A 114,203-nucleotide genomic window follows, 5' to 3' on the forward strand; every position below is an offset into this window, starting at 1 on the left:
GCGGTCATAATGATGGCAATAAGACTGACAACCACGATTTGCGTCATCATCTCTTTGCCCTGAACTGTCCCCAAAGCAATCACGATAATTTCCGCAGAGAGAATAAAGTCGGTACGAATCGCGCCACTGATTTTTTTCTTTTCGTATTCTTCAACACTGAGGTGTTTCAACTCGTTCATTGCATCGATAGGTTCTTTCTTCGGCTCTGAATGAAATAGCTTCTCAAGCACTTTTTCTGCACCTTCAAAGCAAAGAAACAAACCACCTAGCAGCAGTAACGGCATGATTAACCAAGGGACAAAAGAACTGATCACCAATGCTGCTGGGACAAGAATGAGCTTGTTGCGAAACGAACCTTTCGCTACCGACCAAACAACCGGTATTTCACGTTCTGCCGCCACACCAGAAACCTGCTGGGCGTTCAGTGCCAAATCATCACCCAACACCCCTGCCGTTTTCTTTGCTGCGACTTTAGACATCACAGCCACGTCATCAAGCACAGTTGCAATATCGTCTAATAAAGTGAGTAAGCTAGCTCCAGCCATATGACATTCTCTTTTGGGTTTGGACAAAACTAGAGGTAACATAGCAGCCTCACAAAAATGATGAAATATCTTTAACAACGCTCATAGTCACTTATTGAAAATAGTTACTCATTGAGAACAGTTAAGCCAAGGAAAGTTATGACTCAATCGCAAGCCTACCCAATCGGAACCCCTGGACAAAAATGGGGAGACGCTGAACGCTTAGAATGGCGCGCAACCACAAGCATCAAGCGTGAATACCAACAAGAAGTTGTGCCAAAAATCAAAGCACTAGAAAGCGAATTTGTTGTGGAGCAATACGGTGCTTTGTCTTATGACGAAGAGCGCTACCCGCTTTTCTCAATCAAAAGCAAAAACTGGCAAGCGAACAAACCAACCGTGTTAATTACTGGTGGGGTTCACGGCTACGAAACCAGTGGTGTCCATGGCGCATTGAAATTCATGACTACTGAAGCTAAGCGCTACCAACAACACTTCAACATCGTTGCTGCGCCTTGTGTCAGCCCTTGGGGATACGAAACCATCAACCGCTGGAATCCAAACGCGATTGATCCTAACCGTTCGTTTTATGCAGACAGTCCTGCGGAAGAATCGGCAAACCTAATGGCATTAGTGGCGAATTTGCCTCTAGAGGTTTTGGTTCATATTGATTTGCATGAAACAACAGATACTGACGAAACCGAGTTCCGCCCTGCTTTAGCTGCTCGCGATGGTATCGAGTATGAAGCCGACAGCATTCCAGATGGTTTCTACACGGTTGGTGACACCGCACTGCCACAACTTGATTTCCAAGCTGCGGTTATTGAATCTGTTGCGAAAGTAACACACATAGCTCCAGCTGATGCCAATGGGCAGATCATCGGTTCAGATGTGGTTCAGCACGGTGTGATTCTTTACCCAATGAAGAAACTTGGGTTATGCGGTGGCGTAACAAATTGCCAATACGGCACAACAACAGAAGTCTACCCTGACAGTCCAAAAGTGACCGACGAGGAGTGTAACGACGCTCAGGTTGCAGCGATAGTTGGAGCTCTGAATTATGTGCTTGAAAACCATCAAGCATAATTAATCGAAAGCAATAAACCCCGCAAAAGAGCATCTCTTTCTGCGGGGTTTTGTTATGAGTGTTCGTACTAATTCAACTTGAAAACAAGTTAGTTAACAGACAACTCTTTGCTATAACAGCGTTCAAGTTCTTTTAGACTATAAAAATACTGAGTACCTTCAAACACTTGGCAATCGGCTTTAAACGCTATTTCCTTCTCGTTGTAAAGCATCTTCACCAAGGTTTCACCGCCTTTATTTGCGCTCTTATACACATCCCACTGAATGTTTGCCGAATATGGTGTAACCCATCCACCGCGCCATTCATTATTTTCTTGAGAATAGAGTTCAGACGGTTCTGCCGCTTGAGTACTGCCTTTCACATGCAATAACGCTGCTAAAGGCATAATTTGTTCTGCGTGAGCAAAACGAACCTTTGCCACGTGATTTACCGCCTGCTTGTTATTGGCTACAGCGTCCATCTCATTGAACATATCTTTTAAAAGCGGTTTAGCAATGTTGTAGGCCACGCCATTCGCATCCGCAAAACTTGGACCTTTCTCATAGAAATCTTCAGCATCTGACTGATATGAGAACCAAGCCGACTCTTCAGGAGTAATAAACTGCTCTAAGCCCCACTCTCCACCTTGAGCTTGTGCTTCACGAAGCATTCCCGGACCAATGATGAACATGTTGTAGAGCATTGAGGCAGCATCTACCTCGTTTTGCACATACTTCCAGTCATCTTTTGTTTCGCTAGGTTTCTTGGTGTTGGTCTTGAAACAGTTCTCAGCGTTTACGTCGCACTTCTTGTCGTTAGAGACATCATTTTCTAAGAAGTCGACAAACTCTTTGGTGTAGATACGTTCCAACATTTGACGAGCCAACAATTTGGTTTTTGGTAGCTCTGAAATTGCATCAAAGGCGCTTTCTAACTTCTCTGAATCTTTAAAAGCATCATAGGCTTCAAAGTTTGCTGTGTACGGTTGGTATTTTGCACTCTTTGCAGGATTTGTTTTGTGGAAATAGAGTTCAAACTTGTTCACCAGTTGTTTATCAATTTCATCTGGCTGTGATTGTGTTTGGTAACACTGCTTTGCATCATTTGCTACATAAGCCACATCGCTTGCCAATGACTGCATAAAGTAATGTGCAGTTTGGTTTGCTCGCTCTTCGCCTGAGGTTTGGACTTGAATACAAACGGGATTATTACTGTCGTTAGTCATGATGGAATCTAGACGCAGCGCCATACGAGAAGCGATACCGGCTGGCTCTTCTTCACCTACTTTAGTCAGCAGTCCATATCCCAGCTTTTCATTCGCTGCCGTCACTTTATCGATGATTGGACCAAGCTTTTCACCGAGCGGTGTCAATTGTCCGCGTTTTTGTGCCAGATCCCACACTTGCTTGCTCAGCACGTCGTATTTTGGACTTGATAGCGCGCGAGCACCATGTCGTTCAACCAACTGGCTGAAAACCACGTTGTAACCTTTTGGTGCGGCTTCATAGCTGTTTAAATCTTGCATAGCAGAATAGGTAGCTTTGCTGCTGTACTGATATCCATTACTTTCATCGGCTTGGTTTGTAGAGCTACAACCACTGAGTAAAGCCACGGTAATTGCAGATGCAATCAGAGTATAACGAGTCATTAATCTTCCTTAATTTCAGAGCAAATTTTGTTGTTACGTTTTCAGAAACTCGCTGCACATTAGTTCCGATTTATGACATTCTCATTGCAGTTTGAATAAATTACGACGACAGATAACCCGTTGATTTATTGGTATTCCAATTTGGGGAACCCGTTTAGTTGTCACAAGCTTGAGCCAACGATGACTTTAGCTCACACAGACTTTGAACACGCGTAATGAAAAGGCAAAACAAACAATCGCCACCACCCAAGGAGGTAGTTTAGAGTTGGCAATAAACGCGTCCTTTCATAACCCTCGCCAACGCATTGCGTATTTATAAATTGACCTATGCTTGGTGATTGGTAAGACTGGCGAGATAACACAATAAGTATCGTCAGAGGCCTTTATGATTATTCTGCATCATCTCGTTCAGTCCCGCTCTAATCGCATAGCGTGGTTATTAGAAGCATTAAATCTTCCATACGAAATTAAAGTTTACCAACGCGATCCCAAAACCTACGGTGCACCTGAGTCACTTAAACAGATCGACCCACTGGGTAAATCGCCGGTCATTACTGATGGTGAACTGGTGATTGCTGAATCTGGAGCAATCATTGAATATCTAATTGATACCTATGATACTGAGCAACAGTTCAAGCCTAAAGAAGCCAAAGCCTTACTCGATTATCGCTACTGGCTTCACTTTGCAGAGGGGTCGATGATGCCTTTGTTGGTGATGCGCTTAGTTTTATCAAAAGCTGTCGATAGACCAATGCCGTTCTTTATCAAACCTGTGATTAAAAAGTTTGTGCAGGCATTAAACCAGTACTTCATCGACCCAAGAATAATTCCTCAACTCAAACTGGTTGATACGCATCTGTCTAACAACAAATGGTTTGCTGGCGATGAACTCTCTGGCGCAGATTTCCAGATGGTACTGGCTCTTCAACTCGCTTATACGCGCTGCGACATGACTCCTTATCACCACATTAAGAAGTACATAGAGCAAGTTGAAAAAATTGAAAGCTATCAAAAAGCAATGAAAAAACTCAGCGAATAGCCGTTACAACAATCGGTTCTTATATTGCTCCGGTGTTTGGCCGGAGTATCGCTTAAACATTGCGATAAACGGGCTGGCTTGGTTGTATCCCAATGTCAGAGCCACTTCTTTTACCGACTGTCCACTACGCAACAAATCCATGGAGTGGAGATACCGAACACGCAAACGCCATTCGGTAAAACTCATACCCAGTTCCGTCTGGCAATAGCGGGCAAGCGTTCGCTCAGTAGTGTGCACTCGCTCCGCCCATTGCTGCAAACTGGTGTTATCAGTCGGATTCTCTTCCACTGTCGCTAAGATTGGTGCCAGATATTTATGGTTGCTCGACGGTAAAAAGTGCTGCTGCATCTCGCGTGTCGCAAGCTGGTCAATCAATACTTGTAGCAGGCGTTTGTCTTCGTCACTTTCCGCCACACTGATTTCACGCATGCGAAAATCATCAATGATAGCGGTCACTATCGGCGTCACTTTAATTAGGCTCGTTTTGGTCGGGAAAGCGTGTGTCATTTCTGCAGAAATATTGATGGAACAATAATCCAGAGGCTTTCGGTTAAAACTCTTGTGCCGCGTCCCTGCAGGAACCCATATCGCTAGATGTGGTGGCGCCAGAAAACGAGTATCTTCGGCTTCCATTTCCAATATGCCACCAGCAATAAGCTGAACTTGCCCCCAAGCGTGACTATGAACACGCGTTTCGGTATTTGATAGAAACGCTTCAAAGTTCATAAACACATCAGAAGGTGCTTTGGCTATGGCTAAGGAGGGATGGAGATTTCGCGCCTGTTTTTTCACTCTGCTTTCCTTGTCGAGCTGTATTCCTAAAGAACGATGTCTTTTTAACGATATTTATCAGATGAAAGACTTTAAACGAGATGAAAGCAGATATCAAAACCCTAGCGTAGATAAATGAAGAAATAGCCTCTATCGGCTTCATTTTGGCTGCATAGCCAAGAGTTTAGTGGTTATAATGCGACCTTCATTTGGCTGAAAGTAAAGGATTACAGTGACATGACGGACTCGACCACGAAAGGGGATGGAAGCAACGAAGCCCTGCTGATCATTGATATGCAGATAGGCTGTTTCCACACACCAAGACACGACAGAGAAGGCGTTATTTCAAGAATCAATAAGCTTTCTCATGCTTTCCGCGCCAAAAACTTACCCGTTATTTTCATTCAGCATAACGGTATTAAAGAAAACTACTTATTGCCGGGTACAGAAGATTTTGAAATCGTCAGAGAGCTTGTCATTAGTGATGCAGATTACACCGTCGAGAAAACCGTTAATGGCGCTTTCTATAAGACAAATTTGAAAGAGCTTTTAGACTCATTAAATGTTGGAACACTCTACATAACGGGGCTTGCAACCGATTTCTGTGTTAACGCAACCATTCACGCTGCACTAATAGAAGACTTCAATATTGTGGTTGTTTCTGATTGTCACACCACCGCCGACAAAGCTGAGTTAAGCGCAAGCGATATCATCAAATTCCATAACTTCATTTGGTCTAACTTAACGCCGACCAAAGGTGTTATTTCGCTTAAAACCCACGAAGAAGTACTGAGCTAAATCGCGCTTCGGAATAGCTTGTCTCTGATAGTGGGTATCTCTCAAATAAAAGAGCCTGAGCGAGAGCTTAGTTCAGCGTTAACCACTTCTAGAATGATTTTTTCTAGCGTATCCAAACCTTCATTGAGAACGTCGAACTCAATGATCAACGGCCGTCAGATCCGGTTCGATGCCTAAGTATTTCGTTGCAAACAATTTATCCTACGAGCGAAACCCATTTAGATTTCATCAGAAATCAGAATAATTACGTGTTTGTCACAGATGTTGGTTTGTCATTTTTTCGTCCTTAAATTAGTTTCCGCCAAAGCACAGGTATTTCACATCCATGTATTCATAGATGCCTTGCTTCGCGCCTTCACGTCCGATACCAGATTGTTTCACACCACCAAATGGTGCTACTTCAGTAGAGATTAAACCTTCGTTGATGCCCACCATGCCGTACTCAAGCGCTTCGGCAATCTTCCATACACGGTGAATGTTTTGACTGTAGAAGTACGAAGCCAAGCCGTAGATAGTGTCATTCGCCATTTCGATCAGTTGATCGTCGTTATCAAAACGAATCACAGGCGCAACTGGACCAAAGATCTCTTGCGAGACGATCTTCATATCGTGGGTCACGTCTTTCAGCACTACAGGTTGCATGAACAGACCATCTAACTGGTGCAATTCAGACACAGGTTTCGCGCCTTGTTCAATGGCTCCATCAATCAGTGCTTGGATATTCTGTTTTGCCGATTCACTGATCACTGGGCCAATGTTCACGCCAGCTTCCAAGCCGTTACCGACTTTCAGTTTCTGTACTGCAGCATCAAACTTAGTAACGAACTCGTCATACACTTTGCTGTGAACATAAAAGCGGTTGGCACACACGCAGGTTTGACCCGCGTTGCGGAACTTAGATGCAATCGCGCCGGTGACCGCGGCATCAATATCCGCATCATCAAACACGATGAAAGGCGCGTTGCCGCCCAGCTCCATGGAGGTACGTTTGATATCCGCAGCGCTTTGCTGCATTAGGATACTGCCGACCTGAGTAGAGCCGGTGAACGAAAGCTTACGAATCAGAGGATGTGTTGTGAAAATACCGCCCACTTGACGAGAGGTTTCACCCAAAACCACCTGCAACACATCGCGAGGAATGCCTGCCTGATAAGCCAACTCTGCCACTGCAAATGCAGAAAGAGGTGTTGATTCAGAAGGCTTAACGATAAAACTACAACCTGCCGCCAAAGCTGGGCCTGCTTTACGAGTGATCATCGCAATTGGGAAGTTCCACGGCGTAATTGCACAGGCAACACCAATAGGTTGTTTGATGGTCACTAAGCGTTTGTCTTTACTCGGGGCTGGAATCGTTTCGCCGTAAGTGCGTTTTGCTTCTTCAGCAAACCATTCGATAAAGCTCGCGCCATATACCACTTCACCTTGAGCTTCCGCCAACGGCTTACCTTGCTCAAGCGTCATAAGACGACCAAGATCTTGTTTATTATCCAGAATCAGTTGATTCCATTTTTGTAGCAACGCAGAGCGCGCTTTCGCTGGCATCGCCGCCCACTCTTTCTGAGCGACACTCGCTCGTTCAATGCCATTAAGAATGTCGCTTTCTGCTGACACCGGAGCATAACCAATGACTTCACCAGTGGCTGGGTTAGTCACCGCTATCCCTTCCGCTTCATTCGACACCATAAACGAAAGAAGGCTTTTGTTTTGTATCTGTTGCATATATTTTTTCCTAGATTCAACTCATGGCGATTGTTTATGCTTTTAGTTTAGCAACTTTGGCTGCACTCAAGGCAACAGCTGCGAGAACCAAAGGAACAAAGGATACCCACAACACCATCTGCCAGCCGTAAGCGCTTAAAAGCCCGCCTGACGAAAAAGAACCTATTGCCATTAAGCCAAAAATAATGAAATCGTTAAGCGACTGAACACGGTTTTTCTCTTCCGGTTTGTGACATTCCAGCACTAATGCGGAAGCCCCAAGAAATCCGAAATTCCAACCAACACCCAACAAAATGAGAAGCCACCAGAAGTGATATACATCTTCTCCTAGTAAACCCACTGCTGCCGACAGACCAGTAAGGATAATGCCTATTGCCGATATGCGCACAGCGCCAAATCGCGCTATCAGTTTGCCGGTGAAAAAGCTCGGGGCATACATGGCAATCACATGCCATTGAATACCTAAGTTTGACGACTCATGGCTGTGGCCGTGCATATGCATAGCTAGCGGGGCTGCAGTCATAAGAAAGTTCATGATCATGTATGACGCTGCGCCACACACCACAGCAGAAATAAAGCGTGGTTGAAGTGCAATTTCCATTAATGGTCTTCCTCCACCATGCTGCTCTTTTACAGCCGGAGACTGAACGCCATATAAGATCACACCTGAGATCACAGCAACTACTGCCTGAGCAAGGAAAGTGGCAGCAAACATTTTTTCTGGCCACAGATACATGGTTTGTGTCACTAGCTGCGGCCCGATAACACCTGCAACAATACCACCAGCCATAACTAGCGAAAGTGCTTGAGGTCTTTTCTCTGGCGGTAAGCCGTCTGTTACAGCAAAACGAAAAGAGAGAACAACAGCAGCGTAAGCGCCTCCTAAAAGGGTCGAGAGGCAAAACAACCAGAACAATCCCGTGAACATAGCAGCCATCGCCAACAAACCCGTTAACACACCAGCTACCGAACCCGCCATAAACGCTGCTTTTCGTCCGTACTTTCTTGCTAATTCTCCAGCTGGAAAAACACACGCAGCCATACCCACAACGAAAATGGAAATAGGTAGTGTGGCAAGTAATGGAGTTGGAGCGAGCATACTGCCGACAATCGCTCCCGTAGCAAACACGACAACGGAGTTTGCTCCTGCAAGTGCTTGCGCTAGTGTTAAGCGCCATAAGTTTGAACGGCTGACATTCGGGCTAAGAATAGAAGGATCGTCAATTGTCGACTGAGATTCGTTTGGCATTAAACTCACTGTCCTGTGTTACTGCAAAGTATTGCCTGAGCATATTAGAACACTGGCAAAGAGAGAAGGCTTATTAACATCCTTCTCTCAATAATCCTTTGGTTACAGGAGCAGACTAGTTAATAAACCTATGCCTATATTTTTATCGGTAAAAATGCCTCTTCCATTTCATTTTCATCAATGGCCATTCGCCATTAACACGAAATGCCATGGACAGACAATTCACCCAATCTTGCAAAGTAGGGTTTTCGTCAGCAGGTGACTTGATTGGAAGAGAGTTTTGCAAAACACAGAGCGATAAATATTTAATAACTTCACTTTCAGCTTCTGTCATCGGTTTTTGGCACAATTCACAATCGATACTGCTAAAAGCGTCATTCATTCCTGAGCTTTGATAAGGCGTAATTTTATAGATATTTAACTTCGCCAATGCGCCTACTTGTTTTTCTGGAAACAGTTGTGGGAAAGCAATTTCAACCAACGCGCTCTCCACTTTTTCTTCGTAATAATATGAATCCAAAACTAGGTGCTTAGGCATTTCCGCCAAACGATGTTCATCAAGAGAATATCCACCATGACTGATGGTTTTTATTTTCTCAATTCCGGATGTAATGACCTGCTTGCTTTTGATAATGCCCCACGGAGAAGCTAATAACTGAAGCTCTCTTCTTTTGATTGGAGAATATCCAATCCCAGTATTTTCAATGAAATGGTAAATAATACCTTGCGCGGAATCGTAACCAACACGCTGAGACAAACGCAGTGCAACCAAATCGAGCAACGTTTCGTCATCATCCAGATACACGGGTTCGTGAGGCACTTTTAGCACCTCAATCATATCCGACCAAGACTGCCAACCAAAACCAACAGCCAATAAATCTTGATAGTGACTCGACACTGGCTCAATCACTTCAATGCTGGAAGATGTTTTAAACGTAAAATCGTTGTATAAAAACTCATTCATTAGACTGTCCGCCATCTTGATGGCTTCAATTGAATGGGCAGGAACAACTTGCATGAATCTCAACCTAAACTAAACCGACTAGTACAATTTTAAAAAAACTAGCCCAAAAGGATTAGCTGTAATGGTTGATTTAAAAGTAGGCAAACTCCTAAGTGACTGTCAAAAAGTAGGAAGTAAGTCATTACAGAAGTGATCTCACTATACCCATTCTTAATAATCAATCTACCCATTTGCAAAGGTGACCCGTTTCTCTATTCGATATTTATTAATCATTAGGGATATAACTTTGGTAGACAAAAAGACCATATCAAGTTATGGGTGTAACAAATAATAATTTATGGTTGTACCAACAGTAGAAAGGAAGCGCCAATGAGTAATGGCAAAAGAGAAAGTACCCTTCGTTTTTTAGCAGAGCCTGGCGACGTGAACTTTGGTGGTAAAGTTCATGGTGGCGCAGTGATGAAATGGATCGACTTGGCTGCGTACGCTTGTTCAGCAGCGTGGAGTGGCAAATACTGTATTACCGCTTATGCTGGCGGAATTCGCTTCGTTGCTCCTATCCATGTTGGCAACATCGTTGAGGTCAGCGCCAAAGTCATCTATACAGGCAAAACGTCTATGCACATTGCCATAGACGTGCAAGCGAGCGATCCGAAAGAGTTGAAAAACCGCTTAACCACACATTGTATCGTTATCATGGTTGCTGTTGATGAGAATGGCAAACCAACAGCCGTACCTGAATGGGTACCAGAAACAGCAGAAGACATTGCGCTTAGAAATTCGGCGATCCGGCTGATGAACATGCGGACTGAAATCGGTGAAGAAATGGAAGCGCATGTTAAATACCTAAAGACCGACAGATAAAAAAACACCCGACAAATGTCGGGTGTTTTGCTCTTGTAATCAACCTAGCCAACGTTGTTATGTAACCGTAATATTCGTAACCATAAGATTGGTAATAAGAATAATCGTAATCATCATTATATGGTTGATTAACCGAGCAAATGCGGCAGCATTAAATGAAGATTACTCAGCAAGCTCCAGCGCTGTTTTAATATAGATATCACGCAGTTTAAGGGCGATTTCTCCCGGCTTACCACTACCAATTGGCTTGTCATCTATTGCCACAACAGGCCAGACAAACGTCGTTGCGGAGCTGATAAACGCCTCTTTAGCATCATAAGCCTCTTCAATAGTGAACAGACGCTCTTCGATGGTTAAGTTCAGCTCTTGAGCTAACTTCATCAATGATGCTCGCGTGATACCGTGCAGAATATCGTTGCTTAGAGGACGAGTGACTAAGACATTGTCTTGAGTGACTATGTACGCATTACTCGAACCGCCTTCAGTGACAAAGCCATCCTCGATTAACCAGACATCCTCGGCTCCCGCAGCGTGAGCAACATGTTTAGCCATGCATGCTGGTAGCAAACTGGTTGTTTTGATATCACGTCGGCGCCAACGAATATCGTCAAACGAAATGACTTTAATACCCAACTGAGTCTTCGGACTGTTAATCAGACTTCTGGACTGGGTGAACAAAACCAAAGTTGGCGCAATATCGTCGCTATAGGAAAAGTCACGGTCACCTTCGTCGCCGCGAGTCAGTTGCAGATAAATCCCACCTTCAACTAAATCGTTTCTTTTGATCAGTTCACGCTGAATGTCCATTAACTGCTCGCCTGTCACAGGCATCTTTATACCCAGTTCTTTTAACGAGCGTTCTAGACGCGCAAGATGTCCTTGATGGTCAATGAGTTTGCCACCTAGAACTGCTGTTACTTCATAAACGGCGTCAGCAAAAAGGAAGCCGCGATCGAACACCGATACTTTTGCTTCACTTTCAGCGATAAATTCGCCATTTAGATATACGATACGTTCCATTGTTTCTCCTTACCCCCACAGCTTTTGTTGAAAGGGCAGCATAGAATTGTTTTCAAATTCAAATCCGTTTTCGATGTCTTCACTGAGTAATAACGGCCCATCTAGGTCTACAACCTCAGCGCCTTGTGCAACTACAAAAGCGGGCGCCATGCTCAATGAGGATGAAACCATACATCCAACCATGATTCGTAAACCCAATGATTGTGCTTGTGCTTTGAGCTTGAGTGCCTCTGTCAATCCACCGGTTTTATCGAGTTTGATGTTGATCATGTCATAAAGCCCAACGACTTTCTCGAGGCTATGTCGGTCATGGCATGACTCATCAGCACAAATCGGAATTGGGCGTTCTAACGAAGCCAATACAGAGTCCTGCTCGGCGTGAAAGGGTTGTTCTATCATCGCCACATCAAGTTTTATTAACTCAGGAATTAGCTGGGTATAGGCCTCGACTGTCCAAGCTTCATTTGCATCGAGAATAATTTTCGCGTTTGGTGCTCCACGACGAACCGCTTGCACGCGAGCCAAATCTTCAGGACCGCCAAGCTTCAGTTTCAGCAAAGGTCGGAAGGCATTCTCAATCGCCGTTTTTTCCATATTTTCTGGAGTGTCGAGCGATAGGGTATATGCTGTTGTCAATGATTCAGCTTGCAAACCAACTTGCATCCACACCGACTGACCACTTTGCTTGCATTCCAAATCCCACATCGCACAGTCGACCGCATTTCTTGCCGCACAAGCAGGGAGCAGTGGTTGAAGTTGCTCACGTGTTATTCCACTTTCAATTTCTGGAATAACATCCGTGATTTGCTGCAAAACACTCGTGATTGACTCACCATAGCGGGCGTAAGGCACACATTCCCCTCGCCCAATCAGGCCTTGATGCTCAATCTCAACAATAATGGTCTCGGCTTGGGTTTTACTGCCACGAGAGATAGTAAAGCTACCACGAATAGGCCAACGTTGAGTGTAGAGTTTTACCTTCATTACAGCTCCAGAAGATTATCAACAATACGTGCTACACCTTGGCGGAATGGGTCAACAACAGGCAAACCTATTTCTGACTCTACTTTATCCATATAAGCCATAGCATCACTTTCACTTAAACCCGATGTATTGATAGATACACCAACAAATTTAACTGCAGGGTTAGTTAAACGAGCAGTAGCGATATTCGCTGCCATACACTCTTTTAAACCCGGTAACTGGTAATCAGGTAGACCACGCATATGAGCGCGAGTTGGTTCATGACAAAGAACCAAAGCATCAGCTTGAGAACCATGAATAAGACCTGTTGTAACACCAGCATAGGATGCATGGAACAGAGAACCTTGACCTTCAATAACATCCCAATGTTGTGGATCGTTAGCTGGAGTAATGGTTTCAATCGCACCAGCGATAAAATCGGCAACAACACAGTCAGCGCTTACACCCGCACCAGTAATCAAAATACCGGTTTGACCTGTGGCACGAAAATCAGCATCCACACCACGCTCTTTCATCTCTTTTTCAATAGCTAGCGAGGTGTACATTTTGCCAACAGAGCAATCTGTACCAACGGTCAACACTCTTTTGCCCGAACGCTTTTTACCATTCGCGACAGGGTAAACTTGAGTTGGATAGCGCACATCATATAGCGCACAACCATTTTTAGCCGCGCACGCTACAAGCTCAGGAATGTCTGTTAATTTGTTGTGCAAACCAGCTGCGATGTCCATACCTGCTTCAAGGGCTTCAATAAGAACAGAGATCCATTCTTGAGAGATAATGCCACCACGGTTAGCAACGCCGATAATTAAGGTTTTTGCACCCGCCTCTTTAGCCTGCGCAATATTCAAGTCTTCCAGACCAACATCAGCGTTACACGCATCAAGTCTCAATTGACCAACACAGTATTCAGGACGCCATGTTTTTACGCCTTGCGCCACTTTTGCTGCCAGTGAATCTGCAGCGTCACCCAAAAATAGTAGATACGGTTGTTTAAGTTCCATCTTTTATTGCTCCATTTTGGCCATCTAGACCAGACACTAATATCGAATACATTTACAACCTACAGCTTAATATCCTTATCAACAATAGGGTAAACATCGCCTATATATTCATAAACTCACTTATATCAATACATTTATGCAATATATATTCACTATAAAATATAATTATGCATATAAATTCAATTAGTGGAATTTGTATAAAATATCGACTTAAAAACAAAATGAAGCAACTTATGAAAGCTAAGCTGTTCGAAATTGAAAGATTGTTTTATGCACCAAAAATTTTGTTGTTATATCTAAAATTTACCCAACCCAATTAAACAGCCATTAATACCAATATTTTTATTTTTGATAGTATTTTCTATAGTGTGACATAAAGCACTAAAAAACATTAATGTATACAATTTCGTATCGGTAACTCTAAAGATCTTCATAGACCACTGCATCATTATGGTTCAAATTGCACCATAACTAACTGTTAAATAGAGATTAATAAATGATTAGCTAACTACCATGTACATAGCAGGTACTTTTACAATAGAGAAATACGGGTGTAAAAAACCATTAACATCACAAAATGATTAAATTTATTAAACCAATAATTAATTACTTTTAAGATTAATATTCTGTTTATTTTAAATATTGAAGCTTTCGTCAGAAAGAAAAATCAGACAGTGATTTTATCCACCCATAAAACTCCAAAATAGTCATTTAAACTAGCAAAATATCAGGAAACGGCATGGTCTGTATATTGCTAAATAAATGTATAAAATCTTTTCCTGCGAGCCGTTACTCGCTGTTGGATAAACAGGATTTACTCAGTATGATAGCTACTCTTTAGTAAGCCCCCATTTCTGAGCTGCAATGGAAACCAAGGTACAAATTAGGACGGATTCAATGATCACAGCTGAAGCTCTTATCAATCTACAAGCGCTTAGTGATAACTATGATTTGCTAAAAAAGAAATGTGGAAATAAACCTGTAGTCGCTGTTATCAAAGGCGATGCTTACGGCCACAATGCGGTTAAAACAGCACAGACTTTGACTCAGGCAGATGTATTTGCGGTCTCTCGTATTGAAGAAGCCCAAGAGCTAAGAAGTGCTGGTATCGCACAACCTATTTTGCTTCTTGAGGGCTGCTTCTGTAAAAGTGATTTGGAATTGGCTTCACAGCAAGGCTTCCAAACCGCGATTCACTGCCAAGAACAGTTAGAAGATTTGAAGAATTCCACATTGGCTAAACCAGTGACGGTATGGCTTAAGTTAGATACAGGTATGCATCGTTTGGGCGTACAACCTTGTGAACTTAACGACTATGTGGAGCAAATAGAAGCAACAGGCAAACTCGCTGGCCCGGTTGGCTTCATGAGCCACTTTAGTTGTGCCGATGATCTGTCTTCTGCTTCAACACAAAAGCAAATCGATCTGTTTCTATCACAAACTTCCCGCTTTCCAGGTCCTAAAACTTTGGCTAACTCCGCAGGTATTTTGTACTGGTCAGACTCTCACTTAGACTATATGCGCGCAGGTATTGCACTGTATGGCATTAGTCCAAACGAGAACGAAACGGGTAAAGACCTTGGTTTGCATTGTGGTATGACTCTTAAGTCGAAACTCATTGCGGTTCGCAAACACAAAGCCAATCAACCCGTCGGTTATGGTGAAACGTGGACTTCCCAACGAGATACCAATATCGGTGTTGTTGCTATGGGTTATGGTGATGGTTACCCTCGTACGGCGCCAGAAGGTACTCCTGTCTATCTTAATGGACGTGTTGTACCAATCTCAGGTCGAGTATCAATGGATATGATCACCATTGATTTAGGTCCTGATTCACAAGACAAAGTGGGTGACAGCGTAGAATTTTGGGGGGAAAACCTACCCATCGAGCAAGTTTCGAAGCACATTGGTACCATACCTTATGAGCTCGTAATAAAACTCGCGAAACGAGTGCATAAAACCTACATCGAGAAAGAGTAAATATCAGGCAGAGTGTGGTGAAAACCACACTCTTTTGCTATCTAACCGCTTATTTCTAAATAACACACTTCGAACACTCAATTGATGCTGTCATAGAAGCTTCATTTTTCTCTGATTTAATATGCTTGAAATTTGAATAGGCTCTCTAGAGAACGAAAACATGGCATTGTCCATCAGTGATATTACTTTAAGTGAAAATACCCTCTCCGATTTAAAATCTGTTGAATATCATTGGATTCGGACTTTATATGTAGGAGGCTATCAGCCCTCTGAAATCAATCACTACATTCGCACCTGTTTCGGCGGTGACGACACTTTTGCTGACCTATTTCGTAAAGTCGCTTTGCAACAAGAAAGCTTATATGTGTTGTTGCAGTACATTGGCTGCGCGCCTTCAAGTAAAGAGTTCTAATTAGCTATCCAACACTCGTGACTTTCTGCTATTTACCTTTTGCTCTGATCAATAGGTGAAGGTTGAACGCTATCTACTAAAAGATCACCTTCATTAAAGCCCACCCTGTAACCAATCTAACAGACATAAAAAAACCTGAGCAGAGCTCAGGTCTTGGTTACAAAAACCGTTAGTCATTTACAGTAAGGAATTGAGCTAACAGCCAGCTATGCGTAACGCCAGAAGGTATGTACCTTTCTTAACTGATCAGCGGCCAAACCAAATTGTTAAGTAGATACAAAATGGGCGACCTTACAGTCGCCCTTATCGTTGTTATCCTTTCACACCGCCGGACGTTAGTCCTCCGACTAGCCAACGCTGCGCAAGCAAGAATACGATAGTAATTGGTAACGCAGATAATACTGCCGCCGCCGCAAAGTCACCCCATAAGTAGTTTTGAGGGTACAAATACTGCTGCATACCAACCGCAAGTGTGTATGAGTTTACATCAGAAAGTAACAGAGACGCCACTGGAACCTCACCCACAACACCAATAAATGAGAGAATAAACACAACTGCCAAAATTGGTACAGAAAGCGGCAACAGTACTAAGCGGAATGCTTGCCACGGTGTCGCGCCATCCAGTGCTGCAGCTTCTTCCAATGAGCGATCAATCGTTTCAAAGTAACCTTTGATCGTCCATACATGCAGAGCGATACCACCTAAGTAAGAGAAAATCAAACCACCATGTGTGTTCAAACCAAGGAATGGAATGTACTGGCCTAATTTATCAAACAATGCGTATAGAGCCACCAGCGCCAATACCGCAGGAAACATCTGAAAAATCATCATCGCTTTCAGAATTGTACTTTTTCCTTTGAACTTCATACGTGCAAACGCATAAGCAGAAGTCGTTGATAGCGCAACAATAAGAACCGAACTGATAGCCGCCACTTTTACTGAGTTCCAAAGCCATGTAAGAACAGGGAATGGAGGAGGTGTGACTGAACCATCTGCGTTTTCTACCGCGATGCCTAATGCTAATTTCCAGTGTTCAAATGAAGGGTTTTCTGGAATCAAACTACCTGTTGCAAAGTTACCCTCACGTAAAGAAATCGCGACGATCATTAGTAGTGGAAAAATGATTAATGCTAAGAATGTCCACATTGCGATGTGTGTAGCCAACACTCTGTATTTTAAGGATTTACCTTGTACCATTGCCATTGTGCGACTCCTTAATCCTGGTCTAGCTTAGTGAAACGAAGGTTGAGTAGTGCTAAACCACCCACTAATAGGAAGATCAGTGTTGCAATTGCACTCGCCAGACCGAAATCTTGACCGCCACCGCCTTCAAACGCGATACGGTAGGTGTAGCTTACTAGTAGGTCTGTGTAACCCGCTGGTTCTGAGGTACCTATCATGTTAGGGCCACCTTGTGTCAATAGCTGAATCATCACAAAGTTATTGAAGTTGAAAGCAAAACTAGCAATCAAAAGCGGTGTCATTGGTTTGATCATTAAAGGCAATGTGATTCGAGTAAAGTTGCTGACAAAGTTTGAACCGTCAATTGCCGATGCTTCGTATAAATCTTCTGGAATGGCTTTCAATAGACCCATACACAGAATCATCATGTAAGGGAAGCCTAGCCAAGTGTTTACAATCAGAACCATGGTTTTTGCAAGTAGCGGATCAGAGAACCATGATGGACTAATACCAAAGATGGCATTGAGTACCATATTGATTTCACCAAAGCTCTGGTTGAACAAACCTTTAAAGATCAGAATCGAAATGAATGCAGGCACTGCGTAAGGCAGAATTAGCAATACGCGATAAATAGCCCTACCTTTTAGCGCTTCCCACTGAACAACGCTCGCAAGCACTAAACCAATCATCAGTGTGAACACAACGGTCAGCAACGAGAAAATAACAGTCCAGATAAAGATACTGATGAATGGTTCTTTAATGCCGTCATCTTTCCACACGCGTTCGAAGTTGTGGGTGCCAATAGAGACAATAAAACCTGGCGATACGGTTGAACCAACAAACTGGCCATTCTCATCAACTGGTTGGTAGAAGCCCACGTCCATATTCGGACGTAAAATTTCACCTGTTTCTTGGTTTGTTAGCGTCTCACCATCCTCATGCATTTTGTACAAAGGAACGACGGCCGCGAACTTACGCAATCCGCTCATGCGAATATCATTGCCATTCAGGAAATGAAGGTCGAACTCGCTAAGTGTTGCACGATTGCTGATGATGGTTTTAATCGCTGCTTTTTCACCTTCAACAGGTTGCTCTGACGGCGTAAGGTTCAGCTCACGGCTTGCATCACTGAGTGAAAATACTTCCGTTACATACTGAGTATCTCCATCTTGAATAGTGATTTGCAAACCTGAGCTGGTTTCATACAGGTCAAAATTGTAACTTTGACCACTTTGGAACGTTCTATCCATTAATACAGATTGAGCTCGTTCTAAAGAGAGTTGGTTCTTAGCGCTATAGTTGGTAAATGCCAAGTTAACGGTATAAGCCAAAGGGAAGAGGATGAACAAAATCATCCCAGCAATACCTGGGTAAATGTAGCGATGAGCGTAAGTTTTCTTACTACCAAAAATATAAAGTGCTAATGCGGTAAGGAAGAGTGTAAGTAATGCGAAGGCAGACTCACCGCGCGAATACATAAGAATGGATGCATATCCGTTTACAACACCAATAGCACCAAGAGCTGCCCATTTAAGTAGCGCACGCTTGTTGGTAGTTAATGTTGCTGACGGTGACGACATCGCTTCTGAACCTTGAACTGACTGCATAGTACAACCTGCTAGCGAATTAAACTGAGAAACTAGGGAGGAGTTACCCCCTCCCCAAAAGTAGAACTAAAATATTACTTAACCATTTGCTTTTCTGCGTCAGCTAGTGCTGCGTCTACAGTTTGACGACCATCAACGATGTTGACGATTGCGTTTTTAGCTGCGCCCCAGAATGCGTTCATCTGTGGGATATTTGGCATAATTTCACCGTTCATTGCGTTATCCATTGTCGCTGCAATGCGTGGGTCATTACCCAATTCTTTTTGGAATGAGTTCAAAGCAACTGCACCTAGTGGTTTGTCATCATTCATCTTACGTAGACCATCGTTAGTTAGAAGGTAGTTCTCGATGAACTCTACCGCTAGATCTTTGTTAGGAGATGCAGTGCTAATACCCGCAGTTAATACACCAACAAACGGCTTAGAAGATTGGCCATTGAACTTAGGTAAAGTAGCTACACCGTAGTTGATACCAGACTTATCAATATTGCCCCATGACCAAGGACCATTGATTGTCATTGCTGTGTTGCCCTTGTTGAATTCCGCTTCTGATACTGAGTAATCCATATCTGAAGAGATTACTCCTTTATCAACAAGACCTTTAACAAAGCTCATTGCATCTGAAACGCCTTTGTTTGCAATACCAGCGTCTTTGATATCGTAACCTTGAGCGGTGTATTTGAATGCGTAACCACCGTCAGCAGCCATTAATGGCCAAGTAAAGTACGGTTCTTTTAGGTTCCACATGATTGCTGATTTGCCTTGCTTTTTAAGCTTCGCGTTCAACTCAGCTACTTCTTCCCATGTTTTTGGTGGGTTTGGAACAAGGTCTTTGTTGTAAATAAGTGATAGAGATTCAACAGCGATTGGGTAACCTACTAGTTTGCCGTTGTAGTTCACTGCATCCCATGCGAAATCGATGATGCCGTCTTTCACTTGTTTAGAAGGTTTGATTTCAGCTAGTAGACCAGCTTCTGCATAACCACCAAAACGGTCGTGTGCCCAAAATACGATATCAGGACCGTCGCCAGTTGATGCTGTTTGAGGGAACTTATCTTGAAGCGCATCAGGGTGTGCAACCGTTACTTTAATACCTGTGTCTTCTTCAAACTTTTTACCAACTTCAGCCAATCCGTTGTAGCCTTTGTCTCCGTTAATCCAGATAGTTAACTGACCTTCTTCAATTGCAGCGTGAGCTCCAAAAGAACCAAGGGCAACTAATGTACTTAGCGCTACAGTACTTAGGGCATTTTTCATGTTCATATCCTTTTAATATTTATGTTGTAGGGCTAACCAAGAGGTTTTGCCGTATTTCGCCATATATCATCAGAAAAAACAGACGATGACTCATCCTCCTGTGCACTACGCCCTAGGTATTATGGACTATTTTCGTGATCTACATCGCCACAAGTGATAGACGAAAGTCACAAAAAGGCGTTTTGTTGTGAGCCACCTCAACTTCATAAGCATCAATTCTTTGAGCTTGATCTAACTACGCCTTATCACCCCTCCTCCCACTCATCCTCTTCTACTCCCCCCACAAAAAAAGGGATTAGGAGGATGTCATTCAAACTGACATCTTAGAAACTAATCGTGTCCCAAGCGGATGGTAAGAGTCTTTATTAGCACCAATTTAGAGGTCCTAGTTTACATTGCCGATTTGGATACTTTCGCAAACGTGTATACGACACAAGTTCGTGCCGGGGGGAACACGTTTTGCTTACATAAGTATTCCAGTTTTTGGCTATGAAGGGTGATGTATGATTTCGAGCAGCGTATACCCAACTATTATTAAAATGCATCACCCTTTCTTTTCTTACCGATTAAGGTTAAAAGCTAGTTTAGGTTAGAAGCCAAATTTGCTGCTTAAATGATTCATCTCAAAGTCGAGAAATCATAAACTTAAATGTATTCCTACTATTATTGCTAACAGATCATTTCGTAAAACAATGTCATACAATGATGAGCAATAGTAATTAAAAAGTGTTGATCGAGGACGAGCTAGATGTCGAATGTCACGTTAAAAAATGTTTGTAAAGCTTATGGCGATGTAGTGATTTCTAAGAATGTTGATTTAGACATTAAAGAAGGCGAATTCGTTGTATTCGTTGGTCCATCAGGTTGTGGTAAATCGACACTACTTCGCTGCATTGCAGGCTTGGAAGACATAACGTCTGGTGACTTGTACATTGGTGACCAGCGCATGAATGACGTTGAGCCATCTAAACGTGGGGTTGGAATGGTATTCCAATCATACGCTCTGTATCCGCACCTAAACCTTTATGACAACATGTCTTTCGGTTTAAAACTGGCAAAAGCCGACAAAGAAGAAATTCACAAACGCGTTGACCACGCGGCTGACATTCTCCAGCTTACTCATTTACTTGATCGCCAACCAAAAGCACTATCAGGCGGGCAACGTCAACGTGTTGCTATCGGCCGTACACTGGTTTCTCAACCTAATGTATTCCTACTTGATGAGCCACTTTCTAACTTAGATGCAGCACTTCGTGTTCAAATGCGTTCAGAAATCACTAAACTGCAACGCAAACTTGGTTGCACAATGATTTACGTAACACATGACCAAGTAGAAGCAATGACCATGGCTGACAAGATTGTAGTTCTTGATGCGGGTTATGTTTCTCAAGTAGGCGAACCATTAGAACTTTACCACTACCCTAAAAACCGCTTTGTAGCAGGCTTTATCGGTTCACCAAAGATGAACTTCATGAGTGTGTTCATTGAAGCTGTGGAAAAAGACCGAGTGATGGTTCAACTTTCAAATGGTACGACTTTCTGGATTCCAGTTGACGGAACGACAGTAAACCGTGGCGAACGTATGTCCTTAGGGATTCGTCCAGAGCACTTGCTCACAGCAAGTGAAGGTGATGCGAAAATTGAAGGTAAAGTGATGATGGTAGAGAAGTTAGGTAATGAAACCCAGGTTTACATGAACCTTAAAGGTTCTGACTCTGACGTCATTTACCGCCAGCCAGATACATTAGATGTTGAAACTGATGATGTACTTTCTATTGGTATTCCAGCGCACCGCTGCCACCTGTTCCATAGTGATGGCCGAGCATGCCGCCGCTTGTTTAAAGAAAAAGGCGTTGAGCTCCCAGAAGCATAAAATGCATTAAAGACAGACTTATTAAGCGTCCTCTTAACTGATCATTACGAGGACGTTTTTATTTTGTCATGCAGAGCGAATTGAATAATGAATATGTAATACAACAAGCCTGCTACCTAATAGGGTTAGATGCAACGATTACACTACTGACTTTATTAGCTGTACCAACTGTAAAGCGTGAACTGACAGATTGAATTCAATAAACACAGAAAGTGTTATCAAGCCAGCCCCAACACCCTGTAATGTTTGTTCGAGTGTGTTCATCTCGATTCTCCAATGTAATAGTGCTATTTAGATATCCACAAATGAAGATCTGAACAACTTGGTCACAACTTATGTCGAGTGAGCATATTCAAATATGGCGATTAGATTTTAAGAGGATATATTTGATGTCAATTGACATCCCGCTTCAAGCGTAAAGGATTCGCTTCCCTCACTCTCACTAATCACTTCAAAACGAATAGGCAAATCATTAACGCCAAAGCCCAAGTTCAAGGAACTGCGATTAGAGAATCCATAACTCATTTTGTTACCGGAAGCCGCACTCGCTACTATTTTTGCAGCAAACTGCTTACCCGTTTTCGCGGTAAGTTTGACTCGTTGTGCGTCTTGAATGCATTCAAATTGAAGCGCTCCACCATAAAGACTCAATGATGAACTATCCATTGCTATCGCACTTAATGAGACTAGAAAAGCGGCGCAAAGCACCGCTAAATAACGAACTAACATAACCAACGATTAGTATTGAATAACGGTAACAGTGTTACTTGTGCTAGCTCCAACATTCACATTCGCAACATCACCATATGTTTGAGTAATGTTGATAATGTTATCTGAGCTACCCCAGTAAACAGATACATTAGCCGCGGCATGTGCGTTTTGTTGGTCGATAGTAATATCGTTGCCATGGCTCCAACCTGTAACATCAACGTCGATAGTGTTGTAGTCACCTGTTTGTGTGAAATCGACACTGTTGCCGAAACTATTTTCAACATAAACATCAGCCATGTTGCCTGTTCCATCAACAGTACCTGTAACAGTACTTCCGTCACCTCTGTTCAGAACAACACTAGTTTCGTTTAGTGTACCTTCAACGCTAAGTTCAACATTTGAGTCATCTGTACCGCCCTGAAGCAATACTTGAGATTTGTTGCTATCACCATTTTGAACGATAGAAACATTGTCGTTATCATAAGAATAGTGTTCCCATGGACTGTTAGCAGTCATGATACGAGCTTTGTTGCTGTTACCTGTTTGATCGATGCTAAAATTACCTGAATCCACACCTAAAGCTAAAATTTTTGCTTTGTTTTCACCACCAACTTGAGAGATAGACAGAGCTGAATCATCTACAACGTAGGATTTAATGTCTGCTTTGTTACCCTCATTAGGAGACTCTTGGAATACAGTTACTTCAGAATCTGAAGTCATAAATAAATCTAAGTCTGCTGTGTTGTTTGCAAGTACACTACCTGAAGCCAACGTTGCTGCAATTATTAGTGCCAATTTAGTTTTCATGACAATTTCCTTTATATCATATTGTTACATTTGAATAGACAAGTATCTAAATGTGTTGTCGATTAATTTTGAGTAACATACACATTGATACCATAGCCCCCAACTATGGCCACATAGTCATTACCATTTTGACTAATGCCATAATTGGAACCACCGTTATCAACAATAATGGCTTGGTTATTACTGCCCGTTTGATTAATACTCAAAGAACTTCCATATCCATATTGGATAATTGCTGCAGTATTATTATTTCCAGCTTGATTAATCCAAGCTTTATTTCCATAACCATACTGAGCAATGTAAGCTTTATTAAACTTACCCGTTTGAGTTATTAAAGCAGTATTATCACCACCATATTGCCAAATCCCAGCCTCACTCCCTACGCTGTCTGACTGGACTACTTTCGCTTTATTACCTGCAATAGAACTACCCTGCTCGATATAGACATTTCCTAATATCGAGTCTTCCAAGACGACTTCAGCATAATTATCGTCAGTTGGTATAGAATCTAACTCATTGAAATTACTTAAGTCCAAACCGTAACCGAACTTACCTACTTGAGTATGTCTTCTATTGTTAAAGTGCTCATGGCGACGATCATCACCTCCATGATTACTCTCTGACTGATAATAAGCTTGACCACCAAGATCATTGTTCGCCCAAGCTAGGTTCGACATTGCTGAATACAAAACGATACCTATGACTAGCATACTGAAGCAGGCATTATTCCGGATGGACATAACTCCTCCTTCATTAGAGAACACCGTGTTCTCGTTAATTAGGTTAGAGCTGACGATGATTTTAAACCATCAACTTTAAATTAATTTTATTATTTATTTTTTAATTTTTTGGTTGTTAGAGTTGTGTAAAAACAAAGACAAAAATACTAATTTATTTGTTCAATTCTAATACTTTGGTTTATACAATTAATGGCAATTAACTCTTATTATTAATTCGTCTTAAACACATTTATAAGAGTCATCTATGACACTTAGAATTAATAACTTTCTAATTATTTTTTTTGTGTATTTCTTATTACATGCCTCTTATCTGCATGCAAATGAGAGTACTGGTGACCAATCTCCTATAGAAGACTTGCAACAATTAGAAGATGGATCACACGACTCTTTAGATGAAGTCAATGGCCTCATCATAGACAGAACAATGACTCGCATTGGAAGCATTTTTTATTCAGAGTTTGCACAGCAGCTCAATGAGAGTGAAGAAAACCTAGAAGAGAATTTAACTATCACTGAAAAAACAACAGCCAAGTTTGGGACCATCATGACGATTTGGCATTCGCAAAAAGTTGTCTTTCGCACCAGTCTTTCGCCAAAAATGAAAGAGTCGAAAGAGCAGGCAGCAAAAGCAGTAAGAACAGTACAGGACTATTTAACCAAGTGGAGAATACAGAGGATGTATTCTGACACATTCGATCTCGCACATGACGAAATATAACAAATGCTTACAAGGGAAAATTATGAATACTCTGGTTGTTTCTAAACAGCGTTCTCAGCCTAAACATTCAAAATTTAGGTTGAAAAAGGCAATCATAATCGGTCTTAGCTTAATCAGTTGCAGTCTAGTGGCAGCACCGGTATTTGCATCCAAACTGACGTACCAGCCGATAAATCCTACATTTGGTGGCAACCCTCTCAACACTTCACATTTGTTTGCCAGAGCAGAAGCAATCAACGATTACGAAGACCCTGATAGGACGAGCAGCGGAACGTCATCGGTATCTTCACTCCTTTCCTCTTTACAATCACGCTTGTTAAGTGAATTGATTTCCAGTGGAGAACCGGGAAGTTTAGAAACCGACGATTATACACTAACCATCACCGACAATGACGGTTTTTTAACCATCACCGTTATAGATAAGTCAACAGGTGAATCCACAACAATCGAAGTTACAGGTTTGTAGTTCAGGAAGATAAAAAATGAAAAAAGGACTTTACCTAGCAGTGGCTCTGGCACTCTTACTTACAGGGTGTACAAACTTTATGGATACTCCCGATGCAGAGGAGTATCCGACACTAGCGCCAAGAGGGGCTATATACAAAGACCTTATCAATCTCCCTCTCCCTAAAGGGAAGATTATGGTCTCCGTGTATGATTTTCGAGACCAAACAGGTCAATACAAAGACTACCCTTCAAGTACTTTTGCAACTGCGGTACCTCAGGGAGGCACGTCAATGCTGACCTCTTCTTTGTTGGACTCTAAATGGTTTTTACCGTTAGAGCGTGAAGGATTACAGAACTTACTCACAGAACGTAAAATCATTCGCGCCGCGCAGAAGAAAGATGAAGCTCCAGTTAATATTGGAGACGACTTGCCTGCATTGAAATCGGCAAACTTAGTCATCGAAGGTGGCATTATTGGGTACGAGTCCGATTTGAAAAGTGGTGGCCATGGTATCGGCTATTTCGGACTTGCGACTTATGGCGAGTATCGCATGGATCAGGTAACAGTTAATTTGCGAGCTGTTGATGTTCGAACAGGACAGATTTTGCTTAGCGTCACCACCAGTAAAACCATATTTTCCCACGCTTTGAGCGGAAGTGTTTTCCGTTATATTGCTTACCAAGACTTACTTGAAATGGAGTCTGGTTACACGAACAATGAACCAGTCAATATAGCTGTTATGTCAGCCATAGACTCTGCGGTAATTCATATGATTATCGATGGCATCCAAAAAGGGCTTTGGGAACCAGCAGACAAAAAACAAATGGAAAGTCCGATCATGAAACGCTATATGGAAGAAAATACCGTTATTCTTTAGTTCGCATTTTTCAAGTTTAATCGGATATTGGCCCGCCTTAATTAGGGCGGGCGACTTCTCTACCAATTGACCAATAAGTGAACCCTCTGGCGGCCATTCTTTTCGGTTCAAATAAATTTCGTCCATCAAAAATTAACGGCTCATTCAATTCTGAATGAATTAAATTGAAATCCGGTGCTTTAAAATTCTGCCAATCGGTACAAATGATTAATGCATCAGCGCCTTGTAAGGTCGCTTCTTTAGTCCCCATCAATAACAAGTCACTTCTTAACGAGTAGAGTCGCTGAGTTTCTTCCATAGCTTTAGGATCATAAGCATGCACAATAGCACCAGCCGACCAAAGCTCTTCCATAAGTACTCGGCTAGGTGCTTCTCGCATATCATCTGTTTTTGGCTTAAAAGCGAGACCCCACAAGGCAAAAGTTTTGCCTCTGAGGTTTTCTCTTCCACCAAACTGTAAACAAATTTGTTCAAATAACTTTCGTTTTTGATGGTAATTAGTATTTTCCACGGCTTTCAAAATTGCACTTTCATAACCTATCGCTTCTGAAGATCTAATTAAAGCCTGCACATCTTTAGGGAAGCAAGAACCACCATACCCGCAACCAGGATAAATAAAGTGATACCCAATTCTTTCGTCGCTACCAATTCCCCGACGCACTTGCTCAATGTCAGCGCCCAACTTACCCGCGATATTGGCCATTTCGTTCATAAAACTAATTTTGGTTGCCAACAGACAATTGGCTGCGTACTTCGTTAGCTCTGCCGATTTCAAATTCATGAAAAGTATCTTTTCATGGTTTCGGTTAAAAGGTGCATACAGTTCTCGCATGACATCTTTAACTTCATCCATATATTCATCCTTTTCATCGATACCAATGATAATCCTGTCAGGACGCATGCAGTCAGAAACGGCGCTTCCTTCTTTCAAAAATTCTGGGTTAGAGACTACAGAAAAAGTGAAAGGGTCAAGCTTTAAGGCTTCTCGAGTTTGCGCGAGAACTTGGGCAACCTGCTGCGCAGTACCAACTGGAACCGTAGATTTGTTTACAACTATTTTTCTTTGTTCAGAGTAGGTCGCGATGGATCTTGCAACTTCAAGTACGTAGCTTAAATCCGCAGAGCCATCTGCATCCGGTGGCGTGCCAACGGCGATAAAAATGACATCAGCGAACAAAACCGCTTCTTCACAAGATGTCGTAAAATACAAATGCCCAGAAGCTAGATTATTAATAACCAGTTGTTCTAGTCCCGGTTCATAAATAGTAACGTCCCCTTTTTTAAGTTTCTCTATCTTGGCAGCATCCACATCTACACAACAGACATTATGCCCTACACCACTAAGTACCGCGGCTTGAACCAGTCCGACATATCCTGTACCAAATATTGTCACATTCATTTCGTTGCCCATTCTCAACCTAGATAGAGAACAGTATTTAACGTGTGTATGTCACGCCAGTTACGTTTTAGGGGCAGTAAAATGACAATAACCATGCAAATAAGAAAGTGACGAAAAAGCAAATGGACAAACTCTAAGCAAAGCGTACAGTTAAATAGAACAGAGGAGTTGAGATGAAAAGATTTAGCTTCAATATGGAAGATGTTAGTCAGGTATGTGTAGGAGCATTCGCGCTGGCTGTACCAATCTCATTCTACGAAGAAGCTTGGCACCTAAGTCAAACATTACCTACGACGAACTTATTGTTTCTAATGAGCTTGTCTCTATGTTTTTTGGGCGTATTTGCATACCAAAGCGTATTCCAATGTAATATCAAGAAGCGGATTCCTGTCTTTCTCTTCCGAATTGCTATCGCCTACCTACTAGCTGCTTTAGTTGTGAGTTTAGTGTTGCTTGCCTTGGATAAGCTGCCATTAATTGAGGAACCGATTTTGGCGATTAAACGGATTATCGTGGTCACTATGCCAGCCTCTATGGGGGCGATTGTGGTGGACAGCTTTGACAAAGAGTAGAAGATTAAACTGTAATAAAACAATGATATAAAAACGTATCATCAATACGAGAAAAAACATGAAACAGAATTTATCTCTCCGAGCTTTAGAACGTGGCGACTTAAGATTCATTCATAATTTAAACAACAACAGAAACATCATGTCTTACTGGTTTGAAGAACCTTATGAGTCATTTGATGAGTTGGAAGAGCTTTACAACAAGCATATCCACGATAATGCAGAGCGCCGATTTGTCGTAGAAGATGAGAACAAATCATTAATTGGCTTGGTTGAGTTAATTGAAATTAACTACATCCATCGAAGCGCTGAGTTTCAAATCATCATTACGCCAGAGCACCAAGGTAAAGGCTATGCCAACACTTTGATCAACAAAGCACTAGACTACTCTTTCACCATTTTAAATCTTCACAAAATTTACTTGCATGTGGCCATCGAAAATGAAAAAGCGATACATCTTTATGAACAGTGTGGATTTATTGAAGAAGGACACCTTGTTGAAGAGTTCTTTATCAATGGTCGATACCGAGATGTAAAACGTATGTATATCCTTCAACATCAGTATTTGAACCAGTCCCGAAATTTATGACACTCTTTCTATTGTAAAAAGCCACCTTCATAGAATAGGGTTAGAAAATAAGAAACAGGCCGATGGCCTGTTTTATTAAGAGATAATATCAAAGCGACTTTCAGTAACGCCGTTAGTGCGAAACCAACCAGCTATACTATGTCGCTTAGCGTGAGCAGGAAGTACTTCATGTGGAAACTGCTCTGATAGGAACACCACTAACCGACCAGCTATTGGCGCGATAGTTTGGAGCAATTGATCATCAAGATCGTAAACTTTGAGCTCGCCACCATTCGCTTCGACCCAATCTTCGTTCATGTAAAAAACTGTCGTCAGCTTGCGGCTTTCATTTCCACGAAAGGCGTCTAAATGCTTTTTGTAAAAGTCACCAACTTCGTACTGAGCAAAGTGTGCTTCATATTCAAACAATCCCAAAAATAGAGACTGGTTTACCTCGCGACGAATAAATTCCATTCGCTCTAAATAGCCTTGAACAGGTTGCCCCATATCAGTGTCCAACCACTGAATTTTATCGCGACGAATATCTGTAGCACGTTGAGTATCTTCATTTCGTCCGATACGTGCACGATGCCAATCGTCCGAAGCGCAGCTCTTTAATTGTTGAACTTGGTCAGCAGATAAGAAATTGTCCCATACGTACCAGCCTTTTTCGGCAATCGAATCTAACAGCTTTTCTAGAGCCATATGTCTCACATACGAAGAAAAAGAAAGCGTTATAACCAGTGTGTGATGTTACGGCAAATCAACATCTTAATCTTTAAGGATAAAATTAATTATCAATTTTAATATTTATAAATCAATATGTTAAATAGAAGAAAAACTAACCAAGCGACTTGTAGCTAAAGATGATATAACAAAGTACAACCACTTAATTTGATTTGGAGTTTCTGATGATTGTAACCACCACGCCGACTATAGAGGGTAAACGAATCGTTCGTTACTGCGGAGTCATTGCTGGAGAAGCCATTCTTGGCGCTAACATATTTAAAGATCTTTTTGCTGGTATCAGAGACATAGTAGGTGGTCGCTCTGCCACTTATGAACATGAGTTACAGAAAGCTAGAATCATTGCATTAGCTGAACTTGAAGAACGAGCGAAGGAACTTGGAGCTAATGCAGTAGTCGGAATTGACTTAGACTATGAAACGTTTGGAAAAACCAACGGAATGCTAATGGTATCCGTCAGTGGAACAGCTGTCTTTGTCGAATGAAAAAGGCAGCTTAGCTGCCTTATAAATTATAAACTTTCATATTAGGAATTATTGAATAGGCAAACTTTTCTATTAATGACTGACTTCTTCAATACCAATATTATTCTTGGCCCAAATTAATGCTTGTAGGCGATTCTTTGCATTTATTTTCTTAAAAACATTGTGAAGATGGGTCTTAACCGTATTTTCGCTTACATAAAGCTGGTCAGCAATTTCAATGTTTGATGCACCACTACCAAGCAACTTAATTATTTGTTGTTCACGCTTAGTTAATTTGGAAAACATCTGTGAGGTAACCACTGAGTTGCCAGCACGATAATGCAATATATATTCTTGTGCTAGACGACGAGTTAGCCACATCTCGCCTTTAATTATTTTACCCATACCTTTAACTAATACATCAATGTCATCATCCGCATAAAAAACGCCAGCTAAACTCTGCCATTTGAACAAGTCTTTAACTTCGATTTCAGTAGGACAATTTAGTACCACCTCTCGGGCTTCGGTACAGCATAAATGCTTAAATGAGGCATAATCAGATAGGGCATTTTCATCCAGTCGAGCATAGTCTATGAGAACTAGTTGAGTTTCATGACACGATGGATTATTTTCCTGCATCCACATATCGCAAAATGGGGATATTTCTATTTTAATTGGAAGCTTAGATTCCAACGCATCTTTTAATAAACGCGATTGCATGCAAACATCAGAAAGTAATCGTACGTTTAGTTTTTTTCCTTCTGTCATTATAAAAACTCCTAACCATAGACCTGACTTATGTAAAACTAACGTTGATAAAAAATAAGTCAATGGGACAAAATCGTCCTAAACTGATAATTATTAAAATTTAATAATTAGTTTAAATAATTCATAAGGTTAATTAATTGTCTTATTTTTAAGAAAGCATTTGACTAATTTAAAGATCTCCGTACGGTTCAACGTATAAGTTATAAAACTAAATTAGCCACAACTCATATTAAGAAAGAATACAGTTTATCGCTTATATCTTTCCTATTAGGAAAGAACAACTTTCCCAGCCAGTTTAATCTAATAGATGACCTGTTGAGCTACAATATATAGCATATCGTACCAATAAATTAATTCCTACATTTACGTCCTTAGTTGCATAAAAATTTATATAGACTAAAAGGGCGTCTATTATTTTAATAAATAACCTTATCGAGTATATAAACTATGGCGAGATCACTACCTCTATCTATTTTGGGGCTACTAATTGGGGTAGCTTCTTTTCAATCATTAGCTGAAGAGCAAACCAAAGAAGTTCAGGATATGTCTGACCCACTTGCAGTGTTCACTCAAGGTGGCATTGGTATCACTGATAAGGGTATCAATCTAAAAGTTGGTCAAACTTACGATTCTGGAAAAGAAAATGTCGCCGCGATGAATGTCATTGAACTCAAAGGGGTCGGTGGAGAAGTTCTCGGATTTCGAGACAACGATAAAGCAATATACAGTAGCGTTGATGACAGTATTGATTCGTTTCGCTTACGTAATTTTCAAGCAAACATCACCAACGGCCAAGGCCGTCAGTTAGATATGACCTACAACGTGGATTCAGATTCACTTGATGCTTCTTATAGTATTCTGCAAGCATTACCAAAAATGGGTATTTTAAACCTTTATCCACTAGCTGGTGCAGGTGTAACGGTTGCAAACAACTACGATGGTGAGGGCGACAATGGCTATGAGATACCTGGAACATTCACCGTTGTTGGTATGTACTCGAAAATCGCCCTTACAGACAAAATTTGGATCAACTATAACCCTATGTATATGCACACTTTATCGGGTTCAAATCTCTATAAAAATGGTTATTTCGCCGGAGACAACAATGTCTTAACTCATGAGTTTGCAATCTCTTATCAGATCACGCCTCGCTCAAACATCCGTTACTTCGCGAACTGGAATGAGAAAGTTGACTTTGCCGATGGTGATCACCGCATTGAGTTCAACTATCAGTTCTAACCTTCAGTTCTAACCTTTACTCTCTGTCCAAGAGAAACTGATCGCTCAAGAAAAATAACAAAATCTGATAATAAAAAACGCCCTAATTGGGCGTTTTTTATTAGTCTGAAATCACTGCTTAACTTTATCGATTTCTGGCATCTGAGTTACGCCACTTTGGATATTTTCATCACCACCGTAGTAACGCATGATCAAATAGAAAGGCTTGTTCGGTACTGGGAGGAAATTCGCATCATCTGCTTTACCTTCCGCATTAGCGCTCATGTGAATTGTATAGTAACCATCTTTGTCAGCCTTAATCGTACGGTCTCCACGGCTATGACGATTCAAGCTGTTATGAGCCATTAAGCGATCATCATTGCCATAGACAGTTACCGACCAGAACTCCGACACGTTTGGTGCTTTAAAGCGCATAACGTAATCGGCTTTGCTACCATCTAGCTTTTCACCGTCAGCATCAAAATCAGATTTGCGATACGAAGCTTCAACGGGTGGTAATCCCCATTGTCCTAAGTAAGTACCTTCAGCAAACAGTTCTCGTGAACTATTACCAAGCGTGTCTCGTGTACCAAGTAGCTCTCTCGCATCTACCATCTTTGGAGCTAATTCAGCTAGGCGTTCTATACCTAATTTTTCACCAACTGCTGCTAGCTCAAGTTGTTTATCTGTGAAATCTGTCTTACATGCTTCGATACCAACAGATTGGAACTGCTCAATCCATTGCTTGTCTGCGTCAGCCATTGTGCCATCACAAAGCATCGCATTAACACGTTGCAGCCAGTTTGAATTCTCTGGTTCAAAATACTCTCTCTGAACTGGTTTTGGACCTTTTACACCCAAATATGCGGACAGCGTACGAATAGTCCATTGGTCCATATAATCTAATGCAATCTTCTCATCTTCATGGCCCACAGCCATTATGCGCCCCATCAATTTCACAAGGTTACTGTCTACGCGAATAACTTCATCAACCGATGCAGGAACTTCACCAACCCAGTCTTGCCCAGCAAACATAAATTGGCCACCTTTAGTGCCACGAACGCGTGAACCTATCATTGCATCCGTATAATGCCCCATATCCATAGTATGAAGAATCCAGTAACGACCTTCGTCCATGTCAGGAACACTAACAATAACCGGTTCAGCTGCTACGTCTAGCCATCCCATAAGATGCAACGTGTCATTGTTAATCGTTACATGATCGGTATAGCTATCATCTGCGATATGACGAATGTTTTTAAACTGGTTTAGAGGATAATCATCTTTTACAGCTGTGTGATAAAAGAACTTGTACGCTTCATCAATTGAGTAAGCATAAATATAAGCATTCTTAGCTAGTTCTTGCTCATTTTGAGTTAGGGGAGTTGTACTTGTTCCAGCAAAAGCGCCAAAGCTCAATAAGCTAGCACCGAGGACAGCAGTAACCATTTTAGTCGTTGTTTTCATCTTGAAACCTACTTGGCATCTGAATTGATGCAACCACTATAAATAGCCTCCAATTATAATGGAAATAACCACTAAGTATTCAGTACATATCAAATTTGATATAGTCAATCCAAGTCAACGCGCTAGAGTTACTTATAATGAATTTCGACTACAACTTATTAAAAGTCCTAGCGGTGCTGCTTGAAACCCAAAGCACTACCGCAACTGCAGACAAACTCGCCACGAGCCAACCAGCCATTAGTCGATCACTGAAACGATTAAGAGAGTTATTCGCAGACGATCTGTTAGTACGCAGCGGCGGACAGATGACGCTCACACCGAGAGCTGAATCCATCAAAACACAGTTGCCTGATGTGCTTGACGCCATCAATAACTTAGTTGTACAAGCCGTTGAGTTTGACCCCGCAGTGGTAACTCAAGATCTGCATATTGCGATGAACAGTTCTATTGGCCAGTGGTTTGCCGCCCCACTGGCTCAGCTAATATCAGAAAAAGCCCCGCAGATTAGCTTAACCATCGAGGATTGGACGGAAACGACCACAAACAAAATAGATAATGGCGAGATTCAGTTCGGTATTAACTACTTTCCGATGGAATTGCCAAAGCATTTTGTACAAAGAAAAGGTGGCAAGGATCATTTCGGCATAGTTTGTGGTAAAGAACACCCACTCGCGAACAAAGTGATAAGCCTTGAAGACTTTACCCGTTACCCTTTCGCTGTCCACATAATCAAGGATTGGAACGAAAAGGAACAACACATTTCCAGAATGCTGAAGCCCTTTAATATCGAACCAAGAATTCAACTACGAACTACTCATCTGAGTGTCATTTTGGATGCCATCAGTAAAAGAGACTTACTCTTTCCATGCTCCACTCACTTAATAGAACAGCTAGATGATCGCTATACGAGCGTGCAAATGGATAGCAGTCTTCCAACTTTGGAAGGTCACTTTGGCTATGTGTATGGAGTAAAGTGGCGAAATGAACCCTTGACTCAATGGCTAGAAGAAACCATCAATAAATTGATGTTCTCCTTGGGCATTCAAGCCAGTTAACGCGAATAACATTCAAAATAGCAAACTAACCAATCGCCTTTCCTCTGCGCAGAAATTCAGTTTGGCGGTTCTGAGCAGACAGTAAAAAGCCCTAAACATTACTGCTTAGGGCTCTCATATCATATCGACGAAGTGCGTTGGAACTATGTTCTATAGAGCACTTTTAATACATGCCAACCAAATTTTGTTTTTACTAGCTGAGGGGTGAGAACTTCACCTTGAAAGCAAGCTTTATCAAACTGTGGCACCATTTGTCCCTGACGAAACTCGCCTAGGTCTCCGCCTTTCTTACCAGACGGGCATAAAGAGTGTTTTTTCGCTAATACCTGAAACTTAGCGCCTTTTTTAAGCTGTTGAATGATGTCTTCAGCTTGTTCTTTATGCTTAACCAAAATGTGAAGGGCTGCTGCGGTTCTTGCCATTTCATTCTCTCCTCATTTTTAAAGCGCGAAGTCTACCCTAAGCGAAAGGGCTACGCATCCCACTTTTTGAAAACTAAAATAGAAAATCAGAGTCTAAATCAATGTGAGCCGTTGATGATATGTCAATATGGGTTAGTATAGTTAACAGTAAAATTATTGAAGTAGTACTACTATGGCTAAAACAATAAGCAAGGCAAACCAGTCACAAGGGATGCTTATGTTCACTTTGAACCTGCAAAAGCAGTTGTTCGCTATTGGAACATTGAAAGTCCGTGAAATTGTGCCTTATATGCCTATGACTCAAATCCCTTATTCACATCATCATGTGATAGGAACTGTCACATTTCGTAAGTTAACAGTGCCAGTGATAGACATGGCTGCTGCTATTGGTTTCAGACCAATTGCTCCAAACGAATATGAAAAATGCTACTTAATCGTGACTGATTGTCTTCGTACCGTTGTTGCTTTTATGGTGCGAAGTATAGAAAAAATCATCGACTGTGACTGGCGTGCGATTGAGTCTTCACCAACAACAGCTGGTAAGAATGTCTTTGTCACTGGCATTACTCGCTACGAAGACAAAATTGTTCAATTGCTGGATGTTGAATTGCTGCTTTCAAAAATTTATCCGCAGTATGAATCAACTAAAGTACCGATGCTCACAGACGTCGAGCGTGAGCGCTTGAAAGCTTTGAATATTCTTCTGGTTGATGACTCATCTATTGCTCGAAAACAGCTGTCGGATGCTTTGGAGCGGATTAACATTCCTTACTATGTGTGTAAAAACGGAATTGAAGCTGCTGAGTTTATGAAAAAAATGGCGGCTGAAGGCAATGCTATCGACCTTCTTGTCAGCGATATCGAAATGCCAGGACTGGATGGCTATGAACTCGCGTTTGAAGTGCAAAACGATAAAGCGCTAAGTCATGCCTACATCATTCTGCACACGTCGTTATCAAGTGAAATTTGTGTGGACAGAGCCCATCAAGTGGGAGCTCACGAAGCTCTTGAGAAATTCAACGCAACCGAGCTTATCGAAGCGATGTTGCGAGGCGCTAAGCAGTTAGAAGCTCAAATGGCCTAGAATGCCAATGTGCAACATATGAAAGTGAAAATGCAGCTAAAAAGCTGCATTTTTTGTGATGCTCAGATAATACGTGGTTACGAGAGTAATAGTTGAATTGCTTCTCTATCTGATTTCTTAAGCTTGCTCACTACAAGTTTGAATGATCTTAAACATAGGTCTTCTATCATTTCTGGCTCCACATCACCATCTAACATGACTGATATCCAGTGTCGCTTGTTCATGTGATACCCCGGCTTGATAGATTGGAACTGATCGGTAAGAAAAGCCCCGTCTTGCGGTTCACATTTCAAAGTTACAAAAGGTTTATCAGCATCGAATACAAGATAGGCAAACATCTTGTCACGTATTTTAAAAACTAATGGGTCTGAGCCAAAAGGCGTGCACGCTTCAGCCAGAGGGAAATGGCTCAAATACTCTTCTAATACTTTTATATCCATCAGCAACCCTGCCTTTGTTTATGCTCTTTTAGTCTGACTATTATTGTTCAAATGTTTCGAGCCACACCTTCAAACACTGACCTATATTCTTCTGTTCAGTTTGAGATAAACCAACCACCAGCGACTCTTGTGCTTTGACATGTTCGACAATCAATTCATTTACCAAAGCTAAACCTTTATCCGTCAGTTCAACTTCGACACTGCGACGGTCAGCTTGGCTGTGCTGGCGAAGTATAAGTTCCTTGCTCTCTAACTTATCTAAGCGATTTGTCATTGCGCCAGATGTTAGAAGCATAGACGCCAACAATTCGGAAGGAGTGAGACGATAAGGAGCACCCGCTCGGCGCAGCGTTGCTAACACATCAAACTCACCCATTTTCAGATCGTATTTCTTATGAACTTCCGCAATTTGGGTTTCAAGAATTTTCGAAAGACGCATCAAACGTCCAATCATTGCCATTGGCATGGTATTGAGGTCGGGTCTTTCTTTGTCCCATTGAGACAAGGCTCTATCGATTGCATCCATTATTTTACAACTCTATCCATTTCATCACGTTAAAATACTTCAATGTAAAGATACTTTACAATAACTAATTTTTGCTTTAGATTTGCGCTCCAGATATCTTAATATAAAGATACTTAATATGAATATTTTATTTGCCATGATTCCCGCATTTTTCTGGGGAACCACATACGCTATCACACAATACACACTTGCAGGCTGGCCTCCCCTTCTGCTTGGTGCTCTGCGAGCTTTGCCAGCAGGGCTGATTTTGCTTGCGTTAAAACCAACCTTTCCAAGTAGAGAAAACTGGAAACCACTTTTCACGATTGGCATAGTGAATATTGCAGCGTTTTTTAGCTTGATATTTGTAATGGCACTAACGCTGCCTTCTGCCATCGCTGGCGTGGGCATGATTTCAGTTCCTGTATTCGCTATGGCGTTTCACTGGATATTTAACCGTAGCGCTCCATCAAAAATGCATCTGACTAGTGGCCTTTTATTGGTGCTACTGGCATGGCTACTTTTTGATCCGAAATCCATCGTTCTTAGTCCAATAGGTCTTATTGCGATGCTGGCTGCTATCTCATGCATTATTTTCGGCTCACAACTGACCAAAACACTGGGTGGGAAAATCAACTGGTGGACAGTACTGACATGGCAACTCATCATTGGTGGAGTTGCACTTACATTAGTTACGTTGATTCACGGATTGGTGAATCCTGAGCCCTATCTAGAAGCGATGGCCTCGGTAAATACAACAAACGTCGTCGGTTTAGTATGGATTACCGTACTTAACACCGCGTTTAGCTACAGCTTGTATGTGTGGTTGCTGCAACGTATGTCTATTGTTGACTTTACTTTCGGTGGCATTGCCAACCCTATCGCTGGCATCGTCTGTGGTGGTTTATTAATGAATGAGCTGTATTCACTTCATCAGTACAGTTTGATGGGGGGAATGATCTTAGTGTCACTACTACCTCAACTGATTGCGTTAATGAAAAAACGTCACTCTGCACAGCTTGCTCTGCAAAAATAAAAGATAGCCACGCAAGATTTCATGTTGCAAGTGATTGGATAACCGTTGGTTAAGAATTCATCGAGTTCTTAACCATTCTCTAAAATACATAAAGTATTCTATGCGGAAACACCCAAATAGGTGTTTTTTATGGAGCGCAAAGCCCTGAATTCCGCTACTCTTAGCGTATTACTTTCGAAGCATTTATTCATACTAAAAAATGAGCGAAGACGAGTTTAAAAGAGCCACTTCTAATTTAAAAAAAGCCGTACCATTGATGATGAAGCATCGTATTGCCGCGACGCCTTCAAATTATGCATTGTGGTATACCTACGTGGACAACGCGATCCCTGAACTAAACCAAGAACTCGATTATATTCTTGGCAGTTTCGGATTCTGCCCTGTTGCCACTGGGGATCAACTTTACAAAGACTATATCGCTTCGAAATCCGAAACCACAATCAACGAACTTAAACAAAACGTAGAGCTCTTAGTCCACGAAATTTCCAGTTCAATGGATGACACTCTTTCTGACACCAGTGCTTTTTCACAGGTCATTGATAAAAGTTTTGCCAACTTAGAAAAAGTGCAAAACGAAAACCTCTCGATTGATGAAGCAATGGGCGTGATCCGCCAGTTGGTCAGCGAATCTAAAGACATTCGTCATTCCACTCAGTTTCTGAATCAGCAGTTAAACAGCGCAAGCCAAGAGATCTCACGCTTAAAATCTCAGCTAGCTCAAGTTCATAAAGCAGCACTTTTTGATAGCCTGTCTGGACTTTATAACCGCAGAGCATTTGATGACGATTTGGCATCGCTGATGCAGTCGGAGCAATCACTGAGCCTAATATTCCTAGATATTGACCATTTCAAAGTGTTTAACGATGAATATGGACATCTGTTTGGTGACACCGTTATTCGAGCCATTGCCAAACGCCTACAAAAAAGCTGTCAGGCAGGCATTACCGCGTATCGCTATGGTGGAGAAGAGTTTGCGCTTTTAGTTCCTCATAAATCATTACGTGTTGCTCGCCAGTTCGCAGAGATGTTGAGAACTTCAATTGAAAAACTCAATGTGAAAGATCGCCGTACAAGTGAGCAAGTAAGTAGTATTACTGCTTCATTCGGCGTAGCTGAAAAAATGCCAAAAGACACAGCAGAGTCATTGGTAGAGCGCGCAGATAGAAAGCTTTACGAAGCGAAGAAGATGGGTCGAAACCGAGTTATGCCTTTCTAATAGCTATTTTTCAACGTTCAAAAAGCAAAAAAAAACCTCCCGAAATACAACGGGAGGTGTCAGCAGAGCTTAAGACAGGTTGGATGGAAAGCAGTTAGATACTAAAGCTGTAATTCAATACGTACTCATCTCCGCATTTAGACACGTATTCTTTATCCTCACTGCATGCTTGAGGTTTACCACGCTCGTCACCTCTCACCAAACTAATCCAGTGACGCATCGCTACAGTTGGAATAGAAGTCTCATCGGTTTGCATAAACGTAGTACACGTTTCTAATTGAATATCTTCAATTTCCACTAGCTCCACACACCCAGTACCTCTATTGCAACCTAACATAACTTCTACATGGCTACCGCTGCCATCACGAAAAAGAATGGAACACGGCTGCTCTTTGTTGCCAATGTAAGCCGCAAAGTGTTTAGGATGTTTTAGTCCACTGTGACGACCATCTTTGAAGTAAGCCAACACATGGTTGTAATCAATCATGTAGCTAGTTACATCTTGATGTGAGCCATTTTCTAGCGGGAACAAGCGGTCAAGTAACTGCTTCGCCTTTACTTGTTTTTCTCGCGATTGGTGTGCACTGACAGTTTCGACGGCGAACACAGCTTCTGCGATAAATGGTTTATGTTGTTTTTGAATGTCAGTTTTATCAAATGTCAGCATATTCATCGTCTTTTCCTTATTGGATTAAGCCCTTCCTATTTGGCTTCGCTAGTGTTGCTTCTTAGTTAGCGTTTACCAATCGCCTGGGTCACTTTTTAAAATCTGTTCTAGTGTTTAAAATTTGTTCCAGTTCATGATTCTCAAACTTGTGTTTAATTTTTATTCAAGTTTGTGACTGGGTTACTTTTTAGACTAGCGCAATTTTACATACAATTTCACAACAAAAATTTTACAATGTGAATTTTACAAAATGGCCGTGTCAAAAAGCTTAGTTAGACAGTCTCACTTTTTGGGAACCAAAGTGAGAAACTTGAGAAAACGCAACCACTTAACGATGGAAGATCTTTCTGCTCGCTGTATTCGCATTAATTCGGAATACGCTCCATCGGTTTCCTACCTTTCAATGATCGAAAGAGGAAAACGGGTTCCTAGCGTGGAAATGTTGAAAGTGATCGCGGAAGTATTCCAAAAAGATCCGGCATGGTTTCTCGATGATGAACCAGAGCAAACAGACATTACTCCGGAAAAAGGTAATCGCGGTGGCATCAGCGGTATGGCTTTGGAGCCGAGCTTTCTTTTTTCCAATGACATTTTACAAATCGCTATTCCTGAGATGCTATCTCAAACAGGTATTACTGGCAGGCAATTCGCTCATCTGTTGATACGAGCACATCAAGAGAGCTTACAAAACCACTTTCCTGACTTAGAAAGAGCCGCTGAAGAAATTGGTCAAAAGCGTCTTAACCTCGCGGTAGAAGATCTCCTCGATATTGCAAAAAGCTTAGGACTGAATATTCGATGGGTGAAAAGAACGCCTCATGATGTTGTAGATGAGTTAGGTGTGAGCGCGAAACAACTTGTCACTTCGTTTTTTGAGCCGCCAGATACTATCTACCTCAATGAAGTTCTGCGTCAATATCCTACGCGCCTTAAATATGATTTGGCGGTATACATAGGTCATAACGTACTGCACAGCAAAGACGGACTTAAAAACGTGCTCTCAGTTGGGCATTCAAATAGCTGGGAGGAACAACCAAATTCTCAGCCCAGCTCTGAATTGAATTCACAAGATATTCTTCAGGCATGGCGAGATTTTGAATCCAGTTTTTTTGCCGGCGCTCTTCTTTGTCCGAAAGTGCCATTTCGTCAACTGCTCGATCGAAACGGTTACGAGATCGACGTACACAAAAAGGCTGGAGTTTCGCCGTCAGTTGCAATGCGACGTATGACAGTGGTTTCTCCCTACCCACACTGGCACTACTTTGATGCTTACGGCCCAGGTAAGCTCAAAGCCGTCTATCGTGGAAATGGAATCCCTCTGCCTTGGGGAAACATGCGTAAAGTCCACGATCCTTGTCAGCATTGGGCCGTATTTAGACGTCTTGCTGAACCACAGGAGGGAAGCTCGGCGCAGATCTCAATACTCAACGTAGGCGATGAGCCGAGGATCTATTGCTGCGAATCAATCAACGTTTTGGATGCCGCTGGCAATACACGCGTGCTATGTGCTGGCGTGGACTTAAATCCGGCGATTGCAGCTCAAGGCGGCGATGCAAATGCCATTGCAGAGGAATTAAAATCATCGTGCGTCAGCCAAGGTGGTTCTACCCTCATCCCGACACATATCAAAAAGGATTTAAGAACTATCGCGCGTATCCTAAACATCAACTGGATTGAGAGAGGTATAGAAGGTGACGCTCGACTTATCTGCTCGCGCGGAGCGGTATGCCCAAGAAAACCAAGTTGTTACGCTAAGTGTGAAGGCTTAGAAGAGGAGTTATTTTAACTCCAGCGCTGATAACTCTTCCAAAAGAAAGATGAAAAAAAGCCAATCACAATAATCGCGATTGGCTATAGATATGTGTGAACAAAATAAATTCACTAACAACGTCAGTTGGCTAGGTGATCCTTGGCTTAAAAGGATCACTCTTACTATTGCAGATAGTGTGCCAACTTTTTTGAACGTAAAATAGTCATTTTGTACATGAAACATGCCGTTTCATTACAACCAATATCATAACGAAATTGCAAAATGCAAATTTTAGCAATTTGCAATGTAAGACACTCCGCAAACTGGTGTAAGAATTTAATGATTATGCAAAACCATGCTTGACAGCATACATAGCCTCATCTGCTGCTTTAAGCATGTCATCAATATCAACAAACTTAGGCTGATAAAGCGTATAACCAACGCTGGCATGGATGTTCAGTAGTGTTTTTTCGTAGATAACAGGAGAGTCAGATATGGCTTTCTCGATACTTTTGCTGATACTTTCGAGATCGGTAACATGGTTGACCCTAGGAAGCAAAATCAAAAACTCGTCGCCCCCCATCCTAGAAACGATGTCCGAAGCACGAAGCACCGAGAGAATGCGCTCAGCACAAGCAATCAGGACTTTATCTCCGGCATCATGACCATGTTTGTCGTTGATAGATTTAAACTTATCAAGGTCGATGTTCAAAATCGCAAAACAGTTCTTCCCTTTAGATTTTTCTGCTAATTCAAAGAAATGCTGCAACGTGAACATAAAATAGCGACGGTTAGGAAGTTTGGTGAGTTCATCGAACATCGCACGCTCGTTTGCGACGGTATAGAGTCGATAAATAATGAACGCCATTACAAGCAACACCAATAAAATTGGGTATCCTTGCAAACGTACAATATTGCTTTGATACCAAGGGAGTTGTTTTAGCAGATCGCGTTTTTCTGATGCAGCGATTACCCAACTACCATAAGGAAAGTGTACAACTTCTGTGGCAAACGCATTATCAAAGGTACTTTGTGTACCCAAAAAGACATCCCCCTCCGCACCAGAGCTATCAAAACCTCGAATGGCGAAATTGTAAGAATAACTAAAGGTTTCCACTCCGGAAGCAGAAAACAAAGAATCCCAATTGATAATGATGCTGCACACGCCCCAATAATGATTGTTCATTGGAGGATCGATAAATATTGGAACTCGGGCAACAATTGCCCTGCCACCTTGAACTAAATCCACGGGACCAGAAATGAAGATTTCCTGAATCTCTCTAGCCTTGTTGACTGATGCCCATTGTTTTGGAACCGTTCGGTAATCTAACCCGAGCGCAGCTTGATTACTTTCTAGTGGGTAAATGTATTTGATGACGTCATTTGGCGCCAGACCTACCACTTGGAGATGCTTACCTTTACGCAGCACGTTTGCCGCTATCTGAGGCCAGTCTTCAAATTCAGCATCAGGTCGCGCAGTAACTAAAGCTTGTAAGCCATTGGCAGCATAGATATCCGACAAAATAGAAGCTTCGAGCCGAAAACGAATAGACAAAAGCTCTTCTTTGGCTCGCGTGTATAAACCTTCTCGCATGAAATTTCGCTGGCTAATATTAAAAGACTCAATCAGGCCAACAAATATCAGCAAAAAAGTCAGCAGCAGTATTCTCACTATCCATAGTTTGCCTGAGATGGCTCCCATGCAACATTCCTTCAACTGTTTAACGATTAAGACTACAGTTCTGCAATGCAGTACGTTTAAGCGACGACAAGCACTGAAAATGTAATACTATTCAGCCAATCCCAAGCTGAATATTTTTAAATTAGATAACAATATTATGGGTATAACTTATGGAATTTGCGTTGTTTTTTCTAAACGAAAGTGAAAATAGTTGGATAGATCTACCTAATGCAAAGCTGTTTTATGCACCCAATTTTCTATCGACAGAACATGCAGACCATAGTTTTCACACACTTCGAAATGACTTGAACTGGCAGCAGGAGCAAATACGGATGTTTGGCAAACACGTTTTGCAGCCGAGACTTCAGGCCTGGCATGGAGACAAACCTTACACCTATTCTGGATTATCCATGCAACCTCAGCCTTGGACAGAAACTCTCACTGACTTGAAGTGTCGTAGTGAGTCCGTAGCCAAAACCACATTCAATTCTGTACTCGCCAACTTATATCGTGATGGTCAAGACTCTATGGGATGGCATCAAGACAACGAGACTGAGCTTGGGATCAATCCGGTCATCGCATCAATAACCCTTGGCGAATCTCGTCGCTTTCTTTTACGTCATCTTGAAACCAAAGAAAAATATGAGATAGAACTTGGACACGGTTCATTGCTCATTATGGCAGGGGAAACCCAACATCATTGGCAGCACTCTGTACCTAAGACGGCGAAAAGCAAAGACGAACGCATAAACCTCACTTTTCGTCATATCTATTAATCCGATACTGAGTCAATTGTTTCGCCTATAACCTAATCGAACTCAACCACAGCGCAAATTCACACATTACTGACTCATTGCTCACACAAATTGGTTATCCACCATTGATACTACCGGCAATCATTTTTCAACATCATCGTCATCATGTTATTACGGAAGAAATACATCGCGTTCAGCATCGGGGCTTCATTACTTCTACTTTCCACGTTATCCAATTGCACTGAAACCACGTTACAGACTCAGCAAGAAGAAAAAAGTTACCAGTACTTCGCCGATATCATTCGAAACACTTACGAGAGCCAACTCTATACGTTGCCAGCATTTGAAGAAGGCCACTATGCATTAAGAATGTATCGCCAAACATCAGACGACAAATATCACGCCGCCATCTGGAGTGATCTTGCCAGAGTTGCAAGTCGCCTAAACCGATACGCCGAAGAAGTGCATACTCCAGAGCAAATCTATATGCACAGCCAAAAACGTTTGTCTGGATATGTAGACAAAACCGATGAGCGTTCGAAACTGCGCTACACCATGACCAAAAACACGCCAGAATATCTTTATCTGGGTATTGGCTTGTTAGGCTCAATGGCTCGCGCGGATGAATATGGGTTAAAACACAAGCAAGACGCTAAGCTACGTGAAATTATTCGACGCTATGACTTTACTCATTACGCAACAGATGAAGGGATGATTAAAGCTTGGGCCGCCCAACTTGCCAATCAAGTCTACTGGTTGAAGCAATTGGGTGAACAAGATGTGGTAGAGCCTTTTATCGAAGCATTCCGTAAAACCTATCCAGATGATCAAGACGAGCATCTCACCAATCAGCAGTATGGAAACAAACTTTACGGAATGACACACATAGTCTTCGCTGACTCTCAGTATTATCAGCATTCAGTCAGTGAAGCGGAACATCAATGGATTTTCGACTACTTTCGAAACAACATCGATACCATTTTGTTAAAAGCCAAGGAAGACATAATTGCTGAGGTGGGGATTTCTTTCCTTTTAGCAGGGCTAAACAATGATCCTGTGGTTGAAAAGACGAGACAGCACATCAAAAATGCGATTAATCGCGACCAAGGCATGATTCCTTCAACATCCGGTGATTTTGATTTGAGTTACGGAGAACACCGCAACGTGCTTGCGATCATGCTATTGGATTGGCAGCAAGTAAACTCAATTCCAACCATAGAAAAGCAGCCGAAAGTCTTTGCTAGCCTACCTTACGGTTTGGTGTCGAAATAGTCTCTTAAGATAAAGGCGTAATCACACGATTACGCCTTCTTTGTTGTCATTTCCGTTGCGGAACATGCAAACAATACATGGTGACTTGTCTTCGATTAACCGTATATACGCCGACGTTAACGGCCATTTAGTGACCTTTACTAAACTTTAGGATTAGCTAAAACAGTAAAGTTTAATTAGAAAGGTGAAATCTATCACAAGATTTTTTGTTTTTTTGGCCTTGCTTCCATTTTTTTCTCCTAGACTTTAATCGAGTTGGTTTGTATCTAGGACGATTTTAATAATGAATAAACTGATGGGACATCAGTTGAAGGAGATGGCGGAGCTAAGTTCAGTCAGAAAACACAAAGTAATATTATTAAGTTCGCTGGTTTCAATTATTGCCTTTGCTCTTTATGGTTATTACCATCTAACGAACAATGAGTATGTCTTTGGTTTTCTGTGTGTAGCTAGCCTCATCGTCACATCGGCTAATCTGCTATATCTGATCATTGCCAAAAGCCCCAAATACAATGACGTTATCCTTACTATAGTAATGCTGACGCAAGCTTTCATGGTTTTTATTTATGGGGCGGAATTAGAGAATCGCCTGCTGTGGGTCTATCCAATACTTGCAGCCATTATTTTCATCAATACTTTTGCCGCTGGTCTGCTCATAAGCACCCTATACTGCTTATTGGTCGGCATTGCCATATTTGGTCATCATGTTTCCATAAGCAGTGACATGCTCGCTGCAGAGCGCTTCTTCATTAGTTTGGTTGCAATGTGTACGGTATGTAATACATCTGCCTACTTTTATTCCAAAGCTATCAACTATATCAAGTCACTCTATTTAGAAGGCATAGAAAAGCTCGCATACAGAGATCACCTCACAGGCTTAGCCAACCGTTGGAGCTTTGAAAGCTGGGCAACGGCAAAGCTCTCGGAAATACAACCGGGTGGAAAAATTACTGCGCTGGTGTTTTTGGATATCGATAATTTCAAACATATCAACGACAGCTATGGACATGAAATGGGTGACAAGATTCTTCAGAATTTTGCACACAGAATCAAAAATAATATTCGTACCACAGACAGAAAAACCAATAAAGCTGACTACTCCATTGCACGATTCGCTGGAGATGAGTTCGTGTTACTGCTTTATGATGTGAATTCATTACAAGACTTAGACAATATTCTGCATCGAATTTGCCATCTATTTGATAGCAAATACAAAGATAAACAGCTGCTGGGCAATGTCACTATTAGTGTCGGAGCTGCTTTATATCCGCAAGATGCCGATAATCTTGCTGAATTGACTCGTTGTGCTGACAAGGCGATGTACGCAGCAAAACACAACGGTAAAAACCAATACTGTTACTATCAAAACGCCTCCGACTACCAAATGCCGAATTACGCTGACGGAAAGGTCACACCGATCTTGAGAGCTACTGAGTCAAATACATAACCCCCAAGGCCAATACAGCAATCAGTACCATAAACATGGCATATTGATGTGAACTTCTTTTTCTCCCTTTGGATTTTGCTTCATTTCTATACTCTGCAAATCTTGCGCGACGAGCGACTTCGATAATTGACGGTGTATCGCTTCTTTCTATTTGCTCACGTTTATTCTGTGCTTTGTTTGCCGCACGAGTAAACCTGTGTAACTGATCTGCAGTGAGATCGTCACTTGGGTCGTAGCGAGGGTTCTGGTCTGTATGTTTAGGAAGAACTGCCATAGCAACCTCCTCGTTCGTTTCACGTTCAGATTAAGTATAGACCAACAAAGTTTTGACCTACCAAAAGTGGTAACGACAAAATTAGACTCATTCGAAATTATTGAATGACTTCCTCGATTGTCACCTCTCCTCCTTTCCTCATCCGTCTACTAGAATTCCAATATAGTCTCAAAGGTCAGCCGACCTTACCTACGATAGAAAAAGTTAGGGTGTAAAAATTATGAGTACACATCGTGAAATTCGCCACATTATCCCAGCACAACCTACTTCCGACGGCGACGGCGTAAAAATTCAGCGTGTTGCAGGGTTTAATAACACGGCTTTTTCTCCGTTTTTAATGATGGACGAACTCAAATCAGACAAACGTGCAGATTATGTTGGTGGATTCCCTCCACATCCACATCGTGGAATTGAAACGCTAACCTATATGCTTAAAGGCCATTTTGAACATAAAGATCATATGGGAAATGTGGGCGCCCTACGTTCTGGTGGCGCACAATGGATGGCTGCAGGACAAGGCGTTATCCACAGTGAGATGCCTATTATGCAAGATGGTGATTTACACGGATTCCAAATTTGGATAAACCAGCCAGCTCGCGACAAAATGAAGCCTGCTCAATACCATGATTTCCAACCTGAAACGATTACTGAGTTCAGAAGCGAACAACTTGGTTTACTAAGAGTTTTAGCTGGTGATATCACTGCCAATGGTACAGAACTGCAAGGACCACTGACGAAGACAGGTGTGCCGGCAACAATTGCTGACTGGCAGAGTGTTGCGGGGAGCACAGTCACCTTGCAAACGCCTAAACACCACAATGTCATGGTTTATACCTACAAAGGCAGTATTAAAGTCGGTGAGCGAGTGCTAATGCAAAGTGAGTTCGCCATTCTTTCTAGCGGTGAGGAATTCTCGATGACAGCCAATGACACGAGTGGTGTTCTGATATTTAGCGGTGAGCCGATTAATGAACCTGTTGTACATTACGGACCATTTGTCATGAACTCGATTCAAGAAATCGAACAGGCAATAAAAGACTACAACTCAGGCTTGTTTGAAACGTATTAATAAATTGAATTTGAAAAACTGCTTTGGTTTTTCTGTAGCTATTTAGTCTTAACGGCCAATAAGCTCACACACAAAAAGAGAATAATCCACTGCCCATTCCTTTTTGTTTTGCCACACTAGTCATTCATTTAATGAGTAACTAGTGTGGTCTTTTACCGTTATAGGTATTCGCACAAATAAGCAGTCGATGCTTCAACTTTTACTTCGAATGAAGAATTTCCTGCCACTTCAAAAGCGTCGCCGCTTTCAAATGTCATCCAGTCTTTGTCGCCAACACGTTTAATCGTTAACGCACCTTTTACGACTGTCATGCATTCTGGGTTGCCAGTGCTAAATGTATAACTTCCTGGAACCATTACACCTACAGTCACGTCGCTGTCTGCATGAGTAAAACCTAAAGACTTAACTGAGCCTTCAAAATAAGTGTTTTCCTTAATCATCGTTCTTCCTTGTAAATTATCAATTGCTTGCTAGTCCAAGCTACAGCGTATTGTTTTAACGCATTACAATCTTTGATTCAAGACGCAAAATATCCACATTATTTTTATTGATTTGTAACTAAGCGCGAGAAACATTTAAAATTCAAATGTAACAATTGGCGATCAGACTATGACTTTGGCCCATATGGTGTGGTGTAATGTTCACGTTTAGCGCGGTTAAAGTACCCTAATGCAGCTAATTAAAGTTCGATGCTTTAAATCATAAGCCGTTTGATGGTACTTTTAGCAAGTCGTATGAAAAAACCTACAAAATGAACAAGCAGTCGGAGTCATTAGTCACCTCATGTCAAAAGAAGCAATTTTCAAATCAGTATTCGCTACTACCCTAGGTGTAGCCGCATTACTGTGTGGGGCACTGATTTATTTTGGCTACCAAGCTTATACTAGTCCTTCACAGGTCTACGGTTCATGGGTTGAAATCAACGCTCCAGGATACCGCACAGAGGTACTTACCTTAAGTGATCAAGGTGTTTTTCGTAATCATCGACTGATCAGCACAAGCTTTGAATACGATGGTAAAAACATCAAAATAGAGACAGGACAAGGCCGTTCAGTTTATGCATTAGCAGGAACTGAAAGCTCACCACAACTTAAACGCATTCATCCTGCCTCACCGATCCAACGTTTTATCAAACAGGGCTATGAGGCTACTGTTGATTCCTCCGGCGGTGCAGAGACACGTCGAAGCGCCATCACTAGCCACTTCGACCAAAATTAACCTGTCAGAACGGTATCTTCAGGATACTTCAACAACGTTGGCTGTGGTGTTGCAAGCATATATGCCAGTGTCAACGGTCCTATACGACCAATGATCATCACCACCACCATGATGTATTTTCCAGGCTCAGAAAGTTCTGAAGTTAGCCCAGTAGATAACCCTACCGTAGCGAATGCTGATATCGTTTCAAACAAGATGTGATCAAAACTGGCGTGAGTTTCAGTGATCATCAGCAGGAACATTGCGATGGTCAGTAATGCACCACTTACAACAATAATCGCAAGTGCTTTCGTCACTGTTGGCCAGTTAACACTACGGCGGAACATAACAACGTGTTTTTTCTGACGTAGAAAAGACCAAGTTGCTACAAATGCCACAGCAAACGTAGACACCTTAATCCCTCCCCCTGTTGATGTAGAACCAGCACCGATCAACATCAGAATGATCATCACCAGTAACGCTGGGCGCGTATACTGAGCCAAATCGACACTATTAAACCCAGCAGTTCTAGCTGTTGCTGATTGGAAAAATGCAGCCAACCACTGCGATCCCAAATCCAAATTTTGCATAGTGTTGGGATTGTTCCTTTCCAAAAGCCAGAACAGTAAAGTTCCCACTAGCAAGAGAGTCGGAGTTGCAGTAAGCATGATTTTGGTATGCAGACTTAAGCGACGGATACCTCTGCGCCAGTTTGCCCACACATCTCCCACTACCGTAAAACCTAGACCACCAAAAATAAACAAACTCGAAAGAGTGATGATCACTAATGGATCGCCGACATAACCCATCATACTGTCGGAAAATAGTGAGAAACCAGCGTTATTAAACGCTGATATTGCATGGAACAGAGCGTAAAACAAACCTGTAGCCCAACCGAATTCAGGAACCCAGCGAAACGACAAAACAATAAATCCTATGCTCTCGGCAATCAGGGCAAAAGTGATGATTTTCTTAACCAGTTTGCGTAAATTAACTGCACGATCCTGACCTAATGCATCTTTTGCTAACGCTTGCTGATACAAGCTTAAGCGAACACCGAACAAGTACAAAAGTACCGCCGACAGTGTCATTTGTCCCAAACCGCCAATTTGCATTAAAGCCATCAGCAGTATTTTTCCTGCTAACGTGAAATGCTGACCGGTATCAACCACACCAAGGCCAGTCACACTGATAGCTGAAGTTGCCGTGAACAGCGCGTCTGCAAAACTCAATCCAGAGACTGAAAAAATAGGAAGAGTGAGTAGAATTGCAGAAGGTATCAGCACCCATAGGAAGCTGTATAATATGATTTTCGGCTCAGAGCTTTTCTTTTCCAAATGCTCTTTTTCTAAGGGGTAGAAAACACCGCTGCGGAATAAGCTCATAGAGATTTCAACTTAGCCATTAAAACGTCTTTAGGGCCAACAACGATTAACATGTCCCCAATTTCCATGACTTTATCGAGGTCAGGATTTTTGATAATTTCAGGACCGCGTTTAAACCCCAATACCTGAATTTCATCGTTCTGGCACAAACTCAGTTGCCCCATGGTTTTACCCATTAAGCGCGAACCAATTACAACTTCGGTCATCGCTAAGTTGCTGCCTAACTCTTGAAATTCCAATACGCGTTTATCCAACATTTTGCGCGCCACACGCACCCCCATATCTCGCTCAGGCATGATGATATGGTCAGCGCCGATTTTTTGCAGAATTTTGGAATGGAATTTATCGTTCGCTTTTACCCAAACTGATTTCACTCCCGACTCTTTCATCACTAATGTCGTCAAGATCGAAGCATTAACATCCTCGCCAATAGAGACCATGACCATGTCATAGTCACTCAGCTTTAATTCAGCCACAGTATCTTCAAGAGTACAATTAGCTACCACGGCTTGAGTAACAAACTGTGTCGCCGCTTTTACTTTTTCTTCATTCACATCTACTGCCAGCACCTGAGCACCAGCGTCTGCCAACTCTTGGCAAACCGATAAACCAAAACGCCCTAAGCCGACTACGGCAAACTGCTTATCACGAATTTTCATTTTCTTGCCTTACTGACTTAAATGATCGCCCAGATTGCTAAACTGGGGGATAACCATAGTAATTAATGTAATTACCAAACTTGTTGAATAATCTTGGTCTACTTTTTAATTAGCATAGAATGCCTTTAAAAACTCGCCACTTAACTCACATAATCTAGAGAATAAAGCGACTTTCTGTTAATTTAGACGAGAAAAATGACATCAAGTTCGGATGGATATGAACGAATTATTAACAGAGTTTCAAACTTCACAGTACCTCAAAGGCTGGGATAACAGCGTACTTTTCATTACTTTGGCGAGCTTAGTCGCATGGGTAATCTGGCGCTTCGTTTTTAGCCGTTTATCCAATATCAGTGAGAAAACCAAATTTCACTGGGATGACTTGGTTTTACATGCACTAAAAACCCCAATCAGTACTTTAATTTGGTGTTGGCCTGCAACCATCTCTCTGGGATTGCTATTGGATGATAACATTCAAAGCAAATTCAGTTGGTTAGCAACAAGTAAAAAGCTCATGCTGGCGGCTATCTTTATTTGGATTCTGATTCGCTTAGCCCTCAACGTTGAACACTATCTGCTTCAGGATAAAAGACGCGACGAGACAACCGTTCAGGCAGTGGGTAAGGTGTCTCGCTTGATCATTATGACCATTGGTCTTCTATCTGTGATGCAAACACTAGGAGTCAGCCTTCGTGGTTTGTTAACGTTTGGTGGTGTCGGTGGCTTGATTGTCGGACTTGCAGCAAAAGACTTACTTTCCAACTTCTTCGGTGGCTTAATGATTTACTTCGACCGCCCATTCAAGGTTGGTGAATGGATTCGCTCGCCTGACAGAGAAATTGAAGGGACGGTAGAACGCATCGGTTGGCGAATGACTATCATCCGAACATTTGACAAGAGACCTCTTTACGTTCCGAACTCTGTATTCAGCAATATCATTGTTGAAAACCCGTCACGTATGAAAAACCGTCGAATTTACGAAACGATTGGGCTGCGTTATCAAGATGCGGATAAGATGGCAACCATCGTTGCGCAAGTACGCGAGATGTTGGAAAACCACGAAGATATCGACGCCAACCAGACTCTGATAGTGAACTTCAACGCGTTTGGCTCGTCTTCTCTCGATTTTTTCATCTACACCTTTACTGAAACCATCAACTGGGTGCGATTCCATGAAGTGAAGCAAGATGTAATGCTTAAAGTGATGGGCATCATTCATCAAAATGGAGCCGATATAGCTTACCCAACGCGCACTCTTGTCATCGAACCAAAAGAAGCACCTTTCTTAGAAGATTGAACCATCGCAACTCGCACTCTAGGCATCAAAAACCCATAAAAGGCACTCTATGTGCCTTTTATCTCTCGCTAATTCTGGTAAGGTCACAGTGCATTCAATTAGGCTTTTGCTAAGAATGTTCATAAAGTTGAACACAAGTAGTGACCAACGAGATAGATAAATGGTGATGCCCAGCCAAAGCAACTAGCAACTAGCAACTAGCAACTAGGGATCACGATATTAAGGATGATTTATGAATAGTACGGCAATGTCTCACCAGACTGTCGACTCCAAACCACGGCTTTTTTGGCAAGGTACTGTCGCCATGCTACCACTTAGCGTAGCGGTTCTTCCGTGGGGATTACTTGCAGGTTCGTTTGCTATTGAAGCAGGACTCAATCCCTTCGAAAGCCAAGCGTTGTCTGCCATTCTTTTTGCTGGTTCTGCTCAGTTGGTCGCTACAGGTATGATCAAAGCGGGAGCGGGATTAATGACGATGCTGATAACCACATTCTTCATTACTTCTCGCCATTTCCTGTATAGCGTATCCATGAGAGGTAAAATTAGCCCTCTTCCAACACGTTGGCGTGTGGTTTTGGGTTTCTTGCTGACAGACGAGTTATTCGCACTATGTGGTCAGCAGAGTGAAAAGCAGTTTAACCGTTGGTATGCTTTTGGTGCTGGATTTAGTTTTTATCTTATTTGGAACTTAGCAACCTTAGTAGGGATTGTTGCCGGAAGTTATATACCTTCACTCAACTCTATTGGGTTGGATTTCGCAGTCGCTGCGACATTTATCGCCATTGTGATACCTAATGTAAAAAGCGTCCCTATCTTGGTCTCAGTGATCACGGCACTTATGCTGTCTGTCGCTCTAACGATTTTCAGTATCAATGGCAGCTTAATGTACGCCAGCATAGGAGCCATGTTAGCGGGCTACTTTACTGAATTGGCACTCGCTAGAAAGGCAAAGAGCAATACACAAGTTGGAGATAAAGCATGATTATTCTCTCCATATTAGCTATGACGTGTTTGGTATTTCTTAGCCGCTATCTTTTTCTTGAACCAAGGCTGCCGCTACGTTTAAGCCCAGGAGTGCAGAAGTTACTCAGCTATTCCAGTCCAGCTGTACTCACCGCGATTTGGGCTCCGATTGTTTTTACTCATGACAGTGAGTTGAACACGTCTTCTCAAAACCCATACCTTTGGGCTGCAATATTGGCAGGCATCATTGCTTGGAAAACAAAGAATGTTTTACTGACCACAGTGGTAAGCATGGCTGCTTTTCTAGTGCTTAATTTGGTCGTGTGGGGCTAAGAGTTAGATTTACAAGCAGTTAGATTTACAAGCAATAAATCCGTTGGGAACATCCCTTCTTACATCGCTCAACATAGGTAAGTAAGAAGGGAATCAAACAAAGGCTATTCAGCAGCCCATTCAATCTCGATAAGTGTTTTATCACCGCTTTTTAGGCGGCCTAAGAACACATCGCCACGATGCACTTCTCCGACACCTTGAGGCGTGCCAGTCATAACAATATCGCCATCAAAAAGCGTGGTGTAAGATTTCAACTCATTAAGAATCACATCTGGTTTGAACATCATTTGTTCGACACCACCAGCTTGAACTCTCACACAGTTAATGAGTAACTCAAGATGTAAAGAAGCGATATCAATCCCATCCAATGGAATAAAGCGGCTAAACACAGCAGAACCATCAAAAGCTTTCGCTCGTTCCCAAGGTAAACCTTGTTTCTTTAAAACAGCTTGTTGCTCACGTTTGGTAAGGTCTAAACCCAGACCTACTGCAGAAAATTGCCCATCTTTCACAAGAAAACAGATCTCTGTTTCGTAGTGTAATGTCTCCTGATGGAAAGAGTGTAAGACTGACGTAACGCTGCTGTTTGGTTTATTAAATACCACCATCTGATCCGGAATGGCATTATTTAGCTCTTTGATATGCTCAACATAATTACGGCCCACACAGACAACTTTCGATGGGTAAATAGGTTGTTCATCTAATCGAACTGAGTTCATTTTTCTTCCTTGAACATTGAGTGAGCGAAAATTTTATCTTATCCGTTTAATACAACAACTAAATTGATGAATGTGTTACTTAAACTAAGATCTTTCGCTCGCTTTTCTTGATTAAGACAACTTTGCAATGACCTTTTCGCAAAGTGTTTTTAACGAGATCAGTTCGTCCAATTCAAGGTCAAGCTTGCATAGCATGGCATTCGGAATAGACATCGCTTTCTGCCTAAGAGCAAAACCTTCTTCAGTGAGGAAAAGTTCACGTACACGCTCATCTGACTGCCCACGCTTTCGGATAACAATACCCTTGGTCTCCAATCGTTTTAAAAGCGGTGTCAGTGTTCCTGAATCAAGATGCAATCTTTCACCAAGTATCTTTACGTTAATTCCGTTGGTTTGCCATAGCACCATCATAACCAGATATTGGGCATAGGTAAGATCGAGTGCATCCAGCAGTGGTCGATATGCTCGAACAACGGCATTTGCTGCACTATACAAAGGAAAACAAAGCTGATTATCAAGCAACAAAAGCTCTTCTTTGCTTAAAGAATCTACATTCTTACCTGTTACACAATGACTCATGTTTCTCTCTCTCAAACTAAGTTGTGCACAATATACTTGCAATCGACCTAAAGATCGATTTAATATTGCAAACAATTAGATTGTTCACAATATAAATTAAGGTAAAAAACATGGCGACTATCTATACAACAAAAGCAACAGCGTTAGCAGGCCGTAACGGTAAAGTTTCTACAGAAGACGGTTTACTATCTGTAGACTTAAGCTACCCAAAAGAAATGGGTGGCAATGGAACAGCAACTAACCCAGAGCAACTATTTGCAGCTGGCTATTCTGCTTGTTTCTCAAACGCAATCTTACACGTAGCTCGTGAAGCAAAAGTAACGCTTAAATCCGCACCCGTAACTGCTGAAGTTGGTATCGGCCCTAATGACAATGGAGGCTTCGCGCTAACGGTGAGCCTAGAAGCTCAGTTAGATTTAGAAGAAGCTTTGGCTGTTGAACTAGTAAAAACTGCTCATCAAGTATGCCCATATTCAAACGCAACTCGCGGCAATATCGCCGTTGCTTTGACAGCAAACGGCGTGAAAATCGCTTAAGTTAAATAGCAACACGCCAAAAGCTCGCCCTGTGCGAGCTTTTTTAATCACAATAATGCCAACAAGTTGAAATCAAAGCGTCATTTAACCCAACTATCTTAGCGTACAGCAAAGAGATGAGTTCAAATGCTATAAGTATCTTGTAACTAGTAATGTTTGCTTGGTTTAAATACTCCCAAGGTAAGTCCTTTTGGCCAGATGTAAATCTGGCCTTTTTTATTTGCACCAGATCACAGCGTGCTGCTCCATGAAGATGCACGTAACTTAATTGTACAAAAATGCAAAATAAACATAACTCATTGTAATTAAAGAAAAATGAAAACTGGCATACTTAATGCTTTATATAAAGTACAAATGCAGGCAGCGTTTGTGCTTCTTTTCAGTGATAAGGCAGAAATCACTGGTCACTTCATGTTCTTTCGGCCTCCTATTAGGAGGCCTTTTTTTATCTGCCATTTACCTCAAATTTACTGAATAGCTCCAACAGATAATCACAATTGGTTTCCCAGCAAATAGCACGTATCATTCATTCCATTCTCTTTAATTGTTAAGCATTTCAAATGAACGGAAAACATCAGCCAATCCATGGCGCATTTTGGATGTTAACAGCAGGACTCGCTTTTGCTGTTGTGAACAGTGTGACGCAGATTGCGAGCATTAAATTCGGACTCACTTCAACGACTGTCGCCTTGATTCAATACGCTGTCGCCATTGTAGTTATTCTCCCTTATTTAAAAACGTTAGGGATTCGCCAATCACTTCGTACTCAATATTTTGGTTGGCACGTGTTTCGTGTTTTTTTGGCGGTGATTGGCATTCAATTGTGGCTGTGGGCTCTAGCCTACCCAGTGCCTATTTGGCAAGGTATCGCGCTACTCATGACTTCGCCTTTATTTGCCACTGTGGGTTCAGGTCTACTGCTGAAAGAAAAAGTCGGTGTAGCACGCTGGGGTGCAACGCTAACTGGCTTTATCGGCGCGATGATCATTCTAGAGCCGTGGGCTGAAGATTTTAGCTGGGCTACCCTACTGCCTGTTGGCGCAGCCTTCTTCTGGGCATGCTATTCATTAATGGTTAAAAAATTATCTGCCGTTGATAGCCCATCAACCATGGTTGTCTACCTATTGCTGCTCATCACACCGTTTAACTTGCTATTAGCTGTTCCAGAATGGCAAACACCTGTCGGTGGTACTTTGTGGGCTTTACTCATTGCGGCAGGAGCAATGACAGCACTAGCACAATGGGCGATAGTAAAAGCTTACTCGGTTGCCGATGCATCATTCGTACAGCCTTTTGATCACGCAAAACTACCACTAAACGTTCTTGCTGGTTGGATGGTTTTCGGCTGGGTTCCACCAGGTCGACTATGGCTGGGCGCAATCATCATCATCATGTCGGTTGCATTTATCACCCAATGGGAAGCAAAAAAGACGCACGCTGAAATAAAAACGGCCTAAAGCCGTTCTTATGTTTTAAGTAATCAAGTGTAGGTTACATTTAACTAGGTCTTTAAAACCATGACAAAGCCAATTACAGTGACTTTATATCGATGGGCTGGAAGCTTTGGCCCATTTAAAGTGAATATTCCCTGTGGTGAATGCACCCTGACAAAAGACATTCTTCTCGATACGTTTAAAAACGAACTCGCGGATGTACCGATTGAGCTGGAAGTTAAAGATTGGCTCTCTCATTGGTGGGAACCACTAAAATACGGTGCTTGGCACGCACCTATCGTGATCCTAGAAGGCAAAGTGATTAGCCAAGGTGAAGCACTCAACAGAGGATTGTTGGTACAAGCTGCAATCAAAGAGTGGACAGAACGTGACACTCTGAAAGGCAATATTGTTTATGGTAAAGAGACTTGCCCATACTGCACTAAAGCAAAACAGCTACTCAACCAAGCAGGTATTACTTATCAATACCAAGACGTGGTAAAAAACAGCGCTGCGTTATACCGAATGATTCCAGAAGTAAAAGCCATCATTGGAGAAAAAACACCTGTCACAGTTCCGCAGATTTGGATTGAAGGTAAATACATTGGCGGTTGCAGCGAACTTGAAGTTTGGCTACAGCAAGAAAGTAACCACATCATCGCCTCTAGACCACCAGAAAATGTCCACCCAATTCACGCTAAAGAGCACCGATAGATTAAGAGATATTCCTGCTCTCTTTTCGAGCTGAGAGAATATGCTAGCCCCTTATCAATATGACAGATAAGCAAAAGCCCTGAGATTTTTCAATCTCAGGGCCTTCTGGATTTATCAAATTCAGCCTAATTACTTACTGATTTTCTTAAGAAACATTTTAATACGAGAAGGCTTCTTAACTTTGGCTTTTCCGTAAAGAGTTTCGTCCATCACTTGTTTAACAACCACTTCACCAGTAATCATATAAGCTGAAGCAAATTGAAAATTCATAGTGTGTCTCCGCAATTTTTGTAAATTTACCACTAAATTTGTGCGTGAACTATATCACACAAATAAGCAATAACAAGACTTGAATCACACTATTCAATGCAATGAATATTAGCTTCTTTTTGGCTGCTTATATGTTTTTCCAGCTGCTTGATATGTATCTCTTTGTTTAACTTCAAAATTAACATCAAAGAACCAAGCAACAAATTTAATTACATCGTCACCTTCATTCATTACATGCTCAACAAACTCTTGCTCTTCGCCTTGTTCATTTTGTTGTAAAGTTACGTGATAAATGCGTTGTTCACCGTCCACTTCTGCCAGTGCAAACTGACCTGTTAATGATTGAGCAGCTTCCGCAATTTCTTCATCTTCACTCGCTTTTAGCAGCTCTAAAGCTTGAGGTAAGTTTTCTTTCTCACATAAGCTTTTAACCAAAGCTTCAAATTCGTTTTGCTGCATAAATGCACTCCTCAATTAAATACGCGTGGATTATATACGTAAAACTGACAGTTTCGATAACAACACTCTGACTTTGTATGAAGATTTAACCCATAAAAAAGCCCTATCTAATGATAGGGCTCTTCTTCACTGCTCAGTTAACCTTCTTGTGGTACATCTTTACCATTTGAAGCCAGCATGCTTTCTTTGGTATCAAGGATCTTATTTAGCTCATCACGACGTGCTATGAATTGAGATATTTCACTTTTAGGCACCGAAGTCGCCATAGGTATGTTCGCTTTCATCGCGTCAACCGGACGACCACGAACAATCAATTCATAGTGTAGATGCGGTCCAGTCACTCTTCCCGACTGACCTGACAAGCCTATTTTTTGCCCACGGGTTATCTTTTGACCTTTACGTACCAATATTTTGCTTAAGTGCAAATAGCGGGTGCTATAAGTATTGTCATGTTTGATGACTACATAGTTACCCGCATAAGGATGGTTACGTGTCATGATGACTTCACCATCACCAGTTGATAGCACAGGTGTCCCTATTGGCGTAGCGAAATCCGTTCCGTTGTGCGGAGCAAATAAGCCAGTAACAGGGTGGTGACGGTTAGGGTCGAAACCTGATGACATTCTCCAATGTGTTTTTGTCGGATAACGTTGAAAAGCACGTTGAAGACTGTTGCCATCTTTATCGTAGTACTGACCATCTTTGTAAAGATATGCCGCGATTTCACTGCTACGACTGTAAATTTTGATCGCTTGAATTTCTCGGTTGCCTGTCAGTTTCTCTCCGACATACTGACGAGACTGCACAACTTCAAACTGATCTCCAGCACGTAAGTCTCTGCCAAAATTCACTTTATCTTTTAATAAAGCAACGATTTGGTCGATCTCCGCACTACCCAAACCCAATTTATTCGCTGATTGTGAGAAGCTCCCCTGAATTTCACCAACAAGGGCAAATTCTTTCCAGCGGCTTGGTAAAGTTACGTCTTTATATTCATAACTTCCATCTTCAACACGCGAATAAACTGCTCGCTCAACCAAGCTAAACTCTAGCTCCATCTTATCTAGAGTTTGTTTATTGTCACCTGACCAGAAACGTAAAATGTTACCCGGCTTTAAAGTATCTAGTGCCAGATAGTTTAAGTCTGTTTCCATAATCTTCATCAGCTCTTGGTATGAATAACCAAGCTGGCTAAAGATGCTACTTAAATTGTCACCAGACCTGATGACATACTCGTAATCTGGAAGTGGCACACTATCTTGCTTTGACTCTCCAAAAATGGTTTCTACCATATCTGTATCTGGAAGAGATAGAGCGATACGTCGCTGATTTGACTCAGGATTTGAAGACAACAAGATGGCTGCAGCAGCTACAATAGGCAACCCTATTGCAAAGGCTTTCTTTCTTTTCGAAAGCTCTGAAAATCGCAAAATAACAGATTTTGAAAGCACAACCTTACCTGTGTAAATGATATAAAAGAGGCACAGATTACGGCTTTCTAAGCGAAATGTCATTATTGACCGAGTAAAGAAACGTAAAAAGGCACAAAAGTGCCTTTTTATATGCTTTGTTTATAGCGCAAGTTTAGCTCTACATAACCCAAAAACATTACTCTTTAACGTATAGGATCTAAACCAATTCATTGGTGAGTAGATACCATACAATTGTCTTCGCCAAAGCCATTTGGAATGTACTGATCAGCCTGTGGATCATTAACCCACAGTTCTTCGTCCAACAAATAGCGGAATTGATAATTTGAGTCTTTTGGTAGGCGTGCTTTAAATTTAAAAACACTGGTTTTTGGTACTTTCTTCATTGGTTGAGGCTGCCAATCAAGAAAGTCAGCGACAATAGCTACATTCGATGCAACATCTGGCGCATCCAGTTCGAATGTCACTTCTACTTCATCTTTTGTCTTAAAGAAACGCTTGTTAATCATGTCAAACTCCATTTTCGGTCAAAAAGTGTTCAGCTAGGCAAATGATAGAAACTCAATTACAAACTTTCAAATTCAGCCAAGATGTTTCCTCAAACAAATGAGTATCACCAAGCTATTATCCTGCTATGACGAACCGGACTGGAAGCTGTGCTTCTAGTTAGCTGTAGATAGCTGATATTTCTCCGATATCGAAAATAGTATAGACATAGATTCAGTCGGTGCCTCAGAAAAAGCCATATTATTTGCATGGCTTAATAAGGAAACCGTCACTTGGTGGGCATTTTGAGTGAGAGACTGTACTTCTATGCGGTCGCCCAGAAACTCACTACTGACCATTACCATTCGAGATCTAAGCTCGTCGTATTTAAACAAAGCCAAGTAATTAAACACTCCTGAGCCTTGATTCGAAACGCGAATGACCGACAGATAGCCGCGTTGTTCATCATAACCCTCGAGTTTACGCATCAATTGAGTGTCTAAAGCAACGGTACCGCGCTCGCTGCCCGAGTCGTAATCTCCCAACACCCAACGATGCTGTTCATCCCAAGATTCCATAAAAGCAAAACTGGGTGTTTCAGGTACTGGCACAGTAATGGGATTTGGCACATTTATTCCAAACACCTCAAGAGCGATAGGATCTTGCTGTTGAGTCTTGGTGGGAAATTTAGCCAAGATTTCGTCATCGGAAAGAGAAAATCGGTAGATACCGGCAGATATGACGATAATGAGTAAAACAATCGGAGTAAGCAGAACAAGTGGAACAGGTAATAGGCGTTTTTTCATAATTTAATAAGCTATTTTTTCGTAGGCGCAGACACTATAACTCAAGCGACTTAACATTAAGAATATTAAGCCAGTAACCTATTAGTAAAAATTCATTAACAGGTGCGTGCTTGATACATTTCGCTCGTACATTTATTCATGAGTTATTGGTAAAAATGCATTCGAATCCTACCTTTACAGGGCATAAAATGAGCGTAGAATCAAACGCCGTTCGATTACCACACCAACTTTAAGGCTATTGATATGTTTGCCATCTATGAATCCCACAAAGCAGGTCTACTAAAAAGTAAACATTGGTTAAACAACTTAAGTGCGGGTTTGATTGTCGGCGTGGTTGCTCTTCCTTTGGCGATGGCGTTTGCTATTGCATCAGGCGTTAAACCTGAACAAGGTATTTACACTGCAATTATTGCTGGCTTAATTGTTTCTATTTTCGGTGGTTCAAGGGTTCAGATTGCAGGACCAACTGGCGCCTTCATTGTTATCCTCGCAGGCATTGTTGCCCAGTACGGTGTAGGCGGTTTACAAATTGCCACAATGATGGCGGGCGTTATTCTCCTCATTCTTGGTGTAACCAAGTTGGGCAGCATTATTCGCTACATTCCCGATCCTGTTATTGTCGGCTTCACTAGCGGTATTGGCGTTATTATTTGGGTTGGGCAATGGCAAGATTTCTTTGGCTTACCAAAGATCAGTGGAGCACATTTCCACCAAAAGCTGCTTTCCATTTTTAACGCTTTCCCACAGTTTCATCTAACAACAACATTACTAGCACTGCTTTCGTTAGCATTAGTTATCCTCGGTCCAAAAATTCCTAAGCTGTCACGAATCCCTGGTCCTTTATTGGCGCTCATTGTTGTGACCACTCTGCAGTATTTTGTTGGTTTTGATGGCGTGCGAACCATCGGTTCTGCTTTTGGCGGTATACCTCAAGGCTTACCAGAGCTGTCTGTTCCAGACATTTCTTTCTCACAAATCATTCAGCTCATCGGCCCTGCTTTTGCTATTGCAATGCTAGGGGCAATCGAATCACTGCTTTCTGCAGTTGTTGCCGATGGTATGTCTGGTACTAAGCACAACTCCAACCAAGAACTGGTGGGACAAGGTATCGCTAATATAATTGCCCCTATCTTTGGCGGGATTGCGGCAACAGGCGCTATTGCACGTACTGCAACAAACATTCGTAATGGAGGTAACAGCCCATTAGCAGGCATTATTCATGCGCTCACGTTGATTGTGATTCTTTTAGTGTTAGCACCACTAGCCGTTAATATTCCACTTGCAACACTAAGTGCGATTCTATTTGTAGTGGCTTGGAACATGAGTGAGCTCCCTCACTTCATTAAGCTTGTGAAACGAGCGCCAAGAGCCGATGTGGCAATTCTATTGATTACCTTTAGCTTGACTGTATTTGCAGATTTAGTCGTCGCAGTAAACATTGGTGTCATCATCGCGATTCTTCACTTTGTGAAACGCATGGCTTCCAGTGTAGAAGTGAAAGCACCGACTGCTGAAGAGTTGAACCCAGACTTACAGCGACACGGCAAAAACGCTTTACCAAGAGAATTGGCTATTTATGCACTCGACGGACCGTTCTTTTTCGCAGCCGCGGAAACATTTGAGCGAGTAATGACGAGTATTCAAGAAACACCAAAGATTTTAATTATCCGATTACGCTGGGTTCCATTTATGGACATTACTGGTCTTCAAGCACTCGAAGAGATTATCGAGAACTTCCATCGTAAGAATGTCACAGTGCTCATTTCAGGTGCAAACCCACGAGTTACCCAAAAGCTGAGCCGTGCTGGTATTATTCATCTTGTCGGTGAAGAGAACGTGTATAAAGAGTTCGACGATGCACTGCGCGACAGCTTAGATGCTATCGATAAAATTACGTTAACAAATTCAGAACCAGCTTAACTCTGAACGGCAACAATCTTTTATTGTCAATCCTCATATTTAAGCTCTTGGTCGAACAACCAAGAGCTTTTCTTTATAAATCTATAACTTACCAACCAAAAGCCACTTTCAACCTGCATTTTAATCTCCAAGTCTGTGCCCGAACTCACATTAAATGCACAAACCATTTTCTACAAATCATTCACCAGTGTAACAATAACGAAACAAATCACCATGATTTGCCATTCTCAAAGTGCAAAGGAATGAATATCTACCCTTTTATGATGAATAGTATTGCTAAACTATCAAAAAATAGATATTCTCGCGCCAATGAGTAAATACGGATGTTTAGTGAATTAATATGCCAAGGATATGGCGTTAATTGACTAGTAGTAACACGAGAAAAATAATGCAAGATAACGCTCAAACATTAGATACTCCAGTAGAACAGAAGCCTGCTGGAAGCTTATGGATGTTCCTGATCCCTTCTTTGATCGGGGTGTTCCTATTTATGGCACCGATCAGCTATGACGGTTCATTTACTATTCCTGTCGCTGTACTAGCAAAATCAGTACAAGCTTTATTTGGTGACTCTTTAGTTGCAATTCTAACCACAATTATCGCATTTATGTCGGTTGCATCTTTTGCAACGAAACTTTTTAAGCCGGCATTCATTGTTGAAAATTCATTCCTAAACGGCCTATTCAACCCTTCATGGTTATGGCTTGCAGTACGAGTGATTGGTGGTGCAGCCGTGATCATGACATTCTTCCAAGTTGGCCCTAAAGCTATTTGGGAAGAAAACACAGGTGGCTTAGTTCTGGAAGGTCTGTTGCCAACGCTGTTCTCTGTGTTCATTTTCGCCGGTCTACTATTACCACTACTGCTTAACTTTGGTTTGTTAGAGTTAATGGGTGCACTTCTGAGTAAAGTGATGCGTCCTCTATTTAACCTACCTGGTCGCAGTGCTATTGACTGTGTGGCTTCTTGGTTAGGCGACGGTAGTGTTGGTATCCTACTTACGAGCAAACAGTACGAAGACAAATTCTATACTCAACGAGAAGCAGCTGTTGTAGGTACTACATTCTCAGCAGTATCTATTACGTTCAGCCTAGTGGTTATCGCTCAAGTAGAACTAGAACACCTGTTCCTACCATTCTATGGCGCGATCTGTTTAGCTGGTTTCATTGCTGCAATCATCATCCCTCGCTTGCCACCGCTAAGCTTGAAAAAGAATACATTTATCGATGGTTCAAAACCTGAAGCTGATGCTGACGCGATTCCTGCGGGTCACACCTCACTATCTTGGGGTATGGAACTTGCGCTGAACAAAGCTGGTCAAGTGAAGTCATTCAAATCTGTTTTCGGCGAAGGCGTTCGTAACGCTATCGACATGGTATTTGGTGTACTTCCAGTTGTTATGGGCCTTGGTACTGTTGCACTAGTCATTGCTGAATACACTTCAGTATTCTCTGTGCTAGGTCAGCCATTCATTCCTTACTTAGAATTACTAGGCATACCAGAAGCTGTACAAGCATCTGAGACTATTGTTGTTGGTTTTGCAGACATGTTTATTCCAGCAATCCTAGCTGCTTCAATCGACAATGAAATGACTCGCTTTGTTATCGCAGCAATGTCTGTAACTCAGCTAATCTACATGTCTGAAGTGGGTGCGCTGATGCTAGGCAGCCGCATTCCTGTTAACTTCGTAGAACTATTTGTTATCTTCATTCTACGTACGTTAATTACACTGCCAGTTATTGCCGGTGTTGCGCACATGATTTTCTAAGTTCTCTTGGAACTTAACGAAAAGGCTTCATTGATTGAAGCCTTTTTTATTTTTCACTTTCTGAATAGATATAAAACTCTCGTCATATACTTCGCTAAAATCCATTCACTTTATTGCATAATTTCGCTGCATATAGTGCTAAATCGCCTAACTTAAATATTATATTTATTAATAAATAATAGTACTGGTTAGTTATGCACCGTATAATTTCGTAGGAAAATTCTTGCGCAGACATTTGTGCAAATTACGCTCAATCCATAACAGTGAATAAATAGAATGAAACGGATTTTAGTCGCCTCTTTACTTTTTATTAGTACTTTCGCATCAGCTTATGACTTAACCATAAAGCTGCCAGGTCAAGCGCCTATCGTATTGTCGATGAGTGAGCTCAAAAGTGAGCTGCCTGTCACCGGTTTTACCACTCATACTCCTTGGGATGACTCTGATCAGCCTCTCTCGTTCACTGGCTTTACCATGATCGACTTGTTGAAATATGTAAAAGCAAAAGACGTATCTAGTGTCACTTTCATCGCGTTGAACGATTACTCAGCATCTGCTTCTGTCGAAGATTTAAAACGCTATAAGCCTATTGTGGCTTATTCATTAAATGGTGAGGCGATGCGTGTTCGCGACAAAGGACCATTCTGGTTTGTTTACGATATGGACACCTATCCGCCTACTAATAGTCCTGAATATCACACTCAGATGGTGTGGCAGCTAAAAGAGATATCCGTTAAATACAAATGATTGCAGCCCCAAAAAGTAAGCAACTACATCCTATAATTCAGCGAACAAAAACGTTATTGCTCGCTGTTTCCGTAGTGCTAATGATCGCGAATCTCTATACCCTGACTTTGACACAAGATCTGGCGCGTTCTTACACCTACAAACAGCACAAAGCGACTTGGTTTTTGTTCTACCTGACCAAAGAGTTTACTGAGCTGGTTTCTGTCATGCCCCATGCGCTGGATACACCAGCAGACTTAGAAAATGTGAAGCTGAAGTATGAACTTACGTGGAGCCGATTCGATCTCATTTTGCATAACTCTGAGGCTGATGAATTCCTCGAAATAGACGGCACGCTGCACTACTTTAAAAAGACGTTTGATAGCTACAAGCTACTTGAACCTTTGTTACTCAATATCGCTGACGCGCATTCACTTGAAAGATTCACCACCAAGACAGAACTGCTCTATCAAGATGTCATTAAATACATTAATGACAATTTTAAGATTCAAAGCCCGATGTATTTGGCGCAAAAAGAGCAAGCTAAGTTCGTCACCAATATTCAATATTCGCTAATTTTGCTGCTGTTTCTTTCTATCGGCTTGGTGAGTTTTATCTGGTACAAAGAAGCTCAATATCATCGTCTTTTAGCACTAACCGACCCTTTGACCGATATCGGCAACCGTTTGTCGATGTTCCAATCTGTCTCTCAACGCCCTAAAAACAGCCAATATTCGTTATTTTTGCTCGACTTGAATGGTTTTAAGCTAATAAACGATGAACTCGGGCACTTAGCTGGTGATGCGGTACTAAAACAGGTTACCAAACGCTTATCGCATATCCCTACCTTCGATTATGAACTGTTCCGAATGGGTGGCGACGAATTTGCCATCATCATTAATAGTATTGACGCGTTGGAATTAGAAGGGATGCAAACCCTGATTGAGCAGTGTTTTGAACAGAAATTTGTGGTTGGTGATAATCAATATCGTCCGTTGAACACCAGTATTGGTCTTAGCTCTTGCCCTAATGATGGTAACGACATCAACCAATTAATTCACATTGCAGATCAGAAGATGTATGCAATGAAGTACCAAAAAAAAGGCCCCTCATTATGAGGGGCAAGATTACCATCGCTTTATAGTTATATAGTGTTTAGCCAATAAGCGTTGTCAGTGAGAACGGATATTAATGTCCTCGCTAACGATTAACCGGAATGACGATTAACCGAAGTCACCGTTCACATAGCCTTTTGTTCTGTCATCTTTTGGTGAGTTGAAAATCACTTGTGTATCGTCGTGCTCCACTAACTCTCCCATTAGGAAGAATGCTGTGCGGTCTGAAATACGGCGAGCTTGCTGCATTGAGTGCGTTACGATAACGATGGTGTAGTTTTTCTTTAACTCTTCCATCAGTACTTCAATTTTATGCGTCGCGATTGGATCGAGTGCAGACGTTGGTTCATCCATCAGAATGACATCTGGTTCCATTGCGATAGTGCGAGCAATACAAAGGCGTTGCTGTTGACCACCAGATAAGCCAAATGCGTGCGATTTCAAACGATCTTTCACTTCATCCCAAAGTGCTGCGCCACGCAGCGAGCGTTCCACCACTTCATCAATGTGTTTCTTATCTTTTACACCTTGAGCACGCAGACCATACGCAACGTTTTCGTAGATGCTCATCGGGAATGGGTTTGGCTTTTGGAAAACCATACCTACGCGGATACGGATGTCTGCAACATCAACGTTGCCATAGATATCCTGACCGTCCATCTCCAGTTTACCTTTGATGGTTACACCTTCAATCAAATCATTCATGCGGTTTAAACAACGCAAAAGCGTAGATTTACCACAGCCTGATGGACCAATCAGTGCTGTTACTTGGCGTGTTGGAATTGGCAGGTTAATAGATTTCAGTGCTTGGTTTTCACCGTAGAATAAATCTAGATTTTCAATATTAAATTTGTTCATTTTCTGTCTCTTAAATTCTGTCAGTCGTCTTGGATTAGTAAGTTGCAGTGTTGAATCGCTTAGCGATTAACTTGGTTACCATGTTGATGAGCAACACTACAACAATCAGCACAGTCGCTGTTCCATACGCTTGGTTCCACTCTTCAATCGTGAATAACTCAGTCGTTAATTTGTATAGGTGAACGGTTAGTGTTCTGCCTGAATCTAATAGTGAATCAGGAACACGCGCTACCATACCTGCGGTTAAAAACACAGGAGCCGATTCACCAATTACACGACCGATACTCAGAATGACAGAAGTCAGAATACCCGGAATCGCACTTGGTAAAATGAGACGCCAGATGGTGTAAATTTTAGAAGCGCCAAGACCGTAAGAGCCTTCGCGGTAAGTTTGCGGTACCGCCATTAATGCTTCTTCAGTGGTACGAATGATGACTGGAAGAATCAAAATACTCAGCGTTAATGCACCCGATAAAATCGAAAATCCAAGCCCAAGAATGACAACGAAGAAAGTCATACCAAACAAGCCGAAAATGATCGATGGAATACCAGCCAATGATTCTGTACAAAATCGAATAACCTTCACCAGCTTGCTGCCCACTTTGGCATATTCGGTGAGGTATATCGCCGTCATGATACCCATTGGTGCTGCTACAGCTATTGATGCGATAACCATGTAGATGGTTGAGATGATCATCGGGAATATACCGTGCTCATCGCCAGTACGAGTGTAGTTATCTGTTACGAATGCCCAATCAACGTGTTTTAAGCCGTTCGATAGAATGTACCAGATAATCCAGAACAGAAAGCCAACCGTTAATGCCGCCGCAAACCAGATAAGCACACGTAAAACGTTATCTTTAAATTCACGTGCTTGTTTTAGCTTTGCACGGTCCACTTGATTGTATTTTGCGTGATCCATGTTGATTACCTCGCTTTCTCACGGTTCAGGTACAGAAGAGCAGCGTTAAGCATCATGATAAACACCAGTAGAACAACGCCTGTTGCATAAAGAGCATTTGCGTGAACACCACTTGCGTAAGACATCTCAATCGCGATGTTTGCCGTTAGAGTACGAGCAGAATCCAGAATACCTTCTGGCATTGCTGGCGCGTTACCCATCACCATGATGATAGCCATGGTTTCACCCAGAGCACGACCGATACCCAGAATCACACCCGTCATAATGCCAGAACGAGCCGCAGGAACGAGAAGTTTGAAAATGGTATAAATGTTAGAAGCGCCAAGTGCTAAAGAACCTTCTTTGTATGCGCGCGGCACAGCACGAATAGACGTCTCAGATACCGTGATTACAGTAGGTAGAATCATCACACCAAGAACGATGATACCAGCAAGAATGGTGTTACCCGCTGGAACTTGGAAGATGTTCTGAATAAGAGGAACGATGATAACCAAGCCGAAGAAGCCGTATACCACAGAAGGAATACCAGCTAACAGCTCAACAGCAGGGCGAATCACGTCAGCCACACTTTTCGGCGCAATTTCAGCGATGAAAACAGCTGTAAGTACACCAATAGGCACACCAACAATAACAGCACCGAAGGTAGAAACAACAGAAGCCACGATCATTGTCGCGACACCATATAGCGCTGGAGGCAGCCAGTCTTGTCCTAGAACGATTCCTGAAACGCTCGCTTCTTGGAATGCTGGAATACTTTCTTTAACGATGAAGTAGGCAATAACAGCTAGAGAAACAATACCGATTACGGCACTTGTTAAAAACAAACCGTGGAAGAAACGCTCTTTCCAATCGACTCGTTTCTGCGCGCGCAATTTACGTTTTGCTTGCGTTTTTTCGATATCCATAAGCTTGTCACTATTTGCGATGGTCATAGATGTTCTCAATCTCACCTACCGAGCAAGCTAAAAAGCATTAGTTCGTCGGTATGTAATACAAAAGCCCAGCCCAAATCGGGCTGAGCAAAGTCTATTATTTAAATCTTAGTTAATTGTGATGTAGTGGTGTGAAGCAACGATTTTTTGAGCTTCATCAGTTAGCATCCAATCTAGGAATTTTTGAGCTTCTGCAGATGGTGCGCCTTTCTTGTAAAGAACGAGGAAAGGACGAGCAACTTTGTAAGAACCTGATTTAACGTTGTCTACAGTTGCAGGAGTACCATCGATTGCTAGAGCATGAACTGAACCGTCTACTGTACCTAGAGAGATATAGCCGATTGAGTATGGGTTAGAAGCAACCATAGTTTTCAGACCACCGTTACCGTTAGCAACTTGCGCACGTTGAGAGATAGCTGAAACTTCTTTACCAGAAACTTTTTTCTTAAGTTCCATGATTTCTTCGAATGCACCGCGAGTACCAGAAGCAGTGTCACGAGTAATTGCTACGATTGGCTTGTCTTCACCACCAACTTGTTTCCAGTTAGTGATTTCACCTTTGTAGATTTCAGAAACTTGCTCAGCAGTTAGACCTTTCACTTTGTTGCTTGGGTGAACAACGACTGCGATACCATCACGAGCAATAACTTCTTCTACTAGGTTTGATTCTTTTTCAGAGTCTTTCAGTCCACGAGAAGACATACCGATATCTGCACTGCCGTTTTTCGCTGCTTTGATACCTGCAGAAGAACCTGGGCCTTGTACTTCAATAAAAACGTCCGAGTTTGTTTTCATGTATGTTTCTGAGAAAACTTCCATCAGTGGTGTTACGCTGCTAGAACCCACTGCAGAGATTGTTTCTTTAGCTGAAACAGGGTTAATTGCTAGTGCGCCTAATAGAGCGATTGCACCGATTACTGTCTTTTTCATCACATTCTTTCCTTAAGTGGCTAATTTATTTGCCGTTGATTTACTGGAACGGGATTCACTTTAGAATCGAAATATGACAGTTGTGTTTCAGTTCGTTGAAAACTCCATGACAAATTGAAATATTTGCTTAAACATATGCACCTAGAAATTCATTTCGCATAAAATCACATTCGGGAACGATCTCATTCGTACAAAAATGCAGCATCAAATCAATAAAGCAGCACAAACGGTCAATTTTCAACCGAATTTTGATTATTTCGGGCTCAGAATAAATTGAATTATTGTTGTAACTGGATAAGATTGGTCGATTGATAAGTTTATCAAATAATAATTTATATCAAATAACAACTACTATCATTTCCATAAGGTTTAATCATGCGCAAGCTGATCTCGGGATTGTCTATCAAGTTGCAAGTCGTAGTACCTGTATTTTTTACAATGCTACTGCTTATCGCTGGGATAACTTATAGCTCGTCCAGTCTAAAGACTGCGTTCAAGAACGTTACTTACTCCACTGAACAACTCATTGAACACAAAGATGATGTCACCAACATCGTCAATAACACTTACAGCATGCGCATTAGCGCCATATACAGTTTGTTTACGCCAGAAGAAGTCGCGCGTCTTCAATCTGTGCTGAAAGAAAACGAAGCGAAGAACCTGAAACTCCTTGAGTCTCTGAACACGGTTCCCGGTCTACAGTCTGAAGTGTCTTCTCTGCAAAAAGCGATGAAGTACTACGTTGACTATTCGCTGAACACCATGATTCCTCTGCTTAAAACAAAGCACAGCCAAACCAATTTGGATTCGAGCTTTGACAGCAAATACCAACAGGCTTCAGCGGCATACAGAGGCGCTGGTGCAGAGATGATCAAAGCGATTGAAGCGCTTTCTAGCAAACTCAATGTACTTGCACTAGAAACCGTTCACGACTCTGAGCAGCACCATGGCACAGTAATGCAAAACTCAATGATAGGCTTTATAGCGGTGTTACTGCTTGCTGCGCTTTGTAGCTGGTTACTGGCTGGCATCATTGTTAAACCGATTCAAAACCTGCAATTGACTATGCGTGAAATCGCCAAAGGCAACTTGTTGGTTGAAGCAAAAGTTGAAGGTAACAATGAAGTCACTGCGTTAACACGTGACATCAACGCAACAACGAAACAGTTGCGTGAAACGGTCGAAACATTAATTCGCATTAGCGTTGAAGTTGCGTCAGCTTCAACGGAATTAGCAGCAGTAATGACACAGTCTAGTGTTAACTCAGACCAAGAAAAGCAAGAAGTTGAGCAAGTGGCTTCAGCCGTTAACCAACTAGAAGGTGCGGCTCAAAGTGTTACTGACAATGCATCCAAAGCAGAAAACGCTGCACAACAAGCGAATCTTCAAGCAAAAGAAAGCTTAGCTATGTTCAAGCAGAGCCATAAAGCGAATACCGATATGGCACGTCAGCTTAACGAAGCCGCTCAGGTTGTGAATGGCCTTAAAGAGCAATCAGAACAAATTGGTCAAGTGATTGAAGTGATTGAAGGCATTTCAGAGCAAACCAACCTACTTGCATTGAACGCAGCAATTGAAGCAGCTCGTGCGGGTGAGAGTGGTCGTGGTTTCGCAGTTGTCGCTGACGAAGTACGTATGCTTGCAGCTCGAACTCAGCAATCAACGAAAGAGATTCAACTCATCATTGAAGAGCTGCAGAACAAATCTGGCGTCGCAAATGACAGCATGAATATGAGCTTAAAAATGATCGAAACTAACCAAGCGTTAGGCGAGCAAGTAAGTGAGTACTTAAGCGACATTAGCCAAGCGATTTCAGAGCTAAGTGGAATTAACACTCAAGTTGCAGCTGCTTCAGAAGAACAAAACCACGTTACTGCGGATATTAACCGTAACTTGGCAACTATCTATGAATTGGTTAGCCAAAACGTGGCTGGTATTACTCAGTCTGCAGCGGCAAGCCAAGAGCTTTCAGCACTTGCAGAGCAGCAGAAAGAACAACTTAGCCACTTCCGAGTGTAAACCGTTTGTTCTTTAAGTTCAGACTAGCACTGACTTAAACACAAAGGCGATGGTTAAATTCCATCGCCTTTTTTATTGTGTACTTGTCTTTGTGTGAGCCTTGCATCTTTTATTGTCGCTCGTCTTTCGGCGAATCCATCACGACCATAGTCGATATCGACTTTACTTGTGGACTTTCCCCAAGCACGTTGGAATGGAAACGCTTGTAAGAAGCTAAGTCCTTAGTTTCAACGCGTAACAGATACTCGTTCATTCCAGTAATGTTATGGCATTCCACCACTTCCTTGGCAAAACGAACGTGCTCTTCAAAAGCCACTTGTGACTGCTTGGTATGACTATTTAAACCAATAGACACATAAGCAATAAATCCGACTTCAAGCTGGTTTTTGTCCAGTACTGCCCTGTAGCCTTTGATCACCTTCGTCCGTTCAAGTTCCTGAACTCGTCGAAGAGTTGCTGAGGGCGAAAGTCCTACCCTTTCAGAGAGCTCTACATTAGATATTCGTCCATCCGCCTGAAGCTCAGACAATATTCTTTCGTCAAATCTATCCATAGTTAAATTTTGTTGCTTATTAATTGATGCAGACACAAATATAAGCACAAAATTGCGTCTCCATCCAATTACAATTTTTCCATCATTTGATGATAAAAACAGGAGAAAAAATGGATTTATATCAATGGTGGCCTTTGGTGATGTTCGCGTTTGTATCCACATTTTCCCCTGGCCCAAATAACATCATGTTGATGACGTCCGGTGCTAATGTCGGCTTTAAAAGAACCATACCTCATATGGCTGGGGTCACTTTTGGTTTCAGTATCATGATCATCTTGGTTGGCATTGGCTTACTGGGCGTATTTCAACAATACCCGGTCGTTCAGCAGATACTCCACTGGATATGCTTAATCTATCTGGTGTATCTGGCAGTAAAAATCTGCCTTGCGAAACCAACTAAAAGCGATACCGCTTATAAACCGATGACGTTTTTGTCTGCGGCTATGTTTCAGTGGGTGAACCCGAAAGGCTGGTCTATGGCTCTGACCGCAGTAAGCGTATACAACGACTCAACAAGTTGGGTCGGTTTGAGTGTTATTGCTGTTGTATTTGCGATGGTGAACGTGCCATCGGTGAGTGTCTGGACTGCGGCAGGCAAACAGCTTAGCCGATGGATGAATGATCCCAAATACATGAGATGGTTTAATGGTGCAATGGGAGGACTACTGCTGCTATCTGTAGTCCCTATGCTATAAGCTTTAAAAGAAGTTAGAACACCTGATTCATTAACGTCAGCATTTGAGCGAGGTGTTTTTGTTGCTCGGTACTGATATGGCGAGTGAGCTCTTCGGTGAGTGCCATGTGCAAAGCATTATGCTGCTGAAATACCGCTTTACCTTCATCAGTCAGTGTCACTTGAATAGAACGTCTATCCCCTTCTATGGATTGACGTTCTATCAGTCCCGCTTGAACCAATTTTTCTACTTGAACAGTCAGCGTTCCCGTTGTGATGCTCAGACGGTTTGCCAACTCTTTCATACGCATCGCACCATGTGAGCCTAACACTTCAAGGGTGTGGATTTGAGCCAATGAGTACCCAGTTTCTTTGACCACAGACATCTCCCACGAAGACATCTTGTCGTAAAACTCAGTAATCAGATTGTTAAGCTCAGTCAATGGGTGCATGTGTTTTAGCCTTTAAAGCGGGTTAACTTCTAGCGTAAGGTGATGGAGTCTATCAAACTCCTTCAATACATGTCTAAAGTACAGTGCATCTTTGTTCGACTCAGCAGACATTCTAATCGCAGCGGAATAGTGATTAGCGCTCACTTTCCACACGTGAATATCAATCACTTTTGCTCCAGCCTCTTCTAACTTAGCGAGCACTTTCTTCTCATAATCATGGCTGATATGAGCATCCAGTAAGATAGGAGCCGTTTGTTTCATCAAACCGAATGCCCACTTGGTGATCACAAGCGCTCCGACAATACCCATAATCGGGTCTAACCATACCCAACCCAAGTATTTACCAACAATCAAAGCCGCGATTGCCAATACTGACGTCAACGCATCTGCCAACACATGCATGTACGCCGCCGTAAGGTTGTGATCATGATGGTGATGATGCCCATGATCGTGGTCGTGATGGTCGTGATGGTCGTGATGGTCGTGATGGTCGTGATGGTCGTGATGGTCGTGATGGTCGTGATGGTCGTGATGGTCGTGATGGTCGTGATGGTCGTGCAATAAAAACATACTTGCTACGTTCACGACAAGGCCAACAACCGCCACCATTATCGCTTCATTAAATTGGATACTTAACGGGTTAAACAAACGGTGGATTGATTCGCCAGCCATGACTAATGCGACTAAGCCTAAGCCAATAGCACTGGTATACCCTCCCAAAACGCCCACTTTACCTGTGCCAAAAGTGTAAGCTCGAGAGTTCTGATGCTTACGAGCATAGCGATAGGTAAACAGCGTGATACAAAACGCAGCGGCATGCGTACCCATGTGCCAACCATCGGCAAGCAATGCCATTGAACCATAAATGCTACCAGCAACAATCTCTACCGCCATAGTAACAACGGTAAGCAGCAGTACATAGAGTGTACGTTTTTCACCTTTTTCATTGGTGTATGAAAACGTCTCTGTTTGGGGACAACTTGGTGTTTGCATAATAATTACTTTGATTATCAAATTTTCTAAAGTGTAGTTAGTTTGATTATCAAAGTAAATTAAAGATTGTTGTATACCGCTAATTAACCTTAAATTATCGATAACATAACAATAAGGTTGCTCAACGTGTCTCCTCTTCTTTTAACTGTCATTACTATGTTTGCCTTCGCTGCGAACTCAATTTTGTGTCGCCTCGCACTGCAAGATCAAACGATTGATGCCGCAACTTTTACCTATCTTCGGCTAGTTTCTGGGGCGATCACGCTGATTGTTTTGCACAGTTTGATGGTAAAAAAAGCCGAAAGACACTATCAACCCAAGTTTGCCCTGAAAGCGGGTTTGGCTCTGTTTACCTATGCATTATGCTTTTCTGTCGCCTATCTAAAGCTTTCTACAGGAACCGGAGCGCTGTTGTTATTTGGTACTGTGCAACTTACCTTACTTGCAGCACATTTTCTCCAAGGTAATAAAATCAACTCGCTAGAACTGATTGGTTTGGTTATTTCTATTGCTGGATTCATCTATCTCATGGCGCCTAGCGTTACAAGACCCGATATTCTATCCGCATTGTTAATGATCCTTTCAGGACTCGCATGGGCGGTATTTACGCTGGTCGGGCGAAATAGTGGCAACCCTATCTCTGCCATTTCTCAAGGTTTTTGGGTTGCAGGACTACTTTGTGTATTGTTGACGCCATGGCTGGTTAATCTCTCTTCAGCTTCCTCTAAAGGCATCATTCTGGCATTAATATCAGGCAGTATTGCATCCGCAGCAGGGTACATTTTGTGGTATCGAGTGATCACCCAACTGACCATGCTGCAAGCCTCCGTCGCTCAGTTGTCTGTACCCGTTATCGCAATCGCAGGCGGCACACTTCTGGTCGGGGAAGCATTTACGCTACATTTAATTTTTGTCAGCAGCCTGATATTAGGCGGTATCGTGTTGGTGATTATGGGGAAGCAAACAAAATGATGGATTTTCCCTCTGTGCTCAGTAAAATCCCGCGCTGATATCTAGGTTCTGTTGACCTAAAAGAGGTTCTAGCGTTATGAAGCACTCCGATCACTGTTTTACCCCTTTTCAGACGGACATTTCTGAATACTCATTGCCGGAGCGTTTTACTTTTCCGTTTTGCTATGAACCGCATCCACTAAGCGATATTGCAGCTCATGAACTACAGCTGCATATTGAAACGCAAACAGACTGGTCCCATCCTTTCGGCTTAACCGAACTTGAGTCTGACTCACACGGCAAAATGTTTGGTGTGCTAGTGGTGCAGAATTTACAGGGAGAGCTGGGCTATCTGTCTGCCTTTTCTGGTCTGCTCGCTGAAAAATTGCAACAACCTCACTTCGTGCCGCCAGTATTTGATCGTTTTGAAGACGAGACCTTCTTTCGTCTGGAAGCAAATGAGATTGCCGATATTAATCGTCAAGTTCGCGAACTTAGCGCATCGCCAGTAACAGCAGTGTTAACTAAAGCGATTCACACTTGCCAAAATGAGGCAGAGCAACAAATAGAAACTCATCGCCAATTGATGATTGAAGGGCGCAAGAATCGCAAGTTGCTGCGCCAAACCCCGTCTCAACACTTATCTGAAAATGAACTTGATGCGCTTTTTGAACAGCTTGCTCAACAAAGCGTAACTGAGAAAAATCAGCTAAAAAATCTCAAGCAGAAATGGGATAACGAGCTTGCACAGCTTCAAACCAAACTCAAGCTGCATCAAAGCCAGCTCGAAGAGTTAAAAGAGAAACGCAAGCAGCTATCGGCAGCATTACAGAAAAAGCTGTTTTCCCAATACCAGTTATTAAATCAGAACGGTGAGAGCAAGTCACTTATCGATATATTCGAAAATACTGCCAACCCTATTCCACCAGCGGGTTCAGGTGAATGTGCAGCGCCTAAATTGTTGCAATATGCCTTTGCACATCAGCTAAAACCTATTGCGATGGCAGAGTTTTGGTGGGGTCGTTCACCGAAATCAGAGATTCGTCAGCATAAAAAATACTACCCTGCATGCAACAACAAGTGCCATCCGATATTAGGCCACATGCTTGAAGGGATCACTCTTGATGACAACCCTCTTCTTGAAAACCCAGCAGATGGAAAAGATATCGACATTCTCTATCAGGATGAAGCTATCGTTGTCGTGAATAAACCAGCCGAATTTTTATCTGTACCCGGAGTTAATGTTAAAGATTCCGTGCTTACTCGATTAGAAGCAATGTTCACCGATGTGGAAGGCCCGTTTGTACTTCATCGTTTAGATATGTCGACGTCAGGTATTCTGGTGTTTGCTCTCACACGTCGAGCGAATAAGAGCCTACAAAAGCAGTTTATTACTCGTGGCGTAGAAAAACGCTACGTCGCTCTCTTGAGTGGTGAACTCCTTGGTGAGTCTGGAGATATCACTTTGCCACTACGCGGTGACTTGGATGATAGACCTCGTCAGATGGTTTGCTACGAGCACGGTAAACACGCAGATACTTTCTGGCAGAAAATCAGTGTAGAAAATGGGCAAAGTCGAGTATATCTCTACCCAAAAACAGGGCGTACCCATCAGCTTCGCGTACATTGCGCTCACACTGATGGATTAAACATGGCGATTGTCGGCGATGATTTGTATGGTCAGAAAGCTGCTCGTCTCCATCTGCATGCAGAGAGCTTAAGCTTCGATCATCCATACACTAAACAACGCATGCATTTCCAAGTGGATGCTGATTTTTAGTCTATTCGGTGTTTGATGCTGCACAGTTACTACTCCACTTTCTTGAAATTGCATTCTCACCCATAAACAAAACACCAACTAGACGACTGGTCTAATTTAATTTATATTGCACCGCATGAACGAAAAATCACACGACACCAAACAGCATATTTTAGACATTGGCTACGAACTGGTTGCCAGCAAAGGCTTTACCAGCGTTGGGCTGTCTGAACTACTGAAAAATGCTGAAGTACCGAAAGGTTCTTTCTATCACTACTTCAAATCCAAAGAACAATTTGGAGAAGCACTGCTGCAAGATTACTTCAACCAATACCAAGAAAAGTTGGAGAACTTATTCGCAACCAGTGGGGTGAGTGAATATGAAAAACTGATGCAATACTGGCGCTACTGGATGGAACAAAACCGTAGCGAATGCCAAACAGGTAAATGCTTAGTAGTGAAATTGGCTGGTGAAGTTTCCGATTTATCAGAGCCGATGCGTATTGCGCTACACAAAGGTACAGACAAGGTAATCACCACTGTCGCTGAACACATTGAAAAAGGTATTCAGTCGGGTGAGCTAAAAGTTAAAGACAGCCAACAAACCTCGGAGCTTCTTTATAACCTTTGGGTTGGTGCTAGCTTGGTGAACAAAATTCGTCACGACGATGCCAGCTTGGAACAAGCGTTAAAAGTCACCGAACAAATATTGAAAGGCGAACAGCTAAATTAAGCAATGCCGAAAAATAGGCTAAGCTGTGCCTAATGAATTTATCCGCTATTTCGATAGCGGTTTTTTTGAAACGAACACTAGACGACTGGTCTAATTATTAAGAAATAAAAGGAAAGTCCAATGACTGACTCAACAAACCAACGTATCGTACTGGCTTCACGCCCTGTCGGCGCGCCAACATCAGAAAACTTCCGCTTAGAAACCGTTGCTAAACCAGAGGCAAAAGAAGGCGAAGTTCTGCTACGTACTATCTACTTATCATTAGACCCATACATGCGTGGCCGCATGAGTGATGCTGAATCTTACGCTGAACCGCTAGCAATTAATGACGTTATGATCGGCGGTACTGTTTGTCAGGTTGAAGAATCAAATAACCCTGAGTTCCAAGTGGGTGAATGGGTTCTTTCATACATTACAGGTTGGCAAAAATACTCAGTATCTAACGGTGCTGGTCTATTAAAACTTGGTGCAAATCCGACCCACCCTTCATGGGCTTTGGGTGTAATGGGTATGCCTGGCTTTACAGCGTACATGGGTCTTTTGGATATCGGTGCACCGAAAGCCGGTGAAACTATTGTTGTTGCTTCTGCAACAGGTCCTGTAGGCGCGACTGTTGGCCAAATTGGTAAAATCAAAGGCTGCCGCGTAGTGGGCATTGCTGGTGGTGCAGAGAAATGTCGCCATGCTGTTGAAGTACTAGGTATGGATGCATGTATTGATCACAAAGCCGATGATTTTGCTGAGCAGCTTGCAGCAGCTTGCCCAGCCGGCATTGATGTTTATTTTGAAAACGTCGGCGGTAAAGTGTTTGATGCTGTTATGCCACTGCTTAATACAAAAGCGCGTATTCCTGTGTGTGGTCTGATTGCCCAATACAACGCAACATCACTACCAGAAGGTCCAGATCGTCTTTCTAAACTTACCGGTTTAATCTTAACTAAACGCTTAAAAGTACAAGGCTTCATCATTTTCGATGACTACGGTCACCGCTATGGTGAATTCGCTGCGGACATGAACCAATGGGTAGCAGAAGGCAAAATCAAATACCGTGAACAAGTAGAAGTCGGCTTGGAAAACGCACCAGAGCAATTGATTGGTCTGCTTGAAGGTAAAAACTTCGGCAAGTTAGTGATTGAAGTGGCGAAACCACTTTAATCTTATCAATACCAAAAGAGCCTGCATTGCAGGCTCTTCCTTTTATAAAAACATTTCCCAAAAAGCTGCTAAGCCACTTCCGGCACAGTGTTGATTGTATTTTCGTTTGGATCCGGCTCTTTTTGCACAGGCGGCACTTGACCTTCTTGCACCGCTTCTTGGTAGCAACCACTGAGTTTGATAGCCAAATACAAATCTGCGCGAAGCACGACACCACCATCTCCTACAGGAACACCTGTTAGATCGCACCACTTACGCATACTGCGTTTTCGCCCAGCGACTACTAATCGGATACCGCGTTTTTTCAATATTGTCTGAACGTCAGCCAGCATTGCCATAACACTTAGATCTAGATGGGTAAAACTGGAAACGGCATCGATCACGACACAACCAACATTATCCGCAGATTCAGACAGCCCCAATAGACGTCGCTTGAAGTAAGGCGCATTAAAGTAAGTCAGTGGTGAATTAAATCGATAAATGATCAAGCCTGGAATTGCTGTCGCCTTACCTGACGGATCAATCGAGCGCACAGTACCTTTCTTATCCAGACCCAGCACTTGATCTCTAGGGCGCATTACCACACGCAAGAACTGAAACAGCCCCAATAGTACCGCTAGTGTAATACCCGGTATAACACCGATAACTAACACCGAAACCAAAGTGATTGAAGCAAGATAAAACGCATCTTTGTTACGTGTTTTAAGCTGCCAAACCCCTTTTAGATCGAGTAGCGAAGTCGAGGCGATAATCAAAACGACACCCAAAGCAGCGATTGGGATGTACTGCAAAGGTTGATATGCGAATATCGCTATTGCACCAATGCACAAAGCAGCAATGACTGAAACCAGCTGAGATTTGCCTCCGTTTGCGTCATTCACCGCGGTACGTGAGTCAGCGCCACTAATCGCAAAACCCTGTGAAAATGCAGAAGCTAGGTTGGCTAATCCCAAGGCCTGAAACTCTTTATCAGCATCAATGTCATAGCCATTTTTCGCCGCAAAACTACGTGCCGTAAGCATCATACTCACGAAGCTCACTACCGCTAAGTTGAGAGCCGGAACCACAAGTTCACGAGAGACACCGATATCAAATGTTGGTGCTTGGAATGCCGGTAATCCACCTTGAATCACACCCACGACTTGAACACCAACGGTATCTAGCTTCATCAACCAGACCATTACGCCAGTAATGAAAATGGCAAACATCGCTGCAGGCCATTGAGGTCGCAAACGCTTAGAAGCCAGATAAACCACCACCGTCGTGGTACTAATCATTAACGTTTGCCAATGAGGATTCATCAATAAAGACGGCGCCTCATACAATCGTTCCAGTAGATAACGCTGTTCAAACTTTAAACCGAATATTTTCGCAAACTGACCAACAATGATGGTCAGTGCCACACCGTTTAACAAACCAAGTAAAATCGGTCTTGATAGAAAATCTGCCAGAACACCAAGCTTGAATCGGCTTGCCAAAATACACCAGATACCTGTCATTGCAGTCATGGTCATTACAAGTTGCCAGTGTTTGGTTGGATCTCCTGCCGCGAGTGGCGTGACCACCGCCGCAATAACTGCACAAGTGGCTGCATCAGGGCCAATGATCAACTGACGAGAGGTACCAAATAAGGCATATACCAACATTGGAAGCACGCAGGAATACAAACCGACAATTGCAGAGACTCCCGTTAACTGCGCATAGGCAATCGCAACGGGCAGTGCGACCGCAACTACAGATAGCGCTGCGCGAAAGTCATCTTTAAACCATGTTCGGTCATAATGTTTAAGCTGATTGAGACCTGGCATCCATTGGGCAATTGACGCGATTTTCACTTACGGTGTTCCTTACTTCACATGAGAAAGCGTTTCAATAAGCATAACCTAAGTTGTTCAAACCATTCACATAAACATTGAAATAAAAACGCAATAAAATCGTAATAAAAAACCCGTCTTCTAGACGGGCTCTCATTTTCAGTTCTATTTACGCAACAATCGGCGCGACACGTATATCCTCGACTGAGTTTTCAGACTCTTTTTGGATCTCTGGAATGTGCCCTTCACCCACCGCATTGAAGTAACAGCCACTCAGTTTAATAGCAACAAACATATCGGCTCGCAAAACTAAGCCACCATCGCCAATAGGGATGCCACTCAACTCACACCACTTACGCATACTCGGCTTTCGGCCAGCAACAACCAAACGAATACCACGGCTCTTTAATATGTTATGCACATCCGCCAGTGTCGCCATCACGCTTAAATCAAAGTGGGTAAAGCACGATACCGCATCGATAATGAAACACTTTTCTTCAGGAGCAGCAGCTTCAGAACAGTCAAGCACACGACGTTTAAAGTACGGCGAGTTGAAATAAGTCAGCGGCGAGTTAAAGCGATAAATGGTCAACCCAGGAATTGGTGAGGCTTTATCTGAGCTATCCAAAGCTCGCACTGTACCTTCTTTATCTATTCCTAACAGCTCATCGGTTGGTCGCATGATAACGCGAAGAAACTGCACAAGCCCTAGTAGAACAGCCATTGTAATACCGGGAATTACGCCAATCACCAACACTGCGACAAAAGTAATCATCGCTAGGTAAAATGCGTCCTTGTTGCGAATTCTCAGTTGCCAAATGCCCATTAAATCAACCAATGACGTAGCCGCGATAATAAGCACAACCCCAAGCGCTGCAATCGGAATATAACGTAAGGGTTCATAAACAAAGATAGCAATTATCGCGACTAGCAGAGCTGCGATGATGGAAACCATCTGGCTCTTACCACCATTAGCATCATTTACCGCAGTACGAGAATCCGCACCACTGATAGCAAAACCTTGTGAAAATGCTGAAGCCAAGTTGGCTAAACCCAACGCTTTGAACTCTTTATCCGCATCAATTTCATAGCCATTCTTGGCTGCGAAACTTCGAGCGGTCAACATCATGCTAACGAAGCTCACCATCGCTAAGTTCAGCGCTGGCATCACAAGTTCACGTAACGTTGTCACTTCAACATGCGGGACATGGATAGCGGGTAAACCGCCTTGTATAGTGCCAATCACCTTTACACCTTGCTCATCAAGGTTAAAGAACCACACCATAAAGCTTGCCACACAGATAGAGATCATCGCCGCTGGGGAAGTAGGTTGGAACTTCTTGAAGGCAAAATAAACTACGGCCGTAGCTATACTGATAGCTACAGTCTGCCAGTGCACATCAAAGATGATCCAAGGTGTATCAATCACGTTCTGCAGTAAGAACTCTTCTGAGTTTTTAATGCCAATAAACTTAACCAACTGACCAAAGATAATCGTTAAAGCGACACCGTTTAACAGGCCAATCAGAATCGGACGAGATAAAAAATCAGCCAAAATGCCTAATTTGAAGCGACTGGCCAAAATACACCAACCGCCAGTCATCAACGTCATTACTGTCACGAGTTCCATATGACGAATAGGATCACCACCAGCAAGTGGAGTAACAACTGCAGCAACGACCGCACATGTGGCAGCATCAGGTCCAACAATTAATTGACGTGATGTTCCGAACAAAGCGTAAACAATCATGGGAAGAATGCAGGAATACAGGCCCACAATAGCTGATACGCCTGTTAATTGGGCGTAGGCAATCGCCACAGGTAAAGCAACTGCGACGACAGAGATTGCTGCGCGAACATCATCTTTCAACCAAGAACGATCATAGTGTTTGAGTTGGTGCAACCCTGGCACCCACTGCTGAATTGATGCAGATTTCAACGATTTTTACCTTCCAAGACGACGCGAACCTGTGCGATGTTTGAAGTTGATTCCAAAATGGGGCGTAAGGATAACTCAAGGCAAAAATTGTCTCTCTGTCTAATACGTTACATAAGTGAAGATAAGCCGACGCTTTCAAGCTGGTAAAAAAATTCTCACTTCAAAGTAAGAATATGGGAGAATGGCTAGCTTCCGCACACCAGTTCAAAGTTGTAACCATGAAATTCCAAGCTGCTATTTTTGATATGGATGGGCTGTTGCTCAATACTGAGCAAGTCTGTTTAGAAATTTTCGAACAAGCCTGCCACGCCGTAGGTGTTCCTTTTCATCGCAACATCTATCTGTCAGTTATCGGCAAGAACGCCGCTGGTATAGAACAAACGTTACGCGAAGGTTATGGCCCAGATTTGGATTACCCTGTTCTGCACCAAGAGTGGCGTAAGCGATACGATGCAGTAGTGAAACACCAAGCCATCCCAGTCAAAGACGGTGTTGTAGAGATTTTACAATGGTTGAAGAAGCACAACATTCCTACCGCAGTTGCTACCTCAACTCAACGAGATGTCGCTACAGTAAAACTGCGTTTAGCGGAGCTCGACCAATACTTTGACGCTTACGCGACAGGCTGTGAAGTTAAACACGGCAAACCCGATCCTGAAATATTTCTTCTCGCCGCAGAGCGCTTAAACATAGCACCTGAATACTGCCTTGCGTTTGAAGATTCCAATAACGGTGTCAAATCAGCGATGGCTGCCAACATGATCACTTACCAAATTCCAGATTTGGTTAAACCTTGTGACGAAGTGTTAGCTCTAGGTCCTAAGATTAGAAGCTCTATGCATGATGTATTGAGTGAACTCAAAGCAGCTTGCTAACAATCGAATCCGAAGAAGCCCTAAATGAACATTATTGAGCAAACCCACCAACTTATCAGTGAAGACAAGTTTAGGATGGCGTGTCTCAAAGCTGCAAGAACCCTTGATCTGCCTCAGTGGTTTCTTGCGGCGGGCTTTTTACGCAATGCCATTTGGGATCATCAGCACCACAAAGAGCAGATGACGCCTTTAAACGATATTGATTTGGTGTATTTCGATACCCAAGATTTAAGTCACGCCACAGAACTTGCTTATCAGGAACAACTGAATCGACTGCTTCCCCGTGTCAAATGGGAAGTACGTAATCAGGCGAGAATGCACTTAAACCATGGTCATTTGCCCTATCACAATACCGAACACGCAATTAGCCAATGGGTAGAAATTCCAACCTGTGTTGGCGTGAACCTTGGGCATGATGACCAACTGGTCTTTTGTGCGCCTTTTGGCCTAGACGCAAACTGGTCTCTTAAGGTTGAAATCAATCCAAACGCTCCTCAACCTGATGTTTTTATACAAAGAATCGCTAAAAAACATTGGCTCACTATTTGGCCTAAACTGGTATTAGTCAGCAACGTTTAACCTCGATATATGATGTTGGAAAGCAGTTCAAAACGCATCATGATTTTGTTGTCGAACTTCGAGAAATGCGTTCATAATGAAATCAATGAGTCATCCACCAAGGAGATGTAACGACATGTGGAAAAAGCTATTAAGTTTAATGTTAGGCAGCGCTATGGCACTCCCTTCTGGCTCAGCATTGGCATCACAAAGAGCCGATGCAGCTTGGGAACTGATTGAAAGTGGCGCTCTTATTGTTGATGTAAGAACGCCTGAAGAATTCGCACAAGGTCATCTTGATAACGCCATCAATATTCCACTCAACACGGTAGAAACTGGCTTTTCGAATATCGCGAAAGACCGTTCAATCGTTGTTTACTGCCGTAGTGGTAATCGTTCGGGCATGGCGATGCAATCTCTTGTTAAACAAGGTTTTATTAATGTGCACAACGGCGGCGGCTTTTCAGAAATGCAAGACGCACAACTCAATTTGGCACCTCTCAACTAAAGAACTGCACATCGAACTTAAAGAAATGGCACCTTTTGGTGCCTTTTCTTTAGGTTCAGTTTAAACCGTTAATTTGTTCAATAAGGTTAGCAAAAACCGTTTTACCGATAGGTATCAATTCATCAGGGAAATCATAATCAGGATTATGCAACTGCGGACTTTCTCTACCCGAACCGAGTACAAACATTGCACCTTCTTTTGCTACCGCTGTAAATTGCCCGAAATCTTCAGACCAACGCATTGGTTCTTGCAAAATATGGCAAGGAATCTCAGTGTTTTCACACGCTTTAACCACCAGAGCTGAACCCAACTCTGAATTCACACTCGCCTGAAACACATCTTGCCACTCCATCGACCACGTTAATCCATATTGCTCAGCCAGTTCCTGTGCAATTTGTGTGGCAGCCTGAACAAGGTTCTCCATTGCCTCGTTAGTTTCACTACGCAGCGTTGCCATTACCACAGCATCACCCGGCGAAGTTCCAAAGGCGATTTCACCAAGATTGGCGTGAATCACCGTTACCCAGCTTGTTTGAGTTAGGGTTTGAGGCAGCGCCGTAAGAGATTCAATAATGCTGCACATTGCCAACGCAGGGCTGACTCCATTCTCAGGATGCGCCGCATGGGACGTTTTTCCTTTAAGACGAATGATCATTCCACGAGACGCGCAGTTAAACGAGCCAGCTTTTACCGCAACATGTCCCAGCGACAAGCCGGGATAGTTGTGCAAAGCAAAGGCAAAATCAGGGACATACGTGGCAAAGGCCGGATCATTGACCATTCCAAATGCCCCTTCGCCCGTCTCTTCAGCAGGTTGAAATGCCAAGATGACTCGACCTGATTTCGGCTTGTTTTCACAAAGCTCTGCACCTAAAGCAGTCACAATTGCCATATGTCCATCGTGGCCGCATTTATGTGATACACCTTGATGGACTGAGCGATGAGCAAAGTTATTGCACTCTTCAATAGGCAGAGCATCTAGCTCACAGCGAATTAGGGTAGTAGGACCTTCTTCTGCACCATTAAATACAAACGCTACACCATGACCACCAAGGGAAGTGACGGTTTCATCTGGGCGGAATTTCTTGAACACTTCTTCAACACGACGAGCGGTTTGATGTTCATGGTTTGAAAGTTCTGGAAACTGGTGTAGCTCTCGTCGAAACTCAGTCCAAGTTGCTTGAGACATGATTAACGACCTCCTTGTCGTTCTATTTCATTATTGTGTTTTTTGAGAATCTAACGCTTGCTTTAGTGCTTGTGTCACTAACTCGTGGTCTTCCAATGAAGCCAGCCCTGAAGCAGTCACTGCACCGACCAAACCAGAACCTTTGATTCGGATTGGGAAAGAACCACCGTGAGCACAATACTCGTTTGGGTCAATATGTGGCTGTGTTTCAAACACTCGCTTCTTGCCTTCATTGTAGAGTGACAAGTAGTAAGTACTTTTGCCATAACAGAGTACCGAATTGCGCTTACGTCGAATCCAATCCAGTTGATCGGCACTCGAACCCATCATGCAGAATTGAAATAATGTCTGACCAAACCCAAACACTTCTATCGATATCGAAGCACCTTTCTGTTCAGCAAGTGATTTAATGCAGCTACCTAATTGCCAAGCCACATCTTGGTTGAAATAGCAAAGCTCTAACTCATGTTCTTGTTCTATCAGGCTTTCTAAGGTGTAACTCATAGGTTCACCTTTAACGTTTGGCCAGTTTCGCTGCTTTCCATCGCCATTTGAATCAACATGATGTTTTTAAGTGATTCCGATGCATGAACTGGGTTTTCAGTACCCAAGCGCACAGCAGATGCGACGCCTTTGAAAAACATCTCGTAACAACCATGCTCAGTCGTAATCGTATGAGACTCACTTTCTAAATAGAGTTTACCGTATGCCGATGAGTCTTCTTTCGCCCAACCTGACGCGTTAGGTTCAACGCCTTCTTTCAAGCACGCTTCTTGTGGGTCTAATCCATACTTTTCGTATTTGCCCAAAGTCCCTAATACCTTGTAACGCAAGTTCGGCTCTGGGCTATACAGATTGCCATGCAGGTGAACCAAATGTTCTGGGTAATGCAGAATCAAATTGAAGTAATCGTTGGTAGTCGAGCCCGGGCGCATAATTCGACATTGCGCGTTAATCGCTTCTGGCATACCAAATAACATAAGCGCTTGGTCTAGCAAGTGAGGGGCTAAATCAAACAGAATACCACCACCATCGGCTGCCAGTTCTCTCCAGCGTTGACGAACTTCAGGGCGATAACGGTCAAAGTGAGACTCAAACAATTTCACCTCACCCAGCTTTCCTTCATCAAGCAATTTTTTCACAGTCAGCAGGTCACCATCCCAACGACGATTATGGAACACGCTGAGGACAAGACCTTTCTCTTCTGCTAGAGCGATCAGTTCCTTGCCATCTTCAACACGGGTAACAAACGGCTTTTCAACGATGACGTGTTTTCCATTTTCTAAAGCGCGCTTAGCAAGGGAATAATGCACATCGTTTGGCGCTGTAATGATAACCAACTCTGCATCGCTGTTATCTAACAGATCGCTTGCATCACCAAACCACTGTGCTTTTGGCCAATCGGCTTCAACACTTGCCTGCTGGCTGGAACTGATAGCGGATAACTCTAATTCTGGTAGCGCTTTGATAAATGGAAGATGAAAGGTTTTTGCGGAATAGCCGTAACCAATAACGGCCGTTTTTACAGGAGCGAAACTCATATCAAAGCAGTCCTTTTTGAGTCTAAATGAAACCGGTATCGTGACACAAAAACAAAGCCCTCTCTAGCGAAAAAACCAGAGAGGGCTTATTTAGAACCACAACGACGCAATTAAGCAGCGACGATGTAGTTTCGCTTAGTCTGCTTTTGTTTCTTTAACGATTTAATCAAAGCATCGATGTCCACTTCAATGTCAAATCGACGCTTTAAGTTGGCAAGAAATAGAGGGTCTTCGCACATAGCTTTTTCAGGCTCATCACTGATTTTAGCCACCGGTCTACCGTTACACTCCGTTAGTTTGATCACGATAGAAAGAGGTTTATACGCCTTACCCTGACTGTTTTTCCAATTCTCAAGATCGTTGGTTAAAAATGTACCGATGCCAAATGAGATTTGAACACGACCAGCGAAGTACTCACAAAGGTCTAGCGCCTCATCGAAATTGAGTCCATTGGAGAAAATGAAAATTTTTGTTTTAGGGTCAATACCAAGGCTTTCATAGTGAGCAATCATTCGGTCCCCCCACTTAAAAGGGCAGCCAGAATCGTGTCTCACACCGCTGTACGCTTTGGCGAGATGCATATTGAAATCACTGATGAAGGCGTCAATCGTCAGCGTATCTGTCGGAGCAATCGCAAGCTGACCTTCAAATGAGTTTAGCCATTGCTCTAATGCCACTCGCTGTGAATCTCGCACGTTGACCAACGCTTGATGCCCCATAAACCACTCGTGAGCAATAGTACCAATAGGTTTTAAATTAAACTCGCGGGCGAAATGACAGTTACTGGTACCCAATAACAACTCAGGAATCTCTTGTTTTAGATGTTCCATCACATCTCGTTGTACCTGACCAGAAAAGCGACGACGAGTCCCCATTTCAGTCAGCGAAAAATTGGTGATGCCACGTTTAGCAATCTGCGCTTTCAACTGAGCTACTTTTTGGGCGAAAACTTTCATAGGCAAATCAGCAGGGACATCTGACCAACGTCGACGATTACGCACTTCAGAAACAATCGCCATCACAATGGTTTCGTACAAAATGGTGTCACGCCACGAGCCTTTAACTCCAATTCTTAATTGGTTTTTGCCCTCTTGTTTCATCACACCCAATTCGACCTGACGTTCGGGCTGAAAATGGAAATAACGCAAAGACTGAATAAACGAATCTTTCAGATGTGGAAAATGAGAACCTAAATAAGCGATATCTACATCAGAAAATCTTAATGAAGACAGATGCGCTATCTCATCACCAATCTCTTCCAATAAATCACTGACATCTTCATCGCTACGAACAATCAGTTCATACCGCACTTGTGCATCAGGATAATTGGAATGTATAGCCTGCATCATATTGATTTTATAGGCATCTAAATCCAATAGGCTGCGGATAATTTGGGGAGAGAATAGGCGATTACTCATTTTGCCTGCCTTCTATTTACTGCAAAGGAACTGTCTGACTTATATAAAACCACTCTCTTTTTCTGCAAATCTATTTCTGTTTTACGCAGGTGCACTTCAATTATCTGCTTCAAACAAAGATCTGTAAGGGAGATATCTTATACAAATCGCTTTTAATGTTAGTAACATTTTGTTCGTAACTGTGCCAAAACAATAAGCCAACCCTTGCAGTTTGTCAAACCTTGTTACAAACCTCACAAATACCTCGGTCTTGTCACTTAATCGGTCATGTTTAATCGAATGAATGTAATTACAAACACTTATTGCTGTTTACTTGAAAATAGCCCTGCGGTTTAAATGAGTTTGTCACAATATGTTATTTACATTGACCGTGAATTTTCACTTCCCTAGAATGGAGCCATCACATGCTAGGATTCGTATTATGATTGTTACCATTGATATGGTTTGCCTTCGTCTCGCACCATCGGGGATTCAAACTCTCCTCGTCAAACGCTGCAACCCAAACCGCCCTGATTGCGGCAAATGGGCTTTGCCAGGTGGATTCGTATACGACGAAGACATGACCAGCCAAGGTGGCGAACCTGCCGATGAAGATTTCAATTCTGCTCACCGCAGAATCTGTCGCCAGAAAATACATACCTACCCCAACTACATCAGCGACCCATTGGTCGACGGTAACCCTAAACGCGATCCAGAAGGCTGGAGTATCAGTATCTCCCACTATGCGTTGCTCAACCCTTCCAATGTCCAGCAGATAGAAAACGCAAGCGCCGATAGAACCCGCGCAGATTGGTTTGACTTACAACCTTTGCTTGATGAGAAAATGGAACTGGCCTTTGACCACGTTGCTCAGATTCAACATGCATGGAAGAAACTAAGAGCAGCAGTAGAATACACCTCGGTCGTACTGTTCTCTTTGGAGAAAGAGTTTTTAGTCGCCGATATTATCGATGCCTACAGTAAGTTCGGCGTTGAAGTAAACCGTATGACCATCAAGCGACGATTAATTGATACCGGCATTATTGTTAGCGCCAACAAAATAGCGGCATCCAGTAAAGGCAAAGGCGGTAAACCTGCAAACGTATACAAGTTAGCGACCAATGAAGTGAGTTACTTCCAGACCTGTCTACGCAGCTAATTAGTAGTCGCCAAGTTCGCTGAAGTTTTATTCAAACTCACTATTGCACCCTAGATATTGATGAGTATGATGTAAACGATAACAATAAGCGCAGTACCTATGTGACTTGATGATGAATCTCATCGTTACTTTGGTATAAAAGAACGCTCATTCAAACGAATATCACCACTTCCCCTACGATTCACCCACTTTTTATTTGGCGTACGGACACTATGAAACCCTCTATTGCTGCTACTGGCGGCTGGCTATTAATGCTTAGCGTGTTGCTCTCTCTCATTGCTCAAATCACAGGGCTTTTCAGCGGCTATTGGGCGGGAATTCCTATCTGGTTAGTGGTGATGCTTTTCTTGCCTTACGTCAAACCAGCTCAAAGAAAGCAGATCATTCTACTCATGTCTGTTGGCTCAATTGGATTGCTGTATGGTGTATTCAGTGGTCTTGATGGTCGCTATCTACTCAAAACCTTAGATGCCAACCAAAACGTAGTGGCGATGATCGTCGGTGTCGGATTTCTTCGTATTTTTGCGGTTAATAGCGTGAAAACAGGCGAAACACTGCCAAAAGGCAAAAGCGCACTGATTAGAACCTTGTTCGGCGCTCATCTATTTGGGTCTGTGCTCAACATCTCTTCAGTAATGATTGTTGGGGACAAACTGGCAACTCAGAGTAAGCTCACCACCACACAAGGCTTAGTGCTACTGCGTGGCTTTTCCGCTTGTGCCTTCTGGTCACCTTTCTTTGCTTCTATGGGCCTAGCTTTAGTCAGCGCACCCGGTGCAGAACTGGGTACTTTAGTTAGTTTTGGTATTCCAATTTGCCTTGTAGCTTTAGGTTTGAGCTGCTGGCAAATCATTCATCGTGACGATGCGGACACGCTCTCTGGTTATCCAGTTACCCTCTATTCTTTGTGGATGCCTGCGTTACTCGCTGTAATTGTGATCACCGCACACAAGTTCTATCCGCACATTAGCGTGCTATCACTCGTTACACTAACGTCACTTTGTTTCATTGCCTTATGGCTTCTATTCACCAAGGGCTATCACGCCATCGTGGTGGCTCGTAACCATATCGAATCTGGGATAGCCAACTCCAGCGGTGAAGTGGTGCTGTTTGCAGCTGCCGCTATGCTTGCTTCTGGTGTTGCCGCATCTTTAGATGCGATGAACATTCAACTTGCACCAGAGCATTTCGGCCCAATCGAAGCCGGTGTCACTATTGCGGTACTGATTGCATTAGCAATGACAGGTATGCACCCTGTGACCAGTGTTGTTCTCGCCGGCAGCGTGTTAGCGCCTTCAATGGCAGATCCAAATATGTTGGGTTTAACATTATTGATGGGCTGGTCATTGGGTATAACTGTCTCACCGTTTTCTGGTGTTCAGCTTAGTATCCAATCTCGTTACGACATCGGTGCAAAAGACTTACTGAAAGCCAACTGGCGCTACATTGTAACCATGTATCTGATTTGCTGTGCAGTGCTGTGGTGGTATTCGACTCAACTCTAGCCAATCAAAACTAGAGCCATGTAAACCTTACTATGTACGTAATAAAGCGAACAAAGTTTGGTCAATGATTTTACAGTGTTAGAAAATGCACTAACTAAATCCGCATTGTCAGAAAGTTGAAGATAAGATTTCTATCGTTTTACATTCGCTGACGGACTCCTTACATGTCAGTTGTTAGGATTATTTCGTGCTCAACATGCACAGATACCCAAACAACAAGTTGTCACGGACAAATACACAGTTCAGTACCGTGTCGCTTTTTGTCGGAAGGGCATAACAACGACAGTTAAAGGAGTATTCACATGAAAAAAGCGCTCGCAATAATCACTATGATGGTCGTAAGCGGTAGCGTATTCGCCGCGACTCAAACCAAACAATCAGAAAGAACTCTTCAGACAGAAGTGTTCAACTCTGAGGAAAAAGCGCAGCAAGCTGGATTCAAAATCATTCATGATTTGAGAGAGTTATCTTCAGAAGAGCTGAGTTTTAAACTCGGTGTAGTTGAGCCTATGGTCGTTCCAGATAGCGTAAAAATTAACAACAGCGAACTGAAAGTAGAATCTATTTTAGTTGAGCCTGACAAAACCTCTTATCGTGGTTTAGTTAACGTCGATTACCAATACGACATTAAAGATCAAAAAGACTAGCTAAGATATTCACCCGCTAATTTAGTCACCCTAAATTGATGACAACGGAATGTCATCAATTTAAGCAACTGAACCAATCATTCTTAGTTTCGCTCGAATTGTCTTATAAGCCTCTGCAACTCTTTTAGGTTTGAAACTAATACTCGAGTGCGGTTTACCGAATCACCGGAAGATTGAGCCGTTTTTTCCGTGAGCATTTTAATGTTAACTGCATTGGCAGTGATTTCTTTGGTAGCAATCGCTTGCTGCTCAACCGCTACCGCAATCTGCTGACTTCTATCTGAAACTTGCTCCAGTTTTGCAGAGATATCGTTAATCATTCCACCCGTTTCATCAGCAATAGCAATGCATTGCTGTGACAGATCGGAACCACGTTGAATGGCGTTAACACCTTTAGCCGCTAGATCTTGTAGCTCAGCAATCATGCTATGAATCTCAGTGGTTGAATCACTGGTTTTTATCGCCAAGTGACGCACTTCATCAGCCACGACTGCAAATCCACGGCCGGATTCTCCAGCCCTCGCTGCTTCAATCGCTGCGTTCAAAGCAAGCAAGTTGGTTTGTTCTGAAATGGAGCTTATCACATCCAAAATAGACTCCACTTGCTTGGTATGAGCAGACAAAGTTTGCAGAATACTTTGACCATTCACCAACTCTTGGTCTAACTCATTCACTTTGCGCACAGTTGCTTTAATACTCTCCAACCCTGTAATTGAGTCCGAACGAGCTTCCTGTGTTAACTCAGAAGTCAACGACGCAGCATTTGCGATATCGTTGATGGAATAGGTTAGCTCTTCAACAGCCGACGCGACTTGCTCAGTTTCTGCATGCTGAGCCGTTAAGCTTTGCTCAATAGATTTTGCTGTCTCAAACTCGTGCTGTGCATCTTGAAGAATGCGCCCTGAGGTGTCTCCGCTGCGCGCTGTTACCGCTCGCAATTCTGCCTTACGCATCATGAGTGCAAGTTCGACTTGAGAGAATTCGTCACGTTTACCGGTATAGACTTTTTCCAGTAACGGGTTCGAATACGCCTCGCTAGCAAGAGCCTGCAATTGCTTCAGACGTTGCTTCGCATGCGTAATGCCAAATAACAAAGCCACTAATAATGCGCTACAAATAGAACCCATCAGCCACGCCTGTTGTGACCACATCCAAAACAGGTTGGTTGCCAAAACAAAAACAGATAGCAACATCAGTAAATTAGAAAGAGGAAAACGAGAGACAGAGACTTTCTTACCTGCGTTGATTGCTTTATACAAAGCCTCTGCGCGCTTAACTTGCTCAGCGGTAGGTTTAGAGCGAACCGATTGATATTCAACGATTTCGCCCTTTTCATTTTTTATTGGAGTCACAAACGCAGAAACCCAGTAATGTTTTGAGCTTTTACATTTATTTTTCACTATTCCCATCCAGCTTTTGCCTTCTTGGATGTAGCTCCAGAGCTGTCCAAACGCCGCTTTTGGCATGTCTGCATGGCGAACTAAATTATGAGGGTTACCAATCAGTTCTGCTTGATCGTACTCAGCGATATCACAGAACACTTGGTTAGCATAAGTAATGTAACTAGAACAATCAGTAGTAGAAATAAAACTGACGTGATCTGGGTAATCTTTATTTTCAGTAACTTCCATGCCAATAATGCTCGCTAACGTTCGTGTTGAAATCAGATTTCAAAAATTACGATATAATTTGCAGCTTTTTTAACATGGGACAACTATTGCGACCTTGACCCTAATCAATTCAGAAACTTATCAATAAGACCCTTATCATAACTGAGACAAATAGACATTTTTGCATTACACCCATATTTAGGCATTAAGCCCAGCGTAAAACTCGCACCTCGTTACCTTCTTCAGGTTGTTTCGGAATGTTCAAAGATAGAAGTAACGAGACACACGCCATACCCGCACCGATATAAAAAACAGCAGCTGGTGATACAAGCCAGAGCAAACCAAAACTCACTGGAATAATCACAGCTGCGATATGGTTTATAGTGAACGCGACGCCCGCTGTCGATGCCATATCTGCTGGGTCGGCAATTTTTTGGAAGTATGTTTTAACGGCCAAAGCAAGAGCAAAGAACAGGTGGTCGACAACATACAGCCCTGCTGCCCAGTGAGCGTCTGTCACCAATGCATAACCAACGAATACTCCAATCAGACCAACATACTCAACGATTAGTGCTTTACGCTCACCAACCACACCAATGAAACGACCAATTCGTTTAGCAAACAAGAAGTTAAAGACATAGTTGATTAAGAACAATAGCGTAATATCCGCAGCGGTATAGCCAAATTTCTCGACCATCAAAAAGCCTGCAAACACAGTAAAGATTTGACGACGAGCACCACTCATAAATGTTAAGGCATAGTAAAGCCAGTAACGTTTGCGTAGCACCAACTTCTTCGTTTGAGGCGTGGCTGATTTAAATTCAGGAAAAGCAAACGCTGCAACGACAACTAAAGCCAATGCTAGTCCGCCAGTAATTCCATACACCCATTCATAACTCAAATGCAGTTGCTCAAGCATGATCCACAATGCGCTATAAGTAAGTAACGATGCCAGAGCACCAACTGAGATCATCTTGCCAAGCATCTCAGGTGCTTCATCTTTGCTCAGCCATTGCAGTGATAATGATTGTTTCAATGTTTCAAAATAGTGGAAACCAGAAGACATCAATAAGGTGGTTAACAACAGCCCTGTTAAAGAAGGAAAGAAACCTGTGATGGCGGTACCTAACGTCAACATCACTAGAGAAATAAGCATAAAGCGCTGTTCACGTATAAACAGCAACACAAACACAGCCGTGAAAGCAAGAAAGCCTGGGATTTCACGTACGCTCTGAAGTAAACCGATATCAGCACCATTGAAGTTCGCTTTTTCAATGACAAAGTTATTCAATAAAGCCATCCAACTGGCGAATGCAATCGGCACAATTGCAGAAATAACCATTAAGAAGTTTTGTGGGGTACGCCAATTTTTAGTGTTCATTAAAAGTATTATCATCCTTGTTATCATGTTGTCAGTGTAACCAATCCTGCTTTAGCTGTAACCTAACTGTTAAAATTTAAAAATAGGAGCAACGACTGATGCAGATCCGCTTTGCTACAGCAAACTTGTTCAACTACCTCGCTCCACCCAATGCCTTTTACGAGTTCAATAATATTTACGAGGAAAATCAATGGAATAAAAAACAATTGTGGTTAGAGCGAAAGCTATCCTTTTTGGATGCAGACGTTATAGGTTTTCAGGAGATCTTCAGCGCAAAAGAGCTTGAATTTCAATTGAAGCAGCTAGGCTACAAGTACTTCTCCGTTGTCGACCAACCTAAAGTTTCTGAGGAATATATTTATACGCATCCTGTTGTGGGGATCGCTTCTCGTTATGAGTTGACAGAAGTACAAGCGATTGAAGTCATGAAGCCTAACTCAGAAGAATTGTTCAGCTTCTATCGAAAACCATTACGAGCCACGTTAAATCATCCTGTAGCGGGAAAACTAGACCTCTATGTTGTTCACTTTAAGTCACAGCGACCAACACTAGAACGAACCGTAGAAAGTAAGGAAGAAAATTCGACTGTTTTCGATGCGTGGCAACACGAAACTTATGGCAACTGGCTTTCCACTGTTCAACGCGGATTCGAAGCAGCATTGTTGCATAGAGAAATCATGGAAAGGAAACGAATCACTGGTCACCCAGTCGTATTAATGGGAGATTTCAACCAAATCCTAGACAGCCAAGAATTTGCTTGCCTGCGTTCCACTCACCGCTTTCGCCAGCCAGACTCATACTTGCCACTTTTACCGTTTCAACTTATCGATAGCTGGGAGTTGTATTGTCACAGCGGCCAAGCGCAACGAAAACCGACTCATTACACTGGCTCAGCAGGACAAGTATTGGATTACATTTTACTCTCAAGCGACTTCGGTCTGGAATCCGATCACAACATAGCGCGGGTAGTCGATTTTCACGTCGAAGATCAACATCTGGTCAATCCCAATTTTGAGCTGGATAGATTTGCCAGTGATCATGCTTTTGTCTCAGTGACGTTGGAGCTACGCGCGTAGATGTTGCCATTCAGGGTGACGGTCTAAATAATGCTTTACGTAGCTGCACACTGGCACAATTTTGAAGCCTTGAAGTTCAATCATAGGTAAAACACTTTCCATCATGATTTTGCCATAGCCTTTGCCCTGAAGAACTTCAGGCACTTTTGTCGACGTTATATGCATAGCCTTATCGAAGAACTGATAGCGAACAACCGCATAATGCTCACCTTCTAAGTGAACACGGAAGCACTCGTTCTCTCTGTCATAGATGACTGTATGTTCCATTTTTATGTCCAAAATGATAGTTAACTCTTACTTTATAACTCTAGTGAATTGAAAGTCTGAATACATAGCCCTAAAATCTCAAACCTTAAATAAAAAATAATAATTATCTTGTTGGAGATTATGGATGACCTCGCAGCTATCAGCGACAAAAAATGACAAGCCTACTGTAGCTAAAACGAATAAATCCGTTCTCACCCTCAATAGCACCGACGCTTTAGCCATGGTTGAGCACGGTAGCGAGTTGAAACTTAATATTACAACACCAGTTGGTACAAAGTTTATCTGTAGAACGCCGTTTATAGGCACTCATTCAGATACTTATCTTCTTATTGAGATCCCGAATATCTCTGCGAATGACATGAGCTTTTATTTCCAAGAAGGATTTTGGATCAATATTCGCGCAATCTCATCTCGAGGTGAAGGCGCAATGATCCATTTCCGCAGTCAGCTATTGCATGTCGTTCAGGAGCCGATCCCATTTGCAATGCTTTCTATACCTAGTTCAATGCAAGTGACGCAGCTGAGAAAAGAACCTCGATTTGACGTGAACCTGCCTGGAAAAGTAATTTGTGGTGAGCACAAAGCGAATGGCGAAGTACGCGACCTATCAAAAAGTGGTTGTCGATTCATAGCGCCGCCTGTCGGCAGAACCTACCAAGTGGGTGAAATGGTATCGATTGAAATCTTTGCCGATCACAAAGGTACAAAAGTATTCGCGCCACTTACCGGAAAGGTCTGCAACCTACAGCGTTCAACACATTATGCTCGCTACGGCATGGAGTTTAACGAAGAAGGTCAGAAGAACGCAAAAAATCTTTTAAGCCAGCTTAAGTTCAACGGAACTAAGCTGACACTTAACGTAGAACGCATTGCCTAATACGTTAATTTCATAAATTCTCACCAAAAACTTGGAGTATGGCATAGCGGTTTCGCTATACTCCTTCGCATCTTTTTCATTTTAAGGTTAGAAATGAACTACTTTAGTACCTTTATTAAAGGAATGGCGATGGGTGCAGCTGATGTTGTTCCTGGGGTTTCTGGTGGAACCATCGCTTTCATTACTGGCATATACGATACCCTGTTAGAAAGCATACGACGTGTTAACCCAAGCCTGCTTGGGATATGGAAACGTGAAGGATTCGCAGCGGTATTTCGTTATATCAACGGCTTTTTCCTCATTTCATTGTTTGCAGGGATATTAACCAGCATTGCGACTCTTGCAAAATTGATCTCTTGGGCATTAGTCACCCATCCGATTCCTACTTGGTCATTCTTCTTCGGTTTAATACTCGTATCTGTATTCCATATGCTCAAACAAGTTGAGCACAAAACTGTATCTCGTTGGGTATGCTTAGTTTTTGGTATCGCGTTTGCTTATAGCATTACGATTTTGAAACCTCTGAATTTGGAACCGACCAGCATAAACATCATCATCGCTGGTGCTATTGCCATTTGTGCAATGATCCTTCCGGGGATTTCAGGCAGTTTTATTCTTTTGCTGATTGGCATGTATGCAACCGTCCTAGACGCAGTGAAAAGTGCGCAAATCGATATTCTACTGTTGTTCGTCGTCGGATGTGTGTTGGGTTTATTAACCTTCTCCCATGTTCTTTCATGGTTGCTTAAGCGTTTTCGCGAAGTAACTTTGATGTTTCTGACCGGCTTAATGCTGGGTACATTACCGAAGATCTGGCCTTGGAAAGAGACTATCTCTTGGCGTACAAACTCTCATGGTGAGCAAGTACCATTGGTTCAGCACAACCTGTCGCCGTTTGATTTTGAAGCTGTAACGTCTCAATCGTCTCAGCTTGTTGTAGCGGTTATCTTAATGCTCTGTGCCGTTGCGTTAGTTCTAGGGCTCGAGAAATATGCTGAAAAGCATGATGTCTAACTCTTGCATTCTATTGCGCTTGTAATCAATTATCCGAGGCGGCTTGTAGCCGCCTTTTGTTTGCTTGAACCCTTGCACATTTCCCTCTATTTTTCCTAACGTTAATCTGGGTTTATGCTAGGATGCGCACACCTTTCCTAACCATGTGTAAGAAAATGCGTTCAGCTTTAAAACTTCTCGCCATACTTATCGCACTTCTTGCTGGTTTCTTTGCTAGCGATATCATTAAACTCTTTGCTGGTGAAACAAAGAGCATCGACTTGTCCCAATACTGCCAATTGTCGACCACACCATGTACACAAAAAGATATCTCCATGTCTTTAGCTCAAGACACCGTACATCCGTTAGTCGCCAATCGACTTTCTGTCTCATGGCCAAACGGCCAATCAGAACAACTTGTCTTAAATTTGCAAGGTGTTGAAATGGAGATGGGAACAGTGAAGTATGTGCTTAAAAAGGTCGAGTCTGGCAAATACGAGGCAGACATTATATTGCCTGTCTGCACTAGTGAATCGATGACATGGGTAGGTCAACTTTCCGACGGTAACACAACTGTTCTCCCAGCATTAAGGATGGAACGATGAGCAAAAATTGGTCTTTAGTTTTAATCATGGCTTTTGTATTAGGTTTTGGCACCAAGAGTTATTTCGACGCTCAGAAAACCCTAAAACAAGAAGAGACTCCATCTGCTTCTAATGTGACGCTATACGGAGAACAAAACCAAGCAGTGAATATCTTTGATACAACAGATAGTCGTATTCGCATCGTCTACTTTGGTTTTACTCGCTGCCCAGACGTTTGCCCGACTTCTCTTGCTATGTTAGCTGGTGCTTTAAATCAAATTGATGATGAGACCAAGAAACTACTGAGACCTATGTTTGTTTCTCTCGATCCAGAACGTGATGACGCCGATTCATCTGCAACTTACGCACATTACTTCCATGCCATGATTGAAGGTTTATCAGCGCCTTTAGATGTGACCACTGCTTTGGCAAATCGATACGGCGTTATCTTTCGTAAAACCGAATTACCAAACTCGGAGCTAAAATACACGCTCGACCATAGCTCCTATTTCTATTTTTTAAAGCCCGACGGCACACTTATAACTAAAGTTCCACATACGCAGAACCCTGCGCCAATAATGGAAGCGATTAAAGAAGTCACTCACCCAATAGAAGGATGAAACAATGAAAGGTAAGGCACTGTTATTAATGAGCTTATTATCTAGCCCATTAGCTTACGCAAAAATGGACATCATGGTTCACAATCCATATGCCAGAGCGACACCACCAACAGCCGTAACTAGCGCAGTATTTGGTGAAATTGTTAACAGAAGTGATACCGACCGATATATTGTTTCAGCGACGACTAGCGCAGCTGGAAAAGTGGAGCTTCACGATGTCATCACAGAAGGTGATGTGATGAAAATGCGTCAAATCACCGAATTTAAAGTACCAGCTAAAGGCAAGTTGGAATTAAAACCGGGCAGTTTCCACATTATGTTGTTCAACCTACCTAAGCCATTATCTGAGGGTGAAGAGGTCGATGTTCAGGTGACATTCAAAAATGGGGAACAACTGACCTTTAAAGCACCAGTTAAAAAAGTCATGAGCGGCATGAAAATGGACCATCATTAATTCCATAATTCAGCTTCGAGCGTTCAGAAGTGTTAAAGCTAAAACATGAAAAAAGAGGTGGGTATTCCCGCCTCTTCTGCTATCATTTGCATGATTTTTAACTAGAGAACATTAGGAGATTTTAATGATTGTATTCCATACCCACCGTGCAAGTTCAGAGAAGAAAGCTTAATCTAAAACCTTTTCTTCCCTTCGAATTGCCCGGTGTTTGATTAACCGGGGTCACACCTTTACTCGACCCTAGTCATATTTAATTGCGTTATAAGACAGCGTACCTACGCGTGTCTGGGGTAACCAAATGAGTTTAAACGAAACTTTATCACTTTCTTTGCCACAGTTAGGATGGCGACCTGTTTACCAGCAACAACTTAGCTGGGATGAATTAGAAACTGCAGTTCCCGCTCGTATCAGTGAGCATCACCGTACAGGCTATATTTGTTGGACAGAAAATGGTGAGATCCACTTAGATATCCATGCAAAGCTACCGCCAATGACGGTGGGCGATTGGATATTGCTTGAACGTGAAACCCATCAGTTTATTAAGCTGCTTGAACGTCAATCGCTCTTTAGCAGAAAAGCTGCTGGTATTAAATCTTACGAACAACTTATCGCGTCCAATGTCGATACGGTTTTTATCGTCTGTTCACTCAATTATGACTTTAATTTAAGTCGCATAGAGCGCTATTTAGCACTCGCCAAAGAAGCGCAAGTTGAGCCAGTTATCGTGTTAACCAAAGCGGACTTATGTGATGACGCTGATGACAAAAAGCAACAAGTTCAAGCCTTAAACCCAATGCTGAATGTGGAAACGATTAACGCTCTTTCTAGCAGTAGCTGCAATAGCTTAAAAGCATGGTGCAGAGTAGGCAAAACAATCGCCGTAATGGGATCATCCGGTGTGGGCAAATCTACCTTAGTCAATACATTACTTGGTAGTGAAGCTCAGGAAACAGCTGGTATTCGAGAACACGACAGCAAAGGTCGTCACACCACCACGTCTCGTTCTCTGCTTTCTATGCCTTCAGGTGCTCTGCTGCTTGATACACCGGGAATGCGTGAAATTCAAATTTCCGACTGTGAGCAAGGTATTGAAGAAGTCTTCGCCGATGTTGCCAATTTGGCAGACAAATGTCGTTTCAGTGACTGCAAACATATCAGTGAGCCAGGTTGTGCTGTTTTACGAGCTATAGAAAGTGAAGAGCTGGATGAAAGAAGATTGCGTAACTATCGTAAGCTTCTTGCTGAGCAAGCTCGAAACAGTGAATCTATTGCAGAAAGGCGTTCCAAAGAGAAAGATTTTCATAAGCACGTGAAAAGTGTGATGAAGGAAAAACAATCTAGGGAAAAAGGATATTAATCCTATATATTAGCAAAGGGTGAAATATCACCCTTTTCTTTTACTAAAAATAATCGCTACAAATGCGCAACATTTCATCAAAAATGTGTCGAATTTCAACATCCTCATTAAATATTATTCTAACTATAAATAAATCCTAGACACATTGTCCTGCGAAGTTAATATAAGCCCCCTACAGCAAGTACTGCTGTAAACATTACAATTCAAACTATTTATTCATTGCAGGGATAATTATGCAAAGCAACAATATTTTTGCCCGCTTCGCTCGCGGCAATTTGGTGCTTCAGATCCTCGTTGGTATCATTTTAGGTGCTATCGTGGCGACTGTTTCACCAGATTCTGCTCAAAGTGTTGGCTTACTTGGTAACCTTTTCGTCGGAGCCTTAAAAGCCGTAGCACCAGTGCTTGTTTTTATCTTGGTTGCAGCATCTATTGCTAACCAAAAGAAAAACCAACACACATACATGCGTCCTATCGTAGTTTTATACCTACTAGGTACCTTCACTGCAGCTCTAACAGCCGTTGTTCTGAGCTTCATGTTCCCAACAACTTTGACACTTGTTGCGGGCGCAGAAGGTGCAAATCCTCCTCAAGGTATTACTGAAGTTCTTAACACTCTTCTATTTAAATTGGTTGATAACCCAGTCAATGCACTAATGTCAGCAAACTACATTGGTATTCTTGCTTGGGGCGTAGGTCTTGGTCTAGCACTTCACCATGCATCAGCAACGACTAAAGCGGTGTTTGAAGACCTAAGCCATGGCGTTTCTCAAATCGTACGTTTCATTATCCGTCTAGCACCTTTTGGTATCTTCGGTCTTGTAGCTTCTACATTTGCGACAACTGGTTTCGGCGCTCTAGCTGGTTACGCTCAACTTCTTGCGGTTCTACTAGGTGCGATGGCATTTATTGCGCTCATCGTAAACCCATTGATCGTGTACGTAAAAACTGGCGAAAACCCATACCCGCTGGTTCTACAATGTTTACGTGAAAGTGGTATGACTGCGTTCTTCACACGTTCAAGCGCGGCCAACATCCCAGTAAACATGGCGCTTTGTGAGAAACTAGAACTGGACGAAGATACTTACTCTGTATCTATTCCTCTAGGTGCAACGATCAACATGGCAGGTGCTGCAATTACAATCACAGTACTAACCCTTGCTGCAGTAAATACTTTAGGCATTGAAGTTGACCTATTAACAGCGGTTCTATTGAGTGTTGTTGCTGCAATCTCTGCTTGTGGTGCATCAGGTGTTGCTGGTGGTTCACTACTTCTGATTCCACTAGCATGTGGTCTATTCGGTATCTCGAATGATGTAGCAATGCAAGTGGTAGCCGTTGGTTTCATTATCGGTGTTATTCAAGATTCGGCTGAAACTGCGCTTAACAGCTCAACCGACGTGGTATTTACTGCTGCGGTTTGTAAAGCTGAACATAAGAAATCTCTGCGTTAATTAGTAACTTCAGTTACTTGCCGTTCAAAAAAAAATCCGCCTCATCTAGGCGGATTTTTTATATTTGAAACAATCATTTCTTTTCGAAAAAGTTACTTCTTAGCTGCAACTTTAGGTTCTTGAGGCGACACCTCTTGTACCTTGATCTCTTGAGCTTTGACTTCTTTAACTTTATCAGCTAATTCAACCACTGACTTATTGTCAGTGTTGGTTTCAGCAGGGTGTGTAACACCGTTGAAGCGTCCACCTTGCTCGATGCTTAGATCATCACTATAGATAGCACCCGTGACTTTACCGCGACTAAGAATTTCAATCTTCTCTGCACGACAGGTTCCTTCAAATTCGCCATTGATGACAAGGTGTTTAGCGAAGATTTCACCACTTGTACGGCCAGATTCGCTAACGATTAAAGTTTTATCAACGTGAATTTCACCTTCAACAGTTCCGTCCACTTGCATGTTGCTTTCTACCCGGAATTTTCCGCTGATTGAGCAACCCTTTGCAATGAGAGTGGTAGCTGAGTGCTGACTCTTAGCTCGACTTGATTTACCAAAGATTCCCATCGAATACCTTTAACCTCACTAAATATCGTCTCAAAGTTGTTTATCCCCCAATGAACAAAAGGCTTAGGGTCTAATGAACGACCGACGAATCGAATTTCATAATGTAAATGTGGACCTGAAGAAAGACCACTATTGCCTGAGTATGCGATCAAATCACCCTTTTGAACAAAGTCGCCATTGTTAACCGCAAACTTCTGTAAGTGTGAAAAAGAGCTGCTAAACCCATGCATGTGTAACAAACGAAGAAAATTACCTGACCCTTGGTCACTTTTACGAGTAATTTCTACAACACCATCTGCAGGCGCATAAATTGGGGTGCCAGTATTTACAGCAAAATCTTGCCCCCGATGAAACGCTGCTTTCCCAGTTACTGGATGAACCCTTTTACCATAACTAGACGAAATTCGTCCTTTTTGTACAGGAGAACCGCTTGGAATTTGAGTCAACATCACCATCCTTACGGATGAGGTAATTGCAGCCGTATCTAAACGAGACTCCAATTCGGACGATGTTTCTCCCATTCCGAGCACTTTCTCAAGGTCACCCAACTTATCTGATACCAGCTGAATTTTCTCTTCACGCTCTAGTAGGTCTCCCTCTAAACTCGCTTTTAAATTATTAAGGGAATTCACTTCCTCAGATAGTGTTAGCGATTTGTTTTCTAGCTCAAGCTGCTTTAGACGCGCGAAATATGCATCATTAACCAACTTGTATATAAATGCTCCCGTTGCAAGAACACTGACAACCAGTAGATAACCAAATCCTTTTAAACAATATCGATAAATTTTCCCTAGATGGAAATGCCGTGTCCCGTTAATCGAAGAAACAGAAACTATTACGTTTTCTTTCATTCACAAATTCTAGTGTCCATATTGAAAGTGGCGGAATTCTAGCAAGGAAATACAACTGGCTAAACCACTTGGTTGCCGTAGTTGTTTCCATTTCACACTTCTTGGGCACTTTCCTTAATTATTAATAATTCACCAAATGCATATAGATATGAAATTAAGTGCCTGATTTAATTTAGAGTTTACTCATATTCATTCATAAAGACTGTCGTGCTGGATAATAAAGAATAGGAATCTGCCCACATATGAATCAGCACCTATCATGGCGATATCCTTTATTACCTACAGCAGAACGCTTTCGATTTGCGCAGCAATTTGTTCGAAATAAAGACCTTTAGAAAGGTATAAATTGCACATTTGATGATGTAGTAAAAACCCATTTCTTGGTCTGAATGTTCGAATTTTGACCGATAAAAATTTTGTATCTAAATTACAAATATCTCACTAAGAAATCCATTATTTATTTCAATGTTCGAATTAAATCAATAAGTGTGAGATGCATCTCCTTAAAAATCCAACAAAGGACTTAATTTTATGATTATGTGATTTTGATCGATATTTTTAAAAATGATTTTTTATTCAAAATTAGATACTGAGCATTTATTTTCAATTGACAAAATGATTTTGTAACTTTTGTAACAAAATTACATAGTAGAAAAATGAGAGAGATCACAAAGAAATTATTTGAAGGGCATTAAATATGATTAGTTGATCACAAAAAACCCGTTCTCAGAGCCAACTAGAAATTGTGTGGTAGATTTATTGAGTGTTAATCAATCAGCGGTTTTGGCGAACCGTTACTACAACAAAATTAATCAGAACATCGAACGGGGTACACTTATGTTATCACCAGAAGCAAAGGTCAAGGTACAGAATTTTGGCCGATTCCTTTCCAATATGGTAATGCCGAATATCGGCGCGTTTATCGCTTGGGGTTTTATTACAGCACTATTCATTCCAACTGGTTGGATTCCAAATGAAACACTATCCAGCATGGTTGGTCCAATGATCACTTACTTGCTACCACTACTTATCGGTTATACCGGTGGTAAAATGGTTGCAGGCGATCGTGGTGCAGTTGTTGGTGCAGTAACCACTATGGGTGTCATTGTTGGTACTGACATTCCAATGTTTATGGGTGCAATGATTGCAGGCCCTCTTGGCGCTCTTGCTATCAAAAAATTCGACCAAGCTGTTCACGGTAAAGTGAAGAGCGGTTTTGAAATGCTAGTGAACAACTTCTCTGCTGGTATCATCGGTATGATCTGCGCAATCATTGCGTACTTGATTATCGGCCCTGCAGTTAAAGTTCTTTCTACTGGTCTAGCTGCTGGCGTAAACACTCTAGTTGAATCAGGTCTACTACCTTTAACTTCACTTTTTGTTGAGCCTGCTAAAATCCTATTCCTTAACAATGCTATTAACCACGGTATCTTCTCACCACTTGGTATTCAGCAATCTGAGGAACTAGGTAAATCTATCTTCTTCCTAATCGAAGCTAACCCAGGCCCAGGTCTAGGTCTACTAATCGCTTACATGGTATTTGGTAAAGGTAGTGCTAAACAATCAGCAGCGGGTGCTTCAATCATCCACTTCCTAGGTGGTATCCACGAGATCTACTTCCCATACGTGCTAATGAACCCACGTCTGATCATCGCTGTAATCGCAGGTGGTATGACTGGTGTATTCACTAACGTAATGTTTGATTCAGGTCTTGTATCTCCAGCATCTCCTGGTTCTATCTTCGCAGTACTACTGATGACACCAAAATCAGCATTCGTTGGCGTTATCCTTTCAGTAATCTGTTCTGCAGCTGTTTCATTCTTCGTTGCATCACTACTGATGAAAACTCAGAAACAAACAACGACAGAAGATGATGATTCTCTAGAGCAAGCGACTAGCCAAATGCAAGACATGAAAGCGTCTTCTAAAGGTCAAACTGTTGCTGCAAACATCGACATGGGCAGCGTTCGTAAAATCATCGTAGCTTGTGACGCAGGTATGGGTTCAAGCGCAATGGGTGCGAGCCTTCTACGTAAGAAAGTTGATGCTGCAAATCTAGATATTGAAGTAACAAACCTAGCAATTAACAACCTTCCAAATGATGTAGATATCGTTGTTACTCACCGCGATCTTACTGACCGTGCACGTAAACACGCAGCTAATGCTAAGCACATTTCGCTATCAAACTTCCTTGATAACGCACTGTACGACAACTTGGTTGCAGAGCTTACAGCGGCTAAAGAGGGCGCGCTAAAAAAGCCTGAAGCACCAGCAAACACTGACTCTAGTGAAGAAAAAACACTAAAGCTTTCCAATGAAAACATCTTCTTAGGCTTAACACCAAAGAGCAAAGAAGAAGTGATCAAGTTTGCTGGTGAACAACTTGTAAAACTAGGCCATGTAGCACCTGAGTATGTCGAAGGCATGCTAGCGAGAGAGCAATTGGTGTCTACATATCTGGGTGAGTCCATCGCTGTTCCTCACGGAACTATCGAAACTAAACAGTACGTTAAGAAAACCGGCATCGTTTTCTGCCAATTCCCTGAAGGCGTTCAGTGGGGTGAAGACGAAGATGATGTGGCGAAACTAGTTATCGGTATTGCTGCGCAAGGTGATGAACATATTCAAGTTATCACTGCTATCACCAACTCACTTGATGACGAAGAAGCCATCGAGTGTTTGAAGACCACAACTAACCCTGGTGATGTTCTTCGTATATTAAATGGCTAAAGCGTTTTTGAGCCATGCTCCTACACGATGAACTTAAGGCCGGTCTCCCCCGACTGGCCTTCTTTTAAATTTGAATTTTTGGAAGGTATGTTATGAAAGCGTTGCATTTTGGTGCTGGCAATATTGGCCGCGGATTTATTGGTAAGTTACTCGCTGACGCAAACATTCACGTTACATTCACAGACGTCAATCAGGTAGTTGTAAATGAACTGATTGCACGCAAGGAATACCCAGTAAAAGTGGTAGGCGCTGATTGCGTTACTGAAATTGTAACCGGTGTCACCGCGATCAATTCCACTGATCCTGCGGTTGTTGATTGTATCGAAGAAGCCGATCTCATCACTACTGCGGTCGGTCCTACAGTTTTAAAAATCATTGCAAAAACATTAGCTCAAGGGCTTGAAAAAAGAGTCAAGAGCGGTAAGACTTCGCCTCTAAATATTATCGCCTGTGAAAACATGGTACGTGGTACAACCCAACTAAAAGAAGCAGTTTTTGAACTTCTTTCGGATGACGTGAAGCCACAAGTAGAACAGTTTGTTGGTTTTGTTGACTCAGCAGTAGACCGCATCGTTCCTCCCGCAGAAGAAGGGGAAACTGATCCTCTAGCTGTAACAGTAGAAACGTTCAGCGAGTGGATTGTCGACGAGACTCAATTTAAAGGCGACATCCCTAACATTCCAGGCATGGAATGCACAGACAACCTAATGGCGTTTGTAGAGCGTAAACTGTTTACCCTAAATACAGGTCACTGTGTGACAGCCTATTTAGGTAACATTGCTGGCCATAAAACGATCCGTGAAGCCATCGAAGATCCTGCTATTCGTAGTGAAGTGAAACAAGCGATGGAAGAGAGCGGTGAAGTACTAATTAATCGCTACGGGTTTGAAAGAGAAAAGCACGCAGCCTACATCGAAAAGATTCTAGGTCGTTTTGCTAATCCATTCCTTGTAGACGAAGTGGATCGCGTTGGTCGTCAACCAATCAGAAAATTGGGACCAAATGATCGACTCATTAAACCTTTGCTCGGTACAATTGAGTACAACGTGGCAAATGGCACTCTACTAAAAGGCGTTGCTGCTGCTTTGAAATACACCAATGACAGCGACCCACAAGCAGTAGAACTGCATGCTTCTCTTCAAGAGGTTGGCGTGAAAAAGACACTCGCGCATTACACTGGCTTGAATGAGAACAGCAAAGAAATACAACAAATTGAAGCTTTATACGCTCAGCTCTAAAAAGAGAATGAGCGCAATTAAAGCGACAACTTTAGAGGGCTGCCATTCAGCCCTCTAGCCCAAAATTCGATTAGAACATTATATGGTAAACACAATTAACGAAACTGAAATATTAGAACGATTAAATGACGCGTCATCCGTGCGTGGTTATTTCATTGCTGCTGTAGAAATATTCAGTGATGCCATTACCGCTCTGATGGAAAGGATTTTTCGTAAAGATAATTTCGCTGTTCAATCGGTTGTAGGCCCCCTACTTCACGATACAGGTCCATTAGGCAATCGTTCTGTCAGGCTCAAACTGCTTTATGGTTTAGGCGTTGTTGCCGATGATGTCTACCATGACATAGAGTGCTTTATCAAAATTCGTAACCAGCTAAACAAAGATGGTTCTGAATACACGTTTACTGACCCAAACATCGTCTCTCAAATCAAAGAGCTTAACCTTGTTAAGAAGTCTGGCATGGTGCCTTTCGACTCCATCGACCCAGACTTAGATATCGACTTAGACTTTTACCACTTGCAACTGCAACGTCAGCAGCAAATGATTAAGTCGGGCTTATCTCTTGCGATCATTGAAATTTGCAATGACCTCAATAAAGAGAGCCCTTTTTAAGCAATTGTTTCTAGTTAATGCCCTCGTATTCCCACTTTTAAAGCTTCACACTACCGTTTTTTCATCAGCATGTTAGCCTTCTGACCAACATTTCGTGAAAGAGAACCTGCAATGAAAATCGGTATTATCGGCCTAGGCGATATTGCTCAAAAAGCCTATCTCCCAGTCATTACATCACTTCCTGACGTTGAACTCGTATTCTGTACTCGTAATGAACACACCTTAGCAGCACTAGCGAAACAATATCGAGTGGCAGAAAGATGTCGTGATTACAAAGAACTACTTGGTTTTAATGTCGATGCAGTTATGGTTCATGCGGCTACCGCTATCCATCCTGAAATTGCCAGTTTCTTTTTAAGCCAAGGTATCCCAACTTTCGTCGATAAACCGCTTGCCGACAGTGCACAAGCCTGTGAAACCCTTTACGACTTGGCACAAAAACACAATCAACCGTTATATGTAGGTTTTAACCGCCGCCATATCCCACTGTTTAATCAACACCTGTCGGGTTTACAACAAGGTACATTAGAAAGCTTACGCGCGCTTCGCTGGGAGAAGCACCGTTACAATCTAACAGGTGATATCCGAACCTTTATCTTCGATGACTTTATTCACCCTTTGGACAGCGTGAACTTATTTGCTAAAGCTGACTTAAACGATGTGTATGTCACTCATCAAATGTCTGGAAATGAATTGGCGCGCGTTGATGTGCAGTGGCAACACGGTGAAATCATGCTGCATGCTTCCATGAATCGTCAGTATGGCATTACGGGTGAACGCGTACAGGCTCATCTCGTTAATGAAGCGTATGAGTTTGACTCTTTTGTTTCAGGCCATCGTTGGGCAAACAACCAACAAACCACTCTGGCACTAAAAGACTGGACACCAATGTTAGACAGCAAAGGCTTTGCTTACATGATCAAAGACTGGATAAGCGTGGTTGAAAAAGGAACGCTTGCAACAGCTGTAGTGGATCGCAATATCGCCAGCCACCAATTGGCTGAAGCGATCTGTAATAAAATTCAACGTTCACTCTAAATAGATCTGCATCACCTATACTTAACTCGTTGCTGCTCCATTCCAAGAATGCACAACGGGAGGGTATATGGAATTGAGAAATAAAGCTGGGCAAGTGACCCAACTGGCTGACAACCTCACTTTGAAAGAAGTTCAGGATATGGGATTCACCATCGATTTATGTGATGAAGCCTACGACCCAAACGAACATTGGCAGGTCAAGCAAGACAGACACAACCAACGCAGAGACTATCCTGAAGACTAAACAATCACCACCTTCGTAGAAGGTGGTTTAGGGGTAGAAAAGTAAAAAACCGAGCTGCTATGCTCGGTTTTTATATTTAACGCTGCTTGTTTGTGTAAAGCCAATCTAATCAATCTGAGTAACAAACCACTGTCTGAAAGCTGTCAGTTGCTCTGAATACTGTGGCATTTCCAACGCAAGCGCTGCGATACACGGCTCAATGCTTGTTCTGTTGTATGAGAGGTTCGATAACTTCTGCGCCAATAATTCCATTGGATATGGGTCTAACATATCGCTGAAGATTTTCGCTTCAAGAATGGTTCCTTTCTCTACATCGAGATACACATCAACCCCACCCCATGTAAAGCGTTCATCCATTCGGTGAGTAAACGGAGGCGTCTGCCCGAAGTTCCAATCCCAGCTTTGTTGTACAGCGAACTTATCACTGAATGTTGGTAAGTCGTGGAAATTTTCTGGAGTGATCCATTCAGCGGTAACTGACTCGTCATAATGTTCTAGATACGCTTCGATGATCGCTTCGCACACTTGTTCGTGATTAATATCTGACTTGACCGTGTTTAGGTTGATGACGCGAGATTTTACGGAAGTGATACCCTTTGCTTGCAGCTTCTTCTCATCAGGATTGAGATAGTCAGCTAGGCGATTCAAATCTGCACTGAGCAATAACGTTCCATGATGGAAACCTCTGTCTAAGGTTTCACGGTAAGCCGAACCCGAGAACTTCTTAATTCCAGCCTCGTCTTCAATCACCAAATCGTTTCTGCCATTCGCCACACCGTTAATGCCCAGTTTTGCCAAAGCTGCTAGCACGATGTTGGTTGAGATTTCTTTATCATACTCTGGCTTAGCTGCCATGAAGGTAAAGTTGGTATTACCTAAATCATGGAACACCGCACCACCGCCCGTTTGACGACGTGCGAGCTTAACACCGTCTTGCTCCATTCTATCTGTCTTACATTCACGCCATGGGTTCTGTGCGCGACCAATCACCACAGTATCGGCATTGCGCCATAGGAACAGCACCCTTTGGTCTGAAGGCATAGATCGAAAGATCGTATCTTCGACCGCTAAGTTAAACCAAGGGTTAGTGGAATCTGAGATTAGAATGCGAGTTTTGCTCATCGAGTTCTGTTCCTTACAAGGGATAAGACTTGGCTATCTTACTGATCAGATGGCATAAACACGAGTAGATATTTCCAATTGCATCAATTGATCAATCAATACAATTAAAAAGGTTAAACAATCACCACAGCCTGTGATGGTGGTTTAAGTGTGACAGAAAAACAGCCTCTTAATGAGGCTGCTGTAACTAGATGAAAATTAACTTGCGAGGCTTATTCGAAACATACTTTTGCCCATCGAGCCAGACCTGCCGTTACCGAGCCAAAGTAGTTACCGCTGACCACAGGTATATTTGGCAAAACTTGTTCTACTGCACTGCGTAGGATTGGTGAACGTGCTGAGCCGCCAGTCATAAAGATCACATCCGGCTTACTCCCGCCAAGTGTTACCGCTTCAGACACCAGTTCCACCATTTTGCTTTTCGGTACTTCAATCGCTTCAATCATTTCATCTAAGCGGATATCAACATCAATAAGCTCTGATAAGATTTTGAGTTGAGTCGTAACCACCTGAGCATCTGAGAGCGCGATTTTCGCTTCTTCGGCTTTCTTTACCAAGCTGTAACCTAAAGTGTCATGGTAAACCGAAAGCAATCTTGCCAGCTTTTCGGGTTCAGCCGCTTCTTTGTGCAGATGTTTGAGATCTTTTAGATTCTCTTTAGCAAAGAACTTCGCCTGTGCGCTAACGTCGTTGATTGCAATCGGATTCCAGAACTGGGTCAAAGGCATTTCCAGCCCAGAAAGGGTTTGACTGCCAAAACCAAAAGGATGCATCAATTGTTTGAAGGTCATGTGAATATCAAGGTCGTTACCGCCAATTCGCTGACCTGTATGCGCGATAAGGCTGTCATTACGATCAGCTTTACCTGCCCAAGACGGTCCCATTTTGATCAGCGAGCAGTCGGTAGTACCACCGCCGATATCCACCACCAACACCGTTTTGTCTTCAGTTAGTGACGCTTCATATTCTAAGCCAGCCGCAACAGGCTCAAATTGAAATTCAATATTGCGGAAACCTGCACGAGTAGCCGCGCGACGCAAAATGGTTTCAGCTTGTATGTTAGAAGCCTCGCCACCTCTACCTTGGAAGTTTACTGGGCGACCAATCACTGCATCGGTAATGATTTGCTGAGCACTCTTTTCCGCTTGTGATTTGATGTTCGCCATCATTGCGCAGACTAAGTCTTCGAAGAAACCCAATTGAGCTTCACGTAGCCCCATCGCGCCAAGGAAAGACTTGGGTGATTTTACATAATAGACTTCGTGTGGATCGGATAGATAGAGATCCAACGCTGCCTGACCAAACATCACATCGTCAAATTGAAGGTCAATATCTTCTTCGCGGTTTGCCGCAATGGCACGGCGAAGGCGCTGTTCGCCATCTGCGTCCAATGGCACTAAGTCGCGGTGACGAAACAGATGCTCAGCGACAGAATCGCGAGTAGGAGCAGCCAATGTTGAAGGGATGTAGAAACTGTCTTTCTCTAAAATATGCAACTTTGGATCATTGCCATCCATACTTGCCACAGAGCAGTTCGCAGTACCGTAGTCAAAACCGATATACATCTTAAACCTCCAACTTGAAAAAGGCCGGAGATGCTACCGTAAACAGAGCGTTAAAGACAGCCTGAATGTAAAAAAGACAACAAAAAAGGGCAGATTTAACTCTACCCTTTCACTGTCTATCGTCTTACTTTCTCAAGCTTCAAATTGTGGAAGCTCCAAACAAGTAGATGATTAGCCAGTTAAACCCTGTTTTGCCAAGTACTCATCGTAAGTACCATGGAAGTCATTCACGCCATCCTTAGTAATTTCGATGATGCGAGTAGCAATTGACGATACAAACTGACGGTCGTGAGAAACGAACAGTAGCGTGCCTTTGTAGTTTTCTAGCGCTAAGTTCAAAGACTCGATCGATTCCATATCCATGTGGTTAGTCGGTTCGTCCATTAGAAGGATGTTTGGTTTTTGCATAATCAACTTACCAAACAACATACGACCTTGCTCACCACCCGAAATCACTTTTACTGATTTCTTGATGTCATTTTGAGAGAACAGCATACGACCTAGAATACCGCGCACAGTTTGCTCGTCGTCGCCGTCTTTTTTCCACTGACCCATCCAGTCAAGCAAGTTCATGT

Annotated in this window: 115 protein-coding genes (2 of these 115 cut by a window edge); 59 read left to right on the forward strand and 56 right to left on the reverse strand. The window is 42.5% G+C overall.

The features are described from left to right. On the reverse strand, positions 1-545 hold the 5' portion of the coding sequence (locus ACOSVQ_RS06820) for a DUF808 domain-containing protein (RefSeq protein WP_491981780.1). The gene continues 364 nt to the left of window position 1, outside the view; the window shows 545 of its 909 coding nt (coding positions 1-545); its start codon is at positions 543-545; its stop codon lies off the left edge, out of view. Positions 546-683: 138 nt separating this feature from the next. Between ACOSVQ_RS06820 and ACOSVQ_RS06825 the strand changes: the two genes are divergently transcribed. Beyond that, positions 684-1,610, forward strand: coding sequence for a M14 family metallopeptidase (locus ACOSVQ_RS06825; RefSeq protein WP_491981783.1), 927 nt, complete (start codon positions 684-686; stop codon positions 1,608-1,610). An 89-nt stretch (positions 1,611-1,699) separates the two neighbouring features. Here ACOSVQ_RS06825 and ACOSVQ_RS06830 read toward each other — a convergent pair whose 3' ends face one another. Next, positions 1,700-3,238 (reverse strand): histidine-type phosphatase, encoded by a 1,539-nt coding sequence (locus tag ACOSVQ_RS06830; protein WP_491981786.1) that lies wholly within the window; start codon positions 3,236-3,238, stop codon positions 1,700-1,702. Between the two features lie 385 nt (positions 3,239-3,623). On the opposite strand from ACOSVQ_RS06830, the gene ACOSVQ_RS06835 reads away from it, so the two are divergent. Continuing rightward, complete coding sequence (locus ACOSVQ_RS06835) at positions 3,624-4,277, forward strand: glutathione S-transferase family protein (RefSeq protein ID WP_491981787.1); 654 nt, start codon at positions 3,624-3,626, stop codon at positions 4,275-4,277. A 3-nt stretch (positions 4,278-4,280) separates the two neighbouring features. Here the strand turns inward: ACOSVQ_RS06835 and ACOSVQ_RS06840 are convergent, their stop codons facing one another. After that, complete coding sequence (locus ACOSVQ_RS06840; protein WP_491981788.1) at positions 4,281-5,069, reverse strand: AraC family transcriptional regulator; 789 nt, start codon at positions 5,067-5,069, stop codon at positions 4,281-4,283. A gap of 216 nt (positions 5,070-5,285) precedes the next feature. Here ACOSVQ_RS06840 and ACOSVQ_RS06845 point away from each other — a divergent pair, with 216 nt between their 5' ends. Further along, positions 5,286-5,846, forward strand: coding sequence for an isochorismatase family protein (locus tag ACOSVQ_RS06845; protein WP_491981789.1), 561 nt, complete (start codon positions 5,286-5,288; stop codon positions 5,844-5,846). A gap of 291 nt (positions 5,847-6,137) precedes the next feature. Here ACOSVQ_RS06845 and ACOSVQ_RS06850 read toward each other — a convergent pair whose 3' ends face one another. From ACOSVQ_RS06850 to ACOSVQ_RS06860, 3 genes are all read right to left on the reverse strand, one after another. Next, a complete protein-coding gene (locus ACOSVQ_RS06850) occupies positions 6,138-7,565 on the reverse strand; it encodes an NAD-dependent succinate-semialdehyde dehydrogenase (RefSeq protein WP_491981790.1) in 1,428 nt (475 codons plus the stop codon). 34 nt (positions 7,566-7,599) lie between these two features. Further along, complete coding sequence (locus tag ACOSVQ_RS06855; protein WP_491981791.1) at positions 7,600-8,814, reverse strand: MFS transporter; 1,215 nt, start codon at positions 8,812-8,814, stop codon at positions 7,600-7,602. Positions 8,815-8,956: 142 nt separating this feature from the next. Further along, complete coding sequence (locus ACOSVQ_RS06860) at positions 8,957-9,832, reverse strand: DUF7007 domain-containing protein (RefSeq protein ID WP_491981792.1); 876 nt, start codon at positions 9,830-9,832, stop codon at positions 8,957-8,959. A gap of 315 nt (positions 9,833-10,147) precedes the next feature. Between ACOSVQ_RS06860 and ACOSVQ_RS06865 the strand changes: the two genes are divergently transcribed. Beyond that, positions 10,148-10,642 carry an acyl-CoA thioesterase gene (locus ACOSVQ_RS06865; protein ID WP_165313565.1) on the forward strand — a complete coding sequence of 165 codons (495 nt, stop codon included), beginning with the start codon at positions 10,148-10,150 and terminating at the stop codon, positions 10,640-10,642. A 162-nt stretch (positions 10,643-10,804) separates the two neighbouring features. Here the strand turns inward: ACOSVQ_RS06865 and ACOSVQ_RS06870 are convergent, their stop codons facing one another. From ACOSVQ_RS06870 to dgcN, 3 genes are read right to left on the reverse strand one after another with little or no spacing between them, the layout of a single operon-like run. After that, complete coding sequence (locus ACOSVQ_RS06870) at positions 10,805-11,662, reverse strand: D-amino-acid transaminase (RefSeq protein WP_491981794.1); 858 nt, start codon at positions 11,660-11,662, stop codon at positions 10,805-10,807. A gap of 9 nt (positions 11,663-11,671) precedes the next feature. Next, positions 11,672-12,646 carry an N-acetyl-D-Glu racemase DgcA gene (gene dgcA / locus ACOSVQ_RS06875; protein WP_491981795.1) on the reverse strand — a complete coding sequence of 325 codons (975 nt, stop codon included), beginning with the start codon at positions 12,644-12,646 and terminating at the stop codon, positions 11,672-11,674. Further along, positions 12,646-13,650 carry an N-acetyltransferase DgcN gene (gene dgcN / locus ACOSVQ_RS06880; RefSeq protein ID WP_491981797.1) on the reverse strand — a complete coding sequence of 335 codons (1,005 nt, stop codon included), beginning with the start codon at positions 13,648-13,650 and terminating at the stop codon, positions 12,646-12,648. The genes dgcA and dgcN overlap by 1 nt, the downstream gene beginning before the upstream one ends. 897 nt (positions 13,651-14,547) lie before the next feature. On the opposite strand from dgcN, the gene alr reads away from it, so the two are divergent. Next, a complete protein-coding gene (gene alr / locus ACOSVQ_RS06885; RefSeq protein ID WP_491981799.1) occupies positions 14,548-15,630 on the forward strand; it encodes an alanine racemase in 1,083 nt (360 codons plus the stop codon). Positions 15,631-15,790: 160 nt separating this feature from the next. Beyond that, positions 15,791-16,042: a hypothetical protein gene (locus ACOSVQ_RS06890; RefSeq protein ID WP_491981800.1), complete on the forward strand. Its 252-nt coding sequence runs from the start codon at positions 15,791-15,793 to the stop codon at positions 16,040-16,042. A gap of 312 nt (positions 16,043-16,354) precedes the next feature. Here ACOSVQ_RS06890 and malG read toward each other — a convergent pair whose 3' ends face one another. The 3 genes from malG to malE all read right to left on the reverse strand — a co-directional run bounded on the left by malG (position 16,355) and on the right by malE (position 20,087). Then, a complete protein-coding gene (malG, locus tag ACOSVQ_RS06895; protein ID WP_491981801.1) occupies positions 16,355-17,245 on the reverse strand; it encodes a maltose ABC transporter permease MalG in 891 nt (296 codons plus the stop codon). Positions 17,246-17,256: 11 nt separating this feature from the next. After that, positions 17,257-18,831: a maltose ABC transporter permease MalF gene (malF, locus tag ACOSVQ_RS06900; protein ID WP_491981802.1), complete on the reverse strand. Its 1,575-nt coding sequence runs from the start codon at positions 18,829-18,831 to the stop codon at positions 17,257-17,259. A gap of 74 nt (positions 18,832-18,905) precedes the next feature. Beyond that, on the reverse strand, positions 18,906-20,087 hold the full coding sequence (gene malE, locus ACOSVQ_RS06905; RefSeq protein WP_491981804.1) for a maltose/maltodextrin ABC transporter substrate-binding protein MalE: 1,182 nt from the start codon (positions 20,085-20,087) through the stop codon (positions 18,906-18,908). Between the two features lie 748 nt (positions 20,088-20,835). On the opposite strand from malE, the gene malK reads away from it, so the two are divergent. Then, entirely contained in the window at positions 20,836-21,960 is a 1,125-nt protein-coding gene (gene malK, locus ACOSVQ_RS06910) for a maltose/maltodextrin ABC transporter ATP-binding protein MalK (RefSeq protein ID WP_491981805.1), read from the forward strand. A 372-nt stretch (positions 21,961-22,332) separates the two neighbouring features. Here malK and ACOSVQ_RS06915 read toward each other — a convergent pair whose 3' ends face one another. The 3 genes from ACOSVQ_RS06915 to ACOSVQ_RS06925 form a co-directional block, all read right to left on the reverse strand. After that, positions 22,333-22,626, reverse strand: coding sequence for a hypothetical protein (locus tag ACOSVQ_RS06915; protein WP_491981807.1), 294 nt, complete (start codon positions 22,624-22,626; stop codon positions 22,333-22,335). 72 nt (positions 22,627-22,698) lie between these two features. Then, a complete protein-coding gene (locus tag ACOSVQ_RS06920) occupies positions 22,699-23,478 on the reverse strand; it encodes a curlin (protein WP_491981808.1) in 780 nt (259 codons plus the stop codon). A gap of 62 nt (positions 23,479-23,540) precedes the next feature. Next, on the reverse strand, positions 23,541-24,218 hold the full coding sequence (locus ACOSVQ_RS06925; RefSeq protein WP_491981809.1) for a curlin subunit CsgB: 678 nt from the start codon (positions 24,216-24,218) through the stop codon (positions 23,541-23,543). A 244-nt stretch (positions 24,219-24,462) separates the two neighbouring features. Between ACOSVQ_RS06925 and ACOSVQ_RS06930 the strand changes: the two genes are divergently transcribed. From ACOSVQ_RS06930 to ACOSVQ_RS06940, 3 genes are read left to right on the forward strand one after another with little or no spacing between them, the layout of a single operon-like run. Further along, complete coding sequence (locus tag ACOSVQ_RS06930; protein WP_491981811.1) at positions 24,463-24,936, forward strand: CsgE family curli-type amyloid fiber assembly protein; 474 nt, start codon at positions 24,463-24,465, stop codon at positions 24,934-24,936. Between the two features lie 22 nt (positions 24,937-24,958). After that, positions 24,959-25,402 carry a curli assembly protein CsgF gene (locus ACOSVQ_RS06935; RefSeq protein ID WP_491981813.1) on the forward strand — a complete coding sequence of 148 codons (444 nt, stop codon included), beginning with the start codon at positions 24,959-24,961 and terminating at the stop codon, positions 25,400-25,402. A gap of 16 nt (positions 25,403-25,418) precedes the next feature. After that, complete coding sequence (locus ACOSVQ_RS06940) at positions 25,419-26,261, forward strand: CsgG/HfaB family protein (protein WP_491981814.1); 843 nt, start codon at positions 25,419-25,421, stop codon at positions 26,259-26,261. 37 nt (positions 26,262-26,298) lie between these two features. On the opposite strand, the gene ACOSVQ_RS06945 is transcribed toward ACOSVQ_RS06940, so the two are convergent. Then, positions 26,299-27,672 carry a UDP-glucose dehydrogenase family protein gene (locus tag ACOSVQ_RS06945; RefSeq protein WP_491981815.1) on the reverse strand — a complete coding sequence of 458 codons (1,374 nt, stop codon included), beginning with the start codon at positions 27,670-27,672 and terminating at the stop codon, positions 26,299-26,301. 161 nt (positions 27,673-27,833) lie between these two features. On the opposite strand from ACOSVQ_RS06945, the gene ACOSVQ_RS06950 reads away from it, so the two are divergent. Both ACOSVQ_RS06950 and speG read left to right on the forward strand, forming a co-directional pair. Further along, a complete protein-coding gene (locus ACOSVQ_RS06950) occupies positions 27,834-28,232 on the forward strand; it encodes a DUF2391 family protein (RefSeq protein ID WP_491981816.1) in 399 nt (132 codons plus the stop codon). A 58-nt stretch (positions 28,233-28,290) separates the two neighbouring features. Continuing rightward, positions 28,291-28,818 carry a spermidine N1-acetyltransferase gene (speG, locus tag ACOSVQ_RS06955; protein WP_491981818.1) on the forward strand — a complete coding sequence of 176 codons (528 nt, stop codon included), beginning with the start codon at positions 28,291-28,293 and terminating at the stop codon, positions 28,816-28,818. A gap of 75 nt (positions 28,819-28,893) precedes the next feature. Here speG and ACOSVQ_RS06960 read toward each other — a convergent pair whose 3' ends face one another. Continuing rightward, complete coding sequence (locus ACOSVQ_RS06960; protein WP_491981819.1) at positions 28,894-29,502, reverse strand: 2OG-Fe(II) oxygenase; 609 nt, start codon at positions 29,500-29,502, stop codon at positions 28,894-28,896. 206 nt (positions 29,503-29,708) lie between these two features. On the opposite strand from ACOSVQ_RS06960, the gene ACOSVQ_RS06965 reads away from it, so the two are divergent. Beyond that, a complete protein-coding gene (locus ACOSVQ_RS06965) occupies positions 29,709-30,029 on the forward strand; it encodes a heavy metal-binding domain-containing protein (protein ID WP_491981820.1) in 321 nt (106 codons plus the stop codon). A gap of 72 nt (positions 30,030-30,101) precedes the next feature. Here the strand turns inward: ACOSVQ_RS06965 and ACOSVQ_RS06970 are convergent, their stop codons facing one another. Next, on the reverse strand, positions 30,102-30,776 hold the full coding sequence (locus ACOSVQ_RS06970; RefSeq protein ID WP_491981822.1) for a LuxR C-terminal-related transcriptional regulator: 675 nt from the start codon (positions 30,774-30,776) through the stop codon (positions 30,102-30,104). Positions 30,777-31,223: 447 nt separating this feature from the next. Between ACOSVQ_RS06970 and ACOSVQ_RS06975 the strand changes: the two genes are divergently transcribed. Further along, positions 31,224-32,015 carry a hypothetical protein gene (locus tag ACOSVQ_RS06975; protein WP_491981823.1) on the forward strand — a complete coding sequence of 264 codons (792 nt, stop codon included), beginning with the start codon at positions 31,224-31,226 and terminating at the stop codon, positions 32,013-32,015. A 111-nt stretch (positions 32,016-32,126) separates the two neighbouring features. Here ACOSVQ_RS06975 and ACOSVQ_RS06980 read toward each other — a convergent pair whose 3' ends face one another. Beyond that, complete coding sequence (locus ACOSVQ_RS06980) at positions 32,127-33,461, reverse strand: DUF1254 domain-containing protein (protein ID WP_491981824.1); 1,335 nt, start codon at positions 33,459-33,461, stop codon at positions 32,127-32,129. A gap of 134 nt (positions 33,462-33,595) precedes the next feature. On the opposite strand from ACOSVQ_RS06980, the gene ACOSVQ_RS06985 reads away from it, so the two are divergent. Beyond that, positions 33,596-34,516 (forward strand): LysR family transcriptional regulator, encoded by a 921-nt coding sequence (locus ACOSVQ_RS06985; protein WP_491981955.1) that lies wholly within the window; start codon positions 33,596-33,598, stop codon positions 34,514-34,516. A 143-nt stretch (positions 34,517-34,659) separates the two neighbouring features. On the opposite strand, the gene ppiC is transcribed toward ACOSVQ_RS06985, so the two are convergent. Beyond that, complete coding sequence (ppiC, locus tag ACOSVQ_RS06990) at positions 34,660-34,938, reverse strand: peptidylprolyl isomerase PpiC (RefSeq protein WP_102962430.1); 279 nt, start codon at positions 34,936-34,938, stop codon at positions 34,660-34,662. 172 nt (positions 34,939-35,110) lie between these two features. Here ppiC and ACOSVQ_RS06995 point away from each other — a divergent pair, with 172 nt between their 5' ends. Then, positions 35,111-36,022: a chemotaxis protein gene (locus ACOSVQ_RS06995; protein ID WP_491981825.1), complete on the forward strand. Its 912-nt coding sequence runs from the start codon at positions 35,111-35,113 to the stop codon at positions 36,020-36,022. A 77-nt stretch (positions 36,023-36,099) separates the two neighbouring features. Here ACOSVQ_RS06995 and ACOSVQ_RS07000 read toward each other — a convergent pair whose 3' ends face one another. Both ACOSVQ_RS07000 and ACOSVQ_RS07005 read right to left on the reverse strand, forming a co-directional pair. Beyond that, positions 36,100-36,462, reverse strand: a complete 363-nt coding sequence (locus tag ACOSVQ_RS07000; RefSeq protein ID WP_491981826.1) for an MmcQ/YjbR family DNA-binding protein — start codon at positions 36,460-36,462, stop codon at positions 36,100-36,102. Between the two features lie 40 nt (positions 36,463-36,502). Beyond that, positions 36,503-36,988, reverse strand: a complete 486-nt coding sequence (locus tag ACOSVQ_RS07005) for a MarR family winged helix-turn-helix transcriptional regulator (RefSeq protein ID WP_491981828.1) — start codon at positions 36,986-36,988, stop codon at positions 36,503-36,505. A 118-nt stretch (positions 36,989-37,106) separates the two neighbouring features. Here ACOSVQ_RS07005 and ACOSVQ_RS07010 point away from each other — a divergent pair, with 118 nt between their 5' ends. Together ACOSVQ_RS07010 and ACOSVQ_RS07015 are read left to right on the forward strand one after the other, a co-directional pair. Next, positions 37,107-38,003, forward strand: coding sequence for a DMT family transporter (locus tag ACOSVQ_RS07010; RefSeq protein ID WP_491981830.1), 897 nt, complete (start codon positions 37,107-37,109; stop codon positions 38,001-38,003). Between the two features lie 199 nt (positions 38,004-38,202). Beyond that, positions 38,203-39,219, forward strand: coding sequence for a GGDEF domain-containing protein (locus ACOSVQ_RS07015; RefSeq protein WP_491981831.1), 1,017 nt, complete (start codon positions 38,203-38,205; stop codon positions 39,217-39,219). 94 nt (positions 39,220-39,313) lie between these two features. Here the strand turns inward: ACOSVQ_RS07015 and ACOSVQ_RS07020 are convergent, their stop codons facing one another. Next, positions 39,314-39,892: an aldolase/citrate lyase/malate synthase family protein gene (locus ACOSVQ_RS07020; protein ID WP_491981832.1), complete on the reverse strand. Its 579-nt coding sequence runs from the start codon at positions 39,890-39,892 to the stop codon at positions 39,314-39,316. A 244-nt stretch (positions 39,893-40,136) separates the two neighbouring features. Here ACOSVQ_RS07020 and ACOSVQ_RS07025 point away from each other — a divergent pair, with 244 nt between their 5' ends. Further along, on the forward strand, positions 40,137-41,672 hold the full coding sequence (locus ACOSVQ_RS07025) for a DUF3612 domain-containing protein (protein WP_491981833.1): 1,536 nt from the start codon (positions 40,137-40,139) through the stop codon (positions 41,670-41,672). 307 nt (positions 41,673-41,979) lie between these two features. Here the strand turns inward: ACOSVQ_RS07025 and ACOSVQ_RS07030 are convergent, their stop codons facing one another. Next, complete coding sequence (locus ACOSVQ_RS07030) at positions 41,980-43,338, reverse strand: diguanylate cyclase (RefSeq protein WP_491981834.1); 1,359 nt, start codon at positions 43,336-43,338, stop codon at positions 41,980-41,982. 149 nt (positions 43,339-43,487) lie between these two features. Between ACOSVQ_RS07030 and ACOSVQ_RS07035 the strand changes: the two genes are divergently transcribed. The 3 genes from ACOSVQ_RS07035 (at position 43,488) to ACOSVQ_RS07045 (ending at position 46,791) form a co-directional block, all read left to right on the forward strand. Continuing rightward, positions 43,488-44,093: an alpha-ketoglutarate-dependent dioxygenase AlkB family protein gene (locus tag ACOSVQ_RS07035; protein ID WP_491981835.1), complete on the forward strand. Its 606-nt coding sequence runs from the start codon at positions 43,488-43,490 to the stop codon at positions 44,091-44,093. Between the two features lie 144 nt (positions 44,094-44,237). Continuing rightward, positions 44,238-45,344 carry a DUF3541 domain-containing protein gene (locus tag ACOSVQ_RS07040; protein WP_491981837.1) on the forward strand — a complete coding sequence of 369 codons (1,107 nt, stop codon included), beginning with the start codon at positions 44,238-44,240 and terminating at the stop codon, positions 45,342-45,344. Positions 45,345-45,627: 283 nt separating this feature from the next. Continuing rightward, the gene (locus ACOSVQ_RS07045) at positions 45,628-46,791 is read left to right on the forward strand and encodes a GGDEF domain-containing protein (protein WP_491981838.1); all 1,164 of its coding nucleotides are present in this window, start codon (positions 45,628-45,630) and stop codon (positions 46,789-46,791) included. Here the strand turns inward: ACOSVQ_RS07045 and ACOSVQ_RS07050 are convergent. Continuing rightward, positions 46,772-47,065 (reverse strand): hypothetical protein, encoded by a 294-nt coding sequence (locus ACOSVQ_RS07050; protein WP_491981840.1) that lies wholly within the window; start codon positions 47,063-47,065, stop codon positions 46,772-46,774. The genes ACOSVQ_RS07045 and ACOSVQ_RS07050 overlap by 20 nt on opposite strands. Positions 47,066-47,285: 220 nt before the next feature. On the opposite strand from ACOSVQ_RS07050, the gene ACOSVQ_RS07055 reads away from it, so the two are divergent. Continuing rightward, positions 47,286-48,134, forward strand: a complete 849-nt coding sequence (locus ACOSVQ_RS07055) for a pirin family protein (RefSeq protein ID WP_491981842.1) — start codon at positions 47,286-47,288, stop codon at positions 48,132-48,134. Between the two features lie 158 nt (positions 48,135-48,292). Here the strand turns inward: ACOSVQ_RS07055 and ppnP are convergent, their stop codons facing one another. Beyond that, positions 48,293-48,574 (reverse strand): pyrimidine/purine nucleoside phosphorylase, encoded by a 282-nt coding sequence (ppnP, locus tag ACOSVQ_RS07060; protein WP_491981843.1) that lies wholly within the window; start codon positions 48,572-48,574, stop codon positions 48,293-48,295. A 343-nt stretch (positions 48,575-48,917) separates the two neighbouring features. Between ppnP and ACOSVQ_RS07065 the strand changes: the two genes are divergently transcribed. Beyond that, entirely contained in the window at positions 48,918-49,352 is a 435-nt protein-coding gene (locus ACOSVQ_RS07065; protein ID WP_491981844.1) for a DUF2850 domain-containing protein, read from the forward strand. On the opposite strand, the gene ACOSVQ_RS07070 is transcribed toward ACOSVQ_RS07065, so the two are convergent. Together ACOSVQ_RS07070 and ACOSVQ_RS07075 are read right to left on the reverse strand one after the other, a co-directional pair. Then, positions 49,349-50,716, reverse strand: a complete 1,368-nt coding sequence (locus ACOSVQ_RS07070) for a TrkH family potassium uptake protein (RefSeq protein WP_491981845.1) — start codon at positions 50,714-50,716, stop codon at positions 49,349-49,351. The two genes, ACOSVQ_RS07065 and ACOSVQ_RS07070, sit on opposite strands and share 4 nt — an antisense overlap. After that, entirely contained in the window at positions 50,713-51,375 is a 663-nt protein-coding gene (locus tag ACOSVQ_RS07075; RefSeq protein WP_491981846.1) for a potassium channel family protein, read from the reverse strand. The genes ACOSVQ_RS07070 and ACOSVQ_RS07075 overlap by 4 nt, the downstream gene beginning before the upstream one ends. Before the next feature lie 217 nt (positions 51,376-51,592). Between ACOSVQ_RS07075 and ACOSVQ_RS07080 the strand changes: the two genes are divergently transcribed. From ACOSVQ_RS07080 to ACOSVQ_RS07090, 3 genes are all read left to right on the forward strand, one after another. Continuing rightward, positions 51,593-52,672 carry a mechanosensitive ion channel family protein gene (locus ACOSVQ_RS07080; protein WP_491981847.1) on the forward strand — a complete coding sequence of 360 codons (1,080 nt, stop codon included), beginning with the start codon at positions 51,593-51,595 and terminating at the stop codon, positions 52,670-52,672. A 232-nt stretch (positions 52,673-52,904) separates the two neighbouring features. Then, positions 52,905-53,654 (forward strand): AzlC family ABC transporter permease, encoded by a 750-nt coding sequence (locus ACOSVQ_RS07085; protein WP_491981848.1) that lies wholly within the window; start codon positions 52,905-52,907, stop codon positions 53,652-53,654. Continuing rightward, positions 53,651-53,968: an AzlD domain-containing protein gene (locus ACOSVQ_RS07090; RefSeq protein WP_491981849.1), complete on the forward strand. Its 318-nt coding sequence runs from the start codon at positions 53,651-53,653 to the stop codon at positions 53,966-53,968. Before ACOSVQ_RS07085 ends, ACOSVQ_RS07090 begins: the two co-directional genes overlap by 4 nt. A gap of 104 nt (positions 53,969-54,072) precedes the next feature. Here ACOSVQ_RS07090 and ACOSVQ_RS07095 read toward each other — a convergent pair whose 3' ends face one another. Continuing rightward, positions 54,073-54,687, reverse strand: coding sequence for a fumarylacetoacetate hydrolase family protein (locus ACOSVQ_RS07095; RefSeq protein WP_491981850.1), 615 nt, complete (start codon positions 54,685-54,687; stop codon positions 54,073-54,075). 111 nt (positions 54,688-54,798) lie between these two features. Next, positions 54,799-55,266: a transcriptional regulator OhrR gene (gene ohrR / locus ACOSVQ_RS07100; protein ID WP_491981853.1), complete on the reverse strand. Its 468-nt coding sequence runs from the start codon at positions 55,264-55,266 to the stop codon at positions 54,799-54,801. Between the two features lie 110 nt (positions 55,267-55,376). Between ohrR and ohr the strand changes: the two genes are divergently transcribed. The 3 genes from ohr (at position 55,377) to ACOSVQ_RS07115 (ending at position 57,949) form a co-directional block, all read left to right on the forward strand. Beyond that, positions 55,377-55,802, forward strand: a complete 426-nt coding sequence (ohr, locus tag ACOSVQ_RS07105; RefSeq protein WP_491981855.1) for an organic hydroperoxide reductase Ohr — start codon at positions 55,377-55,379, stop codon at positions 55,800-55,802. Between the two features lie 560 nt (positions 55,803-56,362). After that, positions 56,363-57,259, forward strand: coding sequence for a DMT family transporter (locus ACOSVQ_RS07110; RefSeq protein WP_491981856.1), 897 nt, complete (start codon positions 56,363-56,365; stop codon positions 57,257-57,259). 60 nt (positions 57,260-57,319) lie between these two features. Next, positions 57,320-57,949, forward strand: coding sequence for a glutaredoxin domain-containing protein (locus ACOSVQ_RS07115; protein ID WP_491981857.1), 630 nt, complete (start codon positions 57,320-57,322; stop codon positions 57,947-57,949). Positions 57,950-58,078: 129 nt separating this feature from the next. On the opposite strand, the gene ACOSVQ_RS07120 is transcribed toward ACOSVQ_RS07115, so the two are convergent. The 5 genes from ACOSVQ_RS07120 to ACOSVQ_RS07140 all read right to left on the reverse strand — a co-directional run bounded on the left by ACOSVQ_RS07120 (position 58,079) and on the right by ACOSVQ_RS07140 (position 61,400). Then, positions 58,079-58,219 (reverse strand): hypothetical protein, encoded by a 141-nt coding sequence (locus ACOSVQ_RS07120; protein ID WP_491981859.1) that lies wholly within the window; start codon positions 58,217-58,219, stop codon positions 58,079-58,081. A 108-nt stretch (positions 58,220-58,327) separates the two neighbouring features. Next, positions 58,328-58,678: a hypothetical protein gene (locus tag ACOSVQ_RS07125; RefSeq protein ID WP_491981860.1), complete on the reverse strand. Its 351-nt coding sequence runs from the start codon at positions 58,676-58,678 to the stop codon at positions 58,328-58,330. Positions 58,679-58,815: 137 nt separating this feature from the next. Further along, positions 58,816-60,129, reverse strand: coding sequence for a peptidoglycan DD-endopeptidase ShyA (gene shyA / locus ACOSVQ_RS07130; RefSeq protein WP_491981861.1), 1,314 nt, complete (start codon positions 60,127-60,129; stop codon positions 58,816-58,818). 188 nt (positions 60,130-60,317) lie between these two features. Next, positions 60,318-60,617 (reverse strand): isoamylase early set domain-containing protein, encoded by a 300-nt coding sequence (locus ACOSVQ_RS07135; RefSeq protein ID WP_165313499.1) that lies wholly within the window; start codon positions 60,615-60,617, stop codon positions 60,318-60,320. Between the two features lie 153 nt (positions 60,618-60,770). Continuing rightward, positions 60,771-61,400, reverse strand: a complete 630-nt coding sequence (locus ACOSVQ_RS07140; protein WP_491981863.1) for a hypothetical protein — start codon at positions 61,398-61,400, stop codon at positions 60,771-60,773. Positions 61,401-61,643: 243 nt separating this feature from the next. Here ACOSVQ_RS07140 and ACOSVQ_RS07145 point away from each other — a divergent pair, with 243 nt between their 5' ends. The 4 genes from ACOSVQ_RS07145 to ACOSVQ_RS07160 all read left to right on the forward strand — a co-directional run bounded on the left by ACOSVQ_RS07145 (position 61,644) and on the right by ACOSVQ_RS07160 (position 66,932). Further along, positions 61,644-63,320, forward strand: coding sequence for a SulP family inorganic anion transporter (locus tag ACOSVQ_RS07145; protein ID WP_491981864.1), 1,677 nt, complete (start codon positions 61,644-61,646; stop codon positions 63,318-63,320). A 388-nt stretch (positions 63,321-63,708) separates the two neighbouring features. Continuing rightward, on the forward strand, positions 63,709-65,088 hold the full coding sequence (locus tag ACOSVQ_RS07150; RefSeq protein WP_491981865.1) for a YjiH family protein: 1,380 nt from the start codon (positions 63,709-63,711) through the stop codon (positions 65,086-65,088). A 276-nt stretch (positions 65,089-65,364) separates the two neighbouring features. Continuing rightward, on the forward strand, positions 65,365-65,835 hold the full coding sequence (locus ACOSVQ_RS07155; protein ID WP_491981866.1) for a putative pterin-binding protein: 471 nt from the start codon (positions 65,365-65,367) through the stop codon (positions 65,833-65,835). Positions 65,836-65,915: 80 nt separating this feature from the next. Then, entirely contained in the window at positions 65,916-66,932 is a 1,017-nt protein-coding gene (locus tag ACOSVQ_RS07160) for a GGDEF domain-containing protein (protein WP_491981867.1), read from the forward strand. Positions 66,933-67,037: 105 nt separating this feature from the next. Here the strand turns inward: ACOSVQ_RS07160 and pstB are convergent, their stop codons facing one another. The 4 genes from pstB to ACOSVQ_RS07180 all read right to left on the reverse strand — a co-directional run bounded on the left by pstB (position 67,038) and on the right by ACOSVQ_RS07180 (position 70,571). After that, on the reverse strand, positions 67,038-67,787 hold the full coding sequence (gene pstB, locus ACOSVQ_RS07165) for a phosphate ABC transporter ATP-binding protein PstB (protein ID WP_165313493.1): 750 nt from the start codon (positions 67,785-67,787) through the stop codon (positions 67,038-67,040). 34 nt (positions 67,788-67,821) lie between these two features. Next, positions 67,822-68,685: a phosphate ABC transporter permease PstA gene (pstA, locus tag ACOSVQ_RS07170; RefSeq protein WP_491981956.1), complete on the reverse strand. Its 864-nt coding sequence runs from the start codon at positions 68,683-68,685 to the stop codon at positions 67,822-67,824. A gap of 29 nt (positions 68,686-68,714) precedes the next feature. Further along, the gene (gene pstC / locus ACOSVQ_RS07175; protein WP_491981868.1) at positions 68,715-69,641 is read right to left on the reverse strand and encodes a phosphate ABC transporter permease subunit PstC; all 927 of its coding nucleotides are present in this window, start codon (positions 69,639-69,641) and stop codon (positions 68,715-68,717) included. 108 nt (positions 69,642-69,749) lie between these two features. Next, a complete protein-coding gene (locus ACOSVQ_RS07180; protein WP_491981869.1) occupies positions 69,750-70,571 on the reverse strand; it encodes a phosphate ABC transporter substrate-binding protein in 822 nt (273 codons plus the stop codon). A 375-nt stretch (positions 70,572-70,946) separates the two neighbouring features. Here ACOSVQ_RS07180 and ACOSVQ_RS07185 point away from each other — a divergent pair, with 375 nt between their 5' ends. Beyond that, a complete protein-coding gene (locus ACOSVQ_RS07185) occupies positions 70,947-72,590 on the forward strand; it encodes a methyl-accepting chemotaxis protein (RefSeq protein ID WP_491981870.1) in 1,644 nt (547 codons plus the stop codon). 109 nt (positions 72,591-72,699) lie between these two features. On the opposite strand, the gene ACOSVQ_RS07190 is transcribed toward ACOSVQ_RS07185, so the two are convergent. Beyond that, positions 72,700-73,143 carry an Lrp/AsnC family transcriptional regulator gene (locus ACOSVQ_RS07190; protein ID WP_491981957.1) on the reverse strand — a complete coding sequence of 148 codons (444 nt, stop codon included), beginning with the start codon at positions 73,141-73,143 and terminating at the stop codon, positions 72,700-72,702. 110 nt (positions 73,144-73,253) lie between these two features. Here ACOSVQ_RS07190 and ACOSVQ_RS07195 point away from each other — a divergent pair, with 110 nt between their 5' ends. Then, a complete protein-coding gene (locus tag ACOSVQ_RS07195; protein ID WP_491981871.1) occupies positions 73,254-73,838 on the forward strand; it encodes a LysE family translocator in 585 nt (194 codons plus the stop codon). A 13-nt stretch (positions 73,839-73,851) separates the two neighbouring features. Here the strand turns inward: ACOSVQ_RS07195 and ACOSVQ_RS07200 are convergent, their stop codons facing one another. After that, complete coding sequence (locus tag ACOSVQ_RS07200; protein ID WP_491981872.1) at positions 73,852-74,268, reverse strand: MarR family winged helix-turn-helix transcriptional regulator; 417 nt, start codon at positions 74,266-74,268, stop codon at positions 73,852-73,854. A 12-nt stretch (positions 74,269-74,280) separates the two neighbouring features. Continuing rightward, entirely contained in the window at positions 74,281-75,261 is a 981-nt protein-coding gene (dmeF, locus tag ACOSVQ_RS07205) for a CDF family Co(II)/Ni(II) efflux transporter DmeF (RefSeq protein ID WP_491981873.1), read from the reverse strand. A 126-nt stretch (positions 75,262-75,387) separates the two neighbouring features. On the opposite strand from dmeF, the gene ACOSVQ_RS07210 reads away from it, so the two are divergent. From ACOSVQ_RS07210 to curA, 4 genes are all read left to right on the forward strand, one after another. Beyond that, positions 75,388-76,233 carry a DMT family transporter gene (locus ACOSVQ_RS07210; protein WP_491981874.1) on the forward strand — a complete coding sequence of 282 codons (846 nt, stop codon included), beginning with the start codon at positions 75,388-75,390 and terminating at the stop codon, positions 76,231-76,233. Positions 76,234-76,309: 76 nt separating this feature from the next. After that, positions 76,310-77,992: an RluA family pseudouridine synthase gene (locus ACOSVQ_RS07215; RefSeq protein ID WP_491981875.1), complete on the forward strand. Its 1,683-nt coding sequence runs from the start codon at positions 76,310-76,312 to the stop codon at positions 77,990-77,992. Between the two features lie 115 nt (positions 77,993-78,107). Beyond that, a complete protein-coding gene (locus tag ACOSVQ_RS07220) occupies positions 78,108-78,704 on the forward strand; it encodes a TetR/AcrR family transcriptional regulator (protein ID WP_491981876.1) in 597 nt (198 codons plus the stop codon). 120 nt (positions 78,705-78,824) lie between these two features. Further along, the gene (gene curA / locus ACOSVQ_RS07225) at positions 78,825-79,859 is read left to right on the forward strand and encodes an NADPH-dependent curcumin/dihydrocurcumin reductase (RefSeq protein WP_491981877.1); all 1,035 of its coding nucleotides are present in this window, start codon (positions 78,825-78,827) and stop codon (positions 79,857-79,859) included. Between the two features lie 68 nt (positions 79,860-79,927). Here the strand turns inward: curA and ACOSVQ_RS07230 are convergent, their stop codons facing one another. Together ACOSVQ_RS07230 and ACOSVQ_RS07235 are read right to left on the reverse strand one after the other, a co-directional pair. Continuing rightward, entirely contained in the window at positions 79,928-81,667 is a 1,740-nt protein-coding gene (locus ACOSVQ_RS07230) for a SulP family inorganic anion transporter (RefSeq protein ID WP_491981958.1), read from the reverse strand. Positions 81,668-81,842: 175 nt separating this feature from the next. Beyond that, positions 81,843-83,612: a SulP family inorganic anion transporter gene (locus ACOSVQ_RS07235; protein ID WP_491981878.1), complete on the reverse strand. Its 1,770-nt coding sequence runs from the start codon at positions 83,610-83,612 to the stop codon at positions 81,843-81,845. Positions 83,613-83,830: 218 nt separating this feature from the next. Here ACOSVQ_RS07235 and ACOSVQ_RS07240 point away from each other — a divergent pair, with 218 nt between their 5' ends. The 3 genes from ACOSVQ_RS07240 to ACOSVQ_RS07250 all read left to right on the forward strand — a co-directional run bounded on the left by ACOSVQ_RS07240 (position 83,831) and on the right by ACOSVQ_RS07250 (position 85,553). Continuing rightward, positions 83,831-84,487 (forward strand): HAD family hydrolase, encoded by a 657-nt coding sequence (locus tag ACOSVQ_RS07240; protein WP_491981959.1) that lies wholly within the window; start codon positions 83,831-83,833, stop codon positions 84,485-84,487. Positions 84,488-84,511: 24 nt separating this feature from the next. Next, positions 84,512-85,066, forward strand: a complete 555-nt coding sequence (locus ACOSVQ_RS07245) for a nucleotidyltransferase family protein (protein ID WP_491981879.1) — start codon at positions 84,512-84,514, stop codon at positions 85,064-85,066. A gap of 115 nt (positions 85,067-85,181) precedes the next feature. Further along, positions 85,182-85,553, forward strand: a complete 372-nt coding sequence (locus ACOSVQ_RS07250) for a rhodanese-like domain-containing protein (protein WP_491981880.1) — start codon at positions 85,182-85,184, stop codon at positions 85,551-85,553. Positions 85,554-85,608: 55 nt separating this feature from the next. Here ACOSVQ_RS07250 and ACOSVQ_RS07255 read toward each other — a convergent pair whose 3' ends face one another. The 4 genes from ACOSVQ_RS07255 to pncB form a co-directional block, all read right to left on the reverse strand. Next, positions 85,609-86,742 (reverse strand): amidohydrolase, encoded by a 1,134-nt coding sequence (locus ACOSVQ_RS07255; RefSeq protein ID WP_491981881.1) that lies wholly within the window; start codon positions 86,740-86,742, stop codon positions 85,609-85,611. A gap of 30 nt (positions 86,743-86,772) precedes the next feature. Beyond that, a complete protein-coding gene (locus tag ACOSVQ_RS07260) occupies positions 86,773-87,246 on the reverse strand; it encodes a heme-degrading domain-containing protein (RefSeq protein WP_491981882.1) in 474 nt (157 codons plus the stop codon). After that, the gene (locus ACOSVQ_RS07265) at positions 87,243-88,283 is read right to left on the reverse strand and encodes an oxidoreductase (RefSeq protein ID WP_491981883.1); all 1,041 of its coding nucleotides are present in this window, start codon (positions 88,281-88,283) and stop codon (positions 87,243-87,245) included. Before ACOSVQ_RS07265 ends, ACOSVQ_RS07260 begins: the two co-directional genes overlap by 4 nt. 110 nt (positions 88,284-88,393) lie before the next feature. Then, positions 88,394-89,701, reverse strand: a complete 1,308-nt coding sequence (gene pncB, locus ACOSVQ_RS07270; protein WP_491981884.1) for a nicotinate phosphoribosyltransferase — start codon at positions 89,699-89,701, stop codon at positions 88,394-88,396. A gap of 421 nt (positions 89,702-90,122) precedes the next feature. Here pncB and ACOSVQ_RS07275 point away from each other — a divergent pair, with 421 nt between their 5' ends. From ACOSVQ_RS07275 to ACOSVQ_RS07285, 3 genes are all read left to right on the forward strand, one after another. After that, positions 90,123-90,839, forward strand: coding sequence for an NUDIX hydrolase (locus ACOSVQ_RS07275; protein WP_491981885.1), 717 nt, complete (start codon positions 90,123-90,125; stop codon positions 90,837-90,839). A gap of 212 nt (positions 90,840-91,051) precedes the next feature. After that, on the forward strand, positions 91,052-92,344 hold the full coding sequence (locus tag ACOSVQ_RS07280) for a hypothetical protein (RefSeq protein WP_491981886.1): 1,293 nt from the start codon (positions 91,052-91,054) through the stop codon (positions 92,342-92,344). Positions 92,345-92,646: 302 nt separating this feature from the next. Continuing rightward, positions 92,647-92,991: a hypothetical protein gene (locus ACOSVQ_RS07285; protein ID WP_491981887.1), complete on the forward strand. Its 345-nt coding sequence runs from the start codon at positions 92,647-92,649 to the stop codon at positions 92,989-92,991. 83 nt (positions 92,992-93,074) lie between these two features. Here the strand turns inward: ACOSVQ_RS07285 and ACOSVQ_RS07290 are convergent, their stop codons facing one another. Both ACOSVQ_RS07290 and ACOSVQ_RS07295 read right to left on the reverse strand, forming a co-directional pair. Next, positions 93,075-94,622, reverse strand: coding sequence for a methyl-accepting chemotaxis protein (locus tag ACOSVQ_RS07290; protein ID WP_491981888.1), 1,548 nt, complete (start codon positions 94,620-94,622; stop codon positions 93,075-93,077). 184 nt (positions 94,623-94,806) lie between these two features. Further along, complete coding sequence (locus ACOSVQ_RS07295) at positions 94,807-95,982, reverse strand: MFS transporter (RefSeq protein ID WP_491981889.1); 1,176 nt, start codon at positions 95,980-95,982, stop codon at positions 94,807-94,809. Between the two features lie 98 nt (positions 95,983-96,080). Here ACOSVQ_RS07295 and ACOSVQ_RS07300 point away from each other — a divergent pair, with 98 nt between their 5' ends. Further along, on the forward strand, positions 96,081-97,058 hold the full coding sequence (locus ACOSVQ_RS07300; protein WP_491981890.1) for an endonuclease/exonuclease/phosphatase family protein: 978 nt from the start codon (positions 96,081-96,083) through the stop codon (positions 97,056-97,058). On the opposite strand, the gene ACOSVQ_RS07305 is transcribed toward ACOSVQ_RS07300, so the two are convergent. Then, the gene (locus tag ACOSVQ_RS07305; protein WP_491981891.1) at positions 97,047-97,325 is read right to left on the reverse strand and encodes a GNAT family N-acetyltransferase; all 279 of its coding nucleotides are present in this window, start codon (positions 97,323-97,325) and stop codon (positions 97,047-97,049) included. The genes ACOSVQ_RS07300 and ACOSVQ_RS07305 overlap by 12 nt on opposite strands. A gap of 124 nt (positions 97,326-97,449) precedes the next feature. Between ACOSVQ_RS07305 and ACOSVQ_RS07310 the strand changes: the two genes are divergently transcribed. From ACOSVQ_RS07310 to sstT, 7 genes are all read left to right on the forward strand, one after another. After that, positions 97,450-98,202, forward strand: coding sequence for a flagellar brake protein (locus ACOSVQ_RS07310; RefSeq protein WP_491981892.1), 753 nt, complete (start codon positions 97,450-97,452; stop codon positions 98,200-98,202). Between the two features lie 93 nt (positions 98,203-98,295). Beyond that, on the forward strand, positions 98,296-99,216 hold the full coding sequence (locus ACOSVQ_RS07315) for a polyprenyl-phosphate transporter (RefSeq protein ID WP_491981893.1): 921 nt from the start codon (positions 98,296-98,298) through the stop codon (positions 99,214-99,216). 155 nt (positions 99,217-99,371) lie between these two features. Continuing rightward, positions 99,372-99,800 carry a hypothetical protein gene (locus ACOSVQ_RS07320; RefSeq protein WP_491981894.1) on the forward strand — a complete coding sequence of 143 codons (429 nt, stop codon included), beginning with the start codon at positions 99,372-99,374 and terminating at the stop codon, positions 99,798-99,800. Continuing rightward, positions 99,797-100,399, forward strand: a complete 603-nt coding sequence (locus tag ACOSVQ_RS07325; RefSeq protein ID WP_491981895.1) for an SCO family protein — start codon at positions 99,797-99,799, stop codon at positions 100,397-100,399. Before ACOSVQ_RS07320 ends, ACOSVQ_RS07325 begins: the two co-directional genes overlap by 4 nt. Before the next feature lie 4 nt (positions 100,400-100,403). Beyond that, on the forward strand, positions 100,404-100,853 hold the full coding sequence (locus ACOSVQ_RS07330) for a copper chaperone PCu(A)C (RefSeq protein ID WP_491981896.1): 450 nt from the start codon (positions 100,404-100,406) through the stop codon (positions 100,851-100,853). 298 nt (positions 100,854-101,151) lie between these two features. Further along, complete coding sequence (rsgA, locus tag ACOSVQ_RS07335) at positions 101,152-102,210, forward strand: ribosome small subunit-dependent GTPase A (RefSeq protein ID WP_491981897.1); 1,059 nt, start codon at positions 101,152-101,154, stop codon at positions 102,208-102,210. Positions 102,211-102,443: 233 nt separating this feature from the next. After that, on the forward strand, positions 102,444-103,664 hold the full coding sequence (gene sstT, locus ACOSVQ_RS07340) for a serine/threonine transporter SstT (protein WP_491981898.1): 1,221 nt from the start codon (positions 102,444-102,446) through the stop codon (positions 103,662-103,664). Between the two features lie 92 nt (positions 103,665-103,756). Here sstT and ACOSVQ_RS07345 read toward each other — a convergent pair whose 3' ends face one another. After that, positions 103,757-104,122, reverse strand: coding sequence for a bactofilin family protein (locus ACOSVQ_RS07345; protein ID WP_491981899.1), 366 nt, complete (start codon positions 104,120-104,122; stop codon positions 103,757-103,759). A gap of 8 nt (positions 104,123-104,130) precedes the next feature. Then, positions 104,131-105,078, reverse strand: coding sequence for a M23 family metallopeptidase (locus ACOSVQ_RS07350; RefSeq protein WP_491981900.1), 948 nt, complete (start codon positions 105,076-105,078; stop codon positions 104,131-104,133). 837 nt (positions 105,079-105,915) lie between these two features. Here ACOSVQ_RS07350 and ACOSVQ_RS07355 point away from each other — a divergent pair. The 5 genes from ACOSVQ_RS07355 (at position 105,916) to ACOSVQ_RS07375 (ending at position 110,941) form a co-directional block, all read left to right on the forward strand. Further along, positions 105,916-107,808 (forward strand): PTS mannitol transporter subunit IICBA, encoded by a 1,893-nt coding sequence (locus ACOSVQ_RS07355; RefSeq protein WP_491981960.1) that lies wholly within the window; start codon positions 105,916-105,918, stop codon positions 107,806-107,808. A 92-nt stretch (positions 107,809-107,900) separates the two neighbouring features. Next, positions 107,901-109,046: a mannitol-1-phosphate 5-dehydrogenase gene (locus ACOSVQ_RS07360; protein WP_491981901.1), complete on the forward strand. Its 1,146-nt coding sequence runs from the start codon at positions 107,901-107,903 to the stop codon at positions 109,044-109,046. A gap of 82 nt (positions 109,047-109,128) precedes the next feature. Further along, positions 109,129-109,659: an MltR family transcriptional regulator gene (locus ACOSVQ_RS07365; protein WP_491981902.1), complete on the forward strand. Its 531-nt coding sequence runs from the start codon at positions 109,129-109,131 to the stop codon at positions 109,657-109,659. Positions 109,660-109,770: 111 nt separating this feature from the next. Beyond that, the gene (locus tag ACOSVQ_RS07370; RefSeq protein ID WP_491981903.1) at positions 109,771-110,697 is read left to right on the forward strand and encodes a Gfo/Idh/MocA family protein; all 927 of its coding nucleotides are present in this window, start codon (positions 109,771-109,773) and stop codon (positions 110,695-110,697) included. Positions 110,698-110,764: 67 nt separating this feature from the next. Next, positions 110,765-110,941 carry a hypothetical protein gene (locus ACOSVQ_RS07375; protein WP_491981904.1) on the forward strand — a complete coding sequence of 59 codons (177 nt, stop codon included), beginning with the start codon at positions 110,765-110,767 and terminating at the stop codon, positions 110,939-110,941. 105 nt (positions 110,942-111,046) lie between these two features. On the opposite strand, the gene lplA is transcribed toward ACOSVQ_RS07375, so the two are convergent. The 3 genes from lplA to ACOSVQ_RS07390 form a co-directional block, all read right to left on the reverse strand. Further along, positions 111,047-112,063, reverse strand: coding sequence for a lipoate--protein ligase (gene lplA, locus ACOSVQ_RS07380; RefSeq protein ID WP_491981905.1), 1,017 nt, complete (start codon positions 112,061-112,063; stop codon positions 111,047-111,049). Between the two features lie 212 nt (positions 112,064-112,275). Further along, positions 112,276-113,628 (reverse strand): molecular chaperone, encoded by a 1,353-nt coding sequence (gene yegD / locus ACOSVQ_RS07385; protein ID WP_491981906.1) that lies wholly within the window; start codon positions 113,626-113,628, stop codon positions 112,276-112,278. Between the two features lie 171 nt (positions 113,629-113,799). Next, positions 113,800-114,203 carry the final stretch of an ABC-F family ATPase gene (locus tag ACOSVQ_RS07390; RefSeq protein WP_102939988.1) on the reverse strand. Its footprint extends 1,192 nt past the window's final position, so 404 of the gene's 1,596 nt are visible here — the last part of the coding sequence; its start codon lies off the right edge, out of view — the gene reads right to left on this strand; the stop codon is at positions 113,800-113,802.

It is taken from the genome of Vibrio sp. HM8-C, from assembly GCF_058630515.1.

Excerpts from the sequence above, each read along its gene's own strand:
- ACOSVQ_RS07325 (WP_491981895.1), top strand. The coding sequence starts at position 99,797 with ATGAGCAAAAATTGGTCTTTAGTTTTAATCATGGCTTTTGTATTAGGT.
- ACOSVQ_RS07145 (WP_491981864.1), top strand. The coding sequence starts at position 61,644 with ATGTTTGCCATCTATGAATCCCACAAAGCAGGTCTACTAAAAAGTAAA.
- ACOSVQ_RS06960 (WP_491981819.1), bottom strand. The coding sequence starts at position 29,502 with ATGGCTCTAGAAAAGCTGTTAGATTCGATTGCCGAAAAAGGCTGGTAC.
- ACOSVQ_RS07195 (WP_491981871.1), top strand. The coding sequence starts at position 73,254 with ATGGATTTATATCAATGGTGGCCTTTGGTGATGTTCGCGTTTGTATCC.
- ACOSVQ_RS06970 (WP_491981822.1), bottom strand. The coding sequence starts at position 30,776 with ATGACAGAAGGAAAAAAACTAAACGTACGATTACTTTCTGATGTTTGC.
- dgcA (WP_491981795.1), bottom strand. The coding sequence starts at position 12,646 with ATGAAGGTAAAACTCTACACTCAACGTTGGCCTATTCGTGGTAGCTTT.
- ACOSVQ_RS07045 (WP_491981838.1), top strand. The coding sequence starts at position 45,628 with ATGAATAAACTGATGGGACATCAGTTGAAGGAGATGGCGGAGCTAAGT.
- ACOSVQ_RS07190 (WP_491981957.1), bottom strand. The coding sequence starts at position 73,143 with ATGGATAGATTTGACGAAAGAATATTGTCTGAGCTTCAGGCGGATGGA.
- ACOSVQ_RS06855 (WP_491981791.1), bottom strand. The coding sequence starts at position 8,814 with ATGCCAAACGAATCTCAGTCGACAATTGACGATCCTTCTATTCTTAGC.
- ACOSVQ_RS07185 (WP_491981870.1), top strand. The coding sequence starts at position 70,947 with ATGCGCAAGCTGATCTCGGGATTGTCTATCAAGTTGCAAGTCGTAGTA.
- ACOSVQ_RS07375 (WP_491981904.1), top strand. The coding sequence starts at position 110,765 with ATGGAATTGAGAAATAAAGCTGGGCAAGTGACCCAACTGGCTGACAAC.
- ACOSVQ_RS07240 (WP_491981959.1), top strand. The coding sequence starts at position 83,831 with ATGAAATTCCAAGCTGCTATTTTTGATATGGATGGGCTGTTGCTCAAT.
- sstT (WP_491981898.1), top strand. The coding sequence starts at position 102,444 with ATGCAAAGCAACAATATTTTTGCCCGCTTCGCTCGCGGCAATTTGGTG.
- ACOSVQ_RS07080 (WP_491981847.1), top strand. The coding sequence starts at position 51,593 with ATGAACGAATTATTAACAGAGTTTCAAACTTCACAGTACCTCAAAGGC.
- ACOSVQ_RS06930 (WP_491981811.1), top strand. The coding sequence starts at position 24,463 with ATGACACTTAGAATTAATAACTTTCTAATTATTTTTTTTGTGTATTTC.
- alr (WP_491981799.1), top strand. The coding sequence starts at position 14,548 with ATGATCACAGCTGAAGCTCTTATCAATCTACAAGCGCTTAGTGATAAC.
- ACOSVQ_RS07035 (WP_491981835.1), top strand. The coding sequence starts at position 43,488 with ATGGAATTTGCGTTGTTTTTTCTAAACGAAAGTGAAAATAGTTGGATA.
- ACOSVQ_RS06860 (WP_491981792.1), bottom strand. The coding sequence starts at position 9,832 with ATGCAAGTTGTTCCTGCCCATTCAATTGAAGCCATCAAGATGGCGGAC.
- ACOSVQ_RS07090 (WP_491981849.1), top strand. The coding sequence starts at position 53,651 with ATGATTATTCTCTCCATATTAGCTATGACGTGTTTGGTATTTCTTAGC.
- ACOSVQ_RS07110 (WP_491981856.1), top strand. The coding sequence starts at position 56,363 with ATGAACGGAAAACATCAGCCAATCCATGGCGCATTTTGGATGTTAACA.
- ACOSVQ_RS07050 (WP_491981840.1), bottom strand. The coding sequence starts at position 47,065 with ATGGCAGTTCTTCCTAAACATACAGACCAGAACCCTCGCTACGACCCA.
- ppiC (WP_102962430.1), bottom strand. The coding sequence starts at position 34,938 with ATGGCAAGAACCGCAGCAGCCCTTCACATTTTGGTTAAGCATAAAGAA.
- ACOSVQ_RS07350 (WP_491981900.1), bottom strand. The coding sequence starts at position 105,078 with ATGAAAGAAAACGTAATAGTTTCTGTTTCTTCGATTAACGGGACACGG.
- ACOSVQ_RS07135 (WP_165313499.1), bottom strand. The coding sequence starts at position 60,617 with ATGATTAACAAGCGTTTCTTTAAGACAAAAGATGAAGTAGAAGTGACA.
- ACOSVQ_RS06940 (WP_491981814.1), top strand. The coding sequence starts at position 25,419 with ATGAAAAAAGGACTTTACCTAGCAGTGGCTCTGGCACTCTTACTTACA.
- ACOSVQ_RS07020 (WP_491981832.1), bottom strand. The coding sequence starts at position 39,892 with ATGAATATGCTGACATTTGATAAAACTGACATTCAAAAACAACATAAA.
- ACOSVQ_RS07075 (WP_491981846.1), bottom strand. The coding sequence starts at position 51,375 with ATGAAAATTCGTGATAAGCAGTTTGCCGTAGTCGGCTTAGGGCGTTTT.
- malK (WP_491981805.1), top strand. The coding sequence starts at position 20,836 with ATGTCGAATGTCACGTTAAAAAATGTTTGTAAAGCTTATGGCGATGTA.
- ACOSVQ_RS06915 (WP_491981807.1), bottom strand. The coding sequence starts at position 22,626 with ATGGATAGTTCATCATTGAGTCTTTATGGTGGAGCGCTTCAATTTGAA.
- ACOSVQ_RS07115 (WP_491981857.1), top strand. The coding sequence starts at position 57,320 with ATGACAAAGCCAATTACAGTGACTTTATATCGATGGGCTGGAAGCTTT.
- ACOSVQ_RS06835 (WP_491981787.1), top strand. The coding sequence starts at position 3,624 with ATGATTATTCTGCATCATCTCGTTCAGTCCCGCTCTAATCGCATAGCG.
- ACOSVQ_RS07370 (WP_491981903.1), top strand. The coding sequence starts at position 109,771 with ATGAAAATCGGTATTATCGGCCTAGGCGATATTGCTCAAAAAGCCTAT.
- ACOSVQ_RS07285 (WP_491981887.1), top strand. The coding sequence starts at position 92,647 with ATGAAAAAAGCGCTCGCAATAATCACTATGATGGTCGTAAGCGGTAGC.
- ACOSVQ_RS07355 (WP_491981960.1), top strand. The coding sequence starts at position 105,916 with ATGTTATCACCAGAAGCAAAGGTCAAGGTACAGAATTTTGGCCGATTC.
- ACOSVQ_RS06995 (WP_491981825.1), top strand. The coding sequence starts at position 35,111 with ATGGCTAAAACAATAAGCAAGGCAAACCAGTCACAAGGGATGCTTATG.
- rsgA (WP_491981897.1), top strand. The coding sequence starts at position 101,152 with ATGAGTTTAAACGAAACTTTATCACTTTCTTTGCCACAGTTAGGATGG.
- malE (WP_491981804.1), bottom strand. The coding sequence starts at position 20,087 with ATGAAAAATGCCCTAAGTACTGTAGCGCTAAGTACATTAGTTGCCCTT.
- ACOSVQ_RS07310 (WP_491981892.1), top strand. The coding sequence starts at position 97,450 with ATGACCTCGCAGCTATCAGCGACAAAAAATGACAAGCCTACTGTAGCT.
- ACOSVQ_RS07280 (WP_491981886.1), top strand. The coding sequence starts at position 91,052 with ATGAAACCCTCTATTGCTGCTACTGGCGGCTGGCTATTAATGCTTAGC.
- ACOSVQ_RS07245 (WP_491981879.1), top strand. The coding sequence starts at position 84,512 with ATGAACATTATTGAGCAAACCCACCAACTTATCAGTGAAGACAAGTTT.
- ACOSVQ_RS07180 (WP_491981869.1), bottom strand. The coding sequence starts at position 70,571 with ATGAAAAAGACAGTAATCGGTGCAATCGCTCTATTAGGCGCACTAGCA.
- ACOSVQ_RS06850 (WP_491981790.1), bottom strand. The coding sequence starts at position 7,565 with ATGCAACAGATACAAAACAAAAGCCTTCTTTCGTTTATGGTGTCGAAT.
- ACOSVQ_RS07360 (WP_491981901.1), top strand. The coding sequence starts at position 107,901 with ATGAAAGCGTTGCATTTTGGTGCTGGCAATATTGGCCGCGGATTTATT.
- ACOSVQ_RS07305 (WP_491981891.1), bottom strand. The coding sequence starts at position 97,325 with ATGGAACATACAGTCATCTATGACAGAGAGAACGAGTGCTTCCGTGTT.
- ACOSVQ_RS06870 (WP_491981794.1), bottom strand. The coding sequence starts at position 11,662 with ATGGAACGTATCGTATATCTAAATGGCGAATTTATCGCTGAAAGTGAA.
- ACOSVQ_RS07365 (WP_491981902.1), top strand. The coding sequence starts at position 109,129 with ATGGTAAACACAATTAACGAAACTGAAATATTAGAACGATTAAATGAC.
- ACOSVQ_RS07315 (WP_491981893.1), top strand. The coding sequence starts at position 98,296 with ATGAACTACTTTAGTACCTTTATTAAAGGAATGGCGATGGGTGCAGCT.
- ACOSVQ_RS06965 (WP_491981820.1), top strand. The coding sequence starts at position 29,709 with ATGATTGTAACCACCACGCCGACTATAGAGGGTAAACGAATCGTTCGT.
- ACOSVQ_RS06845 (WP_491981789.1), top strand. The coding sequence starts at position 5,286 with ATGACGGACTCGACCACGAAAGGGGATGGAAGCAACGAAGCCCTGCTG.
- curA (WP_491981877.1), top strand. The coding sequence starts at position 78,825 with ATGACTGACTCAACAAACCAACGTATCGTACTGGCTTCACGCCCTGTC.
- ACOSVQ_RS07250 (WP_491981880.1), top strand. The coding sequence starts at position 85,182 with ATGTGGAAAAAGCTATTAAGTTTAATGTTAGGCAGCGCTATGGCACTC.
- ACOSVQ_RS07005 (WP_491981828.1), bottom strand. The coding sequence starts at position 36,988 with ATGGATGCAATCGATAGAGCCTTGTCTCAATGGGACAAAGAAAGACCC.
- ACOSVQ_RS07345 (WP_491981899.1), bottom strand. The coding sequence starts at position 104,122 with ATGCAAGTGGACGGAACTGTTGAAGGTGAAATTCACGTTGATAAAACT.
- ACOSVQ_RS07125 (WP_491981860.1), bottom strand. The coding sequence starts at position 58,678 with ATGCAGCAAAACGAATTTGAAGCTTTGGTTAAAAGCTTATGTGAGAAA.
- ACOSVQ_RS07275 (WP_491981885.1), top strand. The coding sequence starts at position 90,123 with ATGATTGTTACCATTGATATGGTTTGCCTTCGTCTCGCACCATCGGGG.
- ACOSVQ_RS07300 (WP_491981890.1), top strand. The coding sequence starts at position 96,081 with ATGCAGATCCGCTTTGCTACAGCAAACTTGTTCAACTACCTCGCTCCA.
- yegD (WP_491981906.1), bottom strand. The coding sequence starts at position 113,628 with ATGTATATCGGTTTTGACTACGGTACTGCGAACTGCTCTGTGGCAAGT.
- ACOSVQ_RS07265 (WP_491981883.1), bottom strand. The coding sequence starts at position 88,283 with ATGAGTTTCGCTCCTGTAAAAACGGCCGTTATTGGTTACGGCTATTCC.
- ACOSVQ_RS07000 (WP_491981826.1), bottom strand. The coding sequence starts at position 36,462 with ATGGATATAAAAGTATTAGAAGAGTATTTGAGCCATTTCCCTCTGGCT.
- ACOSVQ_RS06975 (WP_491981823.1), top strand. The coding sequence starts at position 31,224 with ATGGCGAGATCACTACCTCTATCTATTTTGGGGCTACTAATTGGGGTA.
- ACOSVQ_RS06980 (WP_491981824.1), bottom strand. The coding sequence starts at position 33,461 with ATGAAAACAACGACTAAAATGGTTACTGCTGTCCTCGGTGCTAGCTTA.
- ppnP (WP_491981843.1), bottom strand. The coding sequence starts at position 48,574 with ATGATTAAGGAAAACACTTATTTTGAAGGCTCAGTTAAGTCTTTAGGT.
- ACOSVQ_RS07085 (WP_491981848.1), top strand. The coding sequence starts at position 52,905 with ATGAATAGTACGGCAATGTCTCACCAGACTGTCGACTCCAAACCACGG.
- ACOSVQ_RS07200 (WP_491981872.1), bottom strand. The coding sequence starts at position 74,268 with ATGCACCCATTGACTGAGCTTAACAATCTGATTACTGAGTTTTACGAC.
- ACOSVQ_RS07290 (WP_491981888.1), bottom strand. The coding sequence starts at position 94,622 with ATGGAAGTTACTGAAAATAAAGATTACCCAGATCACGTCAGTTTTATT.
- ACOSVQ_RS07230 (WP_491981958.1), bottom strand. The coding sequence starts at position 81,667 with ATGCCAGGTCTCAATCAGCTTAAACATTATGACCGAACATGGTTTAAA.
- ACOSVQ_RS06825 (WP_491981783.1), top strand. The coding sequence starts at position 684 with ATGACTCAATCGCAAGCCTACCCAATCGGAACCCCTGGACAAAAATGG.
- ACOSVQ_RS06830 (WP_491981786.1), bottom strand. The coding sequence starts at position 3,238 with ATGACTCGTTATACTCTGATTGCATCTGCAATTACCGTGGCTTTACTC.
- ACOSVQ_RS07040 (WP_491981837.1), top strand. The coding sequence starts at position 44,238 with ATGTTATTACGGAAGAAATACATCGCGTTCAGCATCGGGGCTTCATTA.
- ACOSVQ_RS07140 (WP_491981863.1), bottom strand. The coding sequence starts at position 61,400 with ATGAAAAAACGCCTATTACCTGTTCCACTTGTTCTGCTTACTCCGATT.
- malG (WP_491981801.1), bottom strand. The coding sequence starts at position 17,245 with ATGGCAATGGTACAAGGTAAATCCTTAAAATACAGAGTGTTGGCTACA.
- ACOSVQ_RS07015 (WP_491981831.1), top strand. The coding sequence starts at position 38,203 with ATGAGCGAAGACGAGTTTAAAAGAGCCACTTCTAATTTAAAAAAAGCC.
- ACOSVQ_RS07215 (WP_491981875.1), top strand. The coding sequence starts at position 76,310 with ATGAAGCACTCCGATCACTGTTTTACCCCTTTTCAGACGGACATTTCT.
- ACOSVQ_RS07155 (WP_491981866.1), top strand. The coding sequence starts at position 65,365 with ATGAAACGGATTTTAGTCGCCTCTTTACTTTTTATTAGTACTTTCGCA.
- ACOSVQ_RS07220 (WP_491981876.1), top strand. The coding sequence starts at position 78,108 with ATGAACGAAAAATCACACGACACCAAACAGCATATTTTAGACATTGGC.
- ACOSVQ_RS07150 (WP_491981865.1), top strand. The coding sequence starts at position 63,709 with ATGCAAGATAACGCTCAAACATTAGATACTCCAGTAGAACAGAAGCCT.
- speG (WP_491981818.1), top strand. The coding sequence starts at position 28,291 with ATGAAACAGAATTTATCTCTCCGAGCTTTAGAACGTGGCGACTTAAGA.
- ACOSVQ_RS07030 (WP_491981834.1), bottom strand. The coding sequence starts at position 43,338 with ATGGGAGCCATCTCAGGCAAACTATGGATAGTGAGAATACTGCTGCTG.
- ACOSVQ_RS06920 (WP_491981808.1), bottom strand. The coding sequence starts at position 23,478 with ATGAAAACTAAATTGGCACTAATAATTGCAGCAACGTTGGCTTCAGGT.
- ACOSVQ_RS07025 (WP_491981833.1), top strand. The coding sequence starts at position 40,137 with ATGGCCGTGTCAAAAAGCTTAGTTAGACAGTCTCACTTTTTGGGAACC.
- lplA (WP_491981905.1), bottom strand. The coding sequence starts at position 112,063 with ATGAGCAAAACTCGCATTCTAATCTCAGATTCCACTAACCCTTGGTTT.
- ACOSVQ_RS07095 (WP_491981850.1), bottom strand. The coding sequence starts at position 54,687 with ATGAACTCAGTTCGATTAGATGAACAACCTATTTACCCATCGAAAGTT.
- pncB (WP_491981884.1), bottom strand. The coding sequence starts at position 89,701 with ATGAGTAATCGCCTATTCTCTCCCCAAATTATCCGCAGCCTATTGGAT.
- ACOSVQ_RS07260 (WP_491981882.1), bottom strand. The coding sequence starts at position 87,246 with ATGAGTTACACCTTAGAAAGCCTGATAGAACAAGAACATGAGTTAGAG.
- ohrR (WP_491981853.1), bottom strand. The coding sequence starts at position 55,266 with ATGAGTCATTGTGTAACAGGTAAGAATGTAGATTCTTTAAGCAAAGAA.
- ACOSVQ_RS07255 (WP_491981881.1), bottom strand. The coding sequence starts at position 86,742 with ATGTCTCAAGCAACTTGGACTGAGTTTCGACGAGAGCTACACCAGTTT.
- ACOSVQ_RS06950 (WP_491981816.1), top strand. The coding sequence starts at position 27,834 with ATGAAAAGATTTAGCTTCAATATGGAAGATGTTAGTCAGGTATGTGTA.
- ohr (WP_491981855.1), top strand. The coding sequence starts at position 55,377 with ATGGCGACTATCTATACAACAAAAGCAACAGCGTTAGCAGGCCGTAAC.
- ACOSVQ_RS06865 (WP_165313565.1), top strand. The coding sequence starts at position 10,148 with ATGAGTAATGGCAAAAGAGAAAGTACCCTTCGTTTTTTAGCAGAGCCT.
- ACOSVQ_RS07010 (WP_491981830.1), top strand. The coding sequence starts at position 37,107 with ATGAATATTTTATTTGCCATGATTCCCGCATTTTTCTGGGGAACCACA.
- dgcN (WP_491981797.1), bottom strand. The coding sequence starts at position 13,650 with ATGGAACTTAAACAACCGTATCTACTATTTTTGGGTGACGCTGCAGAT.
- ACOSVQ_RS06945 (WP_491981815.1), bottom strand. The coding sequence starts at position 27,672 with ATGGGCAACGAAATGAATGTGACAATATTTGGTACAGGATATGTCGGA.
- ACOSVQ_RS06935 (WP_491981813.1), top strand. The coding sequence starts at position 24,959 with ATGAATACTCTGGTTGTTTCTAAACAGCGTTCTCAGCCTAAACATTCA.
- ACOSVQ_RS06890 (WP_491981800.1), top strand. The coding sequence starts at position 15,791 with ATGGCATTGTCCATCAGTGATATTACTTTAAGTGAAAATACCCTCTCC.
- ACOSVQ_RS07065 (WP_491981844.1), top strand. The coding sequence starts at position 48,918 with ATGTCAAAAGAAGCAATTTTCAAATCAGTATTCGCTACTACCCTAGGT.
- ACOSVQ_RS07160 (WP_491981867.1), top strand. The coding sequence starts at position 65,916 with ATGATCGCGAATCTCTATACCCTGACTTTGACACAAGATCTGGCGCGT.
- ACOSVQ_RS07330 (WP_491981896.1), top strand. The coding sequence starts at position 100,404 with ATGAAAGGTAAGGCACTGTTATTAATGAGCTTATTATCTAGCCCATTA.
- pstC (WP_491981868.1), bottom strand. The coding sequence starts at position 69,641 with ATGACCATCGCAAATAGTGACAAGCTTATGGATATCGAAAAAACGCAA.
- pstB (WP_165313493.1), bottom strand. The coding sequence starts at position 67,787 with ATGAACAAATTTAATATTGAAAATCTAGATTTATTCTACGGTGAAAAC.
- ACOSVQ_RS07320 (WP_491981894.1), top strand. The coding sequence starts at position 99,372 with ATGCGTTCAGCTTTAAAACTTCTCGCCATACTTATCGCACTTCTTGCT.
- ACOSVQ_RS07120 (WP_491981859.1), bottom strand. The coding sequence starts at position 58,219 with ATGAATTTTCAATTTGCTTCAGCTTATATGATTACTGGTGAAGTGGTT.
- ACOSVQ_RS07055 (WP_491981842.1), top strand. The coding sequence starts at position 47,286 with ATGAGTACACATCGTGAAATTCGCCACATTATCCCAGCACAACCTACT.
- ACOSVQ_RS06925 (WP_491981809.1), bottom strand. The coding sequence starts at position 24,218 with ATGTCCATCCGGAATAATGCCTGCTTCAGTATGCTAGTCATAGGTATC.
- ACOSVQ_RS07070 (WP_491981845.1), bottom strand. The coding sequence starts at position 50,716 with ATGAGCTTATTCCGCAGCGGTGTTTTCTACCCCTTAGAAAAAGAGCAT.
- malF (WP_491981802.1), bottom strand. The coding sequence starts at position 18,831 with ATGCAGTCAGTTCAAGGTTCAGAAGCGATGTCGTCACCGTCAGCAACA.
- ACOSVQ_RS07295 (WP_491981889.1), bottom strand. The coding sequence starts at position 95,982 with ATGAACACTAAAAATTGGCGTACCCCACAAAACTTCTTAATGGTTATT.
- dmeF (WP_491981873.1), bottom strand. The coding sequence starts at position 75,261 with ATGCAAACACCAAGTTGTCCCCAAACAGAGACGTTTTCATACACCAAT.